The organism is Aquimarina rhabdastrellae (genome assembly GCA_947387485.1).
GTDB lineage: Bacteria > Bacteroidota > Bacteroidia > Flavobacteriales > Flavobacteriaceae > Aquimarina.
This window is the reverse complement of record CANDNT010000002.1, coordinates 346,030-461,372: the sequence shown is the minus strand read 5'-3', so window position 1 is coordinate 461,372 and position 115,343 is coordinate 346,030. Positions and strand designations below refer to the sequence as shown.

Below are 115,343 nucleotides of genomic sequence, written 5' to 3'. Positions count from 1 at the left end.
TCATGAGTAGGATACTTATGCAACCACTGTGCTTTTCTGCGTAGACTTCCTGTCGCAATAGTACCATTTGCTGCTAAAAAATCTGTGCCTTTATGCACTAATATATCTTGAACATTAGCTCGCTTTAAAACTGCTGCTTCTACAATTCCTTTAGGCAACATTGTAGGTACATCTTTCATAGAGTGTACTGCAATATCTACCGTACCTTGTAGCATTGCTACATCAAGGGTTTTGGTAAAAATCCCAGTAATCCCCAATTCGTATAATGGTTTATCCAGGACTAAATCTCCTGTAGATTTTACCGGCATTAATGCTGTTTTGTATCCTAATGCTTCTAATTTATGTTGTACAGTATGTGCTTGCCATAAGGCTAATTCACTGTCTCTTGTACCAATGCGAATTGTTTTGCTCAAGATGTTATGAGTTTTGTAATTGGAATACTTTCTGAATCAACTCTATACTTTCTGTAGCCATAGTTGATTCTTCTTTTAAATGATTTGCAAAATGAGTTGTGATCTTTTGGATAATACGATCACTAATAATAGCTGCTTGCTCCTCGTTAAAATCTGCTATTTTCTTTCGTTGAAAGTTTAATTCGGCTTCTTTTAAATCCGAAAGTTTATTCTTAAGTGCCTTAATAGTTGGTGCAAATTTTCTTGTTTCTAACCAACTGTCAAACTCTGCTTTTACTTCTTCTATAATAGCTTCTGCTTGCGGAATAAACTGTTTTCTTCTCTCTAAAGTATCATCTGTCATTTGTGATAAATGATCTAGATGTACTAAGGTTACATTCGATAACTCAGTTACATCATCTGATACGTTCTTAGGAATAGAAAGGTCTAGAATCAATAACGGTTTATCTGTGTGTATAAGTTCTTTTGAAATCGTAGGGTTTTGTGCTCCTGTAGCCACAATCAAAATATCTGTATTAGAAATCTCTGATTGGATATTAGCATAATCTTTTACTATAAGATTAAATTTCCCTGCTATTTCTTCTGCTTTGGTTTTTGTACGATTGATTAATGTAATATGCTCGTTTTTGGTATGTTTAATCAAATTCTCACATGTATTACGCCCAATTTTACCTGTTCCAAAAAGCAGTATATTTTTATCTGAAATATTTTGAACATTATTAAGGATATAATGCACTGATGCAAAAGAAACCGATGTTGCTCCAGATGAAATTTCGGTTTCATTTTTTATACGCTTGCTTGCCTGAATTACAGCATTGATTAATCGCTCTGCAAATGGATTAGTCATTCCAACAGCTTTTGAAGCCCTAAAACTATTTTTAAGCTGACTTATAATTTCAAAATCTCCTAAGATTTGACTATCCAGACCTGTACCTACTTTAAATAAATGCGCTATCGCATCATTATTTTTACGTACGTATGCTACTTTTTCAAATTCTTCAACCGTTCCAGCTGTATGTTCACATAACAACTTAATCAATTGAAACGGATGTTGAGCAAATCCATACAACTCAGTACGATTACAGGTAGAAGTAATTAATAATGAGTCAATGCCTTCTTCTTTAGCTTGCAATAAGATCGCCTCTTTTCCTTCTTCATTTACACTAAAACGTCCGCGAACTTCTGCATCTGCTTTTTTGTAACTTAGTCCTATCGTATAAAAATTTTTTCCTCTTGCTTTTAATTGGGGCTCCATTAATCCTAATTTTACTCCCACAAAAATATCTGTAACCGTCCTTAAAAAATAACGCTAGACGGATTTTTAATAACGTCAAGCGTTATTTTTCTCATTTTTTCATCAAAAACACGTATAAACCCTTATTTTTGTTGACTTAACAGCGGTTCTTTTGTCGATAGTTTAGATTTATTCTAAATAAAACACTTAAAATCATCATGGATATTTCCAAAAAAAATAACGCTCAAGGAATTTTACAAGAAACAACCATCGAAGAAGGTTTTTCTATTTTAAAGTTTCAAAATGATTCAAATGATACTCAATGCATTGTACGAGAAATCGACAGTAGTTTCATTCAATTTCACTTTGGATTAAAAGGAGAAACTACTTTTAATTTCAATAACGGAAGTTATACCATTAACCTTCCCGAGGAGAGTTCACTCTTACTCTATAATCCTCAACGGGATTTACCTATGAATATCGAAATGAGTCCCAATTCATGGTTGATTTCGATGCTAATTTCCATTAAGAAATTCCATTCGCTATTTTCTTCAGAGGCTGATTATATTCCTTTCTTAAGTGAAGGGAATCGCGATCGTAAGTATTATAGTGATGGTAAGATATCACCTTCTATGGCTGTAGTACTTAATCAATTGATGAACTATAACCTACATAACTCTATCAAGTTTTTATATTTTAAAGGAAAAGCTTATGAGTTACTAAGTTTATATTTTAATCGTCCAGAAGATGCCGATGTAGAACAATGTCCTTTCTTAGTCGATGAAGAAAATGTGTTAAAAATCAGAAAAGCAAAAGATATTATCATTGCTCGTATGGCAGAACCTCCTACACTACAAGAATTATCAAATGAGATTGCTTTACCACTGAAAAAACTAAAAGAAGGATTTAAACAGATTTATGGAGAGCCTGTTTATAGTTTTTTATTTGATTATAAAATGGAGTTTGCACGACAATTACTTGCCAAAGGCTCATTAAACGTTAATGAGGTTGGTTTAAAAGTGGGATACAGTACTGCAAGTCACTTTATTGCTGCTTTTAAAAAGAAATACGGCACTACTCCCAAAAAATATATCATGGGATTAAAGTAAGTCTCACTTATTGTAATATCATTTAATGCTATTAATCTATCTCTTTGCCTTGTTGTAAAGAGATAATAGCATCATACATACCTCTTGCTTGTTCTTCTAGAGTATCTTCTTCTATAGAAGCAAAGTCTAGATTTTGAATTAATTCTATAAAGAAAGGAAGTTTATGTTCTTCTACATCTACTGTTATACGTTTCATCGATTTGCTTTTTTATTTTTCTCTTTTTAAAAATACGGTTTTTGTAGCATAGCACAAAACATACAATCCCGTTAAATTTTGGTTAAATACATATAAGCACTTTTACTTAAAACATTTTTCCCTCTTATAAACCCATTACATACTACTATTTAAAACTCTTATTATTTTAGCTAGTACATAATTTATTTTTGTTCGTATTTTTGCATCATCAAAACAGAAAGAGCATGAGTAAAGGAGTACTCCTTGTCAATTTAGGATCACCTGATAGTACAGATCCTAAAGACGTAAAAAAATACCTAGGTGAATTTTTAATGGATCCACGTGTTATTGATGTACCCTTATGGGCTCGAACACTACTTGTTAAAGGGATTATATTAAATACTCGCCCTAAAAAATCTGCCGAAGCTTATAAAAAGATTTGGTGGGAAGAAGGTTCTCCTCTTATAGTTTTATCAGAACGTCTACAACAAAAAGTAGCTGAACAAACACAAATTCCTATTGCACTTGCTATGCGTTATGGCTCAATGAGCATTAAAAAAGGATTACAAGAATTGCACGATCAAGGTATAAAAGAGGTTTTTATCATTCCTTTATACCCTCAGTTTGCTATGGCTACTACAGAAACCATATTAGTACTGGCTGAAGAATTAAGGCAAGAGTATTTTCCTGATATGAAATTTACAGATCTTCCTGCTTTTTATAACAGAGAAGAATATATCGAAGTACTATCCAAAAGCATAGCCGAAAAAATTGAAGATTTGGATTATGAGCACTTATTGTTTTCTTATCACGGTGTTCCAGAGCGACATATTAGAAAAAGTGATGTTACAAAATCTCATTGTAAAATAGATGGGTCCTGTTGTGCTACTCCTTCAAAAGCACATCAATATTGCTATCGCCATCAATGTTATGAAACCACACGCTTGGTTGCAGAAAAATTAGATTTAAAAGAAGGCACCTATTCTTCTTCATTTCAATCTAGATTAGGATTTGACCCGTGGTTACAGCCATATACTGATCGTACTATCGAACGCCTAGGAAAAGAAGGAACTAAGAAAATGGCTATAGTAACTCCTGCCTTTGTTTCAGACTGTCTTGAGACTTTAGAAGAAATCGCGATGGAAGGTGAAGAAATTTTCCACGAAATGGGAGGTCAAGAGTTTACTACCATTCCTTGCATTAATGATAGAAAAGATTGGGTTGAGGTTATCGCTACATGGATTAATGATTGGGAGAAAAATACTAACTCAACTCCTGCTTAATGGCTAGCCCTAAATCATCGGCTCTAGGCATTGAACCTATATCAAAATTATTGATAAAACAAGCTGTTCCTGCTTCTATTGGGATACTTGTTATGTCTTTAAATATTCTTATCGATTCTGTTTTTGTAGGAAAATGGATTGGTTCTGTTGCCATAGCTGCCATTAATATTGTTTTACCTGTTTCCTTTTTTATAGCGGCATTAGGTATGGCAATAGGTATTGGTGGTTCGAGTATTATTTCTAGAGCCTTGGGAGCTCAAGATAAAGAACGTGCCTTGACTTCTTTTGGAAATCAAATCACATTAACTTTATTGTGTACGTTAACCCTAGTAACTTTTGGGTTATTATTTGTTGACGATATTATTCCCAAATTTGGTGGTAAAGGAGCTATTTTTGATCCTGCAAAAATCTATTATACCATTGTTTTATACGGAGTTCCAATCTTAGCCTTTGCTATGATGGGAAATACTGTGATTAGGGCCGAAGGGAAACCTAAATTTGCTATGATTGCCATGATTATTCCTACTGTAGGAAATCTTCTTATGGACTATATCTTTATTTTTAAATTAGATATGGGCATGCATGGTGCAGCTTGGGCTACAACAGGTTCTTACTTTTTGTGTTTCAGTTATATTTTTTGGTTTTTTTCTTCTAAAAATTCTGAACTAAAAATCAGATTAAAACATCTTAAATTACAAAAAGACATTGTTAAAGAAATCGCATCTCTTGGTGGTGTTACTCTTGCTAGACAAGCTGTAGTAAGTATCACTTACCTACTCATGAATAATATCTTATTTGGTTTAGGTGCCGAAGCTCTTGTTGCGGTTTATGCCATCATTAGCCGTATGTTGATGTTTGCTTTATTTCCCGTATTCGGTGTTACGCAAGGATTTTTACCTATTGCTAGCTATAATTATGGAGCAACACAATATGATCGTGTAAGAGAAACTATAAATACTGCTATTAAATATGCTGCATTAGTAGCGTCATTAATTTTTATTTTCTTAATGATTTTCCCTACAGAAATTATCTCTTTATTTATCAAAAACGATGAGGTAATTTCTACAACAGAACAAGCAATAAATACTTATGTATTAACTCATGGTCCAGAAGCTATGCGTTGGGTATTTCTTGCCACACCTATTATTGCATTACAACTTATAGGTGCTGCTTACTTTCAGGCAGTAGGAAAAGCTATTCCTGCATTATTGCTTACGTTATCCCGACAAGGATTCTTTTTTATTCCGTTGATTTTGATATTACCACATTATTATGGAGCATTAGGTGTTTGGATTGCATTTCCTATAGCAGACGTTTTAGCAACTATCGTTACCGGATTGTTCTTAAACAGGGAAATACGGTTAAAATTACGCCAAAGTCCTTCTTCGTAAGCCAAAAAATGTGGATTTTAGTGATTTACCGATTTATTTGATTCAAATAATTGGGTTACAACTAAAAATCAACTGAAATGCATTCTTTTTTTTCTAAACTCAAAATTTTCTTCCTAATACTATTTTTAGGAAGCATATCTAGTCATGCTCAAACTTATGATGCTAAGTTATACGATGCCTTAGAATACCGTCTCATAGGCCCTTTTAGAGGTGGTCGTAGTGCCGCTGTAGCAGGAGTACCTAATAAGCCTAACTTATTTTATTTTGGAGCCACTGGTGGTGGTATCTGGAAAACCACAGATGGCGGTCGTACCTGGGGAAATATCTCAGATGGCTTTTTTGGTGGTTCTATAGGAGCTATTAGTGTTTCAAAAAGTGATCCTAATGTCATTTATGTAGGTGGTGGAGAAAAAACACTACGTGGTAATGTATCATCGGGTTATGGAGTATGGAAAAGTGTCGATGCAGGAAAAACATGGAAAGCTTCAGGTTTGCCAAAAAGTAGACATATCCCTCGTATAGCAATTCATCCTACTAATCCTGATATTGTATATGCTGCAGTTTTAGGTAATATTTATAAACCTACACAAGATCGTGGTATTTATAAAAGTATCGATGGTGGTAAAACTTGGAACAAGATTTTATTTGCCAACGAAAATGCTGGTGCTGTAGATTTAACTTTAGACCCTAACAATCCTAGAATTTTATATGCTTCTACATGGAATGTACGCCGTACTCCTTATAGTTTAAGCTCTGGTGGTGAAGGTTCTACTTTATGGAAAAGTACCGATAACGGAAAAACTTGGAAAGAGCTTTCGACCAACAAAGGTTTTGCCAAAGGTATATTAGGTATTATTGGTGTTACTGTTTCTCCTGTAGATAGTGATCGTGTATGGGCTATAGTCGAAAATAAAGAAAAAGGTGGTGTATATCGAAGTGATGATGGAGGAGAAACTTGGCGTTTATTAAATAGCGATCGCAGTTTAAGACAACGTGCTTGGTATTATACTCGAATTTATGCAGATAGCAAAGACAAGGATATTGTTTATGTAGTTAATGTAGCCTATCACAAGAGTAAAGATGGCGGAAAGAATTTTACAGCAGCTAGAGCTCCACATGGTGATCACCATGATTTATGGATCGCACCAGAAAACCCTAAACGTATGATTATGGGGGATGATGGTGGTGCTCAAATCACTTATGATGGTGGAGAAACTTGGAGTACGTATCACAACCAACCTACTTCACAATTTTATAGAGTAACTACAGACAATCATTTCCCGTATCGTATTTATGCTGCACAGCAAGATAATTCTACTATACGCATTAATCACAGAAGTACTGGTTTTGCTATTACAGAAAATGATTGGGAATCTACCGCTGGTGGAGAATCTGCTCATATTGCAGTAGACCCAAAAAATAACGATATTGTTTATGGAGGAAGTTATGATGGTTTTTTAACACGTGTAAATCATAAAACCGGAACGGTAAGATCGATAAGTGTATGGCCCGATAATCCTATGGGACATGGTGCCGAAGATATGAAATACCGTTTTCAATGGAATTTCCCTATTCTATTTTCTAAACACAACCCTAACCGACTTTATACCTTTTCTAATCATGTACATGTAACCGAAAATGAAGGGCAAAGTTGGAATGTAATTAGTCCTGATCTTACTCGTAATGACAGCACAAAACTTAAATCTTCTGGAGGTCCGATTACTCAAGATAATACTTCTGTAGAATATTACTGTACTATTTTTTCTGCCGCAGAAAGCCCTGTAAAAGAAGGGGTCTTATGGACTGGTAGTGATGATGGTTTGATTCATGTAAGTCAAGATGGTGGTAAAAACTGGAATAACGTTACGCCTAAAGGGATGCCAGAATGGATGATGATTAACAGTATCGAGGCTAGTGCTTTTGATTCAGGAACTTGCTATATCGCAGGAACTCGCTATAAATCTGGTGATTTTGCTCCTTATTTGTATAAAACCACTGATTATGGAAAAACATGGAAAAAAATTACTTCAGGAATTAATGAAGAACATTTTACTAGAGTATTAAGAGAAGATCCTAAACGCAAAGGGTTATTATATGCAGGTACAGAAACGGGTATGTATATTTCGTTTAACGATGGTAATACTTGGGCTCCTTTTCAATTAAACCTTCCTATTGTTCCTATAACTGATCTTACTATCAAAGACAATAATTTAATTGTAGCTACTCAAGGACGTAGTTTGTGGATTATCGATGATCTCACTGTATTACATCAACTCTCTAATGAGGTTAAATCAAAGAATACTATTTTATTTAAACCTAAAGACACTTATCGTATGGCAGGACAAAGTGTTAAAGGCTTAAAGACAGAAGGAACAAATCATCCTTCTGGTGTCATCACCTATTTTTATCTTAATGATTACGACAAGAAAAAAGATACCATCTCATTAACCTATTTAAATACAAAAAATGATACGCTTAAATCTTTTAATAACCATGCAAAAGAAGTAACTGATAAGCTTACTATAAAAAAAGGCGCTAATCAATTTGCTTGGAACACACGTGGTAAAGGTGCTGAGGTACTTAAAGGGATGATTTTATGGTGGGCTAATCTTCAAGGTCCCAAAGCAGTACCAGGTACTTATCGTGTAAATCTAAACGTAAACGGGAAAGAGACTTCTCAACCTTTTACTATTCTTGCAGATCCTAGAGCAGAAGCTTCTACACAGGATATGCAAACACAATACGATTTTATTACTGCTGTAAACAAGACTGTTGATCGCGCTCATAAATCCATAAAAAATATTAGAAAAATCAACAAACAATTAAAGGCGTTTACCACACAATACAAAGACAATCCAACTACTAAAGATCTAGTAGCAAAAGCCGAAAAATTACAAGAGCAGTTTGGCAATATTGAAAAAGCTTTATATCAAACTAAAAACAGAAGTGGTCAAGACCCGCTTAATTTCCCTATCAAGCTTACCAACAAACTTGGGCATCTTAATTCTCTTGTAGGTATGGGAGATTTTGCACCTACAACTCAAGATATTGCTGTTAAAAATGAACTTACGGCTTTAATCAATGAACAATTGACAACATTTGATACTTTGATAAGTACCGAAATAAAATCTTTTAATGCTGCATTTAATAAATTACAACTTAATTATCTGTTTGTAGAAGAAGATTAAATTATAAATCATATCACGTTTTAACGACCTTCGATTACTAGAGGTCGTTTTTACTTTAAGACCTAATGACAAAAGTCATTTCAATTACACTCCTTTTCTGTATTTTTGTCTTTTAATCTTTTAGCATTATATATGAACGATTTTTACCCTTATATCAAATCACTTCATCTTATTTTTGTAATCACATGGTTTGCAGGATTATTTTATATCCCTAGGTTATTTATTTATCATATAGAAGCTTATGACAAACCTAATCCTGATAAGGATATTCTCTCACAACAATTTAAATTAATGACTAAACGTTTGTGGTTTATCATTACTTGGCCATCTGCCATACTCACAACCATAACAGCTATTATTTTATTAATCATGTTTCCTGCATGGTTACAACAACCATGGATGCACATCAAATTAGGATTTGTTGTACTCTTATATGCATATCATCTAAAATCACATCAGATATATAATCAATTACAAAATGATATTGTTAAGTGGACTTCTCATCAAATGCGAATTTGGAACGAAGGCTCAACCATGATTCTTTTTGCCGTTATATTTCTTGTTATTGTTAAAGATGCAACCAATTGGATTTATGGCGTACTAGGATTATTTCTTTTAGCCATTTTATTAATGTTAGGAATACGTCTTTATAAACGTATACGTCAAAAAAATCCTAATGCATAATGGATACGTATACTACTAAATCACAACACACCATAACGATACGAGAGGCTACTCTAGATGACGCTACTAATTTGCTTAAGCTTAAAAAATCTTATCTAGCCCATACAACTACTATTCCGTTATACCTACATGAGTATACTAATACAGATGTAGAGGAACAACAGTGGATTTCAAAATTTATATCACAACAAAACAGTGTACTTTTTGTTGCCGAATATCAAGGTGAATTAATTGGTAATATTGATCTTTCAGGAAACCAACGTCAAAAGTTATTTCATACAGGTGTGATCGGTATGGGAATCCATACGCAATGGCAAAATCAAGGTATAGGCACTTTATTATTGCAAAAAACATTAGGTTGGGCACAACAAAATAAGTTTCTAAACATGGTTTGGTTAGAAGTTTATGCTTCAAATCCTAGTGGAATTGCTTTATATACCAAACTAGGTTTTAAAGAAACTGGTCGAATACCTAATTTCTTTCAAGAAAACAATCAGCTTATTGATAAAATCACGATGAGTCACGCTTTATCGCACAATTAATTATAAAACCGACCGTATATTATAAAAAACCTATTTGCACATTGATACTTTTATGTATCTTCGTGCAACTTTTTTCTATAAGAACTTATGATACAATCCATGACCGGTTTTGGTAAGTCTGTTATACAGCTTCCAAACAAAAAGATTACCATAGAAGTGAAGTCTTTAAATAGCAAAAACCTTGATCTCAATGCGAGAATGCCTTCGCAATACAGAGAAAAAGAATTGCTTTTACGCAATACTATTGCCAAATCACTTGTACGCGGAAAGGTAGATTTTGGGTTGTATGTAGAAATTACAGGAGAAGAGACTTCGACGACTATCAATCAAGGCGTTGTTAAAGAATATATGTCTCAACTGGCTACTATTCACGATGCAGATCAAACGGATTTATTAAAGATGGCTATCCGTATGCCAGACGCTTTAAAGACAGAACGCGAAGAAATCAATCCAGAGGAATTTACTTCTATCGCAAAAGCTTTGGACGAGGCTTTGGTTTCTTTAACTAACTTTAGAGTAGACGAAGGAAAAGCTTTAGAAGCAGATTTTAATACTCGTATTCAAAATATTCATCAATTATTACAAGAAGTTATCACAATAGATCCAGAGCGTATTGAAGCTGTAAAAGAGCGCTTACGCAAAGCTATTGATGAACTTAAAGAAGATGTTGACGAAAATCGATTTGAACAAGAATTGATTTACTACATAGAAAAATATGATATTACTGAAGAAAAAGTGCGTTTAACAAACCACTTATCATATTTTACAAAAACACTTGATACCCCAGAGTCTAATGGAAAAAAATTAGGTTTTATTGCACAAGAAATTGGTCGAGAGATCAATACTATAGGTAGTAAATCTAATTATGCTCCTATGCAACAATTGGTGGTTCAAATGAAAGATGAATTGGAGAAAATAAAAGAGCAATTATTAAACGTACTGTAATGAATACAGGTAAACTCATAGTCCTTTCAGCCCCTTCTGGAAGTGGAAAAACAACATTAGTAAAGTATTTACTTCATAAAGAAGAGCTCGATTTAGGTTTTTCTATATCTGCAGCATCTAGACCTCCTAGAGGAGAAGAAGTAAACGGAAAGGATTATTACTTTTTATCACTAAGAGAGTTTAAGGATAAAATCAAAGCAGACGAATTTCTAGAATGGGAAGAGGTTTATCGAGATAACTTCTACGGTACTTTAAAAACTGAGATTCAACGTTTATGGGATAGCGGAAAACACGTTATTTTTGATATCGACGTAGTAGGTGGATTAAACATAAAAAATATCTATCCAGACGAAACGCTAGCTATTTTTGTAAAACCTCCTAGTATAGACGAATTAAAAATTCGTTTAAAAAAGCGCAAAACCGAGTCTGAAGATAAGATCAATATGCGTATTGCTAAGGCTTCGGCAGAGCTTGCCACAGCTCCTCAGTTTGACGCAATTATTACTAATGACAATCTAGAACATGCCAAAGAGGAGTCGTATCAATTGGTACGTAAATTCCTTTTAGGATAACTATAAAATACGATGATGATGCCTGTTTGCGTTTATGGTTACCAAACAGGCATTTTTATTTTTAAATATTATTGAAAATGAAAAAGATCGGATTATACTTTGGAACCTTTAATCCTATACATATAGGACATCTTACTATCGCTAATCACCTAGCAGAAAACTCTGATCTGGATGAAATATGGATGGTAGTAACCCCTCATAATCCCTTTAAAAAGAAAAGTTCTCTACTCGATAATCACCATCGTTTTGAAATGGTGTATCAAGCTACAGAATCTTATGATAAGATTAAACCTAGTGATATTGAGTTTAAACTACCTCAACCTAATTATACGGTACATACCCTAGTACATTTGCAAGAGAAATACCCTGATTATCATTTTAACCTTATCATGGGTGAGGATAATCTAAAAGGATTCCACAAATGGAAGAATTATGATGTAATTCTAGAAAATCATGATATCTATGTATACCCTAGAATCTCTGAAGGAGTAATCGAGCATCAATTCTTAGATCATCCTAAGATTCATCGTATCGATGCTCCTATTATGGAAATCTCTTCTACTATGATCCGTAAAGCCATAGCTGCTCAAAAAAACATACGTCCGTTATTACCAGAACCTGTCTGGAACTATATTGACGAAATGAATTTTTATAAATAATCTTTTTTTGTTGTTTTTGTAGTCGAATAATAATATTCGACTACAAAAACATAAGGATGCATCTTCTCTATTCTCTCTTAATTCTAATACTCAAAGGAACTCTGAATCTATTATTATAGTATTTTTAGTTTTATTACACTTAATATTCTTTTTCTACTAGTAGCTATAAAATAAAAAACTAACTTACTTAAATTATTTAGCAACTAATAAACTAATGAATAGATCTTATTATAATAATACCATAAAAGAATTTATTTCAGAAGATAAAACTATCATTTTAGGCAAACTAAGTTTAAATCATTCTAACAGACAATTAGAAGATTTGCAAAAAAATGCTTGGCTCAAACAAATCGAAATATTAAAAGATCAATTAGCTTGTTTTAATGGTCAAATTTATTTTGAATTTGCTATTCCTAGAATGGGAAAACGTGTCGATAATATTATAATAATTGGAGATACAATATTTATAATTGAATTCAAAGTTAGTGATAAAAGCTTCGAAAATCATGCTAAAACTCAAGTAATAGATTATACTCTTGATTTAAAAAACTTCCATGAAGGAAGCCACTTTGCAAGATTAATTCCTGTTCTAGTTGTATCTAACGCAGTCGTTCAAGACAACGATATTTCAAAAATCACAGAATACAAAGATGTTCTTAAAGCTAATAAAAACAATTTGAAAGATGTCTTAAATTTATTTGTCGATAAATCACTGCATACAATAGATTTTAAATCATGGGAGAGTTCTATTTACAAACCTACACCAACAATTGTTGAAGCAGCACAAGCATTATACAAAGGTCATAATGTAAAAGAAATATCGAGATCCGACTCTGGAGCATTGAATTTAACAAAAACAGCCGATTGTCTTAATCAAATAATTGAGTTTACAAAAAAACATAATAACAAAACAATTTGCTTCGTTACTGGGGTTCCTGGGGCAGGAAAAACATTAGCTGGGCTTAATATTGCTAATGAAAGAATGAAAACAGATGAGGATGAGCATGCTGTTTTTCTTTCAGGAAACGGTCCTTTAGTAGATGTTCTTAGGGAAGCTTTATCTAGAGATTTAGTAAAAACTTCAAAAGAAAATGGTGAGCACATATTGAAACAAATTGCCAGACGTAAAACCAATACTTTTATACAAAACATACATCACTTTAGAGATGAATATTTAAGAAATCATATAGCGCCTATTGAAAAAGTAGTTGTTTTTGATGAGGCTCAAAGAGCTTGGAATAAAAAACAAGTAAGCTCTTTTATGAAGCGCAAAAAAGGAATTGAAAACTTTGAAATGTCTGAACCAGAATTCCTAATAGATGTAATGAATAGACATAAAGATTGGTGTACAATTATATGTTTAATTGGTGGCGGTCAAGAAATTAATACTGGCGAAGCTGGTTTAGAAGAATGGATTAATGCTTTCAAATCCAAATACTCAGACTGGAATATTCATTATTCAAATTTAATTACAGAAAGTAAAAACTATATTAGAGACGAAAATCAAAAAAACTGGCTAATTAATAATGCTAATTCACATACTGAATTACATTTATCGGTTTCAGTTCGGTCATTCAGGTCTGAGAAACTATCTTCTTTTGTCCATGAATTTCTAGACTTAGATATAAAAAAATCAAAAAAACTCTATCAAGAAATAAAAAATGATTTCCCTATTTTATTAACTCGCGATTTACATAAAGCAAAATCTTGGTTACGAGAACAAGCAAAAGGAAGTGAAAGAATAGGTTTGATCGCTTCTTCAGGAGCAAGAAGACTTAGATCATTAGGAATTGATGTTAAAAATGAAATTCATGCTCCTAATTGGTTTTTAAATAATGAAAACGATATACGATCTTCATACTTTTTAGAAGAAGTAGCCACCGAATTCGATATCCAAGGTTTAGAAATTGATTGGGCATGTTTGGCTTGGGGCGCTAATTTTTATATAAAAAACAATGCATGGGTATATCAAAATTTTAAAGGCAGTAAATGGCAAAACATCAATAAAGAAGTTAGTAAAGAGTATCTAAAAAACACTTATAGAGTATTATTAACAAGAGCAAGACAAGGGCTTATTATTTATATCCCAATAGGTTCTAAGATCGACCAAACTAGACCCAATGAATTTTATGACAAAACTTGGGAATACCTAAAAACAATAGGGTTAAAAGAAATTTAATTAGCTTATAGTATTAAATCTTTATATCTAGCTAATATTTTGATAATATCATTTTTCTTATTCACTTAAAACAAAATCCTACATCTCTCTTAGACAATACTCTTTAAAATTCAACACAAAATCGTTTATATACTTTTTGTTTTTATCAGCTTGTCTAGTGACCAAATAATGTGTTCGTTTTAAGCCGTGTTTACCTATCCTTTTAAACACTAAATCAGTTGATAGCTTAAACGATTTTAAAGCCCATCTAGGCACACACATAATTCCCATATTGGCAGTTACCATCTCTAGCGCGACTTCGGTTAATGGAATAGCCGAGATGTTATTAGGTGTAATACGATTGAGTTTTAAAAAATGCTCGTAAACAGCAACTGTTTCTAATGGAAAGGAATGAATAATCAAATGAGTGTTTAAAAAATGATGTGCTTCGACATAATCATAGCTATTTAATTCATTTTCGTTATGACATACCACAACGATCTCATCTTCATAAATCGCTGTACTTAATAATGTTTCGTGAATAGGCTTTGTTGTCACTATAGCTATGTCAATTTCGTTTGCTACTATTTTGGGTATAGGTTGATGTGTAGCTTCTAGAATTAGTTCAACATCTATTTCAGGATATAGCATTCCCATTTTTTGAATAAACGAAGATAACCCTTGATAAAAGGAATAACATTCTGTACTTACCTTAATAGTACCTACAGAGCCTTTTTGCAATTGCTGTAATGTGTGAACGCCTTTTTCTATACTGTTTATGACTTCACATGCAATTTTATAAAACTCCTTCCCTTCTTCAGTTAAGTTCCATTTATTACGAGTTCTGTGAAATACTTTAAACCCCAAACCTGTTTCTAACTCTCTTAATTGATGACTTAAGGCTGATTGCGTCAAAAACAGTTTTTCTGAAGAATTGGCTATACTTCCTTCTTCTACTATGGTTTTTACGAGTTTAAAAAATTTCACTTCCATAAGTATAAAGATACATTAATTGCAGCCTCTAGTATTTGAAAATATTTCAACTAAGCTTGAATAGCATTCACGTATTATTCTAACAAATTATGTTATCGCTATATAATTTTGCTTACGATTTAAAACCTTAAAACAATGCAACAACAAATTGAATTTTACGAAAACAAATTAGCTTACGAAATGGATGCTTCTGATCTTTATGAAGCTTTTGAAAACAGTACTACCTATATCGCTCTAGACACACGACAATCATTTGGTTATGAAAAAGAACATATCCCAACCGCAATACATCTGCCGCATAGAGAAATGACAGCAGAAAGCACTAAACATCTAGACAAGTCCAAAATCTATGTTTGTTACTGCGATGGAATTGGTTGTAACGCCTCTACAAAAGGTGCTTTAAAAATGACCAAACTAGGCTTTAAAGTCAAAGAATTATTGGGCGGAATTGAATGGTGGAAATTTGATGGTTATGCTACAGCAGGTACTCACTCTAGTCAAGGTAGTCTATTTGAATGTGCTTGTTAAATTAAAAGATTTTACTATACATGAAGTTCATGTGCTACTAAAAAATATGATACTATACCTCTTTACAATTTTTAAAAATCTTATTGATAATTTGCCATAACAATTCATAAATTCTTCTTTCAAAAGTTTATTTCAGTTGTAAAAGCCATACTTTTACAACTGAATCATCGTTTTTCTTATAAATCAATTTTGATCTTTAATGCTGGCACAAGTTACAGGAGCTTTTATTTTTTCTTCTTTAGTTTTACTTACGTTTATTTTTATTGCCAATCCTTTAAAAGTAAATAGTAAAGCTAATCTTTGGTTTGGTATGTATCTATTTTTATGGGGGTCATTTTGGTTTGAAGAAGCCGCTTTTTTATTAGGTTTTCTTGACTTTAAAATAAGTTCGAATGCTTTTCTAGCATTACTTCAGTTTTTAACACCTATTACCTTTTATATTTCGATCGCTTATTTTACTAATCCTAATTTTGCTTTTGATAGTTCTTCTTTAAAACTACTACCACTTCCGATACTCTATTTAATACTATCGATACTAACCATCTATACAAATCATGATTTAAAACTAATGCTATTAATACTCATGATTTTGCATTCTATCTTATTTTCAATAATATCCATTCTTAAGATACGGAAGCACCAACGAAAAATTCAGCTTTTTGCATCTAATACTTCTGAAATAGATCTTAAATGGCTAGAGTACTTAAGTATTATTTCACTCGTTAATTTGGCTTTGGCAGTTTATTTTAACATCATATATTACAATACTCCACTAAATAGTTATATGAATTTTGCTGTCTTGGTATTAATTTATTTAACCGCTTATTATGGATTAAAACAGAAAGAAGTTTTTCCTGTAGATCGTCAAGAACGTAACGAAACGCTTGCACTAGAAATTGATCAACCTTCTCTTACCGAGAAAAGGCAATTATTATCTAATGAACGAATCATAGAGCTCAAAAGTGAATTGACAAAATTGATGGAAAAAGAAGCTCCTTTTTTGCAAGACGAAATCAATTTATCCAGTCTAGCCAATGCTCTTAATATAACTGCACATCAACTTTCTTATCTTTTAAATAATGGTTTTAATCAAAACTTTTTTCAATTTATCAATACCTATAGAGTAGAAAGAGCTAAACAATTACTCTTGAACAATCAAGAAAATAAGTTATCCATTTTAGGTATTGCTTTTGAATCTGGGTTTAAATCTAAAACATCATTCAACACCACCTTTAAAAAAATCACAGGACTTACGCCTAGTCAATTTAAAAAAAGTTCGAACTTATAAAATAGAACTCAAGCCCCATCCAACACATTAGTAAGCAAACACTTAAAAGTTGTTCAACTTTATAAAACCAACCATTTAAACCGTTACTCCACTCTACTTTTGCCTTCAGAATTTTAAACATAATAGAAGTGTCTGGAGTATCAAAAAAAACATATGCAGTTGTTACTGGTGCTAGTCAGGGTTTAGGAAAAGCTTTTGCACTTGCATTAGCCAAAAGGAATATCCCTCTAATCTTAATAAGCTTGCCAGGACAGAACCTCATCCCATTTGCTAATCATTTACGCAGTACATATCCTATAGCTGTGCGTTATTTTGAAACTGACTTTGCAAATGATCATAATATTCTTGCCGTAACACAATGGATCAATAACAACTATAACGTTCATATCTTAATCAATAATGCAGGAACAGGTGGTTCTAGACAGTTTGATAAGGTGTCCTTACATTATATCAATACCATAATTCAAGTTAATGTAAAAGCTACTTCATTATTAACTCATCAATTGTTACCTAATCTACAGCAACAAAAACAATCTTATATTCTTAATGTTTCTAGTATTGCTGCGTTTTCTCCTGTAGGTTATAAAACAGTATATCCAGCATCAAAGACGTTTATTCATTCTTTTTCAATAGGTCTAGCCGAAGAGTTAAAAGATTCTAATGTATCGGTTAGTGTAATTAATCCCGGAGCTATGAAAACAAATCCCGAAATAGCTAAACGAATCGAGAAACAAGGTACTTTGGGCAAATTGACTTTATTAGATCCTAACAAAGTTGCCGAATTCTCTTTAAATCGTATGTTTAAAAAAGAAACAGTCATATTACTTAATCCTATCAGCTGGTTTATATCAAAACTGCTACCTAACTGGATTAAAGTACCTATGATGACTCGTGTAATTAAACGAGAAGTTACACATGAATAATATTTTTGTTACCGGTATCAATGGTTTATTAGGTACCAATCTTAGTCACGAATTACTACATCAAGGGTATCATGTAAAAGGATTAGTTAGAAAACTATCGTCTTATAAAGGCAATACACATAAGAACCTACAATTGATACAAGGTACTTTGTTTGACAACTTTGTCGATCAATTAGAGCATATTGATTGTGTGATTCATGCTGCTGCTGTTACCGATCAGAGTTTATATAATTATGATTCATACTGGCAGATCAATTATAACGCTACTATACAATTGTTTCATGCTGCGATAAAAGCAAAAGTCAAAAAATTCATTTTTGTAAGTACAGCAAATACTATAGGTTATGGTACTAAAGAAACCTCAGGAAATGAAAAATACACAATTAAAGCTCCTTTTAACACTTCTTTTTATGCCAAAAGTAAGCTTGAAGCCGAGCACTATTTATTACAACATAATCATGATATAGAGGTCATTATTATCAACCCTACATTTATGTTAGGTCCCTATGATACTAAACCTAGCTCTGGTAAAATCATATTTATGGGCTGGAAGAAAAGAATAATTTTTTATCCTCCAGGTGGTAAAAATTTTGTTCACGTTAAAGATGTTGCCAAAGGTATCATCAAGAGCATAATCAAAGGTAAAAACGGTGAAAAATACCTTATAGCAAATAAAAATCTCACTTATCAGGAGTTCTTTAAACGTATAAACACACTTGCGTTTCAAAAACCTATCCTGATTCCTATCCCTAAACGTTGCTTTTATCTAGCGGGAATTATAGGTGATTTACTTAGACTATTAAAAATAAATACTAATCTATCTAGTAACAATATGAAAGCACTATGCATTCATAATTACTTTTCTAATACAAAATCTGTACAACAACTAGATATGACATATTTATCTATTGATACCGCTATTCTAGATGCTATTCAATACTTCTCTATCACAAAAAGAAAAAAAGCATGAATCGTTTTGTTATTTTATCCTTGATAATGAGTATTTCATTCTTTAATACTGTTTATACTCAGCAACATTCTTTAGATCATATCACTTCGCTCCATCAATTAACTACGCTATCTCAAAAAGGCGATTGGAAAATTGCTAAACAAAAAGACGGCGTATCTATAAAGTACAGAACACTTCGCTTTAAAAACAGCTTAAAAACAAGAGAATTGTCTATTGATTTTACAGTTTCTTCTGCTACAGATAGTATTCTTCATTATATAAAATCTCCTCTTAAGATTCAGCAGTGGAATAAGAACTTTCGTGAGATCGATATACTTCAAGATCAAGATTCTACTTGGATTTCGCATACGTTATATGATATTCCTTATCCTTTTTCACAACAGGATTTAGTTGCTTTACATGAAATAAAAAACACAGATACCGCTGTATATATATCATCCCGAGCTAAACCTGATTATATTCCATTATTAAAAGATACTACTCGTGAAAAGTTTCATTTTGAACAATGGAAAATCACGCCATTATCAGGTCATAAAACTGCCGTTACTTTTTCTGTAGTTTCTATAGCTAGCTCTAATATCCCAAGATTTATAAAAGATCCTATCATTCAACAACGGCTTTTAAACTCTTTTCTCAATTTAAAAAATGCATTAAACCACGATGAAAAATCCGATTCAGATTTTTAAAAAGTTATTTACCATAAATGATACCCCAGAGCTCGTTGCAAAAGGGTTTGCTATGGGCTCTTTTATTGGTATGATTCCTATTCCTGGGTTTCAAGTCTTTGTTGCTTATTTTTTAGCATCGGTATTTAAAATCAATAAATCTGCTGCTTGTATTGCTGTTTTTAATACCAACTTGCTTACTGGCCCTTTTATTTTTGCCTTTAATTATTGGTTAGGCAAAACCATTTTGGGAATATCTTCTTCTTTTGTTATTCCTCAAAAAATTGAGTTAAGCTTTATCACAACCATCATTTCATCTGGTGCAGATGTTTACCTGTCTTTAATTGTAGGTGGTTTAATTACAGGAATATTTACTGCCTTAATCTCTTATCCTCTTATAAAAAGATATACGATATATAGACAATCACATACAAAACAATAATGCTTCTAGTTATACACAAAATACGCCCCAATTGCTTGAAGCGTATCTTGTGTATTTCTAAAAAATGATATTATTTATTTTCCTGGAAATGCTGGTTTTCTTTTTTCTAAAAAGGCTGTAGTTCCTTCTTTAAAATCTGCTGTACCAAAACATTTACCAAACTCTTCTATCTCTGTTGTAAATCCATTAACACCATCTTCATAACACGCATTTACAGCTTTGATTGCTGCACCTATAGCTACAGATGAATTACGCATAATTTTTCCTGCTAATTTTTCTGCTAGTGGTATTAATTCTTCTTGAGTTACAACGTGATTTACCAATCCATAACGTTCTGCTGTTGCAGCATCGATCATTCCTGCTGTCATCACTAACTCCATTGCTCTTCCTTTACCAATAAGTTGAGGTAAACGCTGTGTACCTCCATAACCAGGAATCACTCCTAATGACACTTCTGGTAATCCCATTTTTGCATTATCGCTAGCAATTCTAAAATGTGCTGCCATAGCCAATTCTAATCCACCACCCAAGGCAAATCCATTTACTGCTGCAATTACTGGAGTACTTAAGTTTGCTACTACATCAAATAATAATTCTTGTCCGTTTGCTGCCAGAGCACCTCCTTGCTCAACAGAAAAATCGGCAAACTCACTTATATCTGCTCCTGCTACAAATGCTTTTTCTCCACTACCTGTAATGATAATTACTTTTGTAGCCTGATCTTCATCTGCTGCTTTAAACGCTTGATGTAATTCTTGTATCGTTTCTTTATTTAATGCATTTAATTTTGATGGACGATTAATAGTAATTGTCGTTATGCCGTTATTTTGTGCGGTTAGAATATTAGTATACATAAATTCTCTAGTTTTTCTTAGAATATTATTCTTTAGGAAAAGAAACTTTAAATACCGTTCCTTTATCTTCTACAGAGGTAAAGGTAATATTTCCTTTATAGGTTTCCACAATATTTTTTACCATAGCTAACCCAAGTCCCATTCCGCTTGTCTTTGTTGTGAATTTTGGTTCAAAAACCTTCTTTTTATTTTCATCACTAATACCTATCCCGTTATCTGCTACGGTAATGCAAACGTGATCTCCTTCTTCAGTTACATTAACTAATATCTTAGGTACCCTATCCTCTGGAATGGCTTGAATTCCGTTTTTAACTAGATTCGTTACAACACGAATTAATTGTGTACGATCAAACTTAGCAATTACTTGTTCTCCTGTAGACGGAAATGCGATATAACCTTCATTAAAGATATCTAATGCTAACCCCACGATCTTAACTACATCAAGTGTCTCGCTTTTTTGTGCAGGCATCTTTGCAAAATTTGAAAATGCCGAAGCTATAGAACTCATCGTATCGATTTGCTGAATCAAGGTATCACTATATTCTTTTAGTTTTTGATTGATATTAGGATCTGTTGGGTCAAACTTGCGATGAAAACTCTGTACCGTCAATCGCATAGGAGTTAATGGATTTTTAATCTCATGTGCTACTTGTTTTGCCATTTCGCGCCAAGCGGCTTCTCTTTCATTTTTGGCTAGCATGGCAGCACTTTCCTCTAGTTCATCAATCATACTATTATATGCACTCACCAGCGTATAAATCTCTTCGCTCACATTGTCTAAAGCTATACGCTTATTGCGTTTGTCTAGACGTGTTTGATCTATGGTTTCTGTAATCGTTTTTAAAGATCTTGTAATATATTTTGATAAGAAATACGCCATAGCTATCGCTATTAATAGCATAAATAGATACACCTCAGCTAATCTTCTTAAAAACTCATCTAGCTCTCTCGTTATAAAATCGTCATCTTGTAAATATGGTAGATTTAAAATCGCCAGTGGCTTTGCTTTGCTATCAGAAATATAAGTATATGATGTTTGAAACTTTTTCCCATCCTTTTCAAAGCGAACAATATAACGTTTGTTATATAATGATTCTAGCTCATAAATAATGTTTTTAGGAATCGTTTCTCCGTTATTTACAAATGTCCCTTTGGATTTGATCAATAGGTTCCCGTCTAGGTCATAGATTTTAATAGGAAGGTTATGTATTTCTGAAAGTTCAAATATTTTCTCTTTGAATATCAACGGAATTTTATTTGTACTAACCTCATACGTAGTATATCTCAAGGTATAATCGATACTTTTTTTAATCGCTTCTTCTTTACGCGCTAAGCGCTCTTTGTGATATTCTTCGGCTTCTTCTTTGTATTGTAATACCGATACTCCTGCTATTAAAATTGACGCCACAAGGATTAGTAACGTCATCGTAATAAATATACGTGTGCGTAAAGAAAGTTTAGATAAGGTCATGTAGTAAAAATCTATTCATTATCGTAAAAATAGCAAATATCACACCAATTCTTTAGCATCTATATTTTATAAGCTATTTATATTCTCCAAATTTTATTTAGTTTTGAATATGGAGCAGTCACCACTATTAAGCATACAAGATTTGTCCCTTTCTTTTAAAAACGAAGGTGGATATACAAAAGTTCTTCACAATGTATCTTTTAAGGTTTTCCCTAATCAAATTTTAGGGATTGTAGGAGAATCTGGTAGTGGTAAATCTGTAACATCTCTAGCTACTCTGGGCTTATTGCCTAAAAAAACAGCTAAAATTACCTCGGGTAGTATTAGCTATAAAGAACAAGAACTCACCACACTTACTGCAAAGGAGTTTCGTAAACTTAGAGGTAATGAAATCGCTATGATTTTTCAAGAACCTATGAGTTCGCTTAATCCTTCTATGCGATGTGGTTTACAAGTGTTCGAAATTTTAAGACAACACACTCAACTTTCTAAAACCGAAGCCAAAGCTGAGGTTTTAAGCCTATTTGAAAAAGTAAAACTTCCTGATATTGATAGGGCCTATAATGCGTATCCTCATCAATTAAGTGGCGGACAAAAGCAACGTATTATGATTGCTATGGCCATTGCTTGTAAACCGCAATTACTTATTGCAGACGAACCCACTACAGCACTAGATGTTACTGTTCAAAAAGAAATTATCGCTTTATTAAAAGAGTTACAAAAGGATAGTGCAATGAGCATTATTTTTATTTCTCATGATCTAGCTCTTATGTCAGAAATAGCAGATCAAGTGGTGGTGATGTATAAGGGTAAAGTTGTTGAGTATGATACTGCTCAAACGGTATTTACTTCTCCGCAACAAAAATATACGCAAGCCTTAATCAATGCACGTCCATCACTAGCTGTTCGTTTAAAACGTTTACCTACTATCGATAACTATCTCGATACGTCAACTCCTTTTGTTGAAGAGGTTATTACTACGACGCAACGTAAAGCTGTTCATGAAAAATTATACAACAATCCTCCTTTATTAGAGGTCGTAGATGTATCAAAATCTTATTTTTCTAATGTAGGTTGGTTTGACCAAAAAGAATTTAAAGCTGTTGATACGGTATCTTTTACATTATATGAAGGAGAAACACTAGGACTTGTAGGAGAATCTGGATGCGGAAAATCTACCTTAAGTAATGTTATTCTTCAATTAGATCAGGCTACAAGCGGACATATTTTTTATAAAGGTAAAGATCTTACCACCTTATCGCCTCAGGAAATACGTCATCTACGAAAGGAAGTACAGTTGATTTTTCAAGATCCTTTTGCTTCTTTAAATCCAAAACTCACTATAGGTAATGCCATTATGGAACCTATGATTGTACATCGTCTTTATGATAATAATGTGACTAGGAAACAAAAAGTAATCGAGTTATTAGAACGTGTGGGGTTAACTGAAGCGCATTTTGATCGTTATCCCCATGAGTTTAGTGGTGGACAACGACAACGTATAGGTATTGCTCGTACCATTGCATTACAGCCTAAACTTATTATTTGTGACGAATCTGTAAGTGCTCTTGATATTTCTGTACAAGCACAGGTATTAAATCTTCTTAACGAACTTAAAGAAGGTTACGGATTTACATATATCTTTATATCTCATGATCTAGCCGTAGTAAAATATATGGCAGATCAACTCCTTGTAATGAATAAAGGACAGGTAGAAGAACTGGGAGATGCAGATGATATCTATCAACACCCAAATAGTGAGTATACCAAAAACTTAATTTCGGCTATACCTAAAGGAATTTAAAAAATACTTATGCTATTAAAAATACTTTCTTTGCTAAATATAAGCAGTTAGCTATCAGTTCAAAAGTTGGTCTTATAGTGCTTTGAATTCTATCTATTAAAGTTTTCATTGTGGGGTATGAGAATTATTACTATTAATGTGTTTATTTTTTCGAAGCACTAATATGCAATTTTTTTTTGATAAAAAACGTTGAACTACTCAAAAATTCGACATAAAACATCACTTTTAACATTTTAAAAACAGCTTATAACCCACTCTACCACATAACCTTAATGTTTATACGGGTTTTGATTACTTTTTTTCTTACGTTTATCCTACAAGGCTTTCTTTTAGTAAGAAATGTGATCCCACCTCTTTTCACTAATCACCTATAAATCACCCTGATGCTTTTTATATAGCTCTATTGCCTTTATATAATCTATAGCACCTTTCATACTTAAATCATTAATAAACCCATCTAATTCTGGATGGTGTAATTTAATCCAGCTAACAAGTGCTTCTTTTTCTTTTTCCCATACATCCCAATTTACATCAATACAATCTAAAGTTTCTATACGTCTTATTTTTCCAGATTTAAAATAGAAAGCATAGTTACAGGTAAATGGATTATTTTTTAAAAACTCAAATTTAACAGATGTCATAGCAACAGTAGCAATACTATGTTCTCCCTGATTTTTTAATTCGATTATCTTATAAGTTGGCTTAAATACAGAATCCCATTTAAACTGTTTATAAAAACTCTTAGATGTAAATGGCATCTTATGATCTCCCTCAATAATAATAAGGCTATCAGATATCACTTCTTTTATTTGATTATAATCAGCATTATTAAAGCCATTATAATATGTGATCACTTTTTCTTCTCTATTATTTTTTCGTTCTGCACAACTCACTATTAACAATAGTGTAACTATAACTAAAAGTTTTTTCATCGGGTTCTTTTGATAAATTATTGTAAATCAATTTGATTTTTTTCTTAATATGGTGATTCTTATCTACTACGAGTCACTATGCTTACTATCTTATTTAGTGTTTCTAGAGCATCAAACCATTCAAGAGGATATCCATTACCTAATTCGTCTTTCCAGTTTTTATCAATTAATCTTTTAGCATAATCCTCTGCCTTCAATCCCTCGTGATCAAGTATATTTTTATCTGCTCCGTTAGCTATTAAAAAATCAACCATGTTTAAAATGGCTTTAGCACTATTATGATCCCCAAACAGATCTGGGGTTACTGCTATCATAAGTGGTGTTGTTCCATTACTAAATCGATGATTAATATCAAATTCTTTAAGAAAAACAGCTACTTTCTCCGTACTACAGTAATATGAAATAGCTTTAATAAAATCTTGTTCTTTTTCCTTATTCATTATTAGTATATACGATCTAGGAATAGTTACTGTTTTTTTAAAATATAAAAATTCTCATTCAATATCAGTTCTTTACCTTGTTTAACTGCATTGTTATATTTTGCAGAAAGACTAAAATAATCCTGATGGTCAATCAACTTATAATTCTTTATCGTTTGGTAATATTCATCTTCGATCGTTTGGAAGTCATTCTCATTAGTTTTAGCCACTTTTTTATTAAAAAAGCTTATTAAGTTTTTAAATGCTACAGTTTCTTTTAAGGTATCTGGAAAAGATGCACTACCTACATAATCCCCTTTATGCTGTATTAAATCAAAAAAATTAAACAGTCTATCAGTTTCTTCCTTATCCAAAAAAAACAAAACTCCTTCTATAAGAATAAAACTAGGCTTAGAAGTTACTATTGAAGTGATTTCTTGTAATAATGTGTCTTTATAATTAGTACTAAAATCAACGCCTATAAACCGAATATCTCTTTTAGGTAATTCCTTATTTTTTTGCCATTGTTCTAGTTTCTTTTTCTTGTACTCAACTATTTCAGGTTTATCAATTTCTATATGCAGCAAGTTTTCGTTAAGCAAAAAGGGATACATGCTAAATCCACTTCCAAAATTGATAAGTACTTCGATCTTTTCTTGTGCTACCAATTCTTTTATTGCTTCTAGAAAATATCTATTTCGTAAACAATGTGTATATGTTTCTTCAGAAGAAACTTGACTAAGATATTCTTCAATCCATTTTTCGGTTTTTGAATTGTGCCATAATTTCGAAAATGTATCCTGACTTAATTTTTCATCAAAAGCTCTAAACGACGAAGTAACAAAGGCCGTTTCATGTATTTCTATGTTTTTCTCTTCCATTGTTAATACCATTCAATAATCATACTCCATTAGGTGTATTTCTCGTGTATTGTTTATAAATCTAAAAAAATCTTAGCGAACTCTTCTCTATATAATTACAGTATTGCAGTCTTTTCAGTAGTTTATAAGATAATTCTCCCAAAAGTGATACTTATGATAAATAACTTTTGCATCGTTATGGAGTCCATCTCGAGACTAGAATCTCTTCCTGCATCATTGCAGAGTCAATCTCAAGACTAGAATTCCTTCCTGCGTCGTTGCAGAGCTAATCTCAAGACTATATTTCCTTCATGCGTCGTTGCAGAGCCAATCTCAAGGCTATAATTCTTTCCTGCGTCATTGCAGAGCCAATCTCAACACTATATTTCCTTCCTGTGTCATTGCAGAGCCAATCTCAAGACTAGAATTCCTTCCTGCGTCATTGCAGAGCCAATCTCAACACTATATTTCCTTCCTGTGTCATTGCAGAGCCAATCTCAAGACTAGAATTCCTTCCTGCGTCATTGCAGAGCCAATCTCAACACTATATTTCCTTCCTGTGTCATTGCAGAGCCAATCTCAAGACTAGAATTCCTTCCTGCGTCATTGCAGAGCCAATCTCAACACTATATTTCCTTCCTGTGTCATTGCAGAGCCAATCTCAAGACTAGAATTCCTTCCTGCGTCATTGCAGAGCCAATCTCAACACTATATTTCCTTCCTGTGTCATTGCAGAGCCAATCTCAAGACTAGAATTCCTTCCTGCGTCATTGCAGAGCCAATCTCAAGACTATATTTCCTTCATGCAACGGTTGCGGCACTATCGTAAATACTGGGCTAAGCGATTTTTGATGTGGAATTTAGAAGTGTTACTTCGAGTGATCTTATCGCTTTAGAGAGGTCCTATTTTACAATAATGGTCATTGTTATATATAATCATTATTAAAATTTTCGTTGATACCATTTCAAATTGCTTAGGCGTTCAATTTCTTCTTTTTGCGCGTCAATCCTTTTATCTTGTTCTTTTAATCGATTTTCTAACCTTTCGTTTGCTCTTTTCCGTCTATTAATTTCTTCACGTTGACAATCTTTATCTTTTATTAAACGAGATAATTTATTCTTTATATCAATTAATTCTAAAGATAATTTTGTTTTTGAATTCAGTAATAGGCTAATTTTTTTTTCGTCTTTTTCGTTTTTTCTATATAATTTATGCCATTTTCCAAAATAATTTTTCTTTTCGTTTTTTAATCTCTTTATAGAGTTTTCTAACTCAATAATTTCTTTATTTAAATTTTCAATTTCTTTAGAATTAATGTTTTCTCTTAAGATTCTATCCAAGCTCGTTTTCTTAGATACTAATTTTGATGCAGATATTGTAATAAACCTTTGAAAACCTTCTGTTTCTATGTCATTTCTATATTTTAAGGCTTTCTTGAAATTTAAAAAAGCATGTTCTATATTTCCTTTATCAAATTTTTCTCTTGCTTTTTTATAATAAAAGTCAGCTTTACCTGTATTAAGCTGTTGAGTAATTAATGTTTCTGGTGTCTCATTATTGGCAAATTCAATTACCCTTGGGTCAGTTTTTATTGCTCCAGAATGAAGTTGTGTTTTTAATACAAGGCCATTAAAGGATGTACAGCGACTAAGTGCAACATATACTTGTCCAGGTGCAAAAGCACCGCTAAGATCAGCTATTACCTTTTCAAACGTTAAGCCTTGGCTTTTATGAACAGTTATCGCCCAAGCAAGTTTAATAGGAAACTGCTCAAAAGACCCAATCACCTCTTCTTCAATACTTTTCATCTCCTTATTATACGTGTATTTTATATTTTGCCATGTTGCCATTTCTACCTCAACTTCTTGCTCATTATCAAAAACCACAATTATTTTACCTTTTTTAAGCTCTTTGATTTTTCCGATCTTTCCATTATAGTACCTTCTACGATCACCACTGTCATTTTTTATAAACATTATTTGAGCTCCGACTTTCAAATGTAAATAATGGTCGGTTGGTTTCATTTTATCTGGAAAGATATTAGTTATTTTAGCCTCAAAAGTAAATTGTTCATTTTCAATTTGATTCAATCTTGTTAGATTGGTTTCGTTCACAATTTTATTATGAGTTGCAAGAATTATGTAATCGCTACCATTAGCCGAAAAAGTTGGGTTATACTTTAAGTTTAAAGCCTGAAAATCATTTGGTCTAACTTGGTTAATTCGAACTCTATTCAATAAATCAATAAACTCTTGTTCATTTTGTCTATATATTTTTTTTAGTTCAATGTATACAGGTTTTTCATTCTCAATTACTTTAGCACTAAAGAAAAAAGGTGTCTTATAGAATTGAGATAAAATATTCCATTCTTCCCTGTTTGCTATTGGAGGTAATTGGAAAGTATCACCTATCAAAATAACCTGAACACCTCCAAATGGGAAATTTGGTTTTTTACGAAATACTCTAAGAATTTTGTCAATCACATCTAAAACATCACAGCGAACCATTGAAATTTCATCAATAATTAATAATTCTAAGTTCTCAATGATATCTCTCTTTTCCTTTTGATACTTAAATGTATCATAGATAGTTTCTTTTCTTTCAGTTCCAAATGAACTTGTCCTAAGTCGTATATCATTTGGCAAAAAAGGTCCAAAAGAAATCTGAAAAAAGGAATGAATTGTTACCCCACCAGCATTTATAGCTGCGACTCCTGTCGGTGCTAAAACAACGATATTTTTATCGGTAATCTTTTTGATATACTTCAAAAAAGTGGTTTTACCAGTACCAGCTTTTCCAGTCAAATAAATTAACTTATCTGTATGCTTGACAAATTCAGCTGCATTGTTAAATTCAGCATTATCTTTATCAAGTTCTATGCTGTCTATTTTAACACTCATTTCTTTTCTACTTATATTTAAACGATTATATATCCGATTACCCAATCAAATATACTTATTCCCACAAGTTCTTTCAATTTAGTTAATCTCCTTGTATAAAGCTATATAAACGTTGAAAAATCGATAAACGACCGTAACTTATTTTTGAATTTGTAAAAATTCACTGTACTTGTTTTTATATATTGAGGTTATTATAAAAGTAATTATGATAGTGTGGTTATTTTTATCCCGTGTTGTGCTGTGATACTTATTCAACTATTTACTCATCACTATCTACTTATTACTTATAAAAAAAGCATTTTTGATGCATTGGTCTCGATACAATTTTATTTCGTTATGCTACATAAAATCACTCGACCTACATCAGTTGTTTACTCATTAACTAACTCACCTCTAATCACTCTTTACTAAAAAAACATTCTAACTTACACCGGTCATTCAGTCTGTGGTCATTGAGCCTGCCGAAATGACGAACTCCATTACTCGTCACTTATAAAATAGAAAAGCTACGCATGATGCGTAGCTTTTCTATTTTATAAAGTTTTTTGTTTAATCTAATTGCATTTCGGGAATATCGCCTTCAATGATTAGTGTTCCAGCTGTAGCAGCTTCTATCTCTGCTACGCTTACTCCTGGTGCTCTTTCTAAGAGTTTAAATCCTGCTGATGTTATTTCTAATACAGCTAAGTTTGTTACTACTTTCTTTACACAGTTTACTCCTGTTAATGGTAATGAGCATGATTTAAGCAATTTTGATTGTCCAGCTCTATTGGTGTGCATCATTGCTACAATAATGTTTTCTGCACTGGCTACAAGATCCATTGCGCCTCCCATTCCTTTTACCATTTTACCCGGAATTTTCCAGTTGGCTATATCTCCGTTTTCTGCAACTTCCATAGCGCCTAGTATCGTAAGGTCTACGTGTTTTCCTCGTATCATACTAAAGCTTGTTGCCGAGTCAAAGAATGAAGCGCCAGGCATCGTGGTAATGGTTTGTTTTCCTGCATTAATGATATCTGCATCTTCTTCTCCCTCAAAAGGAAAAGGTCCCATCCCTAATACTCCATTTTCGCTTTGAAATTCTACTTCGATTCCTTCGGGAATATAATTTGCTACCAGCGTAGGAATTCCTATCCCTAGATTAACAAAATAACCATCTTCTAGTTCTTGTGCTATACGTTTAGCAATTCCGTTTTTATCTAACATAATGCGATAGTTATTAATTAATCTAGATTGGGTTGTGGAGTCATCCTTAAATAAGGTTTGATTTCTTTATGTCCTTTAGGGAATAGTTCTGGAATTTCTTCATTGGTTACTGCTGGTACAATAACACAATCATCTCCGTGATTCCAGTTTGCTGGTGTCGCCACTTTGTGATAAGCTGTAAGTTGTAAAGAGTCTATTACTCTTAATAGCTCATCAAAATTACGCCCAGTTGATGCTGGATATGTAATGGTAAGTTTGATCTTTTTATCTGCTCCTATTACAAACACAGATCGCACTGTTAATTTACTATCTGCATTAGGGTGTATCATATCATATAACTCTGATACTTTTCTGTCTTCGTCTGCTATAATCGGAAAATTAACTGTAGTATTTTGAGTTTCATTAATGTCTTTGATCCATCCGTGATGAGAGTCTAATCCATCTACACTTAATGCAGCAACTTTTACATTGCGCTTATTAAACTCTTCTGTATATTTTGCTACGGTACCTAGTTCTGTTGTACATACTGGTGTATAGTCGGCTGGATGTGAAAATAACACACCCCAGCTGTCTCCTAGCCATTGGTGAAAATCTATTTTTCCTTCTGTTGTTTCTGCTATAAAGTTTGGTGCTTCGTCACCTAATCGTAATACTGCCATGTTTTTTCTTTTTTAATTTTTTAGTTTTTAGTGCGAACCGTACGTTGCTCGATTCTTTTCTCAAAACGTTCTCCTTGAAAAATTCGCTGTACAAAAATCCCTGGAATATGCACTTGGTTAGGGTCTAAAGTTCCTGCTGGAACAAGTTCTTCTACCTCTGCCACAGTGATTTTTGCTGCTCCACACATACATGGATTAAAATTACGGGCAGTACCTTTAAAAATTAAGTTCCCTGCTTCGTCACCTTTCCATGCTTTTACAAAAGCAAAATCTGCCTTAAAAGCTTCTTCTAAGACATACATTTTTCCGTTAAATTCTCTTGTTTCTTTTCCTTGGGCTACTTCTGTACCGTATCCTGCCGGAGTATAAAAAGCAGGGAATCCCGCTTGTGCAGCTCTACATCGTTCTGCTAGTGTTCCTTGAGGTATTAATTCTACATCAAGTTCACCACTTAGCATCTGACGTTCAAATTCATCATTCTCTCCTACATAAGAAGAGATCATTTTTTTGATTTGTTTTTCTTGAAGTAAAAGCCCTAAACCAAAATCGTCTACTCCTGCATTATTAGAAATGCATGTAAGACCTTTTATATTACGTTTTACAAGTTCTGCTATGGCATTTTCTGGAATTCCACAAAGTCCAAAACCTCCTAACATAAGAGTCATATCGTCTTGTACTCCATCTAATGCTTCTGTAACACTTGCTACCGTTTTACGAATCATAATGTGCTATTTTTAGAGTACTAAAAGTACTAAAAAAATAGCGCATTATATAGGTTGTTTAGCTTTCTTTAAGAGTTATTCTTATTGAATAGAAAACTATATCTTAAATCTCAAATTCGTCATCTTCACTTTCTTCTGACTGTTGCATTTTCTTAAACTTCTCACAGTCAACCTCTATAGAAAGCTCTTCTGGTTTTTCAAATGGTTCTTTGGAGATCTGAAGTTCTTTATCTTCATAACATTTTCTCATGAAAATCGCCCATATTGGCAATGCCATTGTAGCTCCTTGACCATATCGTACTGTAGGGAAATGTACAGCTCTATCGTCTCCTCCTACCCATACTCCCGTAGTTAAATTAGGTACAATCCCCATAAACCATCCATCACTTTGATTTTGTGTAGTTCCTGTTTTTCCTGCAATAGGATTTCTAAATTGGTATGGGTATCCTGTAATTACATTTTTATAATCATAACGCTCAGATGGCCCTGTACGTAAACGCATTCCCGATCCTGATTGCGTTACACCTTCCATTAAATTAAGTGTTACATAAGCTGCTTCTTGACTGATAACATCTTTTGTCTCTGGAATGAATTGGTATAAGATTGTTCCGTTTTTATCTTCTATACTTGTTACCATTACTGGTTTTGTATAAATTCCTTTATTAGCAAATGTGCTATAGGCTCCCACCATTTCTGATAGTTTTAAATCTACAGATCCTAAACATATAGATGCTACTGATGGAATCTCTGATTCTACTCCCATCTTATTCGCTAACCTTATGATTGGTTCTGGGCCTATACGGTCCATCAATCTAGCCGAAACTGTATTTACCGACTTTGCTAATGCAGACTTTAAGTTTAGGTACCCTCCATAATCCCCATCACTATTCTTAGGTGTCCAATCATTTGTTACTCCATATTTCCCTTTAGGAATCGTTATTTGCGTATTAGGTAAGGTATCACATGGTGATAATTTTAATTGATCTATAGCTGTAGCATAAACGAAAGGCTTAAATGTAGATCCCACTTGTCTTGTTCCCTGATCTACATGATCGTATTGGAAGTTTTTATAATTTATTCCTCCTACCCAGGCTTTAATTTGCCCTGTTTGTGGCTCCATTGACATTAATCCTGTACGGAAGAACGATTTGTAGTACCAGATAGAATCACGTGGTGTCATGATCGTATCTTTTTCTCCTTGCCAAGTAAACACAGTCATCTCTGTTTTCTTATCAAAAGAGGCTAAAACTTCGGCTTCACTTTTACCTTGTTTTAGCATTTCTTTACGTCTACCTGAAGTCTTTATTGCTCTATTGATAATAGCATCTATTTGACTTTTTGTAAGATCTCTAAATGGTGCTGTTTTATTTTTTTCGTTTTGCTTATTAAATTCTTTCTGCAATCTAGGCATATGTTCCGCCACTGCTTCTTCGGCATAACGCTGCATACGAGAATCTATAGTTACATTAATCTTTAATCCATCTCTATAGATATCATAATAGATTGTATTTCCGTCTTCGTCTTTACCTTTTGGGTTAGCTTTTACCCAATCTTGCATCCATTTCTTTAAATATTCTCTAAAATATGTAGCAATTCCATCACTATGTCCTTCTGGAGAGAAGTCAATCTTCATTGGTAATTGCTGTAAACTGTCTCGTTCTCTTTCTGTGATATAGCCATATTTTTCCATTTGACTTAACACTGTATTTCTACGGTTGAAAGATTTCTTTTTAGAAATTGCTCTATGTGGGTTATACTGTCTTGGATTTTTAAGCATTCCTACAATTACGGCTGCTTCTTCTATTTTAAGATCTTTTAGGTTTGCTTTATTAAAGTAAATACGTGCCGCAGAACTCACTCCTATTGCTTGAAAAAGAAAGCCCTGTTTATTTAAATACATGGCTATAATCTCATTCTTAGTATACTGTCTTTCTAATCGTGTAGCAATTACCCATTCTTTTATTTTTTGCGTATATTTTTTCCATCCCTTGGCACGTTCTCCATGAAATAAAAGTTTTGCCAACTGTTGTGTGATAGTACTTGCTCCACCTTTACCTCCTAACGAAGTTAATGCTCTTAACGTTCCTCTAGCATCAATACCTGAATGTTCATAATATCGTGCATCTTCTGTAGCTACCAAAGCATCTACTAGGTGTTGTGGTAATTCATCAAAACTTACTGGTGTTCTGTTTTCTTCGAAATAGGTTCCTAAAATTTTTCCATCTGAAGACATGATTTGTGTTGCCAAATCACTTTTAGGGTTTTCTAACTCTTTAAAATCTGGCATAGGACCAAATGTGCCCCAGCTTGCCATCATAAATATTAGCACTCCTGCTCCTAATCCTAGGATAAATAATGCCCAAAACCACCCGATGTATTTCCAATTACTCTTAGGTTTACTTGTTGTTTCTTCCATATTTTGATGTAGATGTTACTTTTGCTATAATTTTATGACTATTGCACGTTTTCTATTCTAAAACCAACGTCGGTAATTCCTTCTAACATTTGTATCCCGTCTACTTCACCATTTTTTCGCATGGCATGTTGTATAGAAACTTTATAAATTCCTTCTTCGTTAAATTTTACGCCTTCTTTATACCACAATTTGTTTTCTTTTACATCTGTAAATCCTTCTCCTAACCATTGCCCGTCAGGTAAAGCCATTTCATATTGTAAAGTGTCTACTAGTACCTTTCCTTTAGGAAATTCTAAAGTAGTTATCAAGTATAAATTACTGTACTGATACTCATTTGTATTTCTCACATTAAGAAATACATTATAGGTTTTTGTAGTATCCAATTGTGGTATCGAGAAATGAGCAAGTGTATCTTTATGCCACCCATTAGGCATACTTTTATATTCGTCAAACACTTGCTTATTATCACAAGATATAAGCAAAACTAATAGTGTAAATAGTACAAAAATATTAAGCTTTGTCATTCTTTTTTTGATCCTGTTGGGGTTTACGCTTTCTATTATTTCGATTTTGATTCTTCCTTCTCGGTGTAGATTTACTTTGAGGAGTCTTCTTTCTTGGCTCTTTATCTTTATTGTTAGTATTATTAGCTACTCCTTTTCCTTTTCTAGGTTTTTGTGAGTTGCCATTGCCATTAGCGTTATTGTTATTATTCGCTGCTTTATTCTTATTTTTTTGTTGCCCAGAACGTTTATTTTTATTTCTATTGCGTCTATTTCTGTTACTTCTCTTAGGTTGATCAAAACGCGTAAGGCTATCTTGTCCTACAACGTTTTCAAAATCCATTTTAGTATCTTCAAGTAACTCTGAAGCAAACTCTTCTAGACTTGGTACCGGTTCTCCTGCTTCATTAGCTGCAATAATTTCCTGAGCATGTTCTGTGCTAATTTTATGCCAGTTCATCCACTCTCCTTCATACGCATACCACATATAGCCTTTAAAAATATCTATCTTTTGGCAGGTTGCAGTTCCTTTTTCTGTATGAAGCTTTGTTTCTGTTTTTGGGAAATCGTCTAAGGCATCTATATAGGCATCTAGCTCATAATTAAGACAACACTTTAACTTACCACATTGTCCAGCTAACTTTTGTGGGTTTAATGATAATTGCTGATACCTAGCTGCACTGGTTGTTACTGATCTAAAATCTGATAACCAAGTAGAACAACACAATTCTCTACCACAAGATCCTACTCCTCCTAATCTAGCAGCTTCTTGTCTAAATCCAATTTGTCGCATCTCGATTCTCGTACTGAATTCATGCGCAAACTCTTTAATCAACTGCCTAAAATCTACACGATCCTCTGCTGTATAATAAAACGTTGCTTTTGAGCCATCTCCTTGAAATTCGATATCAGAAATTTTCATTTGTAATTCTAATCGAATTGCAATTTCGCGAGCACGAACCTTCATACTTTCTTCACGGTCACGCGCTTTTTGCCATATATCTATGTCTTTTTGAGAAGCTTTACGATAGACTCTTTTTGTATCTTCACCATCAATTTCTACATTTTTCTTCTTCATTTGTATGCGTACCAACTCTCCTGTAAGAGTCACCATTCCTACATCATGCCCTGGAGAAGCTTCTGTCGCTACTATGCTTCCTATTGATAGTCCTAAGTTTTCTGTGTTTTTATAATATCCTTTTCTTCCGTTTTTAAAACGTACTTCTACATAATCAAATGGAGCTACACCATTAGGCATAGCCATATTGGAAAGCCAATCAAAGACTGTTAATTTATTACATCCATCTGTACCACAGGTTCCATTATTCTTGCATCCCTTAGGTTGCCCATCCTTACCTGAGGAACAACTACTACACCCCATATTATTTACCTATATTGAAATTTGCTTATGTATTTTTAACATAGCAAAAATGGTTCTTACTCTATATATCTATTCTAATATCTATATCCATGCTATTTTTTGCAAAGCGTAAAAATGCTCTTTTCTACAAAAAATAGCACTGGTTAAAGATACTATGATTTTTCTACAAACGATTACATTTGGAGCAAAATACCATTACTTCTTGAATTTCAATACTTCTGAACGTCCTTTTTTAAAGATTTTATTGCTATTAAATTTCCCTTTTCTTAAAGCTTTTTGCTCTTCATATGGTAATTTAATAATGTCTTTACATTCGTCTGAGCAACATGTATCCATTGTTGTTGCACATTCTTCGCATTGAATAAAAAGTAAATGGCAAGCTTCATTTGCACAATTTACATGCGTGTCACATGGTTTTCCACATTGGTGGCAATTAGAAATAACCTCATTAGAAATTTGCTCTGCTCTTCTATGATCAAAAACAAAATTCTTTCCTTTGAATTTGTTTTCTAATCCTTCTGATTCAACTTGTCTAGCATATTCAATGATTCCTCCTTCTAATTGAAAAACATTTTTAAATCCTTTATGCTTATAATATGCACTTGCTTTTTCGCATCTAATCCCTCCTGTACAATACATCACAAGATTTTTATCCTCTTTGTGCTCTTTTAGATCCTCTTCTATAATATCCAAAGAATCCCTAAAGGTATCTACATCTGGAGTAATTGCTCCTTCAAAATGTCCTATTTCACTTTCATAATGATTACGCATATCCACTAATACTGTATTAGGGTCTGCTATAATATCATTAAATTCTTTTGCTTTTAAATGTTTTCCTTTATTGGTAACATCAAAAGTTTCATCATTTAATCCATCTGCAAGAATCTTATCTCTTACTTTAACCTTTAACTTCAAAAATGATTTTGTATCCTGCTCTCTTGCAATATTTAAACGTATTCCGTTAAGAAAAGACACACTATCAAGGTGTTCTTTAAATGCATTAAAGTTAGGAGCGGGAACAGATAACTGTGCATTGATCCCTTCTTTGGCCACATAAATTCGACCTAAAACATCTAATTTATCCCAATTAAGGAACAAATGATTTCTAAAGACTTCTGGATTTCCAATATTTGCATATTGGTAGAAAGAGATAGTAATACGATCTTCTCCTGCTTGATCGATTAGCTCTGCTCTTTCTTTTGCACTTAATTTATTGTACAGTTGCATGCTATACTAATGTTTTTATGTTAAAAGAAATATATGTTTAATCACTCTAGGTGATATTTGGTGCAAAAATACAAATAGTAATTACATAAAAAAATGCCTTGAAAACCACTTCAAGGCATTTCTTCGGTTAATTCGTTACTAAAAAAATTTTTAAATCTTTTATTTATAGTAACGAAGCTAACCGCCATCAAAAATACAGCGTCTTATAGTAACTGTTGTAATTCCACAACAATCGTTTAAGATCACTCTTTTAAGAAATTTCATCTTCCCCTCCTTACTGCTTAATTTGTTCAATATTTGCTTTTTCACTTTGTAGATGCATATCTTTTTAAAAGGTTGCGTGATCGAGTGAAAAAAATCGAAAACTTTTTTAAACAGCAGCTATATTTAAATTGGTATGCCCAAAAAGTTGTAGTATTTTAGCGCAAATCATTAATAAAAAAGAAAGAGCAACGCATGAGTACTGATAAAGAGAAAGGTGCAAAATTAAAAGCACTGCAACTTACCCTTGATAAACTTGATAAAGCTTATGGTAAAGGAACTGTGATGAAAATGGGCGATAGCGCTATTGTTGAAGTAGAAACAATTCCTACTGGTTCGCTTGGTTTAGATTTAGCCTTAGGTGTAGGTGGATATCCTAGAGGAAGAATTGTAGAAATCTATGGTCCTGAATCTTCTGGTAAAACTACTTTAACGTTACATGCTATAGCCGAAGCTCAAAAAGCTGGTGGTATTGCTGCTTTTATTGATGCAGAGCATGCTTTTGATCGTTTTTATGCAGAGAAGTTAAATGTTGATATCGAGAATTTAATTATTTCTCAACCAGATAATGGTGAGCAAGCTCTTGAAATTGCTGATAATTTGATTCGTTCTGGTGCTATTGATATTATCGTTATTGACTCTGTAGCTGCTTTGACTCCAAAAAGTGAAATTGAAGGAGAAATGGGAGATTCTAAAATGGGGCTTCAAGCGCGTTTAATGTCTCAAGCTTTGCGTAAACTTACCAGCTCGATTAATAAAACCAACTGTACTGTAATCTTTATCAACCAGCTTCGTGAAAAAATTGGAGTAATGTTTGGTAATCCTGAAACGACTACTGGAGGTAATGCCTTAAAATTCTACTCTTCGGTACGTTTAGATATTCGTCGTTCTACTCAAATTAAAAACAGTAGTAGTGAAGTTATGGGTAACAAAACACGTGTGAAAATCGTTAAAAACAAGGTTGCTCCACCATTTAGAACTGCCGAGTTTGATATCATGTATGGTGAAGGTGTTTCTAAAGTTGGTGAAATTATAGATATAGGTGTCGACTATGAGATTGTGAAGAAAAGTGGTTCTTGGTTTAGTTATCAAGATACTAAATTAGGACAAGGTAGAGATGCTGTTAAATCATTACTACTAGACAATCCAGAACTTATGGAAGAGCTAGAGGAAAAGATTAAAGAAGCTATCAAAATTGCTAAAGAATAATTCTTTTCTTATTGATAAAAACAAAAAAATCCCGAAGTCTCGGGATTTTTTTGTTTTAAAGACGCAACCTTTTATTCTTAGCTACATCTACTCACTAAACACATTACTCAATTTTTTCTTAAAATACATGAAAAAAATAATTTTGATCCTTGCAATGATTGTCACTTTTGCAAGCTGTAGTACAGATGACGACGGTATTAATTTTTTCTTTGAAGCTGTACCCGTTCAAAGTGTAGAGCTCCCTAACACCTTTGTTAGAGGAGAAGTTTATTCTATTAAAATAAAATACTTAAGACCTACTAATTGCCATAATTTCAATAGTTTTGACTATACCCCAGTCAATAACGAACGTACTGTTGCTATTATCAATACTGTTTTTACAGATAGGTCATGTGAAGATATAGAAGAGCCCGAAAATGAAGTTGAAGTTGCTTTAAATTTTTTACCTGGCAATAGTTCTTCTTATGTTTTTAGATTTTGGCAAGGACGAGATACCGATGGTGAACATCAATTTTTAGTTGTTGAAGTTCCTGTCGTAGAATTTGATGATTAATTATTAAAATGACTGTGAGTGAGTTTAGAACAACTCATAAAAAAATGTAAGAAACAAGATGCTAAGGCACAGGAACAATTATTTAAACTCTACGGTAGTAAATTGTTTTCTCTTTGTCTTAAATATTCTCGTGATTATGCAAGTGCCGAAGATACCTTGCAGGATTCGTTTATTACAATTTTTGACAAAATCTCACAGTATAAAGGTAACGGTTCATTTGAAGGCTGGTTAAAACGTGTTACAATAAATACTGCTTTACAAAAATATCGTAAGCAAAAAGTTTTTGAAATTGTACACGAGGATCAGATCGAAGATATCGAGGTCGAGATTGACGAAGAACAATTCTCTCTTGATTATCTACTCCAACTCATTCAACAATTACCCGATCGCTATCGATTGGTATTTAATTTATATGTTTTGGACGGATATTCACACAAAGAGATTGCTGAGATGCTAACCATATCTGTAGGCACTTCTAAATCTAATTTGGCTAGAGCTCGATATATTTTAAAAGAAAAATTAGAGAATACTGACGATAGTCATTATTGTCAACAAATTGAAGGATGAGATGAGTGAAAAGAAAAACATAGATCGCATATTTCAAGAGCGCTTTAAAGATTTTGAAGTTGCTCCTAACGATGCTGTATGGAACAAAATACAAGATCGTAAAAAGAAGGATAAAAAACGTGTTATCATTATACCGCTATGGTGGCGTTTAGGTGGTATTGCTGCCATTATAGCTATCATCGCTAGTATTGGTCTTTTTCAAAACCCTTTTTCTAATACTACTACTTCTCCAACTATCGTCTTAGACGAAACTCAAAACGAGGACAGTACTACAGAAAAGAATAAAAATGACATAGTATCTACTCCTACACAAAACAATAACACAAAAGAACCTAATCAAATAGCATATGATTCGATAACTACTCTTACTCAAGAAGCTACTATTGTTGATAACACGACTGGTCACAAAAAAATCAACGCTTCGTCTACAGCATCAGTTCCTTCTCCTAATATAAAAACAACAACTCAAACTAGAGAGACTCAAATAGTAGCTACATCACCAAATAAGTTTAATAATAACGATAACAATACTTCTTTAATCCAAAATAAAGATCAGATTCAAAAAGACGTCTCTAGAACTTCATCTTTTAATACTACTGCTATTACAACTAAAAATGAATCTTCTGTTATTGCTCAAAACACTGCCATAGCTAATACATCAAAAAATAATATCTCAAACAATACTGATACTGAAGTTCATTCTTCTATAAAAAATACTGTAATCGATGCTTCTACAGAAAACTCTTCTGCTATAGCTATAGCTTCAAATGCTAGTGAGGTTTCTAAAATAGCTATTGATTCTATACAGCAACAAGCATCTGATGCTAATAAGAAATCCATCTTTGATGTCATTAAAGAGCAAGAGCAAGAAACCGAAGAAGCTATTGCTACTACCGATCAAAAGAGCAAAAAATGGAATGTAACTCCTAATATCGCACCTGTTTATTATAACTCTTTAGGGAATGGTTCGTCGATTAGTGATGAATTTTCTGACAACAATAAAAACGGTGGTATCAACCTTAGTTATGGGGTTCAAATTGCATATACAATTAATAAACGTTTAAGCATACGCTCTGGAGTTCATAATGTAGAATTGAGTTATGCTACAGAAAATGTAGGTTTTAGCCCTGCTGTAGATGCTAAAAACATCCCAAGCATTAACTATAATGCTAACTCTGAAACCATACTTGTAAGCGATTTTAAGCCTTCTGCTGCACCAATAAATAACTCATTAAGTACACTAGACCAAAGAGATCCCAATTTTATTCAAGACCTTGGTTTTTTAAATCAAGAAATATCTTATATCGAGGTTCCTCTTGAAGCTAGTTATGCTTTGGTTGACAAAAAATTAGGAGTTCAAATGATTGGAGGAATAAGTACTTTATTTCTTAAAGATAATACAGTCTCTATTAATGCAGGTGATTTTACCACACCAATAGGGGAAGCGAATAATTTAAATAACGTGAGTTTTAGCGGAAATATAGGTGTTGGGTTGAACTATAAATTAACGTCTAAGTTTAGGTTAAACTTAGAACCTATTTTAAAATATCAATTTAATGCTTTAAACGATAATCCTGGAAACTTTAAACCTTATTATTTGGGTGTTTATACTGGGGTTAGTTATAAATTTTAGTAAGATCATTGAGTGTTAAAACATTCATTATTAATATTAGTTGATTAGGTTAGTCTTTGCTTTACCATAGAAGCAATGAAAGCAAAAGCCGTTTCTGGGGAGGAACGGCTTTGTTTCTTTTATATCTAGCGATTATTTCTTGTAAGAAGTAAGTTTATTTAAAATAATTGTTCTTATCTGTTCTCTCAACGTTCGTTTATCTTCCATTGATATTCCTTCTGTAGCAACTGCTTTGTGAACAAAGGCTCTCATCCTTCCTGGACTACCGCTAAAGAATGTATATGAAAACCGTTTTTTATTATCTATAAAAGTTAATGGCAAAATCGGAATTTGATGATCGATTGCTAATCTAAAGGCTCCGTCTTTAAAACTATCTAATACGATAGATTCGTCATCTGGTACTCCTCCTTCTGGAAAAATACAGATACTCGTTCCTTTATTTAAACGTGCTTGTGCACTATCAAAAACTTCTTTTCTGCTTTTTTGATTATTTCGATCCACCAAAATACATGTACGCTTATAGAAAAAACCAAAGACTGGAATCTTAGTAAGTTCTTTTTTCCCTACAAAAACAAATGGATTTTTAACACAATACAGCATTAACATAATATCCGTCATTGAAGTATGATTAGCCACAAACATATAGCTTTGTTTTCTATCTATAGTAGCTTCATGTGTTACTTTGGGAAAGAATCCTGCTCCATATAAACACCACTTTGCCCAATACCTAGCAACCACAAAAAACTGTGGATAAAACCGTTCGCTTGACGTGAGTATTAAGAGTACAGGAAAAAATACAATGAGCGGTAATGCCATAAGCACATAAAACCAAATCCGCCATAAAAGAATTAAAAAGTATCTGATTATTCTCATGTCTTCAAAAATACACATTTGGTTTGAGCTATGTGGGCAAAAAAATTACCTTTGTGAAAAATCAAAAAATAACTATGTCTAGAATTCTAACGGGAGTACAGAGTACAGGAACTCCTCACCTAGGAAACTTGCTTGGAGCTATTATTCCAGCAATCCAAATGGCCAACCAACCAGAGAATGAGTCATTCTTGTTTATTGCAGATATGCATTCATTGACGCAAATTAAAGATGCTAAAACCTTAAGAGAAAACACTTATTCTACTGCTGCGACTTGGCTTGCTTTTGGACTTGACATAGAGAAAACTGTTTTTTACAGACAAAGTGATATTCCTCAAGTAACAGAATTGACTTGGTATTTGAATTGTTTCTTTCCTTATCAACGATTAACACTTGCTCATTCTTTTAAAGATAAAGCAGATCGCCTAGAAGATGTAAACGCTGGATTGTTTACATATCCTATGCTTATGGCGGCAGATATTTTATTATATGATGCAGAAGTTGTTCCTGTAGGGAAAGATCAATTACAACATCTTGAAATGACGCGTGATGTTGCTGCTCGTATGCATGCTCAAGTAGGTGAATTATTTGTTTTACCAGAAGCAAAAGTTCAACAAGAAACGATGTATGTACCGGGAACCGATGGTACCAAGATGAGTAAGTCAAAAGGGAATATCATCAATTTATTTTTACCAGATAAAAAGTTAAGAAAACAAATCATGGGAATTGCTACAGATAGTACTCCTATGGAAGATCCTAAAGATCCAGATACTTGTAATGTTTTTGCCCTTTATAAACTTATAGCAACTCCAGAACAATTAGCCAAAATGCGTGCTAATTATGAAGGTGGTAATTATGGTTATGGTCATGCTAAACAAGCTTTGTATGAGCTTTTAATAGATAAGTTTGCTACACAACGTGAACGTTATCATTATTATATGGATAATCTTAATGAGATTGATGCTGCACTAGCTGTGGGAGCTCAGAAAGCAAAAGCAATAGCAGATACAGTTCTTGCTAGAGTACGAGAAAAAGTAGGTTATTAATACTCCACTATATAAAACAAAAAAGAGGCTCATGAGCCTCTTTTTTTATTCTTATCGAAAAAAGTTTACTTATTTAACCAAAATTCCACGTTGTTCCATTGTAGGAATCTCTTGAAAAGCTTTTTCGTTTATCGTGTTTTTTCTAAACACATATTTCTTATCATAAAGTTTTCCTGATTTAAAGAACGTAACTGCAAATTCGTTATTCATTGCAAGAAGTTCTTCTTGTATCATTTCAACTTTTGCAGCAGATTTAGGTGCTATTTCTCCTATAGCATGTCTTAATAACGATGTTTTTTTGTCTCCATCATAGCCTCTAGTCACTACTATAGCCATTTCTAAAACCTCTGCTGTATCATTAATCAAATATGCTGTCCAATCTTGAGCCAAGAATTCTTCATTCCATTCATTTACAACAGCCATATACACTCCTTCTACTACAGGAATTTCTATATCCTTTTTCATCTAGTTATAATTGCTAATAAAATTGTTGTATTTACTATATAAAAGCAAAAATGCGCTTTATAGCGCACTTTTAAATTGTTCTAAGAAACGTACATCATTTTCATAAAACATACGTATATCTCCTATTTGATATAATAACATTGCTATACGCTCTATTCCCATACCAAATGCAAATCCAGAGTATGTTGTTGGATCGATATTACAATTACGTAATACATTAGGGTCTACCATACCACATCCCATAATCTCTAACCATCCTGTTCCTTTCGTAATACGATAGTCTGTTTCTGTTTTTAATCCCCAATAAATATCAACCTCTGCACTAGGTTCTGTAAATGGGAAATATGATGGTCTCAAACGTATTTTACTCTTACCAAACATCTCTTTGGTAAAATACAATAGTGTTTGTTTTAAATCTGCGAATGAAACATCTTTATCTATATATAATCCTTCTACTTGATGAAAAATACAATGTGATCTCGCAGAAATAGCCTCATTTCTAAAAACTCTTCCAGGAGATATTGTTCTAATAGGAGGTTTATTCTCTTCCATATAACGTACTTGTACAGATGATGTATGTGTACGTAACAACACATCAGGATCTGTTTGTATAAAGAACGTATCTTGCATATCTCTTGCCGGGTGGTATTCTGGCAAATTCAAAGCAGTAAAGTTATGCCAATCATCTTCCATCTCTGGCCCTTCACTCACATTAAATCCTATTCTAGAAAATACATCTATAATTTCGTTTTTAACTAACGAAATAGGGTGTCTCGATCCTAAATGAATAGGCTCTGATGGACGACTTAAATCTCCATAAATACCTTTTTCTTCAGTTTGAGTATCTAAAGTATCTTTTAATACTTCAATTTTTTCTTGAACTTTTTTCTGAAGACTATTTATTGTTTGACCAAATATTTTCTTTTGGTCATTAGCTACGTTTTTAAACTCAGCAAACAAATCTTTTAATATTCCTTTTCTTCCTAGGAATTTAATTCTGAATGCTTCAACTTCTTCTTTTGAAGTTGCTTGAAAATTATCTACTTCTACGATGTAGTCTTTAATCTTATCGATCATGTTCATTTTCTTAATGGAAGCGCAAATTTAATCATTTCGCCCAAAATTCTTTGTATTAGTGATATTAGTTTCCCAATATTTACTTATTTAATATTAATTTTTGAGAATCGTTCTCCATCCAGATAAATATAATTCATCAAAAAATAGACAGATGCTCCTCCAAAAAGGTGCCATAACCAGTGTGTTCCCATATATAACCAACTAAAATCTATTATTTTATCTACACTTCTAAATGTAATTGCAATACAAAAACAAAGTACAGCTAAAGCAATCGAACTTATATTAATCCACTTTGTCTTTTTTAAATATAATAGTATTGGTAAAATTACTGTCACTGATGTAATAATATAACCTAGAGAAATCCTAAGTCCTACAGGCATAGGTATAAATCGTATGGCAAACGAACTACCAATTATCAAGACTAACATTAATAGCCTTTGCCACCAAGTAGTGTATAGTTTAAAGATAAAGTAAACTACAACTGCCAAACATAAAATCATAATTGGTAACCAGTCCATAACCAACCATAATTCATGACTGCGTGTTGCATGATAGATTGTTCCGCCTACAAATCCTATTGCTAATATTGGAATTCCAAAAGATAAAAATCGATGTCTTTTTACTTCTTTATAAACTTTTAAAGAAAAGTATATAATAATACAAAGGAATATAAGATTACTAAACGTATTAAAAGGTTCTACTGGCAATCGCCCCATTAAGGTTTCTTTATAAATAGGCCCTGTGTCTAATGGTTTTTGCAAAAAGTGTTCAATCATAAAAATCTTATACCCCATAGGTTATTTAGGTTATATATTCTTTTTCTACAAAATAGTTTACAATTGCTTCTTTCATAAGAATTGATTGCTCTCCAGCCTTTAAGTTAGGTAATTCTTCTTTGACTTTATAATGAGGCCATTTTTCTTCATCATAATAATCAAACTCATAATAACCATATGGTTCTAGCAAACGACATATAGCTATATGCATTAAATCTAACTTCTCGTCTTTTTTAAACCTTCTATGTAATTGTCCTAACTCTTGAATTCCTATCAAGTAAATAATTGCATCTAGATCCAGTACATCTCCTTCTGCAAATTGTTGAGATAGTTTATCTACCAAACTTTCCCATCTTTCTTTCAGTTTTTCGTCTCTTGCCATGCGTTGTTTTTTTGGCAAAAATACAATAGTTTATGTAGTCAACCTTCAAAAAAACTATTTAGCTTTATTAACGTGTTTTAAAATAGTATCTCTATGTAGCAATCGCATAAGAAGTATTTTATGTTCTTCAAACAAATACATCGTTATGGTATAAAATCCCACTCCTATTTTATATGTGTTATGATTCCCTTTAATGGGTTTTAATTGCGGGATTTCGTTTATAGTATTACAAACTTTAAGTTGCTTTAAAATTAATGCTATTTTTTCTTCTAAGCTTCTATCTGTAATTTCATGAAAGTCTGAAGCAAAAGCCTTTGAAATTTGAACATTCATTTTTTCTTTTTAAATAATTCTTCTTCGGTTACCGTTCCCTCTAGAGAAACTTGTTGCATCAATAACAATAAACCTAAGTCTTCTCTTTCTTCTACACTCATGTTTTGAATTCGTTCTTTTTGCTTGAATTCAATATACCAACTAACTGATTTTTCCATCAGTTTTTTTACACTAACACCTTCTAAAGCAGCTAAAAGCTTAAGTTTAGGCACTAACTCTTCGTCTATATCTATTATTTTTTTCATATATATTTTATATTAAATATACATAATTATTTTATCTTAAAACTGTATATTGAACGCAAAACAGCAACAATGAATTATATTGACATCATTCTAGGTATTTTACTCTTGTGGGGACTTATTAGAGGCGTTTCTAAAGGATTACTAGTTTCTCTTGCTTCATTATTAGCTTTAATAGCTGGAGTATACTTTGCTGTTCATTTTTCTCATATCGTTGCAGATTATCTAAGTAATCACGTTCAATGGAATGAGAATACATTAAAACTTTCTGCTTTTGCCATTACGTTTATTATTGTAGTCATTGGTATTACTTTAATTGGTAAAATACTAACCAAAATAGCTGATTTTGCTGCATTAGGCATACTCAATAAATTACTAGGTGGCGTTTTTGGAGTATTAAAAATAGCTTTTATACTTAGTGCTTTTATGATGCTTTTTGATGCTGGTAATAAACATCTAGAAATCATTCCTCAAGATACTATAGACGAATCGATGCTTTATCCACATATTCAAGTTATTGCTCCTGCTATTTTACCAAATATCATTGAAGAGGTTAAAAAAGAGAAAGCTACTGAAGTTTAAAAACACCTAGTGTTTTTTATAGAAATGCAGTAAATGAATATATATCATTTATACTTCAAAAAAAGCAAAGGATAAACTAGGAAGAATTTTTATTAAATAAACTTATCTTTAAAAGATAAAAAAAGTCTGTTGACACAAATTGTATCAACGGACTTTTTTTATACTCATAATCAAAATGTTAAATATTAACATTTTTTTATGAATTCTCTTTTTACAACAGTAATACACTGAAAACAAAAACTTTACTAACCAATATCATATTCTGCTTAACACCTTAATCTACTTACACTTGTATAATTATGTATTTAACCAACATTTTTATATAGTTTTGAAAAACCAAGTTAATAATTAATCAAATTATCAATTTTTTATGAAAAAAATAATTACTCTTCTATTACTAGCCAATTCATCGTTTTTGCTAGCACAGCAAAAACATGAGGTTATCTGGAAAGAAGATTTTAATGGCTATCAAAGTCCAACAGGTATCGAAGGTGAAAACGATAGTGATACTTCGACAAATGTAATTTACAATTTAGGAGACTATCCTGCCTCAGTAAGCAAGTGGAGTCTTGATGCTTCAAACGCAGATTTACAAAATTTTTCAGATTATGCTGCTGTATTTAGAAACAATCAACATATCGATGCACATTTAAGGGTTCAAGATCCTGGAGGTGATGGGGTTTCTTGGATTTCTGAAACGATTGACGTAAGCTTACACAATAACACTACAGTAAGTTTATCTATACAAGAAGATGGAGATCATGAGTCCTCTGATTATGTAGATGTGTATTATAGTATTGATGGCAATGCTTTTGAAAGAATCCCTAATTGGAAAAACTTTGGAAATGATGATCATACCTTAGTAGGTGGTGATGGTACAGGATGTGTAGATAGAGATTGGAGGCATGAAAATGTATATTTTAAAATTCCAGATGATGCTCAATCTGTAGCTATTAAAGTAACATTAAAAAATGGATCTTCTTCAGAAAATTTCTATCTAGATGATATCGTTGTGATGGGACAAGAAGATCAAACCTTAAGTGTTACTGATTTAAGTAATGTTGCTTCTTTTAAAACGTATCCTAACCCTGCATCTGATCATCTAATGGTAACGTCAAACAAGACCATTAGCAAATTAGAATTATTTACTATTACAGGACAAAAAGTTTTTGATCAAGAAATAAATGCTTCAGAGCATAGACTTCCTCTTTCTGATTATTCTCAAGGAGTATATTTCTTAAGAATGTACAGCAGTAAACAATCTTTTAGCGTTCAAAAAATCATCATAAACAAACAATAATTACGAATGAAAAATAGTATTTCAATCCTATTATTCATGATAGGATACTCAATATATGCACAACAAACAACCGATTTTTTTCCTGCTTCTACAGAATTGTGGGTAGAAGATTTTATAGGTTATGATCATCAAACTGGATTCTCTGGTACAGGAGATGGAAATCTTACTAATAGTGGAGAATATCCTGCAAATGTGAGTAAATGGACTCTTGATGGTTCTGGTATTTCTCTTGCTAATGCTTACAAAGGATATGTAAATAATACTGAAGATGGAGATATTTACAGACCTTCATTTTGGGCAGAGAATACTCAAGGAGAATTAGTATGGGAAACAGAAGAAATTGATGTTTCTGGAAATGCTAAGGTTTATATGAAAGTTGTTCTTGAAGAAACTGGAGATCATTCACCAGAAGATTATATCGATGTTTACTGGCAAGTTGTGGGAGTTGGTAATTTTATCAAAATTGATGAAGATGGTTCTGGTCATACTGTAATGGGAACAGATGATGATGCCGATGCATGCTCTGATAATGATTGGAGAAGTATGGTATTTACCAAAGATCTTACCGTTACAGATAATCAAGCTGTTAAAATTAGAGTTGTATTTAATTCTACTGCACCTGATCGCATATTGAAATTAAACAAAGTTCAGATTACTGGATCAAACTAATACGATCATATTTAATTTGAAAGTTAACATATTTATATAAAAAAACACCTCAATACACTTTTGCATTGAGGTGTTTTAAATCTCTTCAAAAAATAAGTTCATTTTTAGATAATACCATTCCCCAATAAATATAATCTTACTTATTTTCTATTACCTAAAGAGACTGCAAACACATTAAAGTTTCGAAGTTGTTTATTAGAAATTTTTTACCCCTATCATTTATAACAAAAACTTCTATTCAAATATACTTCAATAGAGGTTTAACCGTAATCCATTTTGTATGATTGGAAGTAAATCGTGTATAATTTGCATAAGTTGTCTTAATTATTTGATTTTTACCCATCATAATATTGCTGTTTAACCTTTTTGACTAGTTTCTTTTTTCAAAAAATGCAAATCATACACCTTTTGCTACCATTGATACGATCTCAAATTTCATTCTCTATATAAAAGCTTATCTTTAATACAAATTAAATATAAGTGTATGCTTAGAGCAATATTAGTAGATGACGAACCTAAAGCGCTAGAAAGTTTATCTTGGGAATTAAGTAATTTTAATGATGAAATAGAAGTTGTTGCAAAATTTAGTGATCCAGAAAAAGCTTTACAACATATAAAATCTGCATCTTTTGATTGTATATTCTTAGATATTGAAATGCCTACAATGGATGGTTTCCAATTTTTAAATAAAATTGAAGTAAAAGATTTTGCCGTAGTCATTACAACAGCATATAATGAGTATGCTATTAAGGCTTTAAAGCAAGAAGCTATCGACTATTTATTAAAACCTATTGATATGGATGATCTTAAAGTTACTATATCAAAGATTAAAAAGTATATTACTCGTAATGACTTTTCTACAGAACGTTTTGAACGTTTACTATCTGACTATAATAGTCGTTATAATAAAAAGCGTATCACTATAAATACTGATGGAAAACTAATTTTTCAAGATTTAGATGAATTGCTTTTTGTAGAATCTGATGGAAACTACAGCACATTACATCTAGAAAACTCTAAAAAAATAGTACTCACAAAAAAACTAAAAGAAGTTAATGCGCTACTTCCTGATGAACGTTTTTTTAGGATCCATAACTCTTATGTAGTCAATCTAGACAAAATCAAGGAGTTTTTTAAATCAGACGGTTATGTCGTTTTGGTGTCTAATCATAAGATCCCATTATCACGACAGCGAAAAGCCGCTTTTTTACAAAAGCTTTAATATCACACATACCCCCATGAAAAAAAAGCTATTATTTGTATTTTTCATTTTTTGTTGCCTTATAAGTTTTTCTCAAGAAATCGACTCGCTTTATATAGCGCGGGTTGATAGCTTATTGAGCTTTAGGCCTAAAAGTTATGATCAAATTGATCGATTACTCAAACCTCATAACAAAGATTCTATTTATCTACGTTATTTGTTTGATCGCTTTGCTAAAGCAAACTATCCCTCAGGAGAAAGTTATGCTTATAACATGATGGGAATCCATTGTAGAAATACAACTCAATATCCCAAAGCTATTGCATTGCATAAACAAGCTATCGAAAAAGCTATCGAAGCAGATAATATAGAGTTAAGAGTTGTTGGGCTTAATATGCTTGGAGTAGTTTTTAGAAGAAAAGATGCTATTCGCACTGCTTTGGATTATCATCATGAAGCACTTACTCTTGCCGAAAATATAAATCCACCTACCAAATCTATAAAACAAAGTATCGCAGTTTCTTTAAATAGTATGGGAAATATTTATCTCACACTAAAACAATTTGATCTCGCCATACAAAAGTTTAGTCGCTCTGCAATCATCGAAACAGATGTTAACAATCGATTAGGTCTCGCTATAAATCACCAAAACATAGGGTATGCAAAAGAATCTATTGGCAATTTAGATGAAGCTTTAAAGGATTATCGTATGTCGCTAGCTTTTAATGAAGCTATTAATTCTATGATTGGTAAGGTAATCTGTTATAATAGCATAGGTCGTGTTTATGTTAAACAAAAAAAATACCAACAAGCCATAGATATTATCACTCCTATCTTAGAAAATGCCAAAGATTTAAGAGATAAGTTTCACCTTACTCGAGTATATAACAATCTAGGTAGGGCACATATTGGTGTTAATGATTTTAAAAAGGCCAGGTTTTATTTATTACATGCTTTATCAACTGCCAAGGAACATAACTTCATGAGCTCTATTGAGGATGCTTATAATCATTTATCCTTACTCTCTGAAAATGAAAATGATTTTAAACAAGCATTGTTCTATCATAAAAAAGCACAAGAATACAATGATAAAATCAGTAATGATAAGAATTTTCAATATGTAACCGATCTCTTAATTAAATATGATACCGAAAAAATAAATAATCAACTTAAGGTTTTAGAAAAAGAAAATGAAATCGTAAAACTTAAATTACGCAGAGACAGAACCATATGGCTTATTAGCTCTATTATTTTAATGCTTTTAATTCTCTTAGTTTATATTCTTTATCGTCAACGTTTATTAAATAACGAAAAGAAAATATTAACCTTAGAGCAAGATATGTTAAGAAGTCAAATGAACCCTCATTTTATTTTTAACTCTCTTAATTCGATCAAGCAATATATCATTAGCAAAGAGCAAAAAAATGCAGTCTATTATCTTAATAAATTTGCTAAGCTTATTCGTAAAATCCTTGAAGCCTCAAGAGTTAAAGAAGTCTCTCTAGCCGAAGAATTAGAAACTATCGATCTCTATATGAGTATTGAAAACATACGTTTTTCAAACGAAATTGATTTTCAGGTGCAGGTTAAAGATCAAATAGAGCTAGAAGCAATTAAAATCCCTTCTATGATTCTACAACCTTTCTTAGAAAATGCATTATGGCATGGATTATCTTCTAAAAAAGGAGAAAAGAAAATCACTCTAGAAATTAATAGGGATAAAAAAGATTTTGTCACTATTATTATTACCGATAATGGAATAGGTCGTAGAGCTGCTCAACGAATTAGAAGAAATAAAACAATTAAACGGAAGTCTATAGGTGTAGAAATTACAAAAACTCGTCTTGCAAATTTTGTCAAAAATTTTGAACATACATTTACCTTACAATTCAAAGATTTAAAAGATAAAACTAATCAAGCTTCGGGTACACAAGTAATACTTCAAATACCTTTAAAGCATTAATTCATAAATACAAAAAAGAGGCGTTTTAAGCGCCTCTTTTTTATATATTAATATTCGTTCTTCACTATCGTACTTAAAACACTCATACAGCTTTCAAAATTATCATAGATTCTATCTTCTGATATTAAATCAGGAACGATATCTATATTTTTCATCAAATACAAGGGTTGTGCTTGTACTCCCACTATATAAGATTGGATATTGCGTTGTTCTAGGTCATGTAAGACATCTTCTATCGCATATAATCCTGATTGGTCGATATACGGAACTCTATCCATTCTAATAATTACATGTGAAGCTGTATTAGGTATTTGTCGTGCTAAGGCCTGAAATTCGCTTGTAAATCCAAAGAATACAGGGCCATTAAGATGTTTTATAAATACTTCTTCTTTTAAGTTCTCTGGGAAATTTAATTCATCAATCCATTTTTCTCCATTAGTTGCTGATTGTTTAATATTTTTGACCTTTGATTTATTAGCTGTAACATCTCCCATTTTTTTCATAAACATCAATGAGGATAACAGTAACCCGATTCCTACCGCATAAACCAAATTCCAGAATACAGATAATAATAATACCACTATCATAATTACTACTTCTACTTTTGGGATATGAGGAATCGCTTTTAATCCTTTATAATCCATCACTCCAATTCCAACCGTAATTAAAATTCCTGCTAAAACTGCTGCAGGTATTTGAGAAGCAATAGGCCCTAATAGCAACAAAATTATCAATAATAATATTCCCGCAATCATACCAGAAAGTTTTGTTTTTCCTCCTGCATTGATGTTTACTACAGTACGTATGGTTGCTCCTGCCCCCGGAATTCCTCCAAAAACTGCGGCTATACTATTTCCTATTCCTTGACCTATCAATTCTTTATTAGGTTCATGACGCGTTTTGGTCATATTATCTGCTACAACAGATGTTAATAAGGAATCTATGGCACCTAAAAATGCTAGTGATAATGCAGAAAAGATATATGGTGTTATTACTCCAAAGTTAAATTCTGTAAAAATCTCAAGATTAGGAATAGGCAACCCACTAGGGATTTCCTGAATTGCTCGATAATTAATCCCTGCAAAATACGCTATCCCAGAAACTATTAATAATGCGACTAAGGTGCTTGGTATAGCTGTAGTAATACGTTTAAAACCATAAATAATTACAATAGTAATTAACGTTAGAATCAATTCTGTCCAGTTCATTTTTTGCAACGCAGATGGTAGTACTTTTAATGCTCCCAAAACTCCAGAAGAATAGGATCCCACCAAAGATTTTGCTTCTTGATCAATTGCTTCGGGTGTGATTTCATGTGCTCTTTTGATTGTTTCTTTAAAATCTTTGAGTACTAATATACCTTCTCCTGCTTCCTCTTTTAGAATGTTCTCTAGGATGACTTCTTCTGCTTGTGGCTTAAATGCGTTTATTAGATTTTCATCTTCTTTAGGATAATAACCCAAAGAAGGTAATATTTGAGTTATTAAAATCATTACTCCTATCGCTGTCATAAATCCCGATACTACTGGATACGGAATATATCTAATGTATCTACCTATACCTATAACTCCTAATCCTATTTGAAAGATTCCGCTTAATAAAAATACGGTAAGTATAGCTGGCAATGCTTTTTCTACATTACCTTCATATGCTCCTACAATACCTGCTATCACTAGCATACTTACAGCTGTCATAGGTGCAGTTGGTCCCGAAATTTGTGTAGGTGTTCCGCCAAATAATGCAGCAAAAAAAGCTATAAAAATAGCACCGTATAAACCTGCACTAGGGCCAAGTCCAGAAGAAACTCCAAAAGCTAATGCCAAAGGTAATGCTACTATACCTGCTGTAACTCCTCCAAAAATATCTCCTCTTAAATGTTTAAAAAAATTATTCATGCTTCCCACTTAAAATATATTTATCCTCGTACTATATTAAATTCTACTTTTCTCCACTATTTACTTGGTATATCACTCTAATCCTCTTGATTTTTCCAGCAGTTTCTCTTGTTCTTAATACCTCACTCTGCATTTTACCTGCTCTAATAAATCTCTGTTTAAGAAGTTCTTATTACTTTCTTGTAAAGTAGCTAAGTTAGATACTAGTATCATTGCAATTTGTATTTCTTTGGTATGTGTTTTAATCATTTCTCTATTTCTGAATACCATTTATATCCTAAACTAGGATATTAGTTCTATTAAATTTCGGGATTTTTTTTGTAAACTAAAATTAGATCTTCACAATATTTTAAAAATCAAAGATTTTAAAACACAATCATATACAATTGATAACCATATAACAACATTTTAAAGAGCAAAAAAATAAGGATACTACATCAAAGTAATATCCTTAAATCTATTCTTAATCTTCCTTAAAAACAGGTATTCTTCCTACAAAAGCTTAGTTTTTATAGCCTCTTTTAGGTTCATAAAAAATACCTTATTTGTTATAGTTCTTTTATATCTGTTCTTGGTATCCAACCAATTTTACCATCGGCCAATTTAATTTTTCTCCAATTATTTACACTTTCTGTAACCTTAACTTTAGTTCCTTCATGCAATTCAAAAACTGCATCGCTACTTAGGTTAGGCTCACTCTTAATTGTAGCTGCTTCTGCCATTACAATTGCATACTGAGTGTTTTTAACGTAATTGTATTGACTGAAAGCAAAAATCACACTAATAATGGTTATCATTGCTGCCACCGATGTCCCTATAAAGAACATGCGCTTCTTTGTTGTACTTTGAGCGATATAGTATAATATAAATAACACTACTAAGCTTATTACACTCAATATTGACAACCATGCCCACCCATCAAAGCTTAATTTATTAATCATATTATTTACCGTTTTGGTAATAACACTTTCTGGTAAGACATCAATTTGATCAATCGTTGCATTTTGAGCAAAAACTAAATTGTTTTTTACATCTTCATCATTAGGAGATAAAGCTAAAGCTTTTTCAAAATAATATATACTTTCTCCTATATTACTTAGTTTATAGTTAGTATTCCCTAGATTGTAATATAAGGCAACTGACTCTTTTCCTTCTGCTAATATAGATTCGTATACTTTTTTAGCTTCAGCATACTGTTTTTCGTTATATAAAGCATTTGCTTTTTCAAAGGAATCTTGCTGTGCAGATAGTATTGAAGTTATCAATATAACGAATAGAAAAACGATCTTCTTCATAGTCATAATCATGTTATAATTGTTTATCAATTGCAGAAATCACTTTGGATGCTTTATCATAATCTTGTTGCATAGCCGAACTTGATGATGGTGTATACCTAGCAAATTCACAACTCTCTAATAATCCAATAAAGTCTTTAAGCGTGTCTTCTTGCACTCCTTTTCCTTTTAATAAATCTTTTATATGATCTTTACTCATTTCGCTAGTCTGAATATGTAGTTTTGCTTTTAAATAGTTATGCAAAGCTCTTTCCATAGCGATATAGAACTCTTTTTGATTTCCTAAATTCTTCTTGGCTTCAGACAAATACTTCTTAGCCAATTTATCTGCTTTACGTATACGGTTTCCGCTCTCATCATTTAATCTTTCTTCTCTCTTTTTTCCAAAGAAAATAAACAATGGTATAGCTATTAATGGCAATGTAAGTGCAACCCAATATGTTGTTGTTTTAAAGAAGTGCTTTTTTGAAATAGGTTCTAATGTCGTATTTGTTTTTATATATCTAAACTGATTGTCTGTTTGTGTTACTATTTGTTTTGTAACATTACCACCACCTGTAGTTGTTGTAGGAGTTACTTCTCCTCGATTAGGTCCATTTTTAACATCTACAACAATTTCTGTTGATGTTATTTCTTTATATGTTTCGGTTTTTAAATCAAAGTATGAAAACGAAATAGGTTGAATTGGATATTTTCCTTTGTATTGAGGCACTAATGTATATGTATCTGAGATTGTACCATTCATACCCGTAAGGTTCGTCTTTACAAATTCATTATGCTCTGGCTCATATTGTTCTAATCCATTAGGCACAGTAAGCTTTGGCAACTCAAATAATTTTAAGTTTCCGTTTCCTGTTACAGAAATCTTTGCTTCTAATGATTCTGTTGCACCTAATTCTGTTTTATTTGTTACTACTTTAAAATCAAATCTACCTACAGCTCCAGTAAAACTAGCAGGCTTCCCTGCATCTGGTAATGGTTTTACATTGATTGTTCTTTTTCCAGCTGTTACGGTTTTATTAACTGTGGTATATAATCTTCCTCCAAAAATATCTCTACGATTACTAGGTACATCTACTGCAACGGTCAATGCTAATGGTTCAATGTTTAGTTTTCCTGTCTTTTGAGGGTATAACACTGTTTTACCACAAACAATCATATTATATGGTTGTCCTTTATATTCTCCTCTTTCGACTTTAAGTTGTTTAATTTCGATATTCTGACTCCAAAAATCACTGTATTTAGGATCATCTTTTCTTCTTAAATCGCTAATCTGGATTCTAGGACCTACATAGAGTTTATATACTACTGTTATAGCTTCATTAAGGTATGGATTTCCTTTAGAAACTTCGGCAACAAGGTGTAAGCCTTCTTGAACTTGATAATCTGGATCATTGGGGTCTTTAGGTTTATCTACTGCAGCGGTAACCTCAACTGGTACAGGTACAGTTTTATAGGTATTCCCTCCTATATTAATAGTAGCTTGACCTATAGTAAATTTTCCTCTCTTAGTGGGTGATAGGAAATAGCTAAACGTTTTTGAATACGATCGTTTACCGTTTACCCAAGAATTACTTATAGATTGATTAGGTCCTCCAACAACTGTAAATCCTCTAAAATCTGGTTGGGTAAAATTATCTCCATCCTGATTCATTTCAAAATCTACACGTAACCGCTCATTCACCCCTAGTTTTTTCTTACTCACCTTAGCTTCAAACTTTACTTGTGCTATCGCAAGATTTGAGACTACTATAAATAGGGTTAGAAAAAATAGCCTTAACTTCACTCTTTATTATTTTTTAATTAGTTGATCTACGATCAATATACTCTTTTTACAAAATTAAAATAGTTTTTAAGTCTCTCAAAACAGACTTGGTATTACCAATCTTTTTCAGATTTTACTTTTGCGCCTTTTATCTTCTTGGCATTCATCTTATCCTGCACCTTCTTTTCTTGATTGTTCATTGCCTCTAGTAAACTCTTTATTTGCTGTGGAGATAATTGCCCTTGTACTTGTTGTGGCTTTTGCTGACCTTGTTGATCACCTTTATTTCCTTGCTGTTGCTCTTGCTCTTGTTCTTTCTTTTCTTTTTCCTCTTCTTCTTTAGACTTTCCGTTTTGATCTTGGTTTTTGTCCTCATTAGGATCTTTTTGATCTTTTCCTTGATCTCCTTTGTCTTTTTTATCGTCTTCTCCCTTATTATCCTTTTTATCTTTATCGCCTTGATCTTTTTGATCCTGATTTTGATCTCCTTGCTGGTCTTTCTGATCTTGGTTTTGTTGATCTTTATTCTGCTGATCCTGGTTTTGATCTTTATTATCTTGATTCTGCTGTTGTTGCTCTTGTTCTTTTTTCTTTTGCTTTGCAAGCGCTAGATTGTAACGTGTCTCATCATCTGTAGGATCATTTCTCAGTGCATTTTTATAGGCTTCTACAGCTTCTTTGTATTGCTTTTTTTCCATAAAAACATTTCCTTGATTATGAAATGCTTTATGTTTCTCTGCTTTGGTTTGCGCAACTTTGGCTGTTTCTTTATATCTCAAACTTGCTTCATCATACTTTTGTGTATTGTAATATGAGTTTGCTAAGTTATATTTTGCTACTGCACTTTCAGGATTTTTAGCTATCGCTTTACGGTATTCTCCTTCTGCTTTAGGGAAATTACCTTCTTGAGTCAATACCTCATTTGCTGTTGCTACAAAACGTTTTGACTCTGCTCTTGCCTCTTCTAATTCTGCTACATCTTGTGCAAATAACACTCCTAATGGGCATATCAATAATAGTATTAATAATCGCTTCATCATTTTGTTTTATTTTTCGTTAAATAAATCCAATTTCTTAATCCAAGAAGTTTTACGTTCTAATAAAAATATATCTATAAATAAAAACAGTAATCCAGCTGCAAGGCACCATTGGAATTGATCTTCAAAATCTGCTACTTGCTTTGCTTCAAACTCTTTTTTATTCATTCCAGTCAAAACCTCTTTTACCTGATCTATTACTGCAGTTGTATTTGTTCCGTCAATATAAATTCCATTAGCTTTTTGTGCTATGTTTTGTAGGGTTGCTGGATTTAATCTTGTTATTACTGTTTCTCCTTGGTTATTCTTTTTATAGCTTTGAACAATTCCGTTTCTTTTAATCGGAATTGGTCCTCCTTTTTGAGTTCCTACTCCTATTGTATAGATTTTTATACCTTCTTTGGCAGCTTCTTCTGCAATACCATCAACATTACCCTCATGATCTTCTCCATCACTAATGATAAACAACACTCTATTGGTTTGTTCTTCATCATTATAGTAGGTTTTTGCTAATTCTATTGCTTCGTTTATTGCTGTACCTTGAGATGATACCATATTGGTATTCATCGCCTGTAAAAACATCTTTGCAGATCCATAATCTGTGGTAATCGGTAATTGTGGAAAAGCACTTCCTGCATAAGCTATAATTCCTATTCTATCACTAGCCAGGTTATTAATAATCTGTGTAACTAATTGTTGTGCTTTCTGTAAACGATTAGGAGCAATATCCTCGGCCAACATACTTTTTGAAATATCTATTGCAAAAACTACATCTACACCTTCTCTTTTGATCGTTTTTAACTTTGTCCCTATTTTTGGGTTCACTAAACCTATCACAAAACATGTTATGGCTAAACTTAACATTATTAATTTTAAAACAGGTTTAAATGTCGATTTATTAGGGCTTAATTTTTTTAATAATGCCTTGTCTGCAAATTTATTTTGCATACGTTTTCGCCAAAGCAATACACCTATAAATATCACTACAATTACTGGAATTACCAGTAAATACCAAAAATATGCCGTTTCTTCTAGTAAATGCATACCTAATTTATTCTTTATTACTATCAACTGTAGCTTTTTCTGCCACTAGTTTTATAGTTAATTTTTCTAATCGTTCTTTTGTTACTTTAGTAAGCGCTCCATCATTAACGCATCCATGTACGGTTCCTATGGCTTCCATGCCTAGATATTCAACACTTTTATTATATGGAATATAAAATGATGCTTCAATATCTTGTTCACCACTACAACTTATCATAGCAGTGCGTTTACCTCTTAATTTTCTTCCGAAATCTTGCTCTTTATATAAGAAATCTGATATACGATCAAAAAACACTTTTAATATACCACTCATACTATACCAGTATACTGGTGTTGCAAATACAATAGTATCGTATTGATTTACAATCTCTTTAAAAAGTGTATTAAAATCATCTTGATTTTTAAATTCATAATCAAAATGTTGTATCTCTTTCTCTTTTAGATCGATGATATCAAAGCTTGTATGTTCTTTTATATAGGAAACTAACTTTGCTGTGTTTCCTTTACTATTTGAACTACCTAAAATGATTACTCCTTTACTCATTCTTCTATTTTCTTATATAAAGCTTCTAAACACTGTATTACGTAACAACACTTCTAATACCAATAATCCTAAAGCTAATAATACTAATGGTCTAAATTTTTCTTCGTAATTATAAAACTTAAATTCTTCTATATCTGTTTTTTCAAGTTTATCGATTTCGGCATAAATATCTTTAAGCTTTTTATTATTGGTTGCTCTAAAATATTTTCCTCCTGTAACCTTTGCTATTTCTTTTAATAAAGCTTCGTCTATTTCTACTTTTACATTACCATATTGAAATGTTCCATTAGGTCGTATTGCAATAGGTGCTAATGCCATACCATTTGTACCTAATCCTATAGTATAGGTCTTGATTCCATATTCTAGTGCTAATTCTGAAGCAATTTTGGGATCTATAAATCCTGCATTGTTAGATCCGTCTGTTAACAATATAATGACTTTACTTTTGGCTTTGCTGTCTTTTAATCTATTTACAGCTGTTGCCAATCCCATTCCTATTGCTGTTCCGTTTTCTAGAATACTGTTGTATTGTACTCGTTTAAGCGAACTCAAAACTATAGATTTATCACTAGTAATAGGTGTTCTTGTATAGCTTTCTCCTGCATATTCTACAAGACCTATACGATCACTTGGTCTACCTTGAATAAACTCGGCCGCTACTTTTTTTAAGGCTTCTAGTCGGTTAGGTTTTAAATCTTTGGCTAGCATACTTCCAGAAACATCTATTGCCATAACAATATCGATTCCTTTATTAGAAGTTGTCTTTGTAGAAACATCTACTGTGCGCGGTCTAGCTAATGCTATAATAATTAACCCTAATGTCAGTAATCTTAAAACAAACAATAAAGGTTTAAGCTTAGCTAACCAACTCTGTGTTAACTTAAATCCTTTTACACTCGATATTTTTAAGCTAGCTTGTTGTTCTTTTCTTTTCCAGATATACCATGCTATTGCCAAAGGCAAACTTAAAAGTAGCCAAAAGAACTGTGGGCTTTCAAATGTGAAATTTTCAAACATATCTACGCTACTTTACATTTTTAAGTTCTACCGAATTTACAATACGATTCACAACATCTCCAGCATAACGATCTTCTACATCGTTTACTACAATAATTTGTTGAAATCCTTTTGCTTCAGCAAAATTCAACATCACATATTCTTTTTTCAGAGTCTCTTGGGTTGTTTTATTTTCTACTTCAAACGTTCCATAAATTTTAATCCCTTTCGCTCCAGCTAAGGTTTGATATTCTTCGTCTTTTACTGTAATATTTTTTGCTCCCATTTGTTCAAACTGTCCTACTACTGCTTCTACTGTTTTAGACAAATCAATTGGCTCTTGTTGTTGAGGATTTCCTTGTTGTGTTGTTATTTGCACAAATAAGCTTTTGAAAAAACTACCATAAACAAAAGTTTCATTTCCTTTTAAGATTTCCTTTTGTTCTTCTGTTGTTTGATAGTTATTACGTATCAATACCTCTGGTGTGTAAATTGTGACAGCTGGTATTCCATAAGCACTTGTAATCCATTCTTTCTCGGCAAGTGTTTTGGTAGGATGACCTAATAAGGTATCTTTTACTATATCAACTCCTTTTACAACACTCCATACTCCTAAAATTAGAATCACTGTTGCTACAAGTCCTATTCCTCCATATAAGAATTTCTTGTTACGTTTTTTGATCGCAACTTCTTCTTGGTATGTTTCGTCTTCTAGTAATTCTTCTTCTGTAGGTTCTGGTATAGCTTCTTTGGTTTGGTTAATAATTTCTTCTATACTATTACGATCTGCTTTTGCTGTTCCTACATCTGTTTTTGTTTTTGCAAATTTTGCTAAATCAGCAGTTTCTAAAACTCTTTTTAATTCGTCTATAGTATGCTTTTCTAAACTTAAATCTCCTGATTTTTTTTGTTCATTAAGAATAGCTATCAACTCCTCTGTTGTACTTTCCATCGCATGATCATAAACCTCTTCGTTTAAGTACTTTCTTGCAGCATCTGTTACTTGAGAATAGTATTCTTTATAAGAATCTTCTTCTAATAGGTTAGATTCATCAACTTTTTTAAGCGTTAGCATCGCTCTTTCATAAGGTGGTAGTTCTTCTTCTTTTATCTCTTTTTCTTTTTTCTTTTTAAAGAAATACCATCCAGCTGCGCCTACTAATCCAAGAATAATTAAAGCTATAACCCAATTGATCCATCCTGTACTTAAAGGTGCATCTACCTCAACCATAGGCTTGATCGCATACATCTTTTGTTTGGTAGTATCAACGACAACATCTCTTACGGTTACACTTATTGAATCGGTATAAAATGCCTTTTCATTAATAACAATCTTCTGTCTTGGTATCTTATACTGACCAGAATCAAATTGAGTTAATGCATATTTCTTGATTAACTTTAATTTACGCTCGTTATATGTGCTATCTGTTTTAAGAGATTCAATAACTTCTAATGGATTAAATGTTTTTCCTTCTGGAAAAATCACCATTGCTGTTGAGTCCACCTCAACTTCCATAGTGTATTGTATCGCTTCTCCTATTTTTATCTCATTTTGATCAATACTTGATTTTATCTGCGGACTATCTTGCGCCTGCGATAATTGTATCGTGATCAAACTTATGATGATATATATAAATACTTTATTCATTCTTATCCTCTTCTCTTAAAGTACCCTAATAACTTTTTAACATAGCTCTCATCTATTCTACTGCTCAATGATCCTGCTCCACTACGATTAAAACTATCTTTAAAATAGGTTACACGTTCGTTGTAGTATGCCGAGTATTGTTGACGAACTTTCTTTGACCCTGTATTAACCAATAGTGTTTCTCCTGTTTCTTCATCTTGCATCGGAACCATTCCTAAATTAGGAATTTCTTCTTCTCTTCTATCGTATACACGAATACCTGTAACATCATGTTTTTTACCTACAATCTTAAGTGTTTGTTGGTAATCGTCTGCAATAAAATCTGATAGTATAAATACAATTGCCTTCTTCTTCATCACACTACTCAAATACTTAAGTGCTAATGCTACATCTGTTTTTTTACTCTTAGGTTCAAATTCTAATAGTTCACGGATGATACGCAACACATGTGATTTTCCTTTTTTGGGTGGTATAAATAACTCTATCTCGTCTGTAAAGAGTATCAATCCTATTTTATCATTATTCTGAGTCGCAGAAAAAGCAAGTGTAGCGGCAATTTCTGTAATTACCTCTCTCTTGAATTGTTGTTGTGTTCCAAAAAGCTGAGATCCGGAAATATCGACCATCAACATCATTGTTAGTTCTCGTTCTTCTTCAAACACTTTTACATAAGGCTCGTTATATCTAGCGGTTACATTCCAATCAATATTTCTAACATCATCTCCAAATTGATATTGACGTACTTCACTAAATGTCATCCCTCTACCCTTAAATGTAGAGTGATATTCACCACCAAATATATGATCGCTTAATCGTCGTGTTTTGATCTCTATTTTCCGAACTTTTTTTAAGAGCTCTTTAGTATCCATGTGCTCAACTCCTTTTCTTTACAATACTATCTTCTTTTTATACTATGTCTTTTATGCATAGTTTATCTTGTTATCTCCATAACAAAACATTTTATCGCTTCAATCGCAATTACCTCAATTGATTAAGGTACTTCGATTTCGTTTACGATTTTATTGATAATATCTACAGAAGTTACATTCTCTGCTTCTGCTTCATACGTAATTCCTATACGATGACGTAGTACATCATAAACTACTGCACGCACATCTTCTGGAATCACATAACCTCTACGCTTAATAAATGCATAACATTTTGCTGCTGTAGCCAAGTTGATACTTCCACGAGGAGACGCTCCAAATCCGATCAATGGTTTAAGCTCTGCTAGATTATATTTTTCTGGATAACGTGTAGCAAAGATGATATCAAGAATATATTTCTCGATTTTCTCATCCATATATACTTCTTTTACTGCTTTTTGAGCACTAATAATCTGTTCTACAGAAACTACAGCGTTTACTTTTTCAAAACTTCCTTTAAGATTAGCTCTTACAATTAGTTGTTCTTCTTCTAATTTTGGATAATCTATTACAGTTTTAAGCATAAAACGGTCAACCTGTGCTTCTGGTAATGGGTATGTTCCTTCTTGCTCTACAGGGTTTTGCGTTGCCATTACTAAGAATGGTTTGTCTAATACAAAAGTTTCATCTCCAATAGTAACTTGTTTCTCCTGCATCGCCTCTAATAATGCACTTTGTACCTTTGCTGGAGCACGGTTAATCTCATCTGCCAATACAAAATTTGCAAAAATAGGTCCTTTCTTAATAGAGAAATCATTCTCTTTTATATTGTATATCAAAGTACCTACTACATCTGCAGGTAATAAATCTGGTGTAAACTGGATACGACTGAAAGATCCTTGTACTGCTTTTGACAATGTATTAATTGCCAATGTTTTTGCCAGCCCTGGAACACCTTCTAGCAAGATATGTCCTTGCCCTAATAATCCTATAAGTAATCGCTCTACCATTTGTTTTTGACCTACGATTACCTTGTTCATTTCCATGGTAAGTAAATCTACAAAAGCAGATTCTCTTTCTATCTTTTCGTTTATTGATTTAATGTCAATAGAATTGTTCTCTTCCATTTATAGTATCTTTTAATGCCGTGAATTTACTATTACTATATAAACATTGCAAATTCTTTCTATATTTCACAATGCTTGTTAATTCTTGGTTAAATTGCTAGTTATAGTCGTAGCTATCGTTATTTAATTTCTATATTTTCGATGTTTTTCTGTGCATTTTATACACTTTTTTGTCTAGTGCCTTTGGCACTAACACATTCCAAAAGACGAATACTATTTTACAGTGTTGCACAGAAGCTTTAATTATTATTTCTATTCTCAAAATTATGACAAAAACAGCCTTAATCACAGGAGCTACTAGTGGAATTGGAAAAGCAACAGCTATTGCTTTTGCAAAACACAATATAAATCTAATCATTTGTGGAAGAAGAAGAGATCGCCTAGAAACTTTACAACAAGAACTTTCTTCTCTTGTACAGGTTCATATTTTATCGTTTGACGTAAGAGATAAAGCAGCTGTTAGTTCTCAACTTGATTCTTTACCTACAGCATTTCAAAATATCGATATCTTGATCAATAATGCGGGTAATGCTCATGGTCTAGATACTATACAAGATGGTAATGTTGATGATTGGGATGCTATGATTGATATTAATGTTAAGGGATTACTCTATGTGTCTAAAGCAATTATCCCAAATATGATTAAAAATAAATCTGGACATATTATCAATATTGGATCTACAGCTGGAAAAGAAGTTTACCCTAATGGTAATGTATATTGCGCTAGTAAACATGCAGTTGATGCTATTAATAAAGGAATGCGTATTGATTTGAATCCATATGGTATTAGAGTGGGTGCTATTCATCCTGGATTGGTAGAAACGGAGTTTAGTAATGTTCGTTTTAAAGGAGATGATCAACGTGCTGATAATGTATACAAAGGATTTGACCCTTTAAAACCAGAAGATATTGCAGATATTATTGCTTTTGTGGTTACACGACCATATCATGTTAATATTGCCGATCTTATTGTACTACCTACTGCACAAGCATCTAGTACTATTGTAAACAAAGATTTGGGTGATTAATACTATTGTTCTTTATTTTTAAGTAAATCATTAACATCTTAAAAATGAAACTCGTATTTTTAATTTATACTTCTGAAACTTTTAGAAAAGGATTTAATCCTAATTCATTTGTGTAAAATACAATACCATGCTAAATAAACGTCTTCTTATCAAGAATCTATTAGCGCATAATGACGAGAATAGTTTTTATGATAAGAAGCGTAAGCTCAATATTGGAGAAAAAGAAGGTAAAGCTAAGTTGTTAAAGCATATTTGTGCCTTGGCAAATTCTAATCCTAAAAATAATTCGTATATCGTTATTGGAGTCGAAGATGTCAATAATCAAATTGTAGGTATTGATTTTTTTGATGATAGTAAAATTCAAAATCTAGTTAATGCTTTTCTCACTAATCCACCTGTTGTTTCTTATGAGAATATTCCATTCCCTGATCTTCCTAGTGATAAAGTTGTAGGTTTAGTAACTATTAAACCTCAAGAAAATCGTATTTGTTCGCTTAGAAAAAACCTTTGGAAATATTATGGTGGTATGGTTTTCTTTAGAGAAGGTAGTATAAGTTTACCCAAAAGCTTTGACATCGAAAGTAAGGATATCAATTCGGCTACTGTTAATGCTATAGAGAATCATTCTCAAAATAATTTGAAGCTTACTCTAGACAGTATTTTTGACTTTATGAATACTCGTAAAGATTATCATCCTACGTATAAAGTTTTTAAAGAATATTTTGTAGTCTGCTGGGCGGGTAAGCAGAAAAAAGAAAAAGATGCTATTTATTATTCTAGGGTAGATATTGAACTTATTAACGAACAAGTTCGATTGTTTTATTCAGATTTTGATGAAGTGAGTATTACAATTACCGAAGATTCCTTCAGAATCATTGAGTATATCCATATAGGGTTACCTCATTATTATCGTTATTACCCTCTTGAAGAAGTCACTATTACTTTTTTAAATAGTGCTCGTTATGATATCGAACGAAAAATCCTTTTTAAACCGCCTCAATTTGATCGCAAAACGCTTCATCATTTATACAATAGCAATAATGCACTTTTAGAAAGGTTAAAACGAGGTGTTCTTTTATCTGAAAATGAAAAACTAGATCTCACAAACCTGCCCGCCACTTATCTCATCTGTTATTTCAATGATTTTCAAGAAGCTAGATTTAAACTAGAAGAAGCTAAGCCTTTTTTAAAAAATTACGACAAAAATATTTATACCTTGTATAAAGAAAACATGCGCATACTACGCAAAATCAGATACAGTTAATCATGAAACGTACATTAGTTATTGGAGATATTCATGGAGGTTATAATGCTTTGATACAAGTTTTAGATCGTGCTCAAATCACCTCAAATGATACTTTAATTTTTTTAGGAGATTATGTCGATGGATGGAGTGATAGTCCTCAAGTAATTTCATATCTAATTTCTTTAAAAGAGACTCATGATTGCATCTTTTTAAAAGGTAATCATGACCAACTGTGTTTAGACTGGTTATTGACCAAAAAAGATAACCCCAAATGGCTCTTACATGGTGGAAAATCAACTATAGATGGATATAATAAATTAACTACTGACGAAATTAAATTGCATATCGAATTTTATGAATGTTTAAAAGATTTTTATATCGATACTCAAAATCGCTTGTTCCTTCATGCTGGCTTTACAAATCTAAAAGGTCCTGAACAAGAGTATTTCCCTAGGATGTGTTATTGGGATCGTACTTTATGGGAAACAGCATTGGCATTGGACCCCAGAATAGCCAAAGATGATCCATTATATCCTAAACGCTTATTGTTATATCCAGAAGTTTATATTGGTCATACTCCTGTTACTCGTATAGGTAAAACTATCCCTGTTCAAGCTACTTGTGTCTGGAATATTGATACCGGTGCCGCTTTTAAAGGTCCTATCACTGCTATGGATATCGATAGTAAACAATTCTGGCAAAGTGATCCTGTGTATATACTTTATCCAGAAGAACGAGGTCGTAACTAAATGTGCTTTATTTTGTATTAATTCTCATATGTCAGTTTCATTGCTGACGAGATATTTTTATATTTTTTCCATTTACTTTGGCTACCAAATTTGTAATAATGTGTAGCAAATAATGATGGAATTTTAATAGGTAAGGATAATTTAGATCTTTGTTCTCCTTTATAATCTACCCATTCTACTGCTATCATAACATTACCATGAGTTATGATTTCGTATGGTGTTAAATCTACATCAATCCATCCTTTTTGATTTTTATTTGCCTTAGTAAGGATATTACTTTTATTTATTTTTTTTAAAGGTTTATCTCCTTCTAATGCATATATATTTATTCTAAATGTAATTTCTTCAAATGTATTTTTATTGATATAGAAGCTAAATGCTGTTAGTTCACTTGGCTTTTTATTCTTGAGTTTAAATTTTCTACCTATTGCTGCTCCTAAATTTTGATTTTTCTTATTGGTTATAGCAAAGTTAACTGCTCTTGACGTATTTATTTTTTCGTTTCCTGTAGTATATGTCTTAGTATTTTTAGGTCGGAGAATTACCGTTTCAAGTGTTTCAATTTCTTTTGATAGCACTATAGTATTCAGTTGTTCTTTTTGTAGTGATTTTAATCCAATCTTATATGGTTGATGTCCTAAAAATGAAATCTTGAGCGTATCTTCTTTATGTAAAGTTGCATCTAAGTATATACTAAATTCACCTTGAGCGTTAGTGACAGTTCCTATATCTTTATGCAACACCCCTACATTAGCATATACTAATGGTCGTTGTTCTTCGTCAAGAACAAGTCCTTTAACTATTACTTCTTGTGCCATCACTTGAATCGTAATAAAAAAGAAGAAAAAATAAACTACTCTTATATGATACATGCTAAAGTTTAATACAGTATTTCTCGTTCTAATTTTTGTCCTAATTTACTGTCAACTTCATAACTTAAATAGGTATGTTTATCTAAAAAATAAGAATCTTTTACAATCTTAAACGGAACTATATGATCATAATAATTAGTGATATTTTCTTCAGTAATTTCATCATTAGATTTTGCAGCATATAGTGCTCCATCTATCCATTTATGCATATAAATCCACCCTTCCCACTGTGCAGGGTATTTTTCTAAGCAATTCACAAAAACATTATAAATAGCGTTCATTGTTCTTGCTACATATTCATTTTTTGATTCTCCTTCTTTTTGAAGTTCTAATTGATTAAAAAAATGTAAATTGATATCATGATCAGCTGTTTGATATGTTAGTACTGGTGTTATTTTTGCTTTTAGTAATAGTGATAAATAACTTACTCCTACTCTACAAAAAATCGATCCTTTTAAAAATGGTATTTCTAATAAATTTCCATTTTCTGCACTTTTATTTCCTCCTGTATTACCATCTAAATAAATAATTAAATTGCTTTTGTTTTTCAAAGCTTTCATTATTTTCCTGAAGGAATCTGGTTGCTCTGCATTTATCACATTAAACGTACTCCCGTTCTTATAATGCGCTTCAACTTTTTCATGAGTATCAATAAAGTCTTGTCCTTGTTTAAGAAAAGCCTGATCATCTACTAATAACGTAATATCTGTACCTAATTTTGTCAAATACGAATTGAGCATTCTATATGCTCCCAGATGATATGTTGCAAAAATCTCTGATTGCAACGGTTGTGATAAATCAACAGATGCTGATTCTCTAATCACATTTATCTCGTCGATAGCTTTAAAATTACCTTGTTGTAGTTTTGTATAACTCTGGTAATACACAATCTTTTTATAATATTCTTTAGCTTCAGCTATATCAATTTTATTACTATAAAAATTATACAAGTTTGCATAAGTAAATGCAAAATGTTTACTGTGCCTATCTATATATTTCTTTTCTGGATTAAATATATTATTCTTTAATTCATCAAGATTCATGTTTTTCAGTTTTAATATAGGTTAGTAGTTTTATCAATAATTGAATGGCTAAACTCTGGGTAATATCTCCGATATCTTTTTTAGGATTAACCTCAACTAAATCAATTCCTATAATATTGATTTCGCTTAACAAGTGATAGAATAGCTTATATAATTCTTCTATTAATAATCCGTTAGGTTCTGGTGTAGCGGTTGCTGGTGCTATAAAAGGATCCAAAACATCAATATCAAGAGTGATATAATAGTTCTTATTTTTATCCAGCTTTTTTATTTTTTCAAGGTTTTCTTTAATTGTAGCAGCATATGTAATCTCTAGCTTATCATGTCGTTTTGGACGTAGGTTACTTATACCCCGTATACCAAACTGATGATACTTTTCTAATTTAGGTAATTGTAATGCCTTCTTAACAAAGTTACCGTGATGGTGCCCTTGATTCATATTCAAGATAGGATCATATTCTGAAGTATATATATCGGTATGTGCATCAAAATGAATCACACTAAACGGATTTGCAGAAACCACACCTATACCTCTCAATACTGCATAAGTAATAGAATGATCACCTCCTATATAAAATGGTATTTGCTGTCTAGCTATAATTTTTTCTGTAAAAAAGGTGATTTTTTCATAGATCTGAAAAGCTGTCTCATGTTTATGAGCAAAAATATCTCCTCCATCTGCGACCATATTATTCTTAAATAAATGATCTAAATGATGTAAATCAGTAGTTTTTGTAATGCCAACAGCATTAAAATCACAAGTTTTAAAATCAAGGTTATTTTTTTTAGAAAGTTTACGTAATGAACTAGGAAAAAGCTTAGTTTGATCATCTATATAATTCCCATCACCAAAAGGAATTCCCATTAAGACTACCTTCGCTTCATTAGTATATGCAGGGAGATTAAACAATCGATCATTATATTCTATTGTTTTGAATGCTCCTTCTTTTACTTCTTCTTCTTTAATGATAATCTTTTTTTTGATCAAAAAAGAGGTATTATCCTCATTAATTTGTTCATTTAAAAAATTAATACTCATCATTTTACTCCTATTTTCAACTAAGAAACTAGAAATGTAAGGATCTCCAATCATGAACTTTTTTCCAGAGATAATGTCTATCAAATTTACTTTTTCACTAATTCTCTTTAGTCTATAAAAAGGTGATAATATATACTCTTCTTTCATAATATCAGCTTTTTAATAAAATTGATAATCGATAATATTAAAATCAAAAGAATCATTATTGACACTATCGCTAATCCTAAGATTTTGATATCTATTGATGCTTCTGTAGTATTAAGTTCTATAATAGCCAAAGAAATATTAGCACTTCCCCACAAGATCATTTTTGTATAGATATAAATCATAAAAAAGATCTTTAAAACGGCATAGACACTTAGTGTTAATGGTGTTTTTGAATCTTGTTTTCTAAATGTAATAAGCTTTTTAATGAAGGTATTTGATTTCTCGCTTAGATTAATAATTCCTACTAAATCACTATATATCCAATAACCATCAAATTTAAAGAACGGATTAAGATTATAGATACACATTGCTATATTGGTAATTATAATACTATGTAGAATATCTTTTAAAATTAGATGTTGAATTCCTGAAAAAAGTATGGCTATCAATATGATATTAACTAAGAGTTGAAAATAGATTCCTCCTAGATTAGCGATAACTCTTTTTTTATTTTCTAGTTTCCATAGCGCATTCATATCTGTATAGAATGCCGGAAATATAAAATAGAGACAAAATCCTACTTCTTTGGGCATGATATCATAAGTATAAGCTGCTGTCGCATGTCCCAACTCATGTACAATTACTGATATCATTACACCTAATGTTATAGGAAGAAAAAGATTAAGTGTTGCTTGAGAAGAAATAATATCAGTACTAAAAAAATACAGTGTATTGATTAATATTATTATTGTTAATAGTGAAAAAAATAGTTTCTCCTTAAAAAGAAACTGTAGCATTTTCATTAAAAATTCAACATTCTTAGGTTTAAAAACTGTAAAAATCTTCTTGATAGATTTCTTTGAAGCTTTTTCTGTTAGCATAGGAATTATTTGATCGTCAATCAAATTTTCTAATTCGGTTCTCGGAATTGCAACTAACTGTTTATTTTCTACTTCGTTTATGAGATGATCTCTAGAATAGGTTTCTACATTAATAATCTCAAAGATTTTTTTAATAGTTTCTCCTATGAGATAATGATTACCATCATTAACTTGTAATAAAAACTGCCCGTTCTCTGCTGTTTCTTCTATTCTAAAAGAATTTAATTTCATTATCTCTAGATGTATACCAACGAAAAGTTTATGTTTTAATTAAAAGTTTACTGTATTCAGATAGCGGAAAACTATTATAGTTTCCGCTATCACAGATTCGTTCAGGTCTAATTATCCTCCGAAACCAAATCCTCCACCAACATTAACATCTACGTCAACATCAGTATCATTTCCGCTACAACGTCCAGAACAACATCCTCCGTCTCCAGCAGATAATTCGTGTCTGTCTTCTAGTTCAATGATAGAAAGTCCATTTTTCATGATTAGTAATTTTAAGTTAATTAAATGTTTATGCCTACTCTATTATGGCTTTTCGGTTACCGCCAATACATACTAAAACTCCTATTTTAAAAACTGCTTTATCATAGTTCACTGATAAGCAGCCATCTAATTTCAGATTGCTAATTTATACTTGGAATAAGAGATAATTTGTGACACACATCACAATATGCCTTTAGTCACAATTACGTTAAAACCATAAAAAACAGTGTTTTAAGTATATTTTTAAGTTTAAAAAGACATAAACAACATCTTGACATTAAAATATTTACAACAAACACAAACAATTATCATCATACACCTCAAAAACCTCTTTAGTTTATCATAATCATATCGTTTTTTAACATTTTTTAACACAAAAATCACAAAACAAATACATCTAATAGTCGTATAGTATCAGAATTTACAATCTCATTTATTATGACAAACTCAAAAACAAAACATATAAAAAGAAAAACTCAGGCATGACAGTAGTCATATCTGAGTTTTAGTTGTTTTTGATTTATTGTAGAAGAGGCTTCTACATTATAGTTCTCTAATTTTTAAAGAAATATGCATCCACATCCTATTTCACCTTCCATACATAAACGTAAGGGCTCGGTACAAGTATCGCCACCACCGTTTCCGTTATCATCTTTATAACACAAACCATCTGCACCGCAATACGAACCGCCAGGACAAACTCCATTTACATTACAAAATCCAATTGGGGTTCCAGAACCATTAATTATAGATTGTTGTTTCTTGTTTAGAATTTCAACTCCCTTTAAATTTAAAATGTTTTTTTTCATGATATTGATTTTTATGATTTAACATAAATATATACTTTTTAAAATCATAACTCAAATACTTTCAATGCATTTCCTCTTTGCAATTGCCTATGTTTTAACCATTGCATCTTTTTGGCATCCTTTTCATTTTCTCTCTTTCTACGTTCAAGTTCGATACTTAAGCGCTCCAAAGCTATTTTCTTATTCATAAGTTGGGATCGCTCTCCATCTGATCTTGTAATAATTCCTGTAGGAATATGTTTTACCTGCACAGCAGTCTCAACTTTATTAACATGCTGACCTCCTGCTCCAGAACTTCTACTCGTTTTTATTTCTATAGCTTTTAAAGAGAAAGATTCTTGCTTGGGCATCTCAAAAACATGCACACCAACATACCAATTTTTACGTTTATAAAATTTACGATACGGACTTTTAAAAATCCATTGAATAACGCCTTCCCAATTCGCTTTAAAAGCATTTAAATCGCCATTTGTCTTTATCCAAACTGATTTATAATTGCCATTTGCTCCTCTATTCTTTTCTACAATTGTATAGGTATACTCTTTCTTAATACTTTGTAGTATTTTTTTTAATGTCAGTTTTACTGCCAGACAGCATTCATCAGGACCTTGACCCGATGATATCTGTACCCAAAACGTTTTCTGTTTCATTTCTTTCTTTTTTCTTTTTTGGTTTTGGTACTATTTTTAGTCTTATTCTTGTTCTTCTTTTTAGGGTTAAGTTCTGCTTTTTTTGCTTTTACCCTAGCTAATTGCTTATCCAAAAAACTTCTATATTCAGAATTTAACGCACTTATTTTTCCTGCTTTAAAGCAAAACTTTGCCTTATCATAATCTTTCTTCTTTTCATATAGTATACCCTCTGTATATTGTAGCTCAGCTACATCAATCCCAGGTATAGTCACCCCTATGTTTATGATTTTAAGCGCTTCTTCATAGGCACTTAAATCAATTAACAAGCCTATATAACACGTATATACAGGGATAAAATTATGATTAAGACTCAACGCCATTTGATAATGAAATTTTGCTTTCTCAAAATCATGTAATTGCTCCTGATAAATTTTTCCCAGCAAATAATGTGCTCCTACATGATTATAATTTGCGCTAATCACATAGTGTAACTTATCTATACATTCTTCTATATCATATGGATAATTATCCAGTGCTTTGATATATAATATTTCGTGTGTATCTATTGCCATTTTCTTTTAACTTTCATTAGGGCATTCCTATACAACATAACATTGTCTAGGTCGGGCTATCCATTATATCTTTTACCTTTCAGGATAAAAGGATGCCATTACTATCCCTAATGCATTTCTTTAATTTTTATCCATCCTAACGATCTTAGGGTGAAACATTCCTACAACATCAACCAGATCGGTTTGACTTGCCATCACTTTATGTATGTCCTTATACGCCATCGGTGCTTCATCAATTCCTCCTCCTAGCAACGTCACTCCATGATCCTTTAAAACTTTTTTAACTTCACTATTTGTGATAGAGTTCTTCGCTTTACGACGTGACAATTGTCGCCCTGCACCATGAGATGCCGAATGTATTGCTGCTAGATTTCCTTTTCCTCTTACAATAAATCCTGGTGCAGTCATAGATCCTGGTATAATTCCCAATACATTTTTTTGTGCAGGTGTTGCTCCTTTTCTATGTACAATCATCTCTTTACCATCCACTTCTTCTTTCCATGCAAAATTGTGATGATTCTCAATCGTTGCAAGAGGCCTTGCTCCCAATGCTTTTGACAAACGTCTATGGATATCACGATGACAAGCAGATGCATATGTTCCAGCCAAGTTCATAGCGATCCAATATTCTTGTCCATCATGTGTATTGAGATCTAACCAAGCTAGATGTTTTGCTTCTTGAGGCAAAGGTGTTTGTTTCATTGCTAGCTTTGTATAATGTTTTGCAATATTAGCTCCTAAACCTCTAGAACCACTATGAGATAAAATTCCTAAATACTTTCCTACAGGAACACCAAACTCATTATTAGGATCTGTTATTTCTACACTACCAAATTCTACAAAATGGTTACCTCCACCAGAACTTCCTAATTGTTTATACGCTTTATTATAGAGTTTTTTAACCATAGGAATTTCTTTAAAAGCATGATGTTCTAATACCTCATCCATAGGAACTTTATCATGTATTTCATAAGCTCCAAATCGTGTATGTTTTTGCAACATTTGTACATATTTATCTTTATGTCCCTCTAGATAAGAGACATTGATATCATAAATACTTAAGCTCATTCTACATCCTATATCAACTCCTACTCCATACGGAATGACAGCTTGCTCTGTAGCTAGGACTCCGCCAATTGGCAATCCATAACCAGCATGACCATCTGCCATTAATGCTCCTTTTTTAGCTATTGGTAGTTTTAAAGCCGTAAATAATTGTCTTTTTGCTTCTTCTTCAATACCATTTTCTCCATAAATTGTAAACGGAACTCTATGCTGTTTTAACTCTTGTGTTTTTATTTCTACAGGAGTTACCAATGCTTCTGCTATTTTTCCTACATAACCATCTCCTACATATTTTTCTGGATTTTTTAAAATTGTTTTTAAACGCTGTAAGACCTTATCTTTTCGCTCTCTTTTATAATGTTTTAGCATTGTATCTATCGCGATGCTGATTGCTTTACCTTTAGGGTATCCTATATTGATAAGGTCTTTACCTTTTAGTTTTAATTTTGCCATAATTTTATCTTTAGCTGATTGACTAAAGATTCACATACCACCATATTAATCTTACTATAAAAAAAATACCAATTCCTATTTTAGGTAGGGATACTTCTACTTCAAGATTTATTTCTGATCTCGTTTCTCTCTTTAGTCTTACTTCTTCTACCCAATCTCTTACTGGAATTATATCTTGAATTGTATTATTAATTCCTTCAAGAGTTTCTGGGTTTCTTTCCATTTCGTTGGGTACTGCTCCAACTTCTTCTATTGTAATGTTAACTCGTTCTATCCATAGCTCAAGAATTTCCTGAGCTTCGCTACTAATCATTTCATTGTATTTTGCCTGTACTTCTATCAGTTCTTTAGTTTGAGGTTCAATTTCAATAGTGGCTAGTTTTTCTACTTTATCATCACTATATTTTCTCATAGAAAAAATAGCACTATCACCTATAAAACAATCATCTGCATAAGAAGCCACACAGTGGTGCATATCATAACCTTCAACATACAATTCTCTAGAATCAAGCAACTCGATAATTTTATACGTAACTTTTTTATTATCAATTATTTTACCTAGACTAAATGCTGGAATATTTGAAGATTCCCATCGCATATAGTTTTGTTCTTCTCTAAGGTTGTTCATATGATTTCTCCACTCTTCAGTTTGTCTTTTCAACGCATCAAGTGTTCTTCCTTGCATTGTATATGCTGCATTTCTTTCTATAACAAAAGATAGATATGCTAAGATTTCGTCAATCTCATTAAATGCAATTTCATGTCTCGCAAAAAAATGTACTACTGTACTCCAGAATTGCTCATGACCTTCTACTCTCGTTAATCCTGACCATATCATTTGTTCAGTTTGAGAATCACTAGCACCATAACCTATTGCTTGTGCTCTAATTAGAGCTTGTGCTACACTAAATCCTTCAGGAGTCTTTTTAAACTCGTGAGCCATTTTTTTGGTAAAACCAAATGGTAATCCGATTAGTTTTTGAACACTTTTTCCTGCACCTAGTTGTACATACCACAACATGTATTTCTTTTGTTCTTCAAAAAATGAGGAAATCAAAAAATCTGGTGTCTGATAGTATTCAAAACTGTGTTTAATCAATGATTTCAATTGCTCTTCTGGCAATTGAGACGCTGGTTCCCATTCGGTAATGTTATTTACATATCGATTACCAAAAGCACTAATACGATAAAGTACCTCTACATAAGCTATAGTATTTAAGATCTCATAACATTCCTTTATAAACAAATGCATCAAGAGTTCTTTTAATGCTGCTCTTCTCCACGTATTTTTCTTTTTACTCGTTTTAGAAAAATACATCCACAACATCGAGGCTACAGTCCCTTTATAGCCTTGGGGTTTGTTAGGTGCTTTGTATATCTCTTCTACAAGAGAAAGAAAATTACTTTTTGCTGTAACTACAGTCTCATTCGCTGTTTCTTGCGTTCTCTTATCTGTTTCATATAGTGTTTCCATGATGTCATATACAATAGTTTTAAGATTAATATTTGATGACCGAAAACACTATGGTTTACAGTCAATTGCTAATTGATTACTTTTTGCATGCTTTAGTAATTTCTCGGAAATAAAAAACCCTGAGTTTGATGCTCAGGGTTCAGAAGTTTATTGTTAGTGTTCACTAACTTTTACAAAGAACCATGAGCCTATTTTGTGCTCCAGGATTTTCGATATGTAAAGTTATTTTGAACATCTATTTTTTATTTTTAATACATCGTCTTTGGTGACAAATGCGTTGCAAAAGTATATATTTATTTTTTATATCAAAACATACTAGTTAATTTTTATTAAATCTAATTAACTCTTTTACAGGGATTCACAAAATATCACTTGTCTATTCCTTTGCTCCTCTCTTGCATTTTTAGAGAAATCACTTCATATTTTCTCTTTAAATACTCCTCTTATTTTTTTGTAGTTTATAGCTTTATAAGACTATATTTATATTTTTGCTATTATGGATTTTGAAGCTGCTTTTAAAGAGTGTTTATATTATACTACTCATAGTTTACATCGTGAAATTGCTGTACTTGCAGAAGAGAGTTTTGCTTCTTTAGGGCTTACTCCTTCTTATGCATATTTACTTATGGTTATTTATCAATTTAAAGAAATATCTACTACAGATGCAGCAAAAAAAATAGGTTTACAACCTTCTACAGTCACAAGACTTGCTGATAAAATGGTATTGAGAGGGTATATTACTCGAAAACATGAAGGTAGGAATAGTTTATTGATAAAAGCAGAAAAACTTGACGATGAAATGGGAAAAATCTTTGCTTGTTGGAGAAAATTAAATGTTCAATACAAAGAACTTTTAGGAGAAAAACAAGTTGATCGATTAATCAAAATCATGAATACTTCAAAAAACAAATTATAATTTTTTTATATCAAAACAATGTATGTACATGCATTTATGTTTTCAATAAAAACCATTTATCAAAACAATTAAAAACAAAACCACCTATTAAACAAGAATTTAAACAATATAAAATAATGCATGTACATACATTTTAAATTATTTAAAAAATAATATTTTAGAAAAAAACATAACTTCATCATTTACTTTTTTGCAAAAACCTATACTCAAAATCTCTTTAATTTTTTTCGTAGCTTTAGAAAAACAATAAAAACAAACTACCAATGGGGATTTTTGACGAAATAAAGAAAAAGCTCAGTCACGAATTTATTGATATCGTAGAGTGGTTAGATAACACAAAAGACACTATCGTTCATCGTTTTGAACGTTATCAAAACGAAATTAAAAACGGAGCTCAACTTATTGTAAGAGAAGGACAAACTGCTGTATTTATAAGCGAAGGTCGATTAGCCGATGTTTTTACTCCTGGTACTTATACATTAAATACTCAAAACCTACCCATTCTTTCTACAATTAAAGGATGGAAATATGGTTTTAATAGCCCATTTAAAGCAGAAGTATATTTTGTAAATACACGTTTATTTACTGATGAAAAATGGGGCACTAAAAATCCAATTACACTAAGTGATGATCGTTTTGGATTTGTAGAAATTAGAGCATTTGGTACCTATGCTTTTAAAATAAATGATGCTGGAAAATTTATAATCGATATTGTTGGTACAAATGCCAATTTTACTAATTATGAAATTAACGAACATTTAAAAAGTTTAATAGCTACGCGTTTTACTGATACGATAGGAGAAGCTAATTTACCTATAGAATTATATGCTGCTAATACAAGTGAATTATCAGAGACTTGTTTAGAGGTTATGCAACCTGAGTTTAATTCGGTAGGAATATCTCTTGAAAAATTCTACATAGAGAATGTTTCTATGCCAGAAGAGTTAAAGAAAGAGATTTTTGAATATAGCCGTTTAGATAAATTAGACTTAGATAAACTAACCAAATTTAAAGCTGCAAAAGCTATTGAAGTCGCTGCTGCTAATGAAGGAGGAACTGCTGGTGCTGGTATGGGCATGGGTATGGGGTTTGTACTTGCACAACAGATGGGTGGTATGATAAATCCTATGCAAGGGCAACAACAAACTACACAACAAAACAATTATCAACAACCAGCTGCACCAAACACACCACCTCCAATGCCTGCTCAAGTGCAATATTTTTATGCATTAAACGGACAACAAGCTGGTCCAGTTTCTTTTGATCAATTAAAGATGCTATTTGCAAATCGTACAATTAATAAAGAGTCTTTAGTTTGGAAACAAGGTATGCCAAACTGGAGTCCGCTTAAAGACGTAGAAGAATTAAAAGCATTCTTAGGAGGAAATACGCCGCCACCGCTACCAAGCTTATAACTATTAATTATATTATTTTTTATAGACACTCTAGACAAGACTACTCTAGAGTGTTTCTAATTATATCATGGAAGAACAAAAAAAAGGGACTGCAGAACAAAAAAAATCTTGTATAAATTGTGGTGCAGAACTCACTTATAAACCAGGGTCAACACAAATTAAATGTGATTATTGCAGTCATGAAGAAGTTATTGATCAAAAGGGGCAAGAATTTCAAGAATTAGACCTAAAGCCTTATTTGGACGAGTTTGGTTCTCAATCTCATTCTGAAGAAATATTAATGCTACAATGTAAAAATTGTGGTGCCAATCAACATATCGAAGAAACTTATAAATCTCTTCATTGTGTTTATTGTACTATGCCTCTAATCATCGAGGATGCAAAAAAAGAGGATTGGATATTACCCGGTGCTGTTTTACCTTTTCAATTTGATCAACGAAAATCACATCAAATTTTTTCTAAATGGGTTAAAGGTCTTTGGTTTGCTCCTAATAATCTAAAAAAAGCAGCTCTTGACCCTCAATATACCAAAGGTTTATATTTACCCTATTGGACATTTGATGCACAACTTTATGCGCAATATAGAGGAGAACGCGGTGATTACTATTATGTTACTGTACCTTATACTACCACAGAAAACGGAAAAACTGTTACTCGTACTCGTCAAGAGCAACGAACTAGATGGACTCCAGCTAGTGGTGATGTAAGTGGGTTTGTTGATGATACATTGATCAAAGCCTCTAATCAACGTAGAAATCCTGTTCCTTCAAAAATAGCAAACTGGAACTTAGACTCTTTACAACCGTTTAACAGTAGTTTTCTAGCTGGTTTTGTAACAGAAAAATATACTATTCCTCTAAAAGAAGGCCATTTAGAATCTACCAAAGAAGCAGAGAATATAGCTCGATCATGGGCTAGACATGATATTGGAGGTGATACACAACGTGTTCACAAAATCAAAATGACATTAAATGAAGAAACTTTTAAACATATTTTATTACCTGTTTATATAAGTTCTTATCAATATAGTGGTAAAAAATATAATTTCTTTATTAATGGACAAACTGGTGCTATCTCTGGTAAACGCCCATATTCCTTCTGGAAAATTTTCTTTTTCATCCTCTTTATTCTTATTCTTTTAGGAATTATTGGATATATCGCTTCAAAAAATAATTAGTATATAAACTATCTTATTTCTAATCCCTCAAGAGTAATTATTCTTGAGGGATTTCTTTATTTACATTGCATCCTCAAAAAACACAACACACTGACAATCAACTAAAACCATATGTTTTTTATGGTTTATACACAGAGATAATTTACGTCTTTGGCGTAACTTTATGGGTAACAATAATTTAATCACACAAATCATGAAAACTAATCTTTTTTACACCCTGGTGTTGTCAATCTTGTGTCTTTATTCGACCCAAGCTCAAGACAACCCGATGAAAGCTTCCTCTCAAAGCAAAGCTGCTTATATGAGAGTTATTCCCCCACTGTCTTCTATGGACAATATTATTGCAGCCAAAGGTTTCGAACATGTAGCTCCTCCTAAAAGAAGAGGTACAAATACTGTAGTTCCAGGTAAGGGATTACCAAAAAATGGAGATCCATTAGTAATTGCACAAAAAAGTGCAGCTACTCGTCAAGCCAATACTCCCATCGCTTCATTTGGAGCTCATGCAGGAACTGTACTTAATGATGCTACTGGAGCTATAGGTCCTAATCATTATGTTTATGCATTCAACTCTGGTTTTGGTATTCTTGATCGCAACGGAAATGTATTACTTCCAGAGGCTTCTTTAGCAACACTTTTTCCAGGTGAAACCTTAGGAGATCCTGTTGTTGTATATGATAATTTTGCTAATCGCTTTATTATTATGCAGTTTAGTAATACACCTAATGGCTTTTTAATTGCTGTAGGACAAGGTCCTGACCCTGTAAATGATGGTTGGTATACCTATCGCTTTAATACAGGATCTTTTCCTGACTACGAAAAATTATCTATCTGGCACGATGGTTATTATATCACTGCTAATAAAGATCAAAATGCACCAGATTCTAATGATGTTGTTTTTGCTGTAGAACGTGATAAAATGCTCGTAGGTGATAACAATGTTCAAATGGTTGGTTTCCCATTACCTAATGCTGAAACTAATGGTTTTTATAGTCCTGGAGGGTTTAATGCTACTGGATCAACACTACCACCAGCAGGAACAGGACATCCAATTGTTTACTTACAAGATGATTCTTGGTCTGGGGTTAATACCGATCATTTAAAAATCTGGACAATAGATGTTGATTGGAACAACACTTCTAATTCTACAATTTCTTCTCCTCAAATATTAAATACAGCTCCTTTTGATAGTGTATTTGATGGAGGATCTTTTCAAAATCTTGACGAACCAGGTAATGGTCCCGATATAGATGCGCTACAAGCTACTATGATGTACATGACTAGCTATAGACGCTTTGCTACGCACAATTCTGCAGTAATGAATTTTGTTGTAGATGTAAGTGGTAATGATACTCGAGCAGGTATTCGCTGGTATGAATTAAGACAAACTGGTGATGGAGCTCCATGGACCATTCATCAAGAAGGAACTTATACACAACCTGATGGACATAGTGCTTTTTGTGGAGGAATCAATATGGATTCACAAGGAAATATAGGTTTAGCATATACTATTGTGAGTAGCACTGTATATACTTCTTTACGTTATACAGGTCGTTTGGCTAGTGATGCTTTAAATACAATGACTGTAGCTGAACAAGTAATAGTTGATGGAGATAGTCAAAATAACAGAGGCGATGGTCGTTATGGTGATTATGCTCAAATGACTATTGATCCTACAGATGATAGAACGTTCTGGCATATAGCAGAGTATATGAAAGGACCAACAAACGTAAGAAAAAGTCATGTAGTTGCTTTTCAGCTTGAAGCTCCAGAGCCAGACAACGAAGCACCAACTGCTCCAACTAATTTAACAGCTTCTAATACTACAGGTAGTACGACTACTTTATCATGGAATGCTGCAACCGATAATGTAGGGGTAACGGCTTATGATATTTATCAAAATGGTAATGTTATAGGATCTTCATCTACAACTTCTTATACCGTAACAGGATTAACTCCTCTTACTACTTACTCTTTTACTGTAATTGCAAAAGATGCTGCAGGTAATCAATCTCCTGCGAGTAATAGTGTAAGCGTAACAACTACAGATGTAAGTGGTTGTGCTAGTGGTGTAAACTTACCTTATAGTGAAGGTTTTGAAAACACTATAGGTGCATGGACACAAAATACTGATGACGACCTCAACTGGTCTGTTGATGCTAATGGTACTCCTTCAAATAATACTGGACCCTCTAGTGCTATCGAAGGTTCCTATTATATTTATGTTGAAGCTTCTGGAAACGGAACTGGTTATCCTAATAAAAGAGCAATTATCACTTCTCCTTGTATAGATTTATCTGGTGCTACACAAGCTAATGTTTCTTTTAAATATCATATGTTTGGAGCTACAGATATGGGATCTATTGCATTAGAAGCTAGTAGTGATGATGGTACAACTTGGACAACTATCTGGAGTGAAACTGGAAATCAAGGAGATTCTTGGCAAACAGCCAATATAAACCTAGCTTCTTATGTAGGAGCAGGAGTTCAATTACGTTTCAATAGATTAACAGGAGGAACTTGGAGAGCAGATATCGCAATCGATGATCTTAGTGTAACTTCTAGTAGTACTCCTGATCCATGTGAAAGTGGTGATTTAACATTAACTATCACATTTGATAATTATCCTCAAGAAACTTCATGGAATGTGACTGATAGTTCTGGTACAGTTGTGGCTTCAGAAAGTTATTCAACTGCAAATCCAGATGGTTCTACTATAACTGAAACAATCAGTAATCTTGCCGGTGGAGATTATACATTTACCATTTCGGATTCTTTTGGTGATGGTATTTGCTGTTCTTACGGTAATGGTTCTTATACTTTATCTAGTAATGGAGGTACCATCGTAAGTGGAGGTGATTTTGGAAATTCTGAAGCAACTGATTTCTGTATTTCTAATAGCGCTTCACTAAGGTTAAATACTTATCCGTTAAACGACACTAACAGTTTTGCTATATATCCTAATCCAGCTAAAAACACTTTAAATATCACGAACCTTAATGGAGATATCAGTCAACTTAAAATATTCTCTATGTATGGTATTTTAGTTCAAGAAGAAACTTCAAAAACTAATGGTAATCAAGTAGATATTTCTTCGTTAGCTTCAGGAACATATTTTGTAAGAATTGTATCTGGAGATCAAACAATTACTCGTAAGTTTATTAAAAAATAATACTTACTTTTCATATGTAAAAAGGCTCGATATATATCGAGCCTTTCTTATTTATATTGTCTTTTCTACTATAAATCAAATTTGATTCCTTGTGCCAATGGCAACTCAGTAGTATAGTTAATTGTATTTGTTTGACGGCGCATATAAACTTTCCATGCATCTGATCCAGACTCACGTCCTCCACCAGTTTCTTTTTCACCTCCAAAGGCTCCACCGATCTCAGCTCCTGATGTTCCGATATTAACATTAGCAATTCCACAATCAGATCCTGCATGAGACAAGAAACGCTCTGCTTCACGTAAATTGTTTGTCATGATTGCAGAAGACAATCCTTGAGCAACACCATTTTGCAAATCAATTGCATTTTCTACTTCACCAGAGTATTTTAATAAATATAATACTGGTGCAAAAGTTTCGTGTTGTACGATTTGGAATCCATTCTCTGCTTCAGCAATTGCAGGCTTAACATAGCATCCGCTTTCGTATCCTTCTCCAGAAAGTACTCCACCTTCTACTACAATTTTACCTCCTTGTGCAACAACTTGTTCTAATGCATTTTGATATCCTTTTACTGCATCTGTATCAATTAGCGGTCCTACATGATTGTTTTCGTCTAATGGGTTACCTATACGTAATTGACCATAGGCATCTACCACAGCATTCTTTACTTTATCATAGATAGAATCGTGAATAATTAAACGACGTGTTGATGTACAACGTTGTCCTGCTGTACCAACTGCTCCAAATACAGCACCAATAACTGTCATTTTAATATCTGCATCAGGAGTTACAATAATTGCATTGTTTCCTCCTAATTCTAATAATGATTTACCTAAACGCTCTCCAACAGTAGCTGCAACAATTTTACCCATTCTTGTTGATCCTGTAGCAGAAATTAATGGTACTCTTTTATCTGTAGTCATCATTTCACCTACTTTATAATCACCATTAATTAAACAAGAAATTCCTTCTGGTAAATTATTATCTTTTAGAACTTTTGCTATTATATTTTGGCAAGCCACACCACATAAAGGTGTTTTTTCACTTGGTTTCCATACACATACATCACCACAAATCCATGCTAATGCTGTATTCCAAGACCACACTGCTACAGGAAAATTAAATGCAGAAATAATTCCTACTACTCCCATTGGGTGGTATTGCTCATACATTCTGTGTCCTGGACGTTCTGAGTGCATTGTTAATCCATGAAGCTGTCTTGATAATCCTACAGCAAAATCACAGATATCAATCATTTCTTGAACCTCACCTAATCCTTCTTGGTAAGATTTCCCCATTTCGTAAGAAACTAATTTCCCTAATGGTTCTTTTAATCTACGTAACTCTTCACCAAATTGTCTTACGATTTCACCACGTTGTGGTGCTGGCATTACTCTCCAAGTTTTAAAAGCAGCTTGAGCTGTTTCTATTACTTTTTCGTAATCTTCTTTTGTCGTTGTAGTTACCTTACCAATAAGTTCACCATCAACTGGCGAATATGATGCTATTTCTTCTCCTGATGAGAACCAATCTAAACCTGTTGATGTACCTTGATTCGTTGCTGATACACCTAATTGTTGTAAAGCTTCTTGAATCCCGAAATCTGTCGCTATTGCTGCCATCCTATTTTTTTATTTTTGAAAGTGTAAAGATAATGTCTTTTGGTATTGTTTATATGTTTTGAGCTTTTTTCAATTACATTTTATGTTTTTATTTTATTTTTCAATGATTAAAAAACCAATTTGATTTAAAAAATAACAAAATATACTCATTTTGATTTTATATTATTTAGCTCTTTTTATTCTTCTGCTATAAATCTTGAATCAACTGGCATTTCTTCTCCACACTGATTACACGTTCGCAATGTTTTATTTTGATAAAAATCTTTGAAATGTTTTAAAAAATCTTTTTCAATATTCTCTAATTTAAAATACACCTCATGTAATTTATTATTGCAATGATCACAAAACCATAACAATCCATCTTCTCCTTCTAAGTTATCTCTCTTTCTTTCGATTACCAATCCTATAGAATCTTTATGTCTTACTGGTGAGTGTGGTACTTTGGCTGGATGTAAATACATATCGCCTGGCCCTAATTTCATTGTTTTTTTCTCTCCGTCATCTTGAATATGTACTTCTATTTCTCCTTCTAATTGGTAAAACAGTTCTTCTGTTTCGTTATAATGATAATCTTTACGAGCATTAGGTCCTGCTACAATCATTACTATATAATCCCCTGCCTCTTTATACAGGTTTTTATTTCCTACTGGTGGTTTTAGTATAGTCCTATTTTCTTCAATCCATTGATTAAGATTAAAAGGTTTTCTTATTCCCATATTTTTGTTTCGTTAAAATTGTTTTCTATTCCTAAAGAAATAAAAACTGCTATAAAAATACGTTTTTCCTAAAAAAGAAATCGCTCTAACAAGATTTCTCTTGCAGAGCGACTTCTAACTAAATAACCAACCAAAAAACTCTTTATTTCTTTAACTTTTTAAAAGTTTCTAATTTCAATCTTTTTCTTTCGTTTTGTTTTGCTTCTTTACTTTGAGCATTTTTAAACCTCATCAATCCTAACCCTCTAAATTCATATGTTGTATTGGACGAAGGATGATACAATCTTATCCTATTGTCGTTAATAACGCTCAATTCAAAGTTTTCATTGCTCAGATAGTCATAATCCAATGTTAAATTTTTCAATGTATTTGTTCCTACAATGTTATTCACCTCATAATGACCTCTGTAGTCAAAAAATAAAGAACCAATATTCGTGCCAACATTATCTCTTGAACTTCTAAAATTATCTCCACTACCAAAAGGTAAGAATTGTAAGAAGTTCTCTTCATCAAATTCATTTACCACTCCTTCTATGCTTGTATAACTTTTTTCCCAAACTTCATATTCTTGTAAGAAATAATGAATATTATCATAAAATACTTGATCATAATCAAATGTACTACGTTGATAACCTATCAAGAAATAACTTGTATTTGTACTAGAGTCATACAATTCGATTTCATTATCAAAACGTTGTGTCACTATAAAATCATATATACCATCAATATCATGATCAATTTGTAACGTTTCTATTCCAACTCCATAAAAGCCGACGTCTAATCCAAAACCATTTCCATTATTACCTATTCCTACTAAATTATTGTTAGCATAAAAAGTTCCGTTTCTAAAAGAAACCGTGAATGCTTTTTGTAAAAAAGGGATTTCTCCTGTTCCACGTGTTTTTTCGATATCAACATACCAAATTTCATATCCTTCCAACAGTTCTTCTAACGTAATTGATGGTTCAATTATTATTTCTTCATCATTTACTACACATGAACTAAACAATGTAATCAATATCAAAAAGGCAGAAAGTAATTTAAGCTGTTTCATAATCTTTTTATTTAATCATTCACATTTTATAGCTATTCAAAACGCATGCCAAAAACATAAATCATTGATTTTCATTATATTTACATTAATTCATATTTTCTTTACTTTTGAAGCCGTGTTTTTACCCCTAGATTGTTAATTTTATTTCAGTCTACAAGTTGTATTTACATGGTGATTTTAAACATTACCCCTATTTAAAATTGGCTCCTTTTTTAGGATGATATTTTTATTACATGTTAATCACAAAATCAAAATGACCTGTAATCAGGCAAATCGATTATAAAACTTTAATTTAGATGAAAGAAAATCTAAAATATGCTGTAATAGGAGGTGGTAGTTGGGCTACTGCCATTGTAAAAATGCTAAGCGAAAACCTTGATGAGATTGGTTGGTATATGCGTAGTGTTTATGCTATTGAGCACATTAAAAGACAAGAACACAACCCCAATTATTTAAGTTCTGTAGAGTTCGATACTAACCAATTAAAGCTAAGTGACGATATTAATGAAATCGTAGCTTATGCAGATTATATCATTTTTGCTATCCCCTCGGCTTTCTTATATACAGAATTACAAAAATTAACCGTTTCATTAGACGATAAAATCATTTTTTCTGCTATTAAAGGTATTGTACCTGAAACAAGTTTAATTGTAGGTGAACATTTTAATCAAGAATACAATATCCCTTTTGAGAATATTGGTGTTATCACAGGACCTTGTCATGCAGAAGAAGTTGCGCTAGAGCGTTTATCTTATCTTACAATTGCATGTAGAGATCATGAAAAAGCAAAAACACTAGCAGATAATCTTTCTAGTGAATACATCAGTTGCAAAATTAGTGATGACATTATTGGTACTGAGTATGCTGCAATGCTTAAAAACATTTATTCTATTGCTGCTGGTATTGCTCATGGACTTGGTTATGGTGATAACTTCCAGAGTGTATTGATGAGTAACGCTATTAGAGAAATGAAGCGTTTTATCAAAAAAGTACACAAGATGAAACGTAATATTAATAATTCTGCTTATCTAGGAGATTTATTAGTAACTGGTTATTCTGTTTTTTCTAGAAACCGCATGTTTGGTAATATGATAGGTAAAGGGTATACTGTAAAAAGTGCTCAAATGGAAATGAATATGGTTGCAGAAGGATATTATGCAACAAAAAGTGCTTTTCAATTAAATGAAGTTAATGGAGCCAGAACACCTATCATCAATGCCGTTTATGCCGTATTATATGAAAACAAAAATCCAAAAAAGATTTTCAAAAAATTAGCTGAAAAACTAGATTAACTTCTATATATCATGAAAGATCTTATCACCACATTTTATACTGCATTTCAAGAACTCGACGCCGAAAAAATGATCTCATGTTATCATAAAGACATGACTTTTGAAGATCCTGGTTTTGGAAAACTAGATTATGATCAAGCATGTAAAATGTGGCGTATGCTTTGTAATAATGCAAGTAATTTCTCTTTAGAATTTTCACAAGTTGAAGCTGATGAGTACAAAGGCTCTGCTCATTGGGAACCTAAATATAATTTTAGTCAAACAGGTCGATTTGTACATAATATCATTGATGCTTCTTTTGAATTTAAAGATGGTAAAATCTATAAGCATGTAGATCATTTTGATTTACATAGATGGGCAGGTCAAGCTCTAGGCTGGAAAGGCAAATTGCTAGGCGGAACCTCTTTTTTCAAAAAGAAATTACAATTAAAGACAAAAGGTCTTTTAGCGCGTTATTCTTAAATAGCTTCAAATATTTTACCTGGTAATGGTTGTACTACTCCCTTAAGTTCCATATTTAATAGTAGTGTAGCCAAACTATATGTTGGTATTTTGCATTGAATTGCTATTACATCTAGTAATTCTTTACCGTTTGTTTTTAAAAAATCATAAACAACTTGCTCTTTTTCGGTTAAACTGACAAAAAGTTCTTGCTGTTTAGGTTTTTTATCTTTGGTAATATCCCAATTGAGTATGTAGATTAAGTCTGAAACACTGGTTAACAAATGTGCTTGCTGTGTTTTTATTAAGGTGTTACAACCTTTACTCATACTATCGGTATTTCTACCCGGCACAGCAAATACTTCTCTATGGTATGAGTTTGCCATCTGCGCTGTTACCAAAGATCCTCCTTTTTCTGCGCTTTCGATAACAATCGTAGCTTCGCTCAGTCCCGCTATAATGCGATTACGTCCTAAAAAGTTTTTACGATCAAAAACATCTGTACTCCAGAAATCTGTAAAAAATCCACCATTTGATAGTACTTCGTTTACATAGGCAGCATGTGCTTTGGGATAAATTTGATTAAGTCCATGAGCTAGACATCCTATAGTTTGTAAGTTATTTTTTATAGCTGCTTTATGTGCTGTTATATCTATACCATAAGCAAAACCAGATACTATTACAGGATTTAGCACACTTATTTCTTCTATCAATTGCTCACAAAATTGTATTCCATATGAAGTGGCTTTTCTAGTACCTACGATACTTATTATTTTTTGCTTCTCAAGATTTATATTTCCTTTATTAAATAATACTACAGGACTATCATGACAATGTTTGAGTCGTTCTGGATAGTTTGACTCATCATAACAACTATAATTAATATGCTCATCATAAATAAACCGAAGTTCATTTTCTGCAGCTTTTCTATATTTTGGTTTTTTGAGTTCTTTGATTTTTGCTTGACCTATTCCGTCTATTTTCTTTAATTTTTCATTACGTTCTTTAAAAACTGCTTCGGCACTACCCGTAGCTCTAATGATCTTTTTTATGGAGTTATCTCCTAGTCCAGGGACTTTTTTTAAGGCCAATAATGCAATCAGTTTTTCTTCCATAACTTTATATTTTATCTAATTTAGCATTTCATTTTATCATAAAACACTATAAATCAAAGCCAAAATCTTTATTTTGAGTCGTAGTGTTGATAAAATCCTTATAGCATTTTCGACTTGAATCCATTTTTCATTATCTTTGTCCTGATGAAAACAGCTCACTACATAAGCGAACTTTTATATAGATATGAATGTGTAATCATTCCAGAGTTTGGTGCTTTTTTAACACAACGCCAATCTGCTAAGATAAATGAGGTTACACATACTTTTCAGCCACCTAAGAAATTAATTTCTTTCAACCGTCAATTACAACAAAATGATGGTTTATTGGCTAACTATATCGCTTCTTCTGAGAATATTTCTTACAATGAAGCTGTTGCTCAAATACGTCATTTTGTTGAAGATCTAAATACGCGATTAAATAAAGGTCAAAATGTGGTTTTATCTAAAATAGGTATTTTTTCTCAGGCAGAAGAAAATACATTACATTTTGAACCATCTGATCGTTATAATTATTTAACTGAAGCATTTGGGTTAGATTCTTTTGTTTCTCCTGCTGTTAAACGAGAAGAAGTTATTGTAGAAGATACTGTAGATACTAAACCTCCTATTGTTCTTACCTCAGAACACGAAGAGACAACTAGCAATAACCGCTCTTATATCAAATATGCTGCTGCAGCTGTAGCTATTACAATTGGTATTTCTGGGTTATGGAGTGTAAAACAATATCAAGATCAACAACAAGAATTTGCTACTTCTCTTGAATTACAAGAAGCACAACAAAAACAAATTCAAGAAGCAACTTTTGATATTTTATCTCCTCTTCCTGCTGTAACATTAAATCTTGAATTAGCAGAGGAAGATTCTGAAGAATTTACTGTTGGTAATCTTAATTATCATATTGTTGCTGGTGCTTATCGTATTGAAAGAAATGCCAATAAAAAAATCGAAAAGCTTAAAGCTTTAGGATATAATGCTCGTATTATTGGTGTTAACAAATACGGACTTCATCAAGTGATTTACAATAGTTATGCTACTAGAAGAAAAGCAGAGCAAGCACTTGCTGAATTAAAAGATGGTACAGATCAACGTGCTTGGATTTTAATTCAAAAACTATAAAATCTTTTATTTTTAAGCCATTTTTTTAATGTTCTTGTAAAAGAATCGCTGTGGTATACCCGTATTTATTGTTTCCTCTTTAAAAGATTGCGTGTTTCTTAATTCTTAGTATCATGCTCATTTTCTTGATGTTTCTATTCAAATCCTAACTATCTTTGCAAAAAACAAAAAGAGAATGGAAGAGATAAAAAATCCTAAAGATTCACATACTATACTTACAGATTTAGTATTACCTGGAGAGACAAACCCTTTAAATAATCTTTTTGGAGGTGAGTTATTAGCACGTATGGATAGAGCTGCCGGTATTGCTGCAGGTAGACATGCTCGAAGAGTTACTGTTACGGCCTCAGTAAATCACGTTGCTTTTAATCGTAGTATTCTTCTAGGAAGTGTTGTTACTATCGAAGCTAAGGTTTCTAGAGCTTTTAACACTTCTATGGAAGTTATCCTTGATGTTTGGACAGAAGATCGCCAAACTGGTCTTAAAACAAAAGCTAATGAAGCCATTTATACTTTTGTTGCTGTAGATGAAACTGGAACTCCAGTACAAGTACCAAAAATAAAACCAGAAACAGAATTAGAAACACAACGCTATGATGCTGCACTGCGTCGTAAACAATTGAGTTTAGTATTAGCAGGAAAAATGAAACCTGATGATGCTACAGAACTTAAAGCATTGTTCGTTCATGAATAAGTAATACCATTACTCAATTGAAATTACCGTATTAAAATTGTTCTTTTTGCATTTTACTTCAAAATAAAATATCACCGTAGCTTTGGCTATGCTTCAATTTTCTTTTTTATAAAATCTCAAAAATCTTCAATTTTTCTATTCCGTATTTTCAAATAAGAAATGGTATAAAAAGGAGTTGATAATGTTTATCAACTCCTTTTTACTTATGTCTTTTTCTCTTTTATTTTCTATAAATCCAATGTTGTGGATTTAGTTTTTTGGTATCTCTATAAATTAAAAACTTTACTGTTGCTCGTCCTGTAACTGGACTTGTTCCCACTGTTCCTAATTTCTCTTTGGTACTAACTTTTTGTCCTTCTTTTACTACGATATTTTGTAAGTTATAATAGGTCGTTATATAGTTACCATGTCTTATCTGTACAAAGCGACTTCCTCCTTTAGGTTTATGTATAGCCATTACTTCTCCTTCAAAAACAGTTCTAACCGTTTGTCCTGCTCTTGTTTCTATCTGGATTCCATTACTATTAATTTTTATATGGGGTAATGTCGGGTGAGGTTGTTCTCCAAACTTCTTAACAATTCGACCGCTTTCTACTGGCCAAGGCAACCTTCCTTTATTGTCTGTAAAATTATCTGCTAAATCCTTAGCCTCTTTTGTCAAGGCAAAGGTATTCTTTGATCCTTTTTTGGCTACCTTCTTACCAGCTTTTTTAGCTTTTTTGTTGGCTTTAGCAATAGCTGACTTAATTAAACGCTCAATTGCTTTATCAATAGCATCTGCTTGTTGCTCTTTTTGGCGAATTTGAGCTGTATATACGCCTTCTTTTTGACGTATAGACTTCATTAGTTCTTCTTGTTGTTTACGTTCTAATTCCAGCCTATTTTGAGCTTCTCTATTATCTGCTATTAATCGTTCTTTATTTTTCTTTTGTTGTATTAAGTCTTTGTTTAACTGTTGCAATTCTACTGTTGCATCTTGTATTAATAATGCTTGATTTTTTCTATACTTATTATATTGCTTGATATATTGCAATCGCTTATATGCTTGCACAAAATCTGCAGATGATAACAAGAACATTATCCTACTTTGCTGTGATTTACTTTTGTAGGACTTCACTACCATCTTTGCATAATCTTCTTTAAAGACTTTAAGCTGCGTCCTATTCTTATCTATTTTTTTAAGATTATCATTGATATCTCTAGTGAGTAAATTGATTTGTTGATTTGTTAATCGTACAAAGTTCTCCCGAATATTAATTTGAGAATTCAATCCTTGAACTTCATCTAATACAGAAAGTTCTTTTTCTTTATTATCAACTCTTAGTTTATTAATCTCTTCGATTTCTTGTCCTAATCGTTGACGCTGTTCTTCCAGCTCTTTTAATTTATCGTTTTGAGAAAAAGCTGGTATACTGTTACATAACAGTACTATTCCTAAAATTAATACTAGTTGTACTCTCCTCATTCTATTACTACTTCTTCGTATCCTGATGGAATTTTAAATGGAAAACTAACTTTGGCATTAAATTCTACTGCCTTGTATTCTATATCTAAAAGAGTTTGCTTTTTGTCTTGCTCTCCTTTAACTGTTATCTTTTTAGGAAATTCTTGATTTCCTACCTTTTGATAAGCATCATAACTAATTTTTACTTTTCTATTTTCTTTAGGCTGTATTAAGTGTTCTTCTTTAATTTTAAAGGTTAAAGGATTTACAAAAAATAAACGTTCAAATAATTCCAGTTCTTTTTTAGGCTGTAATTGATATGCATTTTTTTTAATATCAATCGTATATTTTTCTTTTCTAAGATCATATAATGCCTGTCCTACCAATAAATTTTGAACTTTTTTATAATCTAATTCTGTTCCTAACCAATCGCTTAATAGTTTAAAATCCCCATCAAAGTATGTACTATTAATTTTTGCATAATAGCTTACTCGATTAGGTGTAATTTTTGCTTTGGCTAATGTAATGCCTAGCAATTTTGCACTAACCCAAATTATACTATCTCTTTGCATTCTCAAACTCACATTGGGACTAAATGATTTTCTTCCATCATCATATCGTACTTTAAGCCTAGCTTGCAAGGTATTAAAATTAAAATTTGCATTGTAATGGTTAGCAATTACTTTTTGAGCTTTTAATCTTTTTACTCCTGTGTCTGTAACTGCCTTGGTTCCTTTACAACTTTGTAATACTAATACTGCCAGTATTAGATATAATATTTTCTTCATTAATCCCTATATTTTTTGTTGTAGTGCTTTAGCTTTTTCTAAATATTTGGTAGACTTTACCTGATCGCCTATAAGAAGATATGCTTCTCCTATTTGTTTATAAAAATCTCCTTCCATCTTTGTATCATCTATAATATAATCTATCCCAAGATTCAATGTTTCTATAGCTGCTTCAGGATCTTTTAATTGATTAAGAGCCACTCCATGTACTAAATATAGTATAGGTTGAGTAGGGTATAATTCTAAGCCCAATTCTATACCGTCTTTTGCTTTTTTATATCTACCTAAATCTATTTGTAGTAAAATAATACGTTTTAGAGATTCAAAATCTGTATGACTAGCGATATCTCGTTCGTAATAGTTTAATGCTAGTTCTTTTTCATTTTTTTGATAATAGAAATTCCCAAGTTTTGTAAATATCTTTGAACTATTTGCTTCTTTGGCATATTTAGTCACTACTTTTAAAAAACTCCTTTCGTATGTTGGGTTTTTATCTACAAAAATCAAAAAGTCATCTATAACCTTATTCTTTGATTGAATATCTATATCTGAGTGTATTACTTTTTCTATAGATTCGATTGCTTTTTCTATTTTATTTTCATCCAAATAAAATTTGTATAAAGCTAAATGAACAAGTTCTGATTCTGGCTTAACCTTCAGTAAGTTTTCTGCAACTTCTCTTGCCTCTGTAATTTTATTTTTACCACTATATACATAAATTAGGTTTAGATAGTGTTGTTCTTCATTAGGTTGTGCTTCAATTTTCTCTTTTAGATATGTAATTTGAGCATCAGAGTTTTGAGATCTAGCTAAGATTGTTCTTCTTAATCTTTTTCTATAATTATCGGTACCAAACTCTTCTTCTAATTCATCTAGCGTTTTTAAGGCTTTTTCATTTTTTTGAACAATCAAATACAAATTTGCCAATTGCTCTCTATATATTCCATCAAAAGGCACTAACCGTTCTACTACATTTATGGCTTCGTCGTATTTACGCAACTGATAGTATACTTCGTATAATCCAGTTAATACATATCTTTTTTTAGGATATTGCTCTAAAACTTTTTTAAAATTGCTTTCTGCTTCTTCATATTGCTTTAATGCTAATTGATTTTTAGCAAGTTCGTAATATAGATATTGTGGTTTATTATCTATTGCAATACATTTTTCTAAAGCTTCGATGGCTTTTTCATAATTCTGAATTCCTTTTTGTTTTAAAGCTTCAAAAAATTGTTCCTGGAATTCATCTGAAACATCACCTAGATCATCTACATTGATTTCTTGTTTAGGTTCAATTTCTTGGGCATTACTAGATGGTAAATTTCCAAGAAAAGAAATTAACAGTATGCAATACAGATATCTAGATGTTGTTGTCATTCTTATTTTTTTTCTTATTCTAATATAGAATAATCGCCAATACTAATTGCTGTGAATTTCCCATCATATTTTACATGATTTCCTATCATAGCATTATCTAAATTAGCGTTTTTTATTGTAGTATTTGTCTGTATTAAGCTATTTTTAATAGTTGTATCTTCTACAATACAATTATCTCCTATAGACACATTAGGTCCTACTGTAGCATTCTTCAATACTACACCTTCACCTATATAACAAGGTTCTATAATTGTACTATTTTCATTTTTTACAGTTGCACTTATTAATACTTCTTGATCTTGTTGAAGAAAACCTAACATTCTGGTATTTGTTTCTACCGTTACGTTTTTATTTCCGCAATCCATCCATTCATCAACTTTACCTGTAACAAAACGTTTTCCGTCTGCCATCATACGTTTGATTCCGTCATTAATCTGGTATTCGCCTCCATTAATAATATCGTTATCAAGTACGTATTGTAATTCATTTTTAAGAACACCTACATCTTTAAAATAGTAAATTCCGATTACTGCCAAGTCAGATACAAACTCTTGTGGTTTTTCTACTAATTCTACAATTTCCTTATTCTCATTAAGTTTTACTACACCATAAGCTTCTGGTCTTTCTACTTGCTTTACCCAGATTACTGAATCTGCATCTTTATCTAGGTTAAAATCGGCTCTAATCAAGGTATCTGCATAAGCAATTACAGCAGGACCAGAAAGTGAATCTTTTGCACACATGATTGCATGTCCAGTTCCCAATGGTTGGTCTTGTCTATAAATAGTTCCTTTGGCACCTAAACTTTCTGCTAGCTCTTTTAAACTTTGAACTACATCTTCTCCAAAAAATGCTGGATCTCCTAATATAAATGCAATTTCATCTATTGGTTCTCCTAATACTTTGGCTATATCTGTTACTAATCTGTGTACTATTGGTTTCCCTACTACAGGGATCAATGGTTTAGGTACGGTTAAGGTATGTGGACGCAATCTTGATCCGCGTCCAGCCATAGGTACTATGATTTTCATTTGTTTTCTTTGTTTATTTGGGTTTCCCTTTGATTGATTTTTGTTTTTATTTTACTCCTGTACTTCCAAATCCTCCTGCCCCTCTATCGGTTTCAGAAAGTTCTTCTACTACATTCCATTCTGCTCTCTCATGTTTTGCTATCACTAATTGAGCGATACGTTCTCCATTCTCGATCACAAATTCATCTTGAGAAAGGTTTACTAAAATCACTCCTATTTCTCCTCGATAATCTGCATCAATAGTTCCTGGAGCATTTAATACTGTTATCCCTTTTTTTGCAGCCAAGCCACTACGTGGTCGCACCTGCGCTTCGAATCCCACAGGTAATTCTATAAACAATCCTGTTTTTACAATGGTTCTTTCTAATGGCTTCAGGGTTATGGGAGCTTCAATATTTGCTCTTAAATCCATTCCTGCCGAAGCTATCGTTTCATATTCAGGCAATTCATGCACTGACTTATTAATGATATTAATCTGCATTTATCTTTATTGTATTAACGTCTGAGTATTTGTTTTAATACCTTTTTCTCTGAAATGTATAAAATTACTAAAAACACCAATAGTAATGGTACTCCTACAACGTAATTCCTATCATAAACATAAAAGGTAAGTACCGAAAAAAGGATTGATGTAGAAAAATACAGTCCTATTTTTTTAATGTTGTACGGAATTGGATAATATTTTCTTCCTAAAAGATATGAGAGAATCATCATCGTTCCATAGGCAGCAAGTGTTGCTATAGCTGATCCTAGGTAGCTATATATTGGTATTAACATATAATTTAGAATTATAGTAATAATAGCTCCTATCACAGAAATGATTGCTCCAAATCGTGTTTGATCATTAATTTTATACCATACAGAAAGGCTATGATATACTCCTAAGCATAAATTGGCTAATAGTATTATAGGCACGACAACCATTCCTTCCCAATAGGATTCGTCTTTTATAATTAATAGTTTTAATATATCTGCAAAGACTACAACTCCTAACATCATTAAACTTCCTAAAACCGTAAAATATAAGGTTATATTAGCATAAGTTTCTTTGGCGTTTTTCTCTTTGGCATGATTAAAAAAGAAAGGTTCTATTCCTAATCTAAATGCAGTACTGAACAAGGTCATAAAAACTCCTATTTTATAACATGCTCCATAAATACCTGCCTCTGCATCTGCAATGTTTTCTGGAAGTAAATATCTTAGTAACCACTTATCAAATGCTTCATTTATAGAAAATGCTACTCCAGAAATCAATACTGGCATCGCATATTTCATCATCGATTTCCAGAGTTTTACATCAAATCCAAATTTGATTTTGGTATACAATGGTATCAAGAGAAGAAATGTAACTCCGCTTGCTATTAGATTTGAAATAAAAACATATGTGATTTGGTCTTCAAGATAAATACTATTAAAAAATGTGTATCCTGAATTAATTAATTCGGGTAATCCTATTAAGAAAAAGATATTTAAACTAAGATTAATTACTACGTTAATAATCTTAATTATAGCATATCGCATTGGTCTTTCGTTTGCTCTATACCAAACAAATGGTAAAACAACTAATGCATCTAGCGCCATTATCCATAAACCATAGATAATATATTCTACTTTAAATCCTAAGCTCTCTCCTAAAAAATTACGGCATAGTAATCCTATAATCAAAAAACTAATTGTTGATATTGTCAACGAAGTTAATACTGTAGACTCTACTTTGTTTTTTTGGTCACTTTCTTTATTAATAAATCTAAAAAAAGCTGTTTCCATTCCATAAGACAATACTACATTTCCTAGAATGAGTAATGCCATAAAACTTACATAAACTCCATAGACTTCTGTACTAAGTACCCCTGTATAAATGGGTACTAATATAACTCCCAAAACTCTAGGTAGTACTGTAGCTAATCCATAGACAAAAGTTTGTCTAAATAGTTTTTTAAATATGCTCAATGGATATTTTTAATATTGAATCTTATTACTGCTGAATTTGCATTGGATAAGAAATAGATTGTTTCTCTTTAAGATCGTCTACTTTAAAATATCCTTTCTTATTTCCTTTTGTGTAACTAATAACACATTCATTCCCTTTTAACTCAAAAGGTATTTTTTCTTTTTTAAGATCTGGAAGTTCATTTTGTACTTCTTCTTTTACATCTGAACTTATAATTACTTCTTTTTTTATTTCTCCTCCGTAATTTATATTTCCGATATAAACATTTTCATTTGCCTTTTTTTCTAATGCAACTCCACGATCTCTAAAATACAAACTATCTAGTTTCACACTTTCTCCACCTTCTACTGGTAAATAAACTGTATATCCATATCCTCCTTCTTGAATTCCTGCTGCCCATTTTTGAAAGTAAGCATCTTTGAAAACCACTGGTGCTTTTTCATCTATTTTCTGACTGCTTGCACATTGTGTAAATCCTGTAGCCAAAGTGATTATTCCTAATCCAAATGCCCATTTTTTAATCTTAAACATGTTCTTCATAAACTTACTTTTTAAAATCCTTGGTATATCTTAATACAAATTCAATACCAATACCTATCATTTGAAACAAAAATAAACATTTCTTGTGTTTTCTATCTTAGAAATCTTCTTTCTATTTTTTTTGCATTTTAAATATCACAAAAACAAAAACACTTAACCTTCTATTAATCTTAGCATTACAAAAAAAGTCGAAAAAATCTTTAAAAAAAGTATTGCATAACTAAAAAAGTGTTCTATATTTGCACTCGCAATAACGCATTGGTCTGGTAGTTCAGCTGGTTAGAATACATGCCTGTCACGCATGGGGTCGCGGGTTCGAGTCCCGTCCAGACCGCAAAAAGGAAGCTAAAATTAGCTTCCTTTTTTTGTTTCTATTCTTTATTAGTTTTTTTTAAAAACCAAATCCTCCTCCTTGATCACAATTTCTTGCATAAAGCACAAATAATTCTCTTGTAACTCCAGTAGTTGTTGTCGTTTCTAAAACAACTCTATACGTTCCTGGTTGACTTACTGTAACTATAGCAGTATTTACACTAGGGAAAATTCCTCCTCCATTTGAGATTGTCCACTTATAGCTTGCACATGGATTATATGGTACAGATAACTCATTATTAATTGTAGTTGTACAAATCACATTACTCCCTAAGTTTCCTGTAATGTATCCATCAGGAACTGGAGCTCCAAAATCTGAATAAATAGGTAATGGTTTTAGTTTACATGTTGGATCTGGTGGTGGAATATCTCCAATTTTCATAGTATACCTAAGGTCACACCCATTCACGACAACTCTTAAAGTTCCCTGATTAAAACCGCTTAAAAAACGTACTTTAACTACATTTTGATTGTTTGCTCCAATAATTTGCATTGCCCCAGAAACAATTGACCATGTTATAGGAGTACTTGTTCCTCCTGAATGTGTTACCTCAAAGCTTTTTTCATTCCCTACTTCGACTACTACATTATCTATTGAAGCAATAGTACAAGGAATCGCTGTTGATGATTTAGAAAAACTCTTTTCTACTTCTTCGATTTGTTGAGTGCTCTCTGTTATATTTTCGCTTTCGCAAGAAATAATAAGTAAACTCAAAATAGCGGTAGCTAGTATAGCTACTCTTTTAATTAATTTCATAAAATCGATTTTTTATATTTATCTATTAAAAGTATTATTTACTTGTTAAAAAAACAAAACACACTTCATTATCAAACAACTATTTATTTTACAAACATTTACAAAAACAAAGGTTCTTGTATACAAGAACCTCTTTTAAAAAAATATTAAATATGTAAAACTTACTATAAAGCTAGCTTATTCTTCTAATTTTCTCCATTCATTTAGGTTAAGTACCAAAAATACTCCAGCTATTGCCATTAAAATCAAAATAAATATTTCTGATAGATTAGATGCTTCATAAATTATAGCTGTAATTACATGGTAAACATTAAACAAGGCTACAACACAAGACCAGATCAATGATACCATTCTAAACCAAGGTTTTGATACTTGTAAAGTAAATAAGGCAAATAATAAAGCTAATCCTTCCATAAGGATTCTATATTTATGTGCCCACATTGGTGTTTCTCCTGTCGATCCTTCTATAAATACGGTTTCGTTAAAGAATACTGTCGCTAATCCGTAAATATGGTGAAAAATGAATCCTAATGCTATAAAGATCCATAAGAGGGTGATTTTTGTTCTCATAGGTATTGTATTTAAATTTTCGGTATAGGTTTTATGTTCTTTTATTTTTGTTGCTTTTTCTGTTTCATAAGCTTCTAACACTCCTGTATAAGTTTGTTTCGATGATTTAAGATTAGACTTTAAAGCGATGAGTATTCCTAATGAAGAAAGTACAATCCAAAAAATATCTACAAAGAGTATTTCGTATTGTCCTGTAGTAAACGTTTTCCAGATCCAGTTACCCGAAGAGAAGCCATTGGTAATAGGTAATAATAATCCAAAAATGCTCCCTATCCATAAGGTATATTTATGTGTATATTGATTATCTCTTTTATATCTAAAAAATAAAAACAAGGCTAACCATCCTAAAAAGAACACTGCATATAATATGGATTGCCTAGATGAGTCTAAACTACGAGGTAACCATCTTGCTACATGAAACGAAATGGCAATTATAGGATATAGAGTTAAGCATATTGCTAGATAAATATACCCTACATTAAGATTGTATAATTGTTGTTTTAATGGAACCGCTTTTTTGTTTCTTGCCTCTAGCCAAATAAGTACCCCAGATATGATTACAAAACCTGTAATTAAAGCCAGCACAAAATAAAGTATCTTTATTGATAAACCTCCATAATCTGCAAAATGTAATTGTCTTATGGTTGCTTCTACACTTTCTAGGTAATTAACTTGGTAAGGATCTTTATCTATATGCATTTTCCCTGTCATTACATCAAATATCACTCGACCGTTACCCAAAAACTTTTCTTTGCCATCGATCCATCCATCAACCTGAAACTTCATGTTTTGAGCTCCATAGTTTTTAAAATAAATCTGTTGTGGTGTAAAATCATCCCAAGTTGTTAATGCTTTTTTCATTAGTGTATTCACAGTAGGAACCTCTGTTACTTTTGCCTCTAATGGGTATGACTTTAACATAGGGCGTACATCTTCTAATAATTGTTGCTGGTTATTATCGTAGAGATAATTAGCTGGTAATAGAATTAACAATGTCATGCACAAGATCACACTAGTTAAGGCATAAACAAATTGAAATGGTAGCCCTATCATTCCTAAAACAGTATGTGCATCTGTCCAAATGGTCTTCAGTTTTGCTTTAGGTCTAAAAACATAAAAATTAGAAACGATTTTCTTCCAATGGATCAAAACCCCTGTTACAATCGCAAAAAGAAAAAACAAGGCTATAAAACCGGCTAAATAAGTACCTATTGATGGTATTTGACTAAAGAAGTGTAATCTGTAGATTAATTCTCCTAAACTATAAAAATCATAATATGCAGAAGATTTGTAGGTATTACTATTGATATTAAAATACGTTCCTTCTTTTGCTTTGTCTGTAGCCAAAGAATCTTTTGACCCTGTAAGACTGACAAATATTTCTTGCGAATCATGATTACGAGGTATAAGAACTCGAATATCTCTACCATAAAGTTCATATGTATTATTAAGGCTATCTATAAGCCTGTCATAATTTATATTAATGACTTTTTCTTTATGAAATTTTTCTCCTTTTTCCCATAAAGCAAATTCATTTTTAAATAGAGCAAATGCTCCACAAAAAAAGATCACATATAAGGCTACACTTATAACAATACCACTTACTGTATGGGTATGAAAAAATACATTGTAATTTCTTTTATTCATAAAAAATCATCTAGATTGAGAATTGCTGTTTACCAAAATAAATAAGCACTGCACTTATTATGATAAAGAATAGATATACACCCCATACCTTCCATCCGTTTTTAGAGAAATACGGAATAATCAAAAAAATCATCCATATCAAAAACAAACTATATACAGATGTTATCAAAACTTGTTTATGGTCAAAAACCCATAATGCAAGTACCATATGTAGCATGGCAGATAATACGTAACCTCCCAAGATACCGGCTGAGAGCTTTGCAAACTTTTGACTATTAGAACTAGTTAAATATTTAGGATTAGCTGGCATTTTTAAAGGAAATTTAATTCTACAATTGCGAGTATTACTAAGGCTATTGAAATATGCTTATAGTTCATAATTTTTAATGGTGCAAGCACTACGACTGCACCTATTATAAACATGAGCAACATAAACCATATAAAAGTTCCTGTACCTATACCATAATACCCCAAGGTTAATATTAAAGTACTGATAAGAGCAAAACATCCTATCGTTTTGGTAAGTTGTGTATTCTCTTGGATTTTTCTTTCTATCGTTAAAGAAGTAGCTAGTGTAGCTCTTTTTGAAGTATTATATAAAAGATAACAGCTACAAAAAATCAATACTATTAATAGCGTAAGCATTTGTACTATATATAGTTAAACATTTATCTATCCTTGTTATATTAATTTAATCTAAACAAGAGTAACAAATGTAATGTTATACAAGTTAATTTAAAAGAATTATTTGTAATTAATTTAAATAAGAATAACATAATACGAAGTGTACTTATATAATTGTTATTTACAATGCTTAATAGAAACTGTTATGTTTAAAAACGAAAAAACCGCTATAAAATAATTTATAGCGGTTCATTTATTTTGAACTATGTCTAATACATAGTAGGATTTTTATCCATTTAATGCTTCAGCTCCTCCTACAATTTCTAAAATTTCATTAGTAATTGCAGCCTGTCTAGCTTTGTTATAAGATAGTTTAAGAGTGTCTCTTAATTCTGTAGCATTATCTGTTGCTTTATGCATTGCTGTCATACGAGCTCCATGCTCTGATGCAATAGAATCTCTAACAGCTTTGTATAATAACATTTTAAGAGATTTAGGAATTAATTCTTCAACAATTTCTTCTTTTGATGGCTCAAAAATGTAATCCAAATTAGCTGTAGCATCTTCGTTTACCGTAGGAACTATTGGCAAAAATTGTTCTGTAGTTACGATTTGTGTACCTGCATTCTTGAATTTATTATAGATAACAACGATCTTATCATAAGAACCATCAACAAACATTTCCATTAATTCTGATCCAATCGCAGCTACATTAGCATATGTTAAATCATCATATAATGAACTTTTATTTGCAACAACAGTATGTGTTTTAGATACAACATCGTTAATCTTCTTTCCGATTGTAACAAGATCAACTTGTTTTCCTGCAAAGTCATTTTCGCATAAAGATTTAACTCCTTTTGCAATATTAGAGTTAAATGCTCCAGCTAAACCACGATTTGAAGAAAGTGCAACAACTAGTACTTTGTTTACTTCACGTTGTTTTGCATAAACGCTCCCGCTATCACCTTCTAAAGTAGCACTAAGACTTTGTAATAGTTCAGTAAGTTTATCTGCATAAGGACGCATCGCTGTAATTGCTTCTTGAGCTTTACTCAACTTTGATGCAGATACCATTTTCATAGCACTGGTAATTTGCATCGTAGATGATACCGATTTAATCCTATTACGTAGTTCTTTTAAGTTTGCCATTTTCTTTTAATTAAGTGCTCTTATTTTACTAAAAGCACATTTTATAATCTAAAAAAGTAAAACTAAATAAGAGCAAATAAAGCGAAAACTTTATTTGCTCAATATTTTAATACTAGTTTTTATATTTTGCTGAGATTTCGCTTGCAGCCTCAATTAAGATATCAGTAACCTCGTCAGTTAATTTACCTTTCTTAAGTGTATCAAGAATTCCTCTGTGCTTAGCGTTTAAGTATTCGATATAATCTTTTTCGAATTCTTTAACTTTATTTACAGGAACATCTTTTAATAAGTTCTTAGATCCTGCATAGATAATTGCTACCTGATCTTCTACTGTAAATGGATCGTTTTGAGCTTGTTTTAAGATCTCAACATTACGCTTACCTTTTTCAATTACGTTTAATGTAACTGCATCAAGGTCAGATCCAAATTTAGCGAAAGCTTCTAATTCACGGAACTGAGCTTGGTCAAGCTTTAATGTACCAGATACTTTCTTCATTGATTTAATCTGAGCAGAACCTCCTACACGAGATACAGAGATACCTACATCAATCGCAGGACGTACACCAGAGTTAAATAAATCTGAAGTTAAGAATATCTGTCCATCTGTAATCGAAATTACGTTAGTAGGAATATATGCAGATACGTCACCAGCTTGAGTTTCAATGATAGGTAAAGCTGTTAAAGAACCTCCTCCTTTTACTTTGTCTTTTAAAGACTCCGGAAGATCGTTCATTCCTTTTGCGATATCATCATCTGCAATAACTTTTGCTGCACGCTCTAATAATCTTGAGTGTAAGTAGAATACATCTCCAGGGTAAGCCTCACGACCTGGTGGACGACGTAATAATAATGACACCTCACGGTAAGCAACTGCTTGCTTTGATAAATCATCATAAATGATTAATGCTGGACGACCTGTATCACGGAAATACTCTCCGATTGCCGCTCCTGCAAAAGGTGCATATACCTGCATTGGAGCAGGGTCAGATGCATTTGCAGCTACGATAGTAGTATATGCTAATGCTCCTTTTTCTTCTAATACTTTAGCAATTCCAGCAACTGTAGATGCTTTTTGTCCTACTGCAACGTAGATACAATATACTGGCTCACCTGCATCATAAAACTCTTTTTGGTTAAGAATTGTATCGATACATACAGTAGTCTTTCCAGTCTGACGGTCACCAATTACTAACTCACGCTGTCCTCTACCGATTGGTACCATAGCATCAATCGACTTGATTCCAGTTTGTAATGGCTCATTTACTGGTTGACGGAAAACTACTCCAGGTGCTTTACGCTCTAATGGCATTTCATAAGTTTCACCTTCAATAGCTCCTTTACCATCAATTGGGTTACCTAATGTGTCAACTACACGTCCTACGATACCTTCACCTACATTGATAGATGCGATACGTTGTGTACGCTTTACAGTTGCACCTTCTTTTACTTCTGTAGAAGAACCTAAAAGTACTACCCCAACATTATCCTCTTCTAAGTTAAGAACGATACCATTTAGACCTGATTCAAATTGTACTAATTCACCAAACTGTGCATTAGACAATCCGTATACACGTGCAATACCGTCTCCTACTTGTAAAACAGTCCCCACTTCTTCCAATGAAGCTGTTGCTTCAAATCCAGATAATTGTTGCTTTAATATTGCTGATACTTCAGCAGGATTCACTTCTGCCATAATTATTTATGTAAAATGTCACACATACTAATGCATGACGGTTTTTATTAAATTTAAGATACGTATGTATTGTTACTTAATTCTCTTTTTAAGTTTGCTAGTTTACTAGCGATGCTTGCATTGTATTGTAAGTCACCTACTCTAAGGATAAACCCACCAATAATGCTTTCATCAATAACATTCTTAAGTGTTGCTTCGTTACCAGTAAGTTCTTTTACTTTTGCTAATACTTTAACTTTTAAAGCATCATCTAAAGGAACTGCTGTAGTTACAACTGCTACTTGAGTGTTATTTAATTGATCAAATAAGATATTGTATTGTCTAGCCACTTCTGGTAATAATGCAATTCTCTTATTATCGATCATTATATCGAAAAGTCCTTGAGTGATCGATGTTGTATTTGCAAACACCTTACGTAAAGACTCGCGCTTAAGTTCCGTTTTAATAATTGGGCTACTTAAAAGCATTTTTAATTCTTTACTTTGATCAACAGCAGCAAGGATAGTGTCCATATCCTTCTGAACATTTTCGGTTGCTTTTTGATCTTGAGCTAAACTCAAAACTGCTTTTGCATATCGTATTGCTGCTCTACTCATCTTTCACTTTTAGTTTAAGGTAACATCACCTAGCATAGATTCTACCAATTCCATTTGGTTTTCTTTGCTAGTTAATTCTTTTCTCACTACTTTTTCTGCTATCTCTACAGAAAGTCCTGCTACTTGACTTTTTAAGTCTGCAATAGCTGCTTTCTTTTCACTAGCGATAGTTTCTTGAGCTTTAGCTACAATTTTTTCTGCTTCTGCTTGTGCTTCTGCCTTAGCGTCATTAATCATAGATTCTTTAAGCTCTCTTGCTTCTTTTAACATGTTGTCACGCTCTGTACGTGCTTCGTTAAAAATACGCTCGTTATCAGAACGCAAGTTTTGTAATTCTTTTCTTGCTTTATCAGCTGCATCTAATGCATCTTGAATTCCTGCTTCACGATCGTTTAAGCTATCTAAAATAGGTTTCCAAGCAAATTTTCTCATCAAAAGTATTAAAATCAATAAGATAATAGCTTGCATAAAAAACAAACCTGGAGAAAAATCATTTAATAATTGATCCATTGTATAGTGTTATTTGTCCTTTTTAAATTCTTTTTTGTTTAATCTATAAACATTTCCTGTAGCCAACCGCTACAGGAAATTGTTTCTTGTCTTAATTAACCTTGTCCTAAGATTAAAGCACCGAATGCTAAACCTTCTAAAAGTGCTCCGATGATAATCATCGCAGTTTGGATTTTTCCAGCAGCCTCAGGTTGACGAGCAATTCCTTCCATTGCTTTTCCACCGATTTGACCTAATCCGATTCCTCCTCCGATTACGATTAATCCTGCTCCAATTAAATTGTACATAATAATTGATTTATATAATTAAACAAATTCTTATTCTAAACTAAAGTTATTTATTAGTGGTGATCGTGCTCTTCAACCGCCATTCCAATAAATAATGATGATAACATTGTAAAAATAAATGCTTGTAAAAATGCTACTAAAAGCTCTATCAAAGTAATAAACAATGATAATACTAGTGACATTCCTGTAGATCCTACTGCTCCAAAGGCATCTTTCATAGTTATCATTAATGCAATTAAACTCATCACTACAAAGTGACCTGCTGTAATGTTTGCAAATAAACGTACTAATAAAGAGAATGGCTTGATTAATACAAAACCTACTAATTCTATAATAGCAAGTATAGGTCTTAAGATCACTGGTACTCCTGGCATCCATAGAGTATGTGCCCAAAAATCTTTACTACCATTAGTAAGATATATTACCGCTGTAAAAAGAGCTAGACATACTGTAACTGCAATTTGACCTGTAATATTAAACCCTAGTGGTGTCAATCCTAATAAATTAGCTATCCAAATAAAGAAAAATACAGTTAACAAAAAGCTCATAAACTTTCTATACTTCTTTTCTCCTATATTAGGTCTAGCAATCTCGTCTCTTACATAAATTACTAATGGTTCTAATACTCTTGAGAATCCAGTTGGGATTGGACCTTTTTTATATCCTCTAGCTAATGCTGAGAATCCTAATATCATTAACAAACCAGCTAATAACATTCCTACTACACTCTTTGTAATAGAAAAATCTAATGGCTTAACGTTTGTAGGATGGTGATGTTCATCATAATTAATAGTACCTTCAGCATCAGTTCTGTAGATTTTTCCGTGGTATAATTTGTAATAATTACCATCTGCTTCTGCTACAGTTTCACCGTGATGAAACTTTGAAGACATAAACATTTTTAATCCTTCATCCCATAATATTACTGGTAATGGGAATCCATAATGTGTTCCTGTTTCTCCATTTGTATAAAACGTAAAATCATGTGAATCTTGCAAGTGATGCTTGATATACGCATTAATCTCTTCTTTGGTATCAATCGGATTACCTTTTTTATCGTGGTTATCTCCACCACCTCCTGCAAAGGCAATTGAACTTGATAAAGTAAGTAGCAGAACTACTGAATACTTAAGGGTTTTGTGAAATACTTTCATTTCCTAAATTCTAGTCTTTTTTGTACGCTCTGAATTTGGGGGCAAAAGTACATTTTTAATTGACAAAAAACACACAGATTTTATATTTTTTTTAGGATTCTCTAAAATAATGCCGTGTTTCCCTACTTCCTGTTATCAATTCCTTGAATAAGTTTTACCGAAACAACTACTAATGTTATCACATATATCATGTAAAAACCTAAGAAAATAGCCTTGGGTTGTATTGGTGCTCCGTCTTCTAACCACCCCATTTGATTTATAAAAAAACCTGCTATAATAAGCTTTGCTAGTATCAATCCTAAAAAAACAAAACCTGTATGCAATGGAGAAATTCGTGAAGTAATATACATTGATAAATATAATACTAGTACAGCTCCTCCTAAAAACAAATGTTGTTTAAATATTGTAGTTGTATCTATTATGGTTAAGACATCTGTGAGTATAAAAAAATGCACTACATAACATAGCACACTTGTCAAAATAAGTATAATGAGTTGTTTCATCATTTGTATTTTTTTCTTGTTATTTTGAATCTTTTATGACTTGCCACATAACTGAAGCTACGCCTAAAAATACAGCTGCCAAACCAACCCATTTTTCATAAAATGGTTCTGTATAGCCATATCTTTGATCCAAATAACCACCTAAATAATAGCCACCAATAATGGTGGCTGCCATTTGAATACCTATAGTGGTATATTTTGCAAATTTCTTAAGCTGATTTCCCTTGTTTTTGTCCATCTCTCATCGCTTTTGCTCCACCATTCATTACACAAGTAGCATTAAATGTAGCTCCTGGATCTACTGCTAATTTGCTTGTAGTAACTTCTCCTTCTATATGTGCAGTTGCTTTTAAAGATAGAGTTTCTGTTATAATTAATTTTCCAGAAAATTTTCCTTCAAAATCTGCATTTGAACATTCTAAGGTTCCTTTTATATTTCCTGATTTTCCTACTACTACTCTTCCTGTAGTTTTTACTGTTCCTTCTACAGTTCCTTCTATTCTAAATCCTCCTTGAGAAATGATATCTCCTACAATTTTGGTTCCTTCAGAGATTCTATTTTGGTTTTTTGAAAAATCGCTAGTGTCTTTTACTTTTTTGTTATCTGAAAACATTTCGAAGATTTTAATTTGGTTTAATCTCTGTATTTTGTGCTAAGTAATTCTCCCAATTTTTATGAATCTGGATAATTCTATAATTAGGCGAAGCTACTATAAAATACGATCTTGTAATTTTTTTATAATATTTTTTTCGTCTATTCCATCGTGTAAGATCAACTCCTTTGGTATCTTCTACACGGCCTAAAGATAATAATTCTGCCAATCCCTCGGCACCTAGCTTTGTTCTTTTCGTATGAATTACTACAAATATTTTATCTTTTGTATATACATCTAGCGAAACTTTCATTTCTTCATATTTCAATTCTTTGATGATATCACTTATTACGTTGTAGTATTCTTGTGCTTTTTCCATCTCTTGAGTCGAAAACTCATAGATTAGTTTATTGTTTTTCTTTTCGTCTTGACCTATCACAAATGTATTTCCTTTTAACCCTGGCAATACTTCTTTGATCATACGTTCTGCTTTTTTTCCTTCAGGACTTTGTGGATAGGTTAATGCTACATAATTTAATGCCTCTGTATATTCATTATATCCTCTATACCTTCCTATAGCTTGTGCTTTTAATAAGGCGAATTTTGATACAAAATTCTCTCCTGCAAATCGAGTAATTAAAGTATCACTATCTGTAATTACTTTTGCGTATTCTTGATTTCTAAAGCGATTAAATAATGTGTTATATAGGTATTCTGGACTGTCTTTATCTGCTTCTAATTGTTTATTAGGATTTTTTAAAATATCTGCATAACGAGAGTCTACATGATTTTGAATAATATCATTTTTTTTCTCCTCTGCTTTATTTTTATTTCCTGTTGTTTCGTAAATCTTGTATAGGTTATACTTTGACGGGATAATTAATCTTTCTTCTGGATTGCTCACCAAAACTTCTTCTAATTTTTCTGAAGCTAGATCGTATTCTTGAAATTTTTCTTTATAAATAATACCTAATTGATAATATGCAAAATTACGTTCTGTCTTTAAGCTATCTATTACCTTAGCATCTGTAGGTAATAAGGCAATATAGGTTTGCGGATCATATTGTGGATCTGTATCTATAGAATACTCTTCTTCTTTTTCTGCAACTTCATCTTCTGTTCCTGGACTTGTTATTAAACTTGATATTTTCCAGTTATCTTGTAATTTTCTATTACCAAAAGTTCGTCTAAAAGATGTTTTTCCTATTGCTACAGTAGTTGGATTATAAAAATAAAATTTTCCTTTTTCAGCACCAGAAGCAACTGGTCCTGTAGGTTGTTGAAACCTTTTTTCGATAGGTAAATTTTCTTTGATTTTTGCAATCTCCTCTGCTTCGGCTTTTGCTATAGCTTCAGCCTTGATTTGCGCTGTATATTCTGAGTAATATGCAATTCGCTCTTCTGGAGACATTGCTATTGCATTAAGAATACTATCATTTACTTGTGCTATTCCTTCATATAAAATAACATCATCTAGATTATCTCTTTTTTTCTTTAACCTTCTAAATCGTTTTGCATTAGGGTTTAATAGTTTTAAAGTACTATCATAATATTTTCCTGCAACAGCATATGCTCTTTCATCAAACTTTATATTTCCGAGAATATTATAATCTAATGATTTTAGATGTTGATCACTTGTTTTGGTCTTTAATGATTGTTTATAGTAATGTACCGCTAAATCAATCGAATCTAGATGTCTAAAATATTCTGCTTTTTGATAATAGATTTTATCTAAAAAAGGTCTGTTTTCTCTATTTTCTTCTAAGTCGTTTAATAATTCTAAGAAAGCTAATTTATCTCCTGTTTCATAATCAAAGTTTCTTGCTTTTGCCATATAAGCATTAAGCATATATTGTCTAGGTGTTTTTCTATTTAAATCTATAACCTCATCAAAAGCATAGTTTGCACTATCCTTAAATCCTAATTGATTATATAACTGTCCTTTGATATATAGGTATCTTCCTTTCTCTTCGTTATTTTTAGTGTTTTCTGCTGCAATTTTAATATATGCAACTGCTGTATCTTTTTTATTAAGATTGATATATGCTTGTGCCAACATAGCTGTAGCATCTGCATAATCTTGTGGTTTGATATATTTTTTTTCGTGTCTAAGTAATCGTTCTAGGTTTTCTATAGCCAATTCATTATTATCTAATCTAATATTAGTTTTTTCTCTCCAAACCTTTGCATGATTAATTGTATTACTTGTAGGATATTTATACAGTATATAATTAAAAGCTTCTAATGCTGGTATAAAACGTTGTTCATAATATCTAGATTTACCTAATAACAAAAATGCTTCATCAATTTTAGCATTACGCTCTCTATCATCGATCAACATGCTATGCTTTTGAATTGCCTTTGCTGCTTTTTCTTCGGCTTTATCAAAATTCTGACTCAATACTTCTCCTGGAATACGAACATCTTCACTTACTATAAGGCGTTCTATAGGCATTAATTCCCAAAAGTTATCTTGATACTTTTGTACGATTTCTTCTTTCCCTTTGTCAAAAGCGACTCCTCCATTGTACAATGTATTGTTTTGAGTAGTAACATAATGCCACCCTCTATTTAAGAATTTGTCTTTTTTACGTGAACATCCTATCCCCATAAGAAGTACCAAAGACAGTATAGTGATCTGTGATAAATTGCTCTTCAAACCTTTGCTATTTGTATGTTTGATAACTTAAAAACTTCTTTTTTAGTGTACTTATCACACCAAAAAAACGACTAGTGAATGGTAAAAATACGTTTCTTTCTGAAAAAATGGTGCTGTGGTTTAATAATTTCGTATCAATATTAAGGTTCTATCTTATATCTTGATATGTTTTAATTTATATTATTGATCCTTCTTTCTTCTTTTTTAGAAATAAAAAGACAGCTAGAGCACATAGATTTCTAACTGTCTTCTTTTGGATTTTTATTATCTTTTTATTGTGCAAAATGCAGTTCCAGTTCTTTCAATGTCTCTTCTGATGTATTAATATCTTTGATCAATTGTCCTTTTTCTAAAACAACAATTCGCTCACAAACCTCGGTCACATGGCTTAAATCGTGACTTGATATCAATACTGTTACTTCTGGATCTAATGCTAATTCTTTTATGATTTCTTTTAATCTTATCTGAGTTGTAGGGTCTAAATTAGCAAAAGGCTCATCAAGTACAATTACTTGTGGTTTACCTATCAACGCAGCTACAATCCCAGCTTTCTTTTGATTTCCCTTGGACATATCTCTTAGGTATTTTTTTTGTCCTAAAATTTCGCCATGAAAAAAATCTTCATACTGACTTACTAGAGCATCTACATCTGCTTTATTTTGACCTCTTAATTCCCCTATAAAATAAAAATACTCTTCGGCTGTTAAATATCCAATCAAAAAGGTTTCATCAATAAAAGCAGCAGTATATGTTTTCCAATCTTCACTTTCATGAACTTTTACTCCATTATTCTCTATATAGCCAGTAGTAGGTCTTATTAAGTCTAACAAAGCACTAAACAATGTGGTTTTACCTGCACCATTATTCCCTACTAGACCAAAACTCTGTCCTTTGGGAATTTCTAGTTCTGCTATATTTAAAACTGTATTTCCTGTATATGTTTTGCTAACGTCTTTTATATTGATCATAATGTTACTTCTTTTGTTTATATGCTGCTATTGTTTTGTATTTTTCTTCCTTATATATGTTTTCGATAATGTCAAAAACTTTGTCTCTTAATGCAAATCCCGCTACTCCTGCCAAAGCTACTAATGCGTAACCAAAGTTTGCCCCAATCGTATAATGTCCTGCGGCATATAATATTAATGGTAGTACCATTTTAGGCAATGTTAATAAAAGGGTTTTGGCATTAAACGCTTGTTTATCTCCAAAAGCTTTTTTATTACTTGTCAAATCTATAGGTGTTTTTATATATGCTCCAGCCCATAACACCACATGAGAATTAACACCTACATTATATAATGCTCCTGTAAGTATTGCTAAATATGCATCCCATCCAAAATATAAATATCCTGCACTTAATATCGTAGATAGTAGTGTAGCAATCACCATCAACCACCATTTTGAAGATAAGTATTCTTTGTACTTGATATTTTGACTCATCATTAATGGGTAATATGAGCTATCCCAACTAGGAACAAATTGTCCAAAACTCAATAGGAATCCTCCTGACACAAAAATTCCTGCAAAAACTTTCCATATTGGATTTTCATAGGCTTCTATTGATCCTGTAAAGAATAAAAGTCCATAAAACAGGAACATAATGCTTACCATTACAGTTGACTTTGCTCTCTTATTTCTCTTAATAAGTTTGATATCATTCTTTAAGAAAGTTGCTGTTTTACCAAATCGATCTAACCAAGAAAGGTCTTCTGTTTTTATTTCTTTGGCCTTTATAGCCAATCCTGCATCTAAGAATACATCTTTTGAAAAAGATTTATGCGCAATTACTACTAATACAATTAAAATAGTAATTGGTATCATTACCAATATAGCATTGTCAAATAACCCTTGAAAAAACGGAGCTGTATATATTGTTATATCAAAATATCCAAAATAATGTAAGCCTCCCAAAATTGCTACAATACCTCCTACTATAAAAACTAAATTATCTTTATTATTAACAAGTATGTTTAGAAAGTTATTACTGTACACTATTGCCATTAATCCCAAATTCCATAATAACACATTAGATGCAGAAGCTCCATCTTTTATTAATAATAGAGAAAACGGAATAAAGAAAAAGGCATGAAATATGTTAAAAAAAGAAAAAACAGTTTTGGCAAATGCAAAGTTTATAATCTTTTTCTTCTTAACTGGTAAAGTCAATAAAGGCTTAATATTGATTACAGGCATTTTTTGAAGCATATATCTAAATACAAGATCAAAAACCACCCAATAAATTAAAAAGCTATTTAATATTATTAAAGGATCTTCACAAAGTTTCTTCTTTATAAAGTAAAACGTCCCGATACTCCCCGCTCCTGCCATGACAATAAACCATAAAGCCCAGAAGCCCATAAATAGTTTCATCCAGAGGCTTGCTGATACTGAAGCTCCTCTCCAAAATGATTTCCATTGTAGTGTTATAAAATGTTTGAACATACTTTTTTTGGTTGTTTATAATTATCTGTAGGAAAGCTATCTGTTTTGTTACAAAAAACTATGCGGTTAGTTTTTACAAACAATGAATTTTTTTATATTTTTAATATATTATATATAGTTTATATATAAATCTTAATTAGTAAAAAACACTATATGTTATTTTTTCAAAAAAAATATATGTAGCCTTTTTGCATTCCTTATTTTTGCCAAAAAAATAGACATGTCAGATTTTAATCTACTACGTATAAAAAACATTGTAAAAGAGACTTCTAAAGCTGTTTCTATAGAATTTGATGTTCCTTCTACATTAAAAGACTTATATGCTTTTGTTGCTGGACAATATGTAACACTTAAAGCTCAAATTAATGGTAATGAAGTGAGACGCGCATATTCTATATGTTCTTCGCCTAAAAGTGATACATTAAAAGTTGCGGTAAAGGAAATTGAAAACGGAGTATTTTCTACTTATGCAAATAACGTTTTAAGTATCGGTGATGATATAGAGGTACATATCCCTGAAGGAAATTTTGTTTTAAAACCTCAAACTGATCAAAC

110 protein-coding genes and 1 tRNA gene (2 of these 111 only partly in view) are annotated in these 115,343 nt (G+C 32.1%); 40 read left to right on the top strand and 71 right to left on the bottom strand.

The genetic code is table 11. From position 1 onward, the window contains the following. Positions 1–413, bottom strand: the 5' end (the start) of a protein-coding gene (gene hemC, locus ACYEKI_RS06620) for a hydroxymethylbilane synthase (RefSeq protein WP_459210387.1). Its footprint begins 502 nt before the window's first position; the window shows 413 of its 915 coding nt (coding positions 1–413); it begins with the start codon at positions 411–413; its stop codon lies off the left edge, out of view. 4 nt (positions 414–417) lie between these two features. Next, positions 418–1,668 (bottom strand): glutamyl-tRNA reductase, encoded by a 1,251-nt coding sequence (gene hemA / locus ACYEKI_RS06615; RefSeq protein ID WP_459210386.1) that lies wholly within the window; start codon positions 1,666–1,668, stop codon positions 418–420. A gap of 197 nt (positions 1,669–1,865) precedes the next feature. Here hemA and ACYEKI_RS06610 point away from each other — a divergent pair, with 197 nt between their 5' ends. Further along, entirely contained in the window at positions 1,866–2,756 is an 891-nt protein-coding gene (locus ACYEKI_RS06610; RefSeq protein ID WP_459210385.1) for a helix-turn-helix domain-containing protein, read from the top strand. Between the two features lie 31 nt (positions 2,757–2,787). Here ACYEKI_RS06610 and ACYEKI_RS06605 read toward each other — a convergent pair whose 3' ends face one another. Then, positions 2,788–2,952 (bottom strand): hypothetical protein, encoded by a 165-nt coding sequence (locus ACYEKI_RS06605; RefSeq protein WP_459210384.1) that lies wholly within the window; start codon positions 2,950–2,952, stop codon positions 2,788–2,790. A gap of 224 nt (positions 2,953–3,176) precedes the next feature. Between ACYEKI_RS06605 and hemH the strand changes: the two genes are divergently transcribed. The 9 genes from hemH to ACYEKI_RS06560 all read left to right on the top strand — a co-directional run bounded on the left by hemH (position 3,177) and on the right by ACYEKI_RS06560 (position 14,374). Then, positions 3,177–4,214: a ferrochelatase gene (hemH, locus tag ACYEKI_RS06600; protein WP_459210383.1), complete on the top strand. Its 1,038-nt coding sequence runs from the start codon at positions 3,177–3,179 to the stop codon at positions 4,212–4,214. Continuing rightward, positions 4,214–5,605, top strand: a complete 1,392-nt coding sequence (locus ACYEKI_RS06595; protein ID WP_459210382.1) for an MATE family efflux transporter — start codon at positions 4,214–4,216, stop codon at positions 5,603–5,605. The genes hemH and ACYEKI_RS06595 overlap by 1 nt, the downstream gene beginning before the upstream one ends. Before the next feature lie 77 nt (positions 5,606–5,682). Next, on the top strand, positions 5,683–8,793 hold the full coding sequence (locus ACYEKI_RS06590) for a WD40/YVTN/BNR-like repeat-containing protein (RefSeq protein ID WP_459210381.1): 3,111 nt from the start codon (positions 5,683–5,685) through the stop codon (positions 8,791–8,793). A gap of 132 nt (positions 8,794–8,925) precedes the next feature. Then, positions 8,926–9,477 (top strand): CopD family protein, encoded by a 552-nt coding sequence (locus ACYEKI_RS06585; RefSeq protein WP_459210380.1) that lies wholly within the window; start codon positions 8,926–8,928, stop codon positions 9,475–9,477. Next, positions 9,477–10,019, top strand: a complete 543-nt coding sequence (locus tag ACYEKI_RS06580) for a GNAT family N-acetyltransferase (RefSeq protein WP_459210379.1) — start codon at positions 9,477–9,479, stop codon at positions 10,017–10,019. The genes ACYEKI_RS06585 and ACYEKI_RS06580 overlap by 1 nt, the downstream gene beginning before the upstream one ends. A gap of 87 nt (positions 10,020–10,106) precedes the next feature. Further along, the gene (locus ACYEKI_RS06575) at positions 10,107–10,964 is read left to right on the top strand and encodes a YicC/YloC family endoribonuclease (protein WP_459210378.1); all 858 of its coding nucleotides are present in this window, start codon (positions 10,107–10,109) and stop codon (positions 10,962–10,964) included. Then, on the top strand, positions 10,964–11,536 hold the full coding sequence (gene gmk, locus ACYEKI_RS06570; RefSeq protein ID WP_459210377.1) for a guanylate kinase: 573 nt from the start codon (positions 10,964–10,966) through the stop codon (positions 11,534–11,536). Before ACYEKI_RS06575 ends, gmk begins: the two co-directional genes overlap by 1 nt. A gap of 77 nt (positions 11,537–11,613) precedes the next feature. Continuing rightward, positions 11,614–12,195 (top strand): nicotinate (nicotinamide) nucleotide adenylyltransferase, encoded by a 582-nt coding sequence (gene nadD / locus ACYEKI_RS06565; RefSeq protein WP_459210376.1) that lies wholly within the window; start codon positions 11,614–11,616, stop codon positions 12,193–12,195. A gap of 214 nt (positions 12,196–12,409) precedes the next feature. Continuing rightward, positions 12,410–14,374 carry a DUF2075 domain-containing protein gene (locus tag ACYEKI_RS06560; RefSeq protein ID WP_459210375.1) on the top strand — a complete coding sequence of 655 codons (1,965 nt, stop codon included), beginning with the start codon at positions 12,410–12,412 and terminating at the stop codon, positions 14,372–14,374. 78 nt (positions 14,375–14,452) lie between these two features. On the opposite strand, the gene ACYEKI_RS06555 is transcribed toward ACYEKI_RS06560, so the two are convergent. Continuing rightward, positions 14,453–15,346 carry a LysR family transcriptional regulator gene (locus ACYEKI_RS06555; protein ID WP_459210374.1) on the bottom strand — a complete coding sequence of 298 codons (894 nt, stop codon included), beginning with the start codon at positions 15,344–15,346 and terminating at the stop codon, positions 14,453–14,455. Positions 15,347–15,481: 135 nt separating this feature from the next. Between ACYEKI_RS06555 and ACYEKI_RS06550 the strand changes: the two genes are divergently transcribed. The 6 genes from ACYEKI_RS06550 to ACYEKI_RS06525 all read left to right on the top strand — a co-directional run bounded on the left by ACYEKI_RS06550 (position 15,482) and on the right by ACYEKI_RS06525 (position 20,162). Continuing rightward, complete coding sequence (locus tag ACYEKI_RS06550; RefSeq protein ID WP_459210373.1) at positions 15,482–15,874, top strand: rhodanese-like domain-containing protein; 393 nt, start codon at positions 15,482–15,484, stop codon at positions 15,872–15,874. Between the two features lie 199 nt (positions 15,875–16,073). Continuing rightward, the gene (locus tag ACYEKI_RS06545) at positions 16,074–17,162 is read left to right on the top strand and encodes a helix-turn-helix domain-containing protein (protein WP_459210372.1); all 1,089 of its coding nucleotides are present in this window, start codon (positions 16,074–16,076) and stop codon (positions 17,160–17,162) included. A 128-nt stretch (positions 17,163–17,290) separates the two neighbouring features. Then, positions 17,291–18,085, top strand: a complete 795-nt coding sequence (locus ACYEKI_RS06540) for an SDR family NAD(P)-dependent oxidoreductase (protein ID WP_459210371.1) — start codon at positions 17,291–17,293, stop codon at positions 18,083–18,085. Continuing rightward, positions 18,078–19,055: an NAD-dependent epimerase/dehydratase family protein gene (locus tag ACYEKI_RS06535; RefSeq protein WP_459210370.1), complete on the top strand. Its 978-nt coding sequence runs from the start codon at positions 18,078–18,080 to the stop codon at positions 19,053–19,055. The genes ACYEKI_RS06540 and ACYEKI_RS06535 overlap by 8 nt, the downstream gene beginning before the upstream one ends. Then, complete coding sequence (locus ACYEKI_RS06530) at positions 19,052–19,741, top strand: SRPBCC family protein (RefSeq protein ID WP_459210369.1); 690 nt, start codon at positions 19,052–19,054, stop codon at positions 19,739–19,741. Before ACYEKI_RS06535 ends, ACYEKI_RS06530 begins: the two co-directional genes overlap by 4 nt. Then, positions 19,716–20,162 carry a DUF2062 domain-containing protein gene (locus ACYEKI_RS06525; RefSeq protein WP_459210368.1) on the top strand — a complete coding sequence of 149 codons (447 nt, stop codon included), beginning with the start codon at positions 19,716–19,718 and terminating at the stop codon, positions 20,160–20,162. Before ACYEKI_RS06530 ends, ACYEKI_RS06525 begins: the two co-directional genes overlap by 26 nt. A 74-nt stretch (positions 20,163–20,236) precedes the next feature. On the opposite strand, the gene ACYEKI_RS06520 is transcribed toward ACYEKI_RS06525, so the two are convergent. Together ACYEKI_RS06520 and ACYEKI_RS06515 are read right to left on the bottom strand one after the other, a co-directional pair. After that, the gene (locus tag ACYEKI_RS06520) at positions 20,237–21,016 is read right to left on the bottom strand and encodes an enoyl-CoA hydratase/isomerase family protein (RefSeq protein WP_459210367.1); all 780 of its coding nucleotides are present in this window, start codon (positions 21,014–21,016) and stop codon (positions 20,237–20,239) included. A 25-nt stretch (positions 21,017–21,041) separates the two neighbouring features. After that, positions 21,042–22,487, bottom strand: a complete 1,446-nt coding sequence (locus tag ACYEKI_RS06515) for a sensor histidine kinase (RefSeq protein WP_459210366.1) — start codon at positions 22,485–22,487, stop codon at positions 21,042–21,044. 109 nt (positions 22,488–22,596) lie between these two features. On the opposite strand from ACYEKI_RS06515, the gene ACYEKI_RS06510 reads away from it, so the two are divergent. Beyond that, positions 22,597–24,291 carry an ABC transporter ATP-binding protein gene (locus ACYEKI_RS06510; RefSeq protein ID WP_459210365.1) on the top strand — a complete coding sequence of 565 codons (1,695 nt, stop codon included), beginning with the start codon at positions 22,597–22,599 and terminating at the stop codon, positions 24,289–24,291. Positions 24,292–24,659: 368 nt separating this feature from the next. Here ACYEKI_RS06510 and ACYEKI_RS06505 read toward each other — a convergent pair whose 3' ends face one another. From ACYEKI_RS06505 to trhO, 11 genes are all read right to left on the bottom strand, one after another. Next, positions 24,660–25,223: a hypothetical protein gene (locus tag ACYEKI_RS06505; protein WP_459210364.1), complete on the bottom strand. Its 564-nt coding sequence runs from the start codon at positions 25,221–25,223 to the stop codon at positions 24,660–24,662. A gap of 59 nt (positions 25,224–25,282) precedes the next feature. Further along, positions 25,283–25,663, bottom strand: coding sequence for a hypothetical protein (locus ACYEKI_RS06500; RefSeq protein WP_459210363.1), 381 nt, complete (start codon positions 25,661–25,663; stop codon positions 25,283–25,285). Positions 25,664–25,689: 26 nt separating this feature from the next. Next, positions 25,690–26,523, bottom strand: coding sequence for a class I SAM-dependent methyltransferase (locus tag ACYEKI_RS06495; protein ID WP_459210362.1), 834 nt, complete (start codon positions 26,521–26,523; stop codon positions 25,690–25,692). Positions 26,524–27,444: 921 nt separating this feature from the next. After that, complete coding sequence (locus ACYEKI_RS06490; protein ID WP_459210361.1) at positions 27,445–29,403, bottom strand: ATP-dependent DNA helicase; 1,959 nt, start codon at positions 29,401–29,403, stop codon at positions 27,445–27,447. A gap of 549 nt (positions 29,404–29,952) precedes the next feature. Next, positions 29,953–30,609 (bottom strand): 3-oxoacid CoA-transferase subunit B, encoded by a 657-nt coding sequence (locus ACYEKI_RS06485; protein WP_459210360.1) that lies wholly within the window; start codon positions 30,607–30,609, stop codon positions 29,953–29,955. Positions 30,610–30,626: 17 nt separating this feature from the next. Then, the gene (locus ACYEKI_RS06480) at positions 30,627–31,268 is read right to left on the bottom strand and encodes a peroxiredoxin (RefSeq protein ID WP_459210359.1); all 642 of its coding nucleotides are present in this window, start codon (positions 31,266–31,268) and stop codon (positions 30,627–30,629) included. Between the two features lie 20 nt (positions 31,269–31,288). Next, the gene (locus ACYEKI_RS06475) at positions 31,289–31,990 is read right to left on the bottom strand and encodes a CoA transferase subunit A (protein WP_459210358.1); all 702 of its coding nucleotides are present in this window, start codon (positions 31,988–31,990) and stop codon (positions 31,289–31,291) included. Positions 31,991–32,093: 103 nt separating this feature from the next. Then, complete coding sequence (locus tag ACYEKI_RS06470) at positions 32,094–34,406, bottom strand: penicillin-binding protein 1A (RefSeq protein ID WP_459210357.1); 2,313 nt, start codon at positions 34,404–34,406, stop codon at positions 32,094–32,096. Between the two features lie 38 nt (positions 34,407–34,444). Then, positions 34,445–34,930, bottom strand: a complete 486-nt coding sequence (locus ACYEKI_RS06465; RefSeq protein WP_459210356.1) for a gliding motility lipoprotein GldH — start codon at positions 34,928–34,930, stop codon at positions 34,445–34,447. After that, a complete protein-coding gene (locus ACYEKI_RS06460) occupies positions 34,917–36,290 on the bottom strand; it encodes a PSP1 domain-containing protein (protein ID WP_459210355.1) in 1,374 nt (457 codons plus the stop codon). Before ACYEKI_RS06460 ends, ACYEKI_RS06465 begins: the two co-directional genes overlap by 14 nt. Before the next feature lie 195 nt (positions 36,291–36,485). Beyond that, on the bottom strand, positions 36,486–37,517 hold the full coding sequence (gene trhO, locus ACYEKI_RS06455) for an oxygen-dependent tRNA uridine(34) hydroxylase TrhO (RefSeq protein ID WP_459210354.1): 1,032 nt from the start codon (positions 37,515–37,517) through the stop codon (positions 36,486–36,488). Between the two features lie 456 nt (positions 37,518–37,973). On the opposite strand from trhO, the gene recA reads away from it, so the two are divergent. The 4 genes from recA (at position 37,974) to ACYEKI_RS06435 (ending at position 41,740) form a co-directional block, all read left to right on the top strand. Continuing rightward, positions 37,974–38,987: a recombinase RecA gene (gene recA, locus ACYEKI_RS06450; protein WP_459210353.1), complete on the top strand. Its 1,014-nt coding sequence runs from the start codon at positions 37,974–37,976 to the stop codon at positions 38,985–38,987. A gap of 127 nt (positions 38,988–39,114) precedes the next feature. Then, a complete protein-coding gene (locus tag ACYEKI_RS06445; RefSeq protein WP_459210352.1) occupies positions 39,115–39,540 on the top strand; it encodes a hypothetical protein in 426 nt (141 codons plus the stop codon). Between the two features lie 18 nt (positions 39,541–39,558). After that, complete coding sequence (locus ACYEKI_RS06440; RefSeq protein ID WP_459210351.1) at positions 39,559–40,107, top strand: RNA polymerase sigma factor; 549 nt, start codon at positions 39,559–39,561, stop codon at positions 40,105–40,107. A gap of 1 nt (position 40,108) precedes the next feature. After that, the gene (locus tag ACYEKI_RS06435; protein WP_459210350.1) at positions 40,109–41,740 is read left to right on the top strand and encodes a hypothetical protein; all 1,632 of its coding nucleotides are present in this window, start codon (positions 40,109–40,111) and stop codon (positions 41,738–41,740) included. Between the two features lie 132 nt (positions 41,741–41,872). On the opposite strand, the gene ACYEKI_RS06430 is transcribed toward ACYEKI_RS06435, so the two are convergent. After that, complete coding sequence (locus ACYEKI_RS06430) at positions 41,873–42,613, bottom strand: lysophospholipid acyltransferase family protein (protein WP_459210349.1); 741 nt, start codon at positions 42,611–42,613, stop codon at positions 41,873–41,875. A gap of 74 nt (positions 42,614–42,687) precedes the next feature. Here ACYEKI_RS06430 and trpS point away from each other — a divergent pair, with 74 nt between their 5' ends. Beyond that, positions 42,688–43,656, top strand: coding sequence for a tryptophan--tRNA ligase (gene trpS / locus ACYEKI_RS06425; RefSeq protein WP_459210348.1), 969 nt, complete (start codon positions 42,688–42,690; stop codon positions 43,654–43,656). 69 nt (positions 43,657–43,725) lie between these two features. On the opposite strand, the gene ACYEKI_RS06420 is transcribed toward trpS, so the two are convergent. From ACYEKI_RS06420 to ACYEKI_RS06395, 6 genes are all read right to left on the bottom strand, one after another. Further along, on the bottom strand, positions 43,726–44,121 hold the full coding sequence (locus tag ACYEKI_RS06420) for a hypothetical protein (protein WP_459210347.1): 396 nt from the start codon (positions 44,119–44,121) through the stop codon (positions 43,726–43,728). 57 nt (positions 44,122–44,178) lie between these two features. Further along, the gene (pheS, locus tag ACYEKI_RS06415; RefSeq protein ID WP_459210346.1) at positions 44,179–45,198 is read right to left on the bottom strand and encodes a phenylalanine--tRNA ligase subunit alpha; all 1,020 of its coding nucleotides are present in this window, start codon (positions 45,196–45,198) and stop codon (positions 44,179–44,181) included. Positions 45,199–45,281: 83 nt separating this feature from the next. Further along, complete coding sequence (locus ACYEKI_RS06410; RefSeq protein WP_459210345.1) at positions 45,282–45,992, bottom strand: hypothetical protein; 711 nt, start codon at positions 45,990–45,992, stop codon at positions 45,282–45,284. A gap of 7 nt (positions 45,993–45,999) precedes the next feature. After that, positions 46,000–46,356, bottom strand: coding sequence for a hypothetical protein (locus ACYEKI_RS06405; protein ID WP_459210344.1), 357 nt, complete (start codon positions 46,354–46,356; stop codon positions 46,000–46,002). A gap of 54 nt (positions 46,357–46,410) precedes the next feature. Beyond that, positions 46,411–46,689: a hypothetical protein gene (locus ACYEKI_RS06400; protein WP_459210343.1), complete on the bottom strand. Its 279-nt coding sequence runs from the start codon at positions 46,687–46,689 to the stop codon at positions 46,411–46,413. Next, complete coding sequence (locus tag ACYEKI_RS06395) at positions 46,686–46,934, bottom strand: hypothetical protein (protein ID WP_459210342.1); 249 nt, start codon at positions 46,932–46,934, stop codon at positions 46,686–46,688. Before ACYEKI_RS06395 ends, ACYEKI_RS06400 begins: the two co-directional genes overlap by 4 nt. Before the next feature lie 69 nt (positions 46,935–47,003). On the opposite strand from ACYEKI_RS06395, the gene ACYEKI_RS06390 reads away from it, so the two are divergent. From ACYEKI_RS06390 to ACYEKI_RS06370, 5 genes are all read left to right on the top strand, one after another. After that, positions 47,004–47,513, top strand: a complete 510-nt coding sequence (locus ACYEKI_RS06390) for a CvpA family protein (RefSeq protein WP_459210341.1) — start codon at positions 47,004–47,006, stop codon at positions 47,511–47,513. A 370-nt stretch (positions 47,514–47,883) separates the two neighbouring features. After that, a complete protein-coding gene (locus tag ACYEKI_RS06385) occupies positions 47,884–48,813 on the top strand; it encodes a T9SS type A sorting domain-containing protein (RefSeq protein WP_459210340.1) in 930 nt (309 codons plus the stop codon). 6 nt (positions 48,814–48,819) lie between these two features. Then, positions 48,820–49,482 carry a hypothetical protein gene (locus ACYEKI_RS06380; RefSeq protein WP_459210339.1) on the top strand — a complete coding sequence of 221 codons (663 nt, stop codon included), beginning with the start codon at positions 48,820–48,822 and terminating at the stop codon, positions 49,480–49,482. A gap of 484 nt (positions 49,483–49,966) precedes the next feature. Further along, positions 49,967–50,704, top strand: a complete 738-nt coding sequence (locus ACYEKI_RS06375) for a LytR/AlgR family response regulator transcription factor (RefSeq protein ID WP_459210338.1) — start codon at positions 49,967–49,969, stop codon at positions 50,702–50,704. Positions 50,705–50,720: 16 nt separating this feature from the next. Next, the gene (locus tag ACYEKI_RS06370; RefSeq protein WP_459210337.1) at positions 50,721–52,646 is read left to right on the top strand and encodes a tetratricopeptide repeat-containing sensor histidine kinase; all 1,926 of its coding nucleotides are present in this window, start codon (positions 50,721–50,723) and stop codon (positions 52,644–52,646) included. A gap of 47 nt (positions 52,647–52,693) precedes the next feature. On the opposite strand, the gene ACYEKI_RS06365 is transcribed toward ACYEKI_RS06370, so the two are convergent. The 10 genes from ACYEKI_RS06365 to ACYEKI_RS06320 all read right to left on the bottom strand — a co-directional run bounded on the left by ACYEKI_RS06365 (position 52,694) and on the right by ACYEKI_RS06320 (position 64,863). Continuing rightward, positions 52,694–54,541 carry a SulP family inorganic anion transporter gene (locus tag ACYEKI_RS06365; protein WP_459210336.1) on the bottom strand — a complete coding sequence of 616 codons (1,848 nt, stop codon included), beginning with the start codon at positions 54,539–54,541 and terminating at the stop codon, positions 52,694–52,696. Positions 54,542–55,089: 548 nt separating this feature from the next. Further along, positions 55,090–55,836 carry a tetratricopeptide repeat protein gene (locus ACYEKI_RS06360; protein WP_459210335.1) on the bottom strand — a complete coding sequence of 249 codons (747 nt, stop codon included), beginning with the start codon at positions 55,834–55,836 and terminating at the stop codon, positions 55,090–55,092. 13 nt (positions 55,837–55,849) lie between these two features. Beyond that, positions 55,850–57,622 carry a BatD family protein gene (locus ACYEKI_RS06355; RefSeq protein ID WP_459210334.1) on the bottom strand — a complete coding sequence of 591 codons (1,773 nt, stop codon included), beginning with the start codon at positions 57,620–57,622 and terminating at the stop codon, positions 55,850–55,852. A gap of 92 nt (positions 57,623–57,714) precedes the next feature. Beyond that, positions 57,715–58,641, bottom strand: coding sequence for a tetratricopeptide repeat protein (locus ACYEKI_RS06350; protein WP_459210333.1), 927 nt, complete (start codon positions 58,639–58,641; stop codon positions 57,715–57,717). 6 nt (positions 58,642–58,647) lie between these two features. Then, positions 58,648–59,682: a VWA domain-containing protein gene (locus tag ACYEKI_RS06345; protein WP_459210332.1), complete on the bottom strand. Its 1,035-nt coding sequence runs from the start codon at positions 59,680–59,682 to the stop codon at positions 58,648–58,650. 7 nt (positions 59,683–59,689) lie between these two features. After that, a complete protein-coding gene (locus ACYEKI_RS06340) occupies positions 59,690–60,226 on the bottom strand; it encodes a flavodoxin family protein (RefSeq protein ID WP_459210331.1) in 537 nt (178 codons plus the stop codon). A gap of 12 nt (positions 60,227–60,238) precedes the next feature. Beyond that, a complete protein-coding gene (locus tag ACYEKI_RS06335) occupies positions 60,239–61,243 on the bottom strand; it encodes a vWA domain-containing protein (RefSeq protein ID WP_459210330.1) in 1,005 nt (334 codons plus the stop codon). 7 nt (positions 61,244–61,250) lie between these two features. Further along, positions 61,251–62,870, bottom strand: a complete 1,620-nt coding sequence (locus ACYEKI_RS06330) for an LPXTG cell wall anchor domain-containing protein (RefSeq protein ID WP_459210329.1) — start codon at positions 62,868–62,870, stop codon at positions 61,251–61,253. Positions 62,871–62,872: 2 nt separating this feature from the next. After that, the gene (locus ACYEKI_RS06325) at positions 62,873–63,739 is read right to left on the bottom strand and encodes a DUF58 domain-containing protein (protein ID WP_459210328.1); all 867 of its coding nucleotides are present in this window, start codon (positions 63,737–63,739) and stop codon (positions 62,873–62,875) included. A gap of 122 nt (positions 63,740–63,861) precedes the next feature. Next, complete coding sequence (locus ACYEKI_RS06320; RefSeq protein WP_459210327.1) at positions 63,862–64,863, bottom strand: AAA family ATPase; 1,002 nt, start codon at positions 64,861–64,863, stop codon at positions 63,862–63,864. A gap of 266 nt (positions 64,864–65,129) precedes the next feature. Between ACYEKI_RS06320 and ACYEKI_RS06315 the strand changes: the two genes are divergently transcribed. From ACYEKI_RS06315 to ACYEKI_RS06305, 3 genes are all read left to right on the top strand, one after another. Next, a complete protein-coding gene (locus ACYEKI_RS06315) occupies positions 65,130–65,891 on the top strand; it encodes an SDR family NAD(P)-dependent oxidoreductase (protein WP_459210326.1) in 762 nt (253 codons plus the stop codon). 127 nt (positions 65,892–66,018) lie between these two features. After that, on the top strand, positions 66,019–67,155 hold the full coding sequence (locus ACYEKI_RS06310) for a DUF5929 domain-containing protein (RefSeq protein ID WP_459210325.1): 1,137 nt from the start codon (positions 66,019–66,021) through the stop codon (positions 67,153–67,155). 2 nt (positions 67,156–67,157) lie between these two features. Next, positions 67,158–67,886 (top strand): metallophosphoesterase family protein, encoded by a 729-nt coding sequence (locus ACYEKI_RS06305; RefSeq protein ID WP_459210324.1) that lies wholly within the window; start codon positions 67,158–67,160, stop codon positions 67,884–67,886. A gap of 17 nt (positions 67,887–67,903) precedes the next feature. Here ACYEKI_RS06305 and ACYEKI_RS06300 read toward each other — a convergent pair whose 3' ends face one another. The 10 genes from ACYEKI_RS06300 to ACYEKI_RS06255 all read right to left on the bottom strand — a co-directional run bounded on the left by ACYEKI_RS06300 (position 67,904) and on the right by ACYEKI_RS06255 (position 77,365). Next, positions 67,904–68,758, bottom strand: a complete 855-nt coding sequence (locus ACYEKI_RS06300) for a carboxypeptidase-like regulatory domain-containing protein (protein ID WP_459210323.1) — start codon at positions 68,756–68,758, stop codon at positions 67,904–67,906. A gap of 8 nt (positions 68,759–68,766) precedes the next feature. Continuing rightward, entirely contained in the window at positions 68,767–69,801 is a 1,035-nt protein-coding gene (locus tag ACYEKI_RS06295; RefSeq protein ID WP_459210322.1) for a lysophospholipid acyltransferase family protein, read from the bottom strand. Beyond that, the gene (locus tag ACYEKI_RS06290; protein ID WP_459210321.1) at positions 69,791–70,987 is read right to left on the bottom strand and encodes an arginase family protein; all 1,197 of its coding nucleotides are present in this window, start codon (positions 70,985–70,987) and stop codon (positions 69,791–69,793) included. The genes ACYEKI_RS06295 and ACYEKI_RS06290 overlap by 11 nt, the downstream gene beginning before the upstream one ends. Beyond that, positions 70,984–72,099, bottom strand: coding sequence for a zinc metalloprotease (locus ACYEKI_RS06285; protein WP_459210320.1), 1,116 nt, complete (start codon positions 72,097–72,099; stop codon positions 70,984–70,986). The genes ACYEKI_RS06290 and ACYEKI_RS06285 overlap by 4 nt, the downstream gene beginning before the upstream one ends. A gap of 111 nt (positions 72,100–72,210) precedes the next feature. Then, positions 72,211–72,360 (bottom strand): hypothetical protein, encoded by a 150-nt coding sequence (locus ACYEKI_RS06280; protein ID WP_459210319.1) that lies wholly within the window; start codon positions 72,358–72,360, stop codon positions 72,211–72,213. A 560-nt stretch (positions 72,361–72,920) separates the two neighbouring features. Next, the gene (locus ACYEKI_RS06275) at positions 72,921–73,169 is read right to left on the bottom strand and encodes a hypothetical protein (RefSeq protein WP_459210318.1); all 249 of its coding nucleotides are present in this window, start codon (positions 73,167–73,169) and stop codon (positions 72,921–72,923) included. A gap of 44 nt (positions 73,170–73,213) precedes the next feature. Beyond that, positions 73,214–73,819, bottom strand: a complete 606-nt coding sequence (gene prfH, locus ACYEKI_RS06270) for a peptide chain release factor H (RefSeq protein WP_459210317.1) — start codon at positions 73,817–73,819, stop codon at positions 73,214–73,216. Further along, positions 73,816–74,373 (bottom strand): hypothetical protein, encoded by a 558-nt coding sequence (locus tag ACYEKI_RS06265; RefSeq protein WP_459210316.1) that lies wholly within the window; start codon positions 74,371–74,373, stop codon positions 73,816–73,818. Before ACYEKI_RS06265 ends, prfH begins: the two co-directional genes overlap by 4 nt. A gap of 120 nt (positions 74,374–74,493) precedes the next feature. After that, a complete protein-coding gene (locus ACYEKI_RS06260; protein ID WP_459210315.1) occupies positions 74,494–75,891 on the bottom strand; it encodes an RtcB family protein in 1,398 nt (465 codons plus the stop codon). A 22-nt stretch (positions 75,892–75,913) separates the two neighbouring features. Next, complete coding sequence (locus tag ACYEKI_RS06255; protein WP_459210314.1) at positions 75,914–77,365, bottom strand: PcfJ domain-containing protein; 1,452 nt, start codon at positions 77,363–77,365, stop codon at positions 75,914–75,916. Positions 77,366–77,861: 496 nt separating this feature from the next. On the opposite strand from ACYEKI_RS06255, the gene ACYEKI_RS06250 reads away from it, so the two are divergent. The 4 genes from ACYEKI_RS06250 (at position 77,862) to ACYEKI_RS06235 (ending at position 84,045) form a co-directional block, all read left to right on the top strand. Continuing rightward, positions 77,862–78,281 (top strand): MarR family winged helix-turn-helix transcriptional regulator, encoded by a 420-nt coding sequence (locus ACYEKI_RS06250; protein ID WP_459210313.1) that lies wholly within the window; start codon positions 77,862–77,864, stop codon positions 78,279–78,281. Between the two features lie 263 nt (positions 78,282–78,544). Beyond that, entirely contained in the window at positions 78,545–79,696 is a 1,152-nt protein-coding gene (locus ACYEKI_RS06245; RefSeq protein WP_459210312.1) for an SPFH domain-containing protein, read from the top strand. Positions 79,697–79,763: 67 nt separating this feature from the next. Further along, positions 79,764–80,873 (top strand): TFIIB-type zinc ribbon-containing protein, encoded by a 1,110-nt coding sequence (locus ACYEKI_RS06240; RefSeq protein ID WP_459210311.1) that lies wholly within the window; start codon positions 79,764–79,766, stop codon positions 80,871–80,873. Positions 80,874–81,174: 301 nt separating this feature from the next. Next, positions 81,175–84,045 carry a T9SS type A sorting domain-containing protein gene (locus tag ACYEKI_RS06235; RefSeq protein ID WP_459210310.1) on the top strand — a complete coding sequence of 957 codons (2,871 nt, stop codon included), beginning with the start codon at positions 81,175–81,177 and terminating at the stop codon, positions 84,043–84,045. Positions 84,046–84,113: 68 nt separating this feature from the next. Here the strand turns inward: ACYEKI_RS06235 and amaB are convergent, their stop codons facing one another. The 3 genes from amaB to ACYEKI_RS06220 all read right to left on the bottom strand — a co-directional run bounded on the left by amaB (position 84,114) and on the right by ACYEKI_RS06220 (position 87,437). Continuing rightward, entirely contained in the window at positions 84,114–85,667 is a 1,554-nt protein-coding gene (amaB, locus tag ACYEKI_RS06230; RefSeq protein WP_459210309.1) for an L-piperidine-6-carboxylate dehydrogenase, read from the bottom strand. Between the two features lie 176 nt (positions 85,668–85,843). Further along, a complete protein-coding gene (locus tag ACYEKI_RS06225; protein WP_459210308.1) occupies positions 85,844–86,383 on the bottom strand; it encodes a 3-hydroxyanthranilate 3,4-dioxygenase in 540 nt (179 codons plus the stop codon). A gap of 142 nt (positions 86,384–86,525) precedes the next feature. Beyond that, positions 86,526–87,437, bottom strand: a complete 912-nt coding sequence (locus ACYEKI_RS06220) for a nicotinic acid mononucleotide adenyltransferase (protein WP_459210307.1) — start codon at positions 87,435–87,437, stop codon at positions 86,526–86,528. Positions 87,438–87,733: 296 nt separating this feature from the next. Between ACYEKI_RS06220 and ACYEKI_RS06215 the strand changes: the two genes are divergently transcribed. Together ACYEKI_RS06215 and ACYEKI_RS06210 are read left to right on the top strand one after the other, a co-directional pair. Beyond that, complete coding sequence (locus ACYEKI_RS06215) at positions 87,734–88,729, top strand: NAD(P)H-dependent glycerol-3-phosphate dehydrogenase (protein WP_459210306.1); 996 nt, start codon at positions 87,734–87,736, stop codon at positions 88,727–88,729. A gap of 12 nt (positions 88,730–88,741) precedes the next feature. After that, entirely contained in the window at positions 88,742–89,191 is a 450-nt protein-coding gene (locus ACYEKI_RS06210; RefSeq protein WP_459210305.1) for a nuclear transport factor 2 family protein, read from the top strand. On the opposite strand, the gene dprA is transcribed toward ACYEKI_RS06210, so the two are convergent. Then, entirely contained in the window at positions 89,188–90,285 is a 1,098-nt protein-coding gene (gene dprA, locus ACYEKI_RS06205; RefSeq protein ID WP_459210304.1) for a DNA-processing protein DprA, read from the bottom strand. The genes ACYEKI_RS06210 and dprA overlap by 4 nt on opposite strands. A 144-nt stretch (positions 90,286–90,429) precedes the next feature. Between dprA and ACYEKI_RS06200 the strand changes: the two genes are divergently transcribed. Continuing rightward, complete coding sequence (locus ACYEKI_RS06200; protein WP_459210303.1) at positions 90,430–91,401, top strand: HU domain-containing protein; 972 nt, start codon at positions 90,430–90,432, stop codon at positions 91,399–91,401. 175 nt (positions 91,402–91,576) lie between these two features. Next, positions 91,577–92,095 (top strand): acyl-CoA thioesterase, encoded by a 519-nt coding sequence (locus ACYEKI_RS06195; protein WP_459210302.1) that lies wholly within the window; start codon positions 91,577–91,579, stop codon positions 92,093–92,095. A 220-nt stretch (positions 92,096–92,315) separates the two neighbouring features. Here the strand turns inward: ACYEKI_RS06195 and ACYEKI_RS06190 are convergent, their stop codons facing one another. From ACYEKI_RS06190 to ACYEKI_RS06160, 7 genes are read right to left on the bottom strand one after another with little or no spacing between them, the layout of a single operon-like run. Further along, the gene (locus tag ACYEKI_RS06190) at positions 92,316–93,560 is read right to left on the bottom strand and encodes a murein hydrolase activator EnvC family protein (RefSeq protein ID WP_459210301.1); all 1,245 of its coding nucleotides are present in this window, start codon (positions 93,558–93,560) and stop codon (positions 92,316–92,318) included. Then, positions 93,557–94,327, bottom strand: a complete 771-nt coding sequence (locus ACYEKI_RS06185) for a DUF4292 domain-containing protein (protein WP_459210300.1) — start codon at positions 94,325–94,327, stop codon at positions 93,557–93,559. Before ACYEKI_RS06185 ends, ACYEKI_RS06190 begins: the two co-directional genes overlap by 4 nt. A 6-nt stretch (positions 94,328–94,333) precedes the next feature. Next, positions 94,334–95,704 carry a tetratricopeptide repeat protein gene (locus tag ACYEKI_RS06180; RefSeq protein ID WP_459210299.1) on the bottom strand — a complete coding sequence of 457 codons (1,371 nt, stop codon included), beginning with the start codon at positions 95,702–95,704 and terminating at the stop codon, positions 94,334–94,336. A 14-nt stretch (positions 95,705–95,718) separates the two neighbouring features. Continuing rightward, the gene (locus tag ACYEKI_RS06175) at positions 95,719–96,735 is read right to left on the bottom strand and encodes a sugar phosphate nucleotidyltransferase (RefSeq protein WP_459210298.1); all 1,017 of its coding nucleotides are present in this window, start codon (positions 96,733–96,735) and stop codon (positions 95,719–95,721) included. A 46-nt stretch (positions 96,736–96,781) separates the two neighbouring features. Continuing rightward, on the bottom strand, positions 96,782–97,216 hold the full coding sequence (gene dut, locus ACYEKI_RS06170) for a dUTP diphosphatase (protein WP_459210297.1): 435 nt from the start codon (positions 97,214–97,216) through the stop codon (positions 96,782–96,784). A 14-nt stretch (positions 97,217–97,230) separates the two neighbouring features. Further along, entirely contained in the window at positions 97,231–98,685 is a 1,455-nt protein-coding gene (locus ACYEKI_RS06165; protein ID WP_459210296.1) for an oligosaccharide flippase family protein, read from the bottom strand. 25 nt (positions 98,686–98,710) lie between these two features. After that, the gene (locus tag ACYEKI_RS06160) at positions 98,711–99,226 is read right to left on the bottom strand and encodes a hypothetical protein (RefSeq protein ID WP_459210295.1); all 516 of its coding nucleotides are present in this window, start codon (positions 99,224–99,226) and stop codon (positions 98,711–98,713) included. Positions 99,227–99,486: 260 nt separating this feature from the next. On the opposite strand from ACYEKI_RS06160, the gene ACYEKI_RS06155 reads away from it, so the two are divergent. After that, positions 99,487–99,560 (top strand) — tRNA-Asp (locus tag ACYEKI_RS06155). Positions 99,561–99,617: 57 nt separating this feature from the next. On the opposite strand, the gene ACYEKI_RS06150 is transcribed toward ACYEKI_RS06155, so the two are convergent. From ACYEKI_RS06150 to ACYEKI_RS06075, 16 genes are all read right to left on the bottom strand, one after another. After that, positions 99,618–100,355, bottom strand: coding sequence for a hypothetical protein (locus ACYEKI_RS06150; protein WP_459210294.1), 738 nt, complete (start codon positions 100,353–100,355; stop codon positions 99,618–99,620). A gap of 177 nt (positions 100,356–100,532) precedes the next feature. Beyond that, the gene (locus tag ACYEKI_RS06145) at positions 100,533–102,572 is read right to left on the bottom strand and encodes a PepSY-associated TM helix domain-containing protein (RefSeq protein ID WP_459210293.1); all 2,040 of its coding nucleotides are present in this window, start codon (positions 102,570–102,572) and stop codon (positions 100,533–100,535) included. A gap of 10 nt (positions 102,573–102,582) precedes the next feature. Next, a complete protein-coding gene (locus tag ACYEKI_RS06140; RefSeq protein WP_459210292.1) occupies positions 102,583–102,882 on the bottom strand; it encodes a hypothetical protein in 300 nt (99 codons plus the stop codon). A 2-nt stretch (positions 102,883–102,884) separates the two neighbouring features. Next, the gene (locus ACYEKI_RS06135) at positions 102,885–103,217 is read right to left on the bottom strand and encodes a hypothetical protein (RefSeq protein WP_459210291.1); all 333 of its coding nucleotides are present in this window, start codon (positions 103,215–103,217) and stop codon (positions 102,885–102,887) included. A gap of 267 nt (positions 103,218–103,484) precedes the next feature. After that, positions 103,485–104,348 carry an ATP synthase F1 subunit gamma gene (gene atpG / locus ACYEKI_RS06130; RefSeq protein ID WP_459210290.1) on the bottom strand — a complete coding sequence of 288 codons (864 nt, stop codon included), beginning with the start codon at positions 104,346–104,348 and terminating at the stop codon, positions 103,485–103,487. A gap of 112 nt (positions 104,349–104,460) precedes the next feature. Then, positions 104,461–106,041: a F0F1 ATP synthase subunit alpha gene (gene atpA, locus ACYEKI_RS06125; protein ID WP_459210289.1), complete on the bottom strand. Its 1,581-nt coding sequence runs from the start codon at positions 106,039–106,041 to the stop codon at positions 104,461–104,463. A 53-nt stretch (positions 106,042–106,094) separates the two neighbouring features. Beyond that, entirely contained in the window at positions 106,095–106,637 is a 543-nt protein-coding gene (gene atpH / locus ACYEKI_RS06120) for an ATP synthase F1 subunit delta (protein ID WP_459210288.1), read from the bottom strand. Positions 106,638–106,646: 9 nt separating this feature from the next. Continuing rightward, positions 106,647–107,147, bottom strand: coding sequence for a F0F1 ATP synthase subunit B (locus tag ACYEKI_RS06115; RefSeq protein ID WP_459210287.1), 501 nt, complete (start codon positions 107,145–107,147; stop codon positions 106,647–106,649). 95 nt (positions 107,148–107,242) lie between these two features. Further along, on the bottom strand, positions 107,243–107,434 hold the full coding sequence (gene atpE / locus ACYEKI_RS06110) for an ATP synthase F0 subunit C (RefSeq protein WP_459210286.1): 192 nt from the start codon (positions 107,432–107,434) through the stop codon (positions 107,243–107,245). A gap of 53 nt (positions 107,435–107,487) precedes the next feature. Next, positions 107,488–108,588: a F0F1 ATP synthase subunit A gene (gene atpB / locus ACYEKI_RS06105; protein ID WP_459210285.1), complete on the bottom strand. Its 1,101-nt coding sequence runs from the start codon at positions 108,586–108,588 to the stop codon at positions 107,488–107,490. A gap of 122 nt (positions 108,589–108,710) precedes the next feature. Next, complete coding sequence (locus ACYEKI_RS06100) at positions 108,711–109,091, bottom strand: hypothetical protein (protein WP_459210284.1); 381 nt, start codon at positions 109,089–109,091, stop codon at positions 108,711–108,713. 19 nt (positions 109,092–109,110) lie between these two features. Further along, positions 109,111–109,329: an AtpZ/AtpI family protein gene (locus tag ACYEKI_RS06095; RefSeq protein ID WP_459210283.1), complete on the bottom strand. Its 219-nt coding sequence runs from the start codon at positions 109,327–109,329 to the stop codon at positions 109,111–109,113. Continuing rightward, on the bottom strand, positions 109,301–109,705 hold the full coding sequence (locus tag ACYEKI_RS06090) for a bactofilin family protein (RefSeq protein WP_459210282.1): 405 nt from the start codon (positions 109,703–109,705) through the stop codon (positions 109,301–109,303). The genes ACYEKI_RS06095 and ACYEKI_RS06090 overlap by 29 nt, the downstream gene beginning before the upstream one ends. A 10-nt stretch (positions 109,706–109,715) precedes the next feature. Beyond that, a complete protein-coding gene (porW, locus tag ACYEKI_RS06085; RefSeq protein WP_459210281.1) occupies positions 109,716–112,343 on the bottom strand; it encodes a type IX secretion system periplasmic lipoprotein PorW/SprE in 2,628 nt (875 codons plus the stop codon). A gap of 272 nt (positions 112,344–112,615) precedes the next feature. Further along, positions 112,616–113,311, bottom strand: coding sequence for an ABC transporter ATP-binding protein (locus ACYEKI_RS06080; protein WP_459210280.1), 696 nt, complete (start codon positions 113,309–113,311; stop codon positions 112,616–112,618). A 4-nt stretch (positions 113,312–113,315) separates the two neighbouring features. After that, the gene (locus tag ACYEKI_RS06075) at positions 113,316–114,788 is read right to left on the bottom strand and encodes a DUF5687 family protein (RefSeq protein WP_459210279.1); all 1,473 of its coding nucleotides are present in this window, start codon (positions 114,786–114,788) and stop codon (positions 113,316–113,318) included. A 220-nt stretch (positions 114,789–115,008) separates the two neighbouring features. Here ACYEKI_RS06075 and ACYEKI_RS06070 point away from each other — a divergent pair, with 220 nt between their 5' ends. Beyond that, positions 115,009–115,343: the start of a 2Fe-2S iron-sulfur cluster-binding protein gene (locus ACYEKI_RS06070; RefSeq protein ID WP_459210278.1), read on the top strand. The gene runs 718 nt beyond the window's last position; 335 of the gene's 1,053 nt are visible here — the first part of the coding sequence; it begins with the start codon at positions 115,009–115,011; its stop codon lies beyond the right edge, outside the window.

What these genes read in the sequence shown, in the direction of transcription:
- hemA (WP_459210386.1), bottom strand. Translation starts at nt 1,668, where the DNA reads ATGGAGCCCCAATTAAAAGCAAGAGGAAAAAATTTTTATACGATAGGA.
- ACYEKI_RS06610 (WP_459210385.1), top strand. Translation starts at nt 1,866, where the DNA reads ATGGATATTTCCAAAAAAAATAACGCTCAAGGAATTTTACAAGAAACA.
- ACYEKI_RS06605 (WP_459210384.1), bottom strand. Translation starts at nt 2,952, where the DNA reads ATGAAACGTATAACAGTAGATGTAGAAGAACATAAACTTCCTTTCTTT.
- hemH (WP_459210383.1), top strand. Translation starts at nt 3,177, where the DNA reads ATGAGTAAAGGAGTACTCCTTGTCAATTTAGGATCACCTGATAGTACA.
- ACYEKI_RS06595 (WP_459210382.1), top strand. Translation starts at nt 4,214, where the DNA reads ATGGCTAGCCCTAAATCATCGGCTCTAGGCATTGAACCTATATCAAAA.
- ACYEKI_RS06590 (WP_459210381.1), top strand. Translation starts at nt 5,683, where the DNA reads ATGCATTCTTTTTTTTCTAAACTCAAAATTTTCTTCCTAATACTATTT.
- ACYEKI_RS06585 (WP_459210380.1), top strand. Translation starts at nt 8,926, where the DNA reads ATGAACGATTTTTACCCTTATATCAAATCACTTCATCTTATTTTTGTA.
- ACYEKI_RS06580 (WP_459210379.1), top strand. Translation starts at nt 9,477, where the DNA reads ATGGATACGTATACTACTAAATCACAACACACCATAACGATACGAGAG.
- ACYEKI_RS06575 (WP_459210378.1), top strand. Translation starts at nt 10,107, where the DNA reads ATGATACAATCCATGACCGGTTTTGGTAAGTCTGTTATACAGCTTCCA.
- gmk (WP_459210377.1), top strand. Translation starts at nt 10,964, where the DNA reads ATGAATACAGGTAAACTCATAGTCCTTTCAGCCCCTTCTGGAAGTGGA.
- nadD (WP_459210376.1), top strand. Translation starts at nt 11,614, where the DNA reads ATGAAAAAGATCGGATTATACTTTGGAACCTTTAATCCTATACATATA.
- ACYEKI_RS06560 (WP_459210375.1), top strand. Translation starts at nt 12,410, where the DNA reads ATGAATAGATCTTATTATAATAATACCATAAAAGAATTTATTTCAGAA.
- ACYEKI_RS06555 (WP_459210374.1), bottom strand. Translation starts at nt 15,346, where the DNA reads ATGGAAGTGAAATTTTTTAAACTCGTAAAAACCATAGTAGAAGAAGGA.
- ACYEKI_RS06550 (WP_459210373.1), top strand. Translation starts at nt 15,482, where the DNA reads ATGCAACAACAAATTGAATTTTACGAAAACAAATTAGCTTACGAAATG.
- ACYEKI_RS06545 (WP_459210372.1), top strand. Translation starts at nt 16,074, where the DNA reads ATGCTGGCACAAGTTACAGGAGCTTTTATTTTTTCTTCTTTAGTTTTA.
- ACYEKI_RS06535 (WP_459210370.1), top strand. Translation starts at nt 18,078, where the DNA reads ATGAATAATATTTTTGTTACCGGTATCAATGGTTTATTAGGTACCAAT.
- ACYEKI_RS06530 (WP_459210369.1), top strand. Translation starts at nt 19,052, where the DNA reads ATGAATCGTTTTGTTATTTTATCCTTGATAATGAGTATTTCATTCTTT.
- ACYEKI_RS06525 (WP_459210368.1), top strand. Translation starts at nt 19,716, where the DNA reads ATGAAAAATCCGATTCAGATTTTTAAAAAGTTATTTACCATAAATGAT.
- ACYEKI_RS06520 (WP_459210367.1), bottom strand. Translation starts at nt 21,016, where the DNA reads ATGTATACTAATATTCTAACCGCACAAAATAACGGCATAACGACAATT.
- ACYEKI_RS06515 (WP_459210366.1), bottom strand. Translation starts at nt 22,487, where the DNA reads ATGACCTTATCTAAACTTTCTTTACGCACACGTATATTTATTACGATG.
- ACYEKI_RS06510 (WP_459210365.1), top strand. Translation starts at nt 22,597, where the DNA reads ATGGAGCAGTCACCACTATTAAGCATACAAGATTTGTCCCTTTCTTTT.
- ACYEKI_RS06505 (WP_459210364.1), bottom strand. Translation starts at nt 25,223, where the DNA reads ATGAAAAAACTTTTAGTTATAGTTACACTATTGTTAATAGTGAGTTGT.
- ACYEKI_RS06500 (WP_459210363.1), bottom strand. Translation starts at nt 25,663, where the DNA reads ATGAATAAGGAAAAAGAACAAGATTTTATTAAAGCTATTTCATATTAC.
- ACYEKI_RS06495 (WP_459210362.1), bottom strand. Translation starts at nt 26,523, where the DNA reads ATGGAAGAGAAAAACATAGAAATACATGAAACGGCCTTTGTTACTTCG.
- ACYEKI_RS06490 (WP_459210361.1), bottom strand. Translation starts at nt 29,403, where the DNA reads ATGAGTGTTAAAATAGACAGCATAGAACTTGATAAAGATAATGCTGAA.
- ACYEKI_RS06485 (WP_459210360.1), bottom strand. Translation starts at nt 30,609, where the DNA reads ATGTTAGATAAAAACGGAATTGCTAAACGTATAGCACAAGAACTAGAA.
- ACYEKI_RS06480 (WP_459210359.1), bottom strand. Translation starts at nt 31,268, where the DNA reads ATGGCAGTATTACGATTAGGTGACGAAGCACCAAACTTTATAGCAGAA.
- ACYEKI_RS06475 (WP_459210358.1), bottom strand. Translation starts at nt 31,990, where the DNA reads ATGATTCGTAAAACGGTAGCAAGTGTTACAGAAGCATTAGATGGAGTA.
- ACYEKI_RS06470 (WP_459210357.1), bottom strand. Translation starts at nt 34,406, where the DNA reads ATGGAAGAAACAACAAGTAAACCTAAGAGTAATTGGAAATACATCGGG.
- ACYEKI_RS06465 (WP_459210356.1), bottom strand. Translation starts at nt 34,930, where the DNA reads ATGACAAAGCTTAATATTTTTGTACTATTTACACTATTAGTTTTGCTT.
- ACYEKI_RS06460 (WP_459210355.1), bottom strand. Translation starts at nt 36,290, where the DNA reads ATGGGGTGTAGTAGTTGTTCCTCAGGTAAGGATGGGCAACCTAAGGGA.
- trhO (WP_459210354.1), bottom strand. Translation starts at nt 37,517, where the DNA reads ATGCAACTGTACAATAAATTAAGTGCAAAAGAAAGAGCAGAGCTAATC.
- recA (WP_459210353.1), top strand. Translation starts at nt 37,974, where the DNA reads ATGAGTACTGATAAAGAGAAAGGTGCAAAATTAAAAGCACTGCAACTT.
- ACYEKI_RS06445 (WP_459210352.1), top strand. Translation starts at nt 39,115, where the DNA reads ATGAAAAAAATAATTTTGATCCTTGCAATGATTGTCACTTTTGCAAGC.
- ACYEKI_RS06435 (WP_459210350.1), top strand. Translation starts at nt 40,109, where the DNA reads ATGAGTGAAAAGAAAAACATAGATCGCATATTTCAAGAGCGCTTTAAA.
- ACYEKI_RS06430 (WP_459210349.1), bottom strand. Translation starts at nt 42,613, where the DNA reads ATGAGAATAATCAGATACTTTTTAATTCTTTTATGGCGGATTTGGTTT.
- trpS (WP_459210348.1), top strand. Translation starts at nt 42,688, where the DNA reads ATGTCTAGAATTCTAACGGGAGTACAGAGTACAGGAACTCCTCACCTA.
- ACYEKI_RS06420 (WP_459210347.1), bottom strand. Translation starts at nt 44,121, where the DNA reads ATGAAAAAGGATATAGAAATTCCTGTAGTAGAAGGAGTGTATATGGCT.
- pheS (WP_459210346.1), bottom strand. Translation starts at nt 45,198, where the DNA reads ATGATCGATAAGATTAAAGACTACATCGTAGAAGTAGATAATTTTCAA.
- ACYEKI_RS06410 (WP_459210345.1), bottom strand. Translation starts at nt 45,992, where the DNA reads ATGGGGTATAAGATTTTTATGATTGAACACTTTTTGCAAAAACCATTA.
- ACYEKI_RS06405 (WP_459210344.1), bottom strand. Translation starts at nt 46,356, where the DNA reads ATGGCAAGAGACGAAAAACTGAAAGAAAGATGGGAAAGTTTGGTAGAT.
- ACYEKI_RS06400 (WP_459210343.1), bottom strand. Translation starts at nt 46,689, where the DNA reads ATGAATGTTCAAATTTCAAAGGCTTTTGCTTCAGACTTTCATGAAATT.
- ACYEKI_RS06395 (WP_459210342.1), bottom strand. Translation starts at nt 46,934, where the DNA reads ATGAAAAAAATAATAGATATAGACGAAGAGTTAGTGCCTAAACTTAAG.
- ACYEKI_RS06390 (WP_459210341.1), top strand. Translation starts at nt 47,004, where the DNA reads ATGAATTATATTGACATCATTCTAGGTATTTTACTCTTGTGGGGACTT.
- ACYEKI_RS06385 (WP_459210340.1), top strand. Translation starts at nt 47,884, where the DNA reads ATGAAAAAAATAATTACTCTTCTATTACTAGCCAATTCATCGTTTTTG.
- ACYEKI_RS06380 (WP_459210339.1), top strand. Translation starts at nt 48,820, where the DNA reads ATGAAAAATAGTATTTCAATCCTATTATTCATGATAGGATACTCAATA.
- ACYEKI_RS06375 (WP_459210338.1), top strand. Translation starts at nt 49,967, where the DNA reads ATGCTTAGAGCAATATTAGTAGATGACGAACCTAAAGCGCTAGAAAGT.
- ACYEKI_RS06370 (WP_459210337.1), top strand. Translation starts at nt 50,721, where the DNA reads ATGAAAAAAAAGCTATTATTTGTATTTTTCATTTTTTGTTGCCTTATA.
- ACYEKI_RS06365 (WP_459210336.1), bottom strand. Translation starts at nt 54,541, where the DNA reads ATGAATAATTTTTTTAAACATTTAAGAGGAGATATTTTTGGAGGAGTT.
- ACYEKI_RS06360 (WP_459210335.1), bottom strand. Translation starts at nt 55,836, where the DNA reads ATGAAGAAGATCGTTTTTCTATTCGTTATATTGATAACTTCAATACTA.
- ACYEKI_RS06350 (WP_459210333.1), bottom strand. Translation starts at nt 58,641, where the DNA reads ATGATGAAGCGATTATTAATACTATTATTGATATGCCCATTAGGAGTG.
- ACYEKI_RS06345 (WP_459210332.1), bottom strand. Translation starts at nt 59,682, where the DNA reads ATGCATTTACTAGAAGAAACGGCATATTTTTGGTATTTACTGGTAATT.
- ACYEKI_RS06340 (WP_459210331.1), bottom strand. Translation starts at nt 60,226, where the DNA reads ATGAGTAAAGGAGTAATCATTTTAGGTAGTTCAAATAGTAAAGGAAAC.
- ACYEKI_RS06335 (WP_459210330.1), bottom strand. Translation starts at nt 61,243, where the DNA reads ATGTTTGAAAATTTCACATTTGAAAGCCCACAGTTCTTTTGGCTACTT.
- ACYEKI_RS06330 (WP_459210329.1), bottom strand. Translation starts at nt 62,870, where the DNA reads ATGAATAAAGTATTTATATATATCATCATAAGTTTGATCACGATACAA.
- ACYEKI_RS06325 (WP_459210328.1), bottom strand. Translation starts at nt 63,739, where the DNA reads ATGGATACTAAAGAGCTCTTAAAAAAAGTTCGGAAAATAGAGATCAAA.
- ACYEKI_RS06320 (WP_459210327.1), bottom strand. Translation starts at nt 64,863, where the DNA reads ATGGAAGAGAACAATTCTATTGACATTAAATCAATAAACGAAAAGATA.
- ACYEKI_RS06315 (WP_459210326.1), top strand. Translation starts at nt 65,130, where the DNA reads ATGACAAAAACAGCCTTAATCACAGGAGCTACTAGTGGAATTGGAAAA.
- ACYEKI_RS06310 (WP_459210325.1), top strand. Translation starts at nt 66,019, where the DNA reads ATGCTAAATAAACGTCTTCTTATCAAGAATCTATTAGCGCATAATGAC.
- ACYEKI_RS06305 (WP_459210324.1), top strand. Translation starts at nt 67,158, where the DNA reads ATGAAACGTACATTAGTTATTGGAGATATTCATGGAGGTTATAATGCT.
- ACYEKI_RS06300 (WP_459210323.1), bottom strand. Translation starts at nt 68,758, where the DNA reads ATGTATCATATAAGAGTAGTTTATTTTTTCTTCTTTTTTATTACGATT.
- ACYEKI_RS06295 (WP_459210322.1), bottom strand. Translation starts at nt 69,801, where the DNA reads ATGAATCTTGATGAATTAAAGAATAATATATTTAATCCAGAAAAGAAA.
- ACYEKI_RS06290 (WP_459210321.1), bottom strand. Translation starts at nt 70,987, where the DNA reads ATGAAAGAAGAGTATATATTATCACCTTTTTATAGACTAAAGAGAATT.
- ACYEKI_RS06285 (WP_459210320.1), bottom strand. Translation starts at nt 72,099, where the DNA reads ATGAAATTAAATTCTTTTAGAATAGAAGAAACAGCAGAGAACGGGCAG.
- ACYEKI_RS06280 (WP_459210319.1), bottom strand. Translation starts at nt 72,360, where the DNA reads ATGAAAAATGGACTTTCTATCATTGAACTAGAAGACAGACACGAATTA.
- ACYEKI_RS06275 (WP_459210318.1), bottom strand. Translation starts at nt 73,169, where the DNA reads ATGAAAAAAAACATTTTAAATTTAAAGGGAGTTGAAATTCTAAACAAG.
- prfH (WP_459210317.1), bottom strand. Translation starts at nt 73,819, where the DNA reads ATGAAACAGAAAACGTTTTGGGTACAGATATCATCGGGTCAAGGTCCT.
- ACYEKI_RS06265 (WP_459210316.1), bottom strand. Translation starts at nt 74,373, where the DNA reads ATGGCAATAGATACACACGAAATATTATATATCAAAGCACTGGATAAT.
- ACYEKI_RS06260 (WP_459210315.1), bottom strand. Translation starts at nt 75,891, where the DNA reads ATGGCAAAATTAAAACTAAAAGGTAAAGACCTTATCAATATAGGATAC.
- ACYEKI_RS06255 (WP_459210314.1), bottom strand. Translation starts at nt 77,365, where the DNA reads ATGGAAACACTATATGAAACAGATAAGAGAACGCAAGAAACAGCGAAT.
- ACYEKI_RS06250 (WP_459210313.1), top strand. Translation starts at nt 77,862, where the DNA reads ATGGATTTTGAAGCTGCTTTTAAAGAGTGTTTATATTATACTACTCAT.
- ACYEKI_RS06245 (WP_459210312.1), top strand. Translation starts at nt 78,545, where the DNA reads ATGGGGATTTTTGACGAAATAAAGAAAAAGCTCAGTCACGAATTTATT.
- ACYEKI_RS06240 (WP_459210311.1), top strand. Translation starts at nt 79,764, where the DNA reads ATGGAAGAACAAAAAAAAGGGACTGCAGAACAAAAAAAATCTTGTATA.
- ACYEKI_RS06235 (WP_459210310.1), top strand. Translation starts at nt 81,175, where the DNA reads ATGAGAGTTATTCCCCCACTGTCTTCTATGGACAATATTATTGCAGCC.
- amaB (WP_459210309.1), bottom strand. Translation starts at nt 85,667, where the DNA reads ATGGCAGCAATAGCGACAGATTTCGGGATTCAAGAAGCTTTACAACAA.
- ACYEKI_RS06225 (WP_459210308.1), bottom strand. Translation starts at nt 86,383, where the DNA reads ATGGGAATAAGAAAACCTTTTAATCTTAATCAATGGATTGAAGAAAAT.
- ACYEKI_RS06220 (WP_459210307.1), bottom strand. Translation starts at nt 87,437, where the DNA reads ATGAAACAGCTTAAATTACTTTCTGCCTTTTTGATATTGATTACATTG.
- ACYEKI_RS06215 (WP_459210306.1), top strand. Translation starts at nt 87,734, where the DNA reads ATGAAAGAAAATCTAAAATATGCTGTAATAGGAGGTGGTAGTTGGGCT.
- ACYEKI_RS06210 (WP_459210305.1), top strand. Translation starts at nt 88,742, where the DNA reads ATGAAAGATCTTATCACCACATTTTATACTGCATTTCAAGAACTCGAC.
- dprA (WP_459210304.1), bottom strand. Translation starts at nt 90,285, where the DNA reads ATGGAAGAAAAACTGATTGCATTATTGGCCTTAAAAAAAGTCCCTGGA.
- ACYEKI_RS06200 (WP_459210303.1), top strand. Translation starts at nt 90,430, where the DNA reads ATGAAAACAGCTCACTACATAAGCGAACTTTTATATAGATATGAATGT.
- ACYEKI_RS06195 (WP_459210302.1), top strand. Translation starts at nt 91,577, where the DNA reads ATGGAAGAGATAAAAAATCCTAAAGATTCACATACTATACTTACAGAT.
- ACYEKI_RS06190 (WP_459210301.1), bottom strand. Translation starts at nt 93,560, where the DNA reads ATGAGGAGAGTACAACTAGTATTAATTTTAGGAATAGTACTGTTATGT.
- ACYEKI_RS06185 (WP_459210300.1), bottom strand. Translation starts at nt 94,327, where the DNA reads ATGAAGAAAATATTATATCTAATACTGGCAGTATTAGTATTACAAAGT.
- ACYEKI_RS06180 (WP_459210299.1), bottom strand. Translation starts at nt 95,704, where the DNA reads ATGACAACAACATCTAGATATCTGTATTGCATACTGTTAATTTCTTTT.
- ACYEKI_RS06175 (WP_459210298.1), bottom strand. Translation starts at nt 96,735, where the DNA reads ATGAAAATCATAGTACCTATGGCTGGACGCGGATCAAGATTGCGTCCA.
- dut (WP_459210297.1), bottom strand. Translation starts at nt 97,216, where the DNA reads ATGCAGATTAATATCATTAATAAGTCAGTGCATGAATTGCCTGAATAT.
- ACYEKI_RS06160 (WP_459210295.1), bottom strand. Translation starts at nt 99,226, where the DNA reads ATGAAGAACATGTTTAAGATTAAAAAATGGGCATTTGGATTAGGAATA.
- ACYEKI_RS06150 (WP_459210294.1), bottom strand. Translation starts at nt 100,355, where the DNA reads ATGAAATTAATTAAAAGAGTAGCTATACTAGCTACCGCTATTTTGAGT.
- ACYEKI_RS06145 (WP_459210293.1), bottom strand. Translation starts at nt 102,572, where the DNA reads ATGAATAAAAGAAATTACAATGTATTTTTTCATACCCATACAGTAAGT.
- ACYEKI_RS06140 (WP_459210292.1), bottom strand. Translation starts at nt 102,882, where the DNA reads ATGCCAGCTAATCCTAAATATTTAACTAGTTCTAATAGTCAAAAGTTT.
- ACYEKI_RS06135 (WP_459210291.1), bottom strand. Translation starts at nt 103,217, where the DNA reads ATGCTTACGCTATTAATAGTATTGATTTTTTGTAGCTGTTATCTTTTA.
- atpG (WP_459210290.1), bottom strand. Translation starts at nt 104,348, where the DNA reads ATGGCAAACTTAAAAGAACTACGTAATAGGATTAAATCGGTATCATCT.
- atpA (WP_459210289.1), bottom strand. Translation starts at nt 106,041, where the DNA reads ATGGCAGAAGTGAATCCTGCTGAAGTATCAGCAATATTAAAGCAACAA.
- atpH (WP_459210288.1), bottom strand. Translation starts at nt 106,637, where the DNA reads ATGAGTAGAGCAGCAATACGATATGCAAAAGCAGTTTTGAGTTTAGCT.
- ACYEKI_RS06115 (WP_459210287.1), bottom strand. Translation starts at nt 107,147, where the DNA reads ATGGATCAATTATTAAATGATTTTTCTCCAGGTTTGTTTTTTATGCAA.
- atpE (WP_459210286.1), bottom strand. Translation starts at nt 107,434, where the DNA reads ATGTACAATTTAATTGGAGCAGGATTAATCGTAATCGGAGGAGGAATC.
- atpB (WP_459210285.1), bottom strand. Translation starts at nt 108,588, where the DNA reads ATGAAAGTATTTCACAAAACCCTTAAGTATTCAGTAGTTCTGCTACTT.
- ACYEKI_RS06100 (WP_459210284.1), bottom strand. Translation starts at nt 109,091, where the DNA reads ATGAAACAACTCATTATACTTATTTTGACAAGTGTGCTATGTTATGTA.
- ACYEKI_RS06095 (WP_459210283.1), bottom strand. Translation starts at nt 109,329, where the DNA reads ATGGACAAAAACAAGGGAAATCAGCTTAAGAAATTTGCAAAATATACC.
- ACYEKI_RS06090 (WP_459210282.1), bottom strand. Translation starts at nt 109,705, where the DNA reads ATGTTTTCAGATAACAAAAAAGTAAAAGACACTAGCGATTTTTCAAAA.
- ACYEKI_RS06080 (WP_459210280.1), bottom strand. Translation starts at nt 113,311, where the DNA reads ATGATCAATATAAAAGACGTTAGCAAAACATATACAGGAAATACAGTT.
- ACYEKI_RS06075 (WP_459210279.1), bottom strand. Translation starts at nt 114,788, where the DNA reads ATGTTCAAACATTTTATAACACTACAATGGAAATCATTTTGGAGAGGA.